The sequence below is a fragment of the Streptomyces sp. NRRL S-920 genome (assembly GCF_000717945.1).
Classification (GTDB): Bacteria; Actinomycetota; Actinomycetes; order Streptomycetales; family Streptomycetaceae; genus Streptomyces; species Streptomyces alboniger.
The window spans coordinates 1-91,091 of sequence record NZ_JODF01000026.1 but is presented as its reverse complement, the minus strand read 5'-3'; the positions used below and the strand labels follow the sequence as shown (position 1 = coordinate 91,091).

Below are 91,091 nucleotides of genomic sequence, written 5' to 3'. Positions count from 1 at the left end.
CGCCCCCTCCCCCCCCCGCACCCGCCACACTCCGATATGCCCGATATGCCCCGTATCATCACAGAGTGACCTGGCTCCGAGCGCTGAAAGAGACAGCACGCTCAGGCCTGACCGTGGAGCGCAAACGGCTCGAACCCCTGGTCGCGGCCCGAGGCGCCGCGGGCCTGGCCATCGTCATCGGTCTCAGCCTCGGCCTCTTCGGCCCGGCGGTGGCCGCCAGCTCGGCCTTCGGCGCGTTCCAGGCAGCCATCGCCACCTTCCAGCGCAGCTGGCGCCCCCGCCCGGAACTCGCCCTCGCCTCCGGCACGAGCCTCGCCGTCTCCACCTTCCTCGGCTACCTCACCGGCTCCCACACCCTCCTCTTCCTCGCCCTTCTCTCCCTGTGGACCTTCCTGGCGGGCCTGAGCTGGGCCGCGGGCCCGACCGTCGGCATCATCGCCTCGTCGAACGTGGCGATCATGCTGGTCACGGTCACCATCCCGACCTCGGCGGCCGCCGCCGCGGGGCACGCGGCGATGATGGTCGTGGGCGGCTTCGTCCAGGCGGCCCTCGTGGTGCTCCTTCCGGTACGCAGATGGGGCGCCCACCGGGACGCCCTCGCCGACGCCCTGGCCGCAGAGGCGGACTACGCCCGCAGGCTCAGGCACGACCCGGTCGCCCCCTTCGACCCGGAACCCCTGATGGCGGCCCGCGACGCGGCGACGATCACCCCGCGCCAGGCCCGCACCCGCCCCGCGGAACTGCACGGCGCGCGAGGCCTGGCCGAACGTATCCGCCCGGTCCTCGCCTCCCTGGCGGACCCGGCGGTGGGCGTTCCGCCGGAGGGCAGGGAACGCGACCGGGTGCGCGAACTGCTGGCCGCGGCGGGCTCCGTCCTGGACGCGGCGGCCCGCGCGATCCGCCACGGAGAGCCGGTGAAGATGCCCCCGGCGGCCCTTGCCACGCTCAGGACCCCGGACACGGGGGCGATCCTGACGGGCCCCGCGTACCGCGCGGCGACCCGCCTGGGGGCGCTCCTGAAGGACGTACTGGAAACAGCGGGAGGCCCCCAACCCACCCCCCACCCCAACCCCCAAGCGACCCCCCTCCTCCGCCCCTCGCTGCCCGCCCTCGTCCCCGCTGCCCTGCGTGCCATGCGGGCGGCCCTGCGCCACGAGTCCCCGATCGCCCGGCACGCGATCCGGGTCACCGCGGTGGCCGCCGCCGGTTATCTCCTCGGTACCTGGCTCCCGTTCGGCCACGGCTACTGGGCCCCCATGGCGTCGGTGATGGTGATGCGCCCGGACTTCTCCCAGACGTACTCCCGCGCCGTCGCCCGCTTCGGCGGCACCCTCGTCGGCGTCGCGCTCGCCACGGGCCTGGTCCAGCTGGCCGGCCCCGGCACGGGCCTGTCCGCCGCGCTCGCCGTGCTCTGCGCCGGGATGATGTACCTGCTGATGCGCACGGGGCAGGTGGCGGCGCAGGCCTGCGTGGCCGCGTACGTCGTGTTCCTGCTCGGCATGGGCGGCCAGCAGTGGACGCAGACGGTCCCGGAGCGCGTCGTACTGACGCTGCTCGGCGGCGTCCTCGCGATGATCGCGTACGCGGTGTACCCGGCGTGGGAGACCCCGCGCCTGCGCACGCGCCTGGCGGACTGGCTGATCGCGGACGGCCGGTACGCCGCCGCGGTCGTCGACCACTACGCGCACCCGGCGGGCAAGGCCTGCCCCGACGTACGCGAGGCGCTGCTCGCGGCGAGGGACGCCAGGATCGCCTGGCAGGACGCGACGGCCCGCGCCAAGAACGAACCGGTGCGCCACCGCGGCCTGTCCCGCGCCGCGGCCACGGAGGCGGCGGACGCCCTGGCCCAGCTGGGGCGCGTGGCGATGCTGATGGAGGCGCATCTGCCGGAGCGCGACGCCACGCCCGTCCCCGCCGCGGCGCGCCTCGCCGACGCGCTGCGCAGGTCGACGGAGCAGGGCGCCAAAGCGGTACGCGAACGCCGCGTCCCCCGCTGGGAGGCGGTCCGCACGGCCCTGGAGGAGTGGGACGGCGAGGGCGTCCCCGATCGCGTGGTCCGCAGGGGAGCGGGCCTGCTCCTGACCACCCTGGAAGACCTCTCCAACGCCCTGGACACCCCGGCGCCGCCCATGCTCCTGGACGGCACCGCACCCCGCCGCTGACCCCGCCGCCCAGCAAAGTCCCCGCTGAGGCCCTCGCCAGTGCCCCGACAGAGCCCCGTTAGGGCCTGTCCGGCGGATCAGGCCGCAACGCGATGGGGGCGCCCCCTGCTCGAGCGAAGCCGAGAGCTTGGGGAAGTGCCAGACCCCGCGGCCCGCGGCATGATCCGCCGGACAGGCCCTAGGACTGCGGCGGCGCCCCCGTAGGCAGCCCCTCCGGAAGCTTGCCCCCCTGGGTCTTGCGGAACTCGTCCGTGCCCGCCCCCTCCCACGCCACCTTCAGCGTCTTGGCGTCCACGGACTCGACCCGGCCCGTCGTGCGGTCGGAGTCGCCCTTCGGGCACTTGAGGCTGATCACCTGCCCGCCGGACCCGCCACTCGCGGTGCCGCTGCACATGACGTCCTCGCCCACCAGCGACGCAGACCCCTGGTGGACCACGAGAGCCAGCGGCTTCCCGTCGGTCGTCGTGAGCCACGCCCCCTCCACGCTGCCGCCCCCGGCCGAGCCGCCCTCCTGCGAGGAGTCGGCCCCGCCGGCCGACGAGGCGCCGCGGTCCTTCTTGCCGCCGCCCCCGTCACCGTCCCCGCCCCCATCGCCGTCGCTGCCGCACCCGGCCACGGCGAGCACCGCGACAAGACCGGCCGCGACGACGCCGACCCGGGCCCGACGGACATGGCGGACAGGACGGATACGACGGACACTGCGGACGTACGTACGCACGGGAACTCCCCCTGTATGACGTGGCGTTGCCTCGCCGGCGGCCCCGGCGAAATCGCGCGCCAAGCTACCAGGAGGACTTCCGCACCCCGGGGAGGAAACCGGCGTGCGCTTGCTCACGCAACTTCACCCTCGACAATCCGAACGCCCCCACGTAACCGCGCGGACGCCCGTCGACGCTGTCCCGGTTCCGCACCCGCGTGGCGCTCGCGTCGCGCGGCTGACGTGCCAACTCCCGCTGTGCGGCGAGCCGTTCGGCCTCGCCCGTGCCGGGCCTGCGGATGACCTCCTTCAGCTCGGCCCGCCGTGCGGCGTACCGCGCGACGATCTCCCGGCGCTTGTCGTTCTTCGCGATCTTGCTCTTCTTCGCCATCGGTTCAGCCTCTTCCTCTTCTTCCGTCTTCTTCGCCTTGCTGGTTTCCGCTCGGGATCAGACCTTTTCGCCCCGCGCGCGGATCCTCGCGACCGCCGCCTCGATGCCGAGGGAGTCCACGGCCCTGATCCCCCTCGCGCTGAGCCGCAGCCGCACATATCGCCCCTCGCTCGGCAGCCAGTACCGCTTGCGCTGGACGTTGGGGTCGAAGCGGCGGGAGGTCCGCCGGTGGGAGTGGGAGACGTGGTTGCCGAAGCCGGGCTTCGCGCCCGTCAGCTGGCAGTGGGCGGACATGGTGACGCACCTCTCGGTCGATGGAAGGACCCCACAATTGAAAACGGGAGTCGTTTTCATATACTAGCCACATGGCCCGCAACGAACTCCGCCCGATCATCAAGCTCCGCTCCACGGCGGGAACCGGCTACACCTACGTCACCCGCAAGAACCGCCGCAACGACCCCGACCGCCTCACGCTGCGCAAGTACGACCCGATGGCCGGACGCCACGTCGACTTCCGAGAGGAGCGCTGACCGCCATGCGCAAGGACATCCACCCCCCGTACGCCCCCGTCGTCTTCCGCGACAAGGCCGCAGGCTTCGCCTTCCTCACTCGGTCGACCGCCACCAGCCCCAAGACGGTCGAGTGGGAGGATGGGAACACGTACCCGGTCATCGACGTCGAGGTCTCGTCCGCGAGCCACCCCTTCTACACGGGCACGGCACGCGTCATGGACACCGCGGGCCGCGTCGAACGCTTCGAGCGCCGCTTCGGTAAGCGCTGATGGACCACACGCACGACGGGCCGGGCGGGAACGCCGCCCGGCCGATGGACACCGTGATCGTCGGCGGCCTCCACGCGGACGCCCGCAAGGCGGCCGTCGACCACCTCCTCGCCGCAGTCCCCGGCAGCGTCGCCCTTCACCACGACCTGTCGACCGCCGTGCGGGGCACCGTCGTACGCACCGTGCGCGACACCAGCGGCGTGCTCTCCACGGGCGAGACCCCCCTCGTCAACGACTGCGCGTGCTGCGCGCTCCGCGAGGACCTGGTGCCCGAGCTGCGGCGGCTCGCCGACGCGGGCCTGCACCGGCTCGCCGTCGTCGAGCTGTGGGACTCCGTCGAGCCCAAGGCCATGGCCGAGGTCATCGCGGCGCACGGCGGTGAGGGCATCAGGCTCGGCGGCGTCGTCACCGCGGTCGACCCCGCGCTTCTCCTGCCCTGCCTCGGCAACGGCGACGACCTCATGGACGCCGGCCTCGCCGCGGCCCCCACCGACCAGCGCACGGTCGCCGACACCTGGGCACGCCAGCTCGAATACGCGCCCGTCCTCGCCGTCGTGGACTCCGCCGAGGCCGACGACGAGGACCGCGCGCTGCTCGCCCAGCTCCACCCGACGGCTCGCCAGGTCCCGATCGGCCACGGCGACCATGGGGGTACCTCCCTGCTCCTCAAGAGCTTGGGGGACGGCGCCGCGCTCGCCGGCTTCGACGTCGAGGCGGCCGCCGCGGCCCAGCACCCGGCCTGCGCGCTGCTGCCGACCGAGGCCGACGCGTGCGGTGTCTCCACCTTCGTATGGCACCGGGAGCGGCCGTTCCACCCGGAGCGGCTGTACGAGGCGCTGGAGGACCTGACCTGCGCGGCGGCCCGCAGCCGGGGGCGGTTCTGGCTGGCCGACCACCCGGACACGCTGCTCGGCTGGGACGCGGCGGGCGGCGCCCTGTGCGTCGAGAGCGCCGGGCCCTGGCTGGCCTCGCTGCCGGACGCCGCCTGGGAGATGGTGCCGCCGATGCGCCGCGCGGCCGCCGCCCTCGACTGGCACCCGGAGCACGGCGACTGCTGCAACCACCTGGTGTTCACCTCGCCCGGCCTGGACCGCGAGGGCCTCGAACAGGTCCTGGAGTCCTGCCTGCTGACCGACGAGGAGTACGCCGCCGGGCGCGACGCCTGGAAGAACCTGCCCCCCGCCTTCGACACCCTCCTGGAGGTCTGACCCTTGTCCCCCCGCAAGGCCCCCGCCCGCCCGCAGAAGCCGCGCCCCAATCCTCTGGATCAGGCCAAAATCACGTACATCGACTACAAGGACACGGATCTGCTGCGGAAGTTCATCTCGGACCGCGGCAAGATCCGCGGGCGTCGGGTGACGCGTGTCACGGCGCAGCAGCAGCGGCAGATCGCCGCCGCGATCAAGAACGCCCGGGAGATGGCCCTTCTGCCGTACGGCACCACGCGCTGACGCCTTTCACTCGCTCCTCAATCACCCCACCCACCGCACCGCGCCGGTTGTTTTCCGCCTTTCGGACGGAACACATCCGGCGCGGTGCGCGTCTGTTACTAGAGCACTGTTTCTAGAGAACGGTTTCTGGAGTGCGGGGACCGGTGAGCTGTAATCAGGGCGCCACCCCGCGTGCACGTGCATCTGCCCATGCATCGGCATGTGAACACAGCTATGATCCGGGACAGTTGACCACTGCATCTAGAGCCACTAAAGGCACTGCACCACCGGGGAGCGATCTGTGCACCACGCGATGAACGGCATGGCGGCCACGGAGCTTCACGGGGTGGTCTGGCAGAAGAGCAGACACAGCAACTCGCAGGGCTCCTGCGTGGAGTTCGCGAAGCTGCCGGGCGGCGACGTGGCCGTACGCAACTCGCGCTTCCCGGACGGCCCGGCGCTCGTCTACACGCGCGCGGAGATAAAAGCGATGCTGCTGGGAATGAAGGACGGGGAGTTCGACCACCTGATAGGCGGTTGAGTACGCGAACGCCGCCCCGCCCCACGGGTCGTTCCCCTCAGCCCAGTTGGAACAGCGCCCAGACCACCTTGCCGCGCACGGCGCCCGCGAGCGGGTGCCAGCCCCAGCCGTCGCTGAAGGACTCCACCAGGAACAGGCCGCGGCCCGATTCCGCGGAGAAGTCGTCGTCGGTGTCGCGCGTGACCGGGCTCTCGTCGCTGGGGTCGCGCACCGCGCACACCAGCCGGGACGCCCAGCGCATCAGATGCAGCCGCACGGCCGGGTCGAGCTGCTCGCGCGGGGTGGCGGCGGGCAGCGCGTGCCGCAGGGCGTTGGTGACGAGTTCGGAGACGACCAGCGCTATGTCGTCGAAGCGCTCTTCCAGATCCCACTGCCCGAGCGTCTTGCGGGTGAACTTCCGTGCGCAGCCCACCGCTTCGTAGCGGGCGGGGAGTGCGACGGAGGCCGCCGAGGAGACCGCCGAGGGGTCGAGCGGAGGAAGCCCCTGCCGTAACGGCTCGAGCATGGTCGATCCATTCGTCCCCATGCGAGGCACTCCCCGGTTTCGCGGTACGTAGCGATGGAGCGGTGGCGCGGTCGGTCGCCGATGGTGCGGGTGGTACGCGGTCGGTACAGCAGTGGCGCGCGGACCATGGTTCCGAATGCGTACAGCAGATGCAAGGGCAGATGCACGTGCACGCGCCGGACTTGATGGTGCCCGTGCCAGTTCTTGCCCATTTCTTCCTACGGATTCTTGTGGAGAGCTTTCGGAGGCTTTCCGTTTCTGTAACCGAACGAGTACGGCCCGAAGCGTTTAATGGCAGACTGCTGGCTTCCAGTCGATGGGGAGGATTGAGCGAAGTGACCGCAGGGGAGTCGAGTGGCTCGGTGGTACGGCGCATCCTGCTGGGGTCGCAGCTGAGGCGCCTGAGGGAATCCCGGGGCATCACCCGCGAAGCGGCCGGCTACTCGATCCGTGCATCCGAATCGAAGATCAGCCGCATGGAGTTGGGACGGGTGAGCTTCAAGTCCAGGGACATCGAGGACCTTCTGACGCTCTACGGCGTCACGGACGAGGCCGAGCGCGGCGCACTCCTCTCGCTGGCCAAGGAGGCCAATCTCACGGGCTGGTGGCACAGTTACTCCGACGTCCTGCCGGGCTGGTTCCAGACCTACATCGGCCTTGAGGGCGCGGCCTCGCTGATCCGTGTGTACGAAGTGCAGTTCGTCAACGGCCTGTTGCAGACCGAGGCGTACGCGCACGCGGTCGTCGCACGCGGCATGAAGGGTGCGAGCGAGGCCGAGATCGAACGCCGCGTCGCGCTGCGCCTGGAGCGGCAGAAGCTCCTCGCCTCCGAGCACGCGCCCCGCTTCCACTGCGTCCTCGACGAGGCCGCGCTGCGGCGCCCGTACGGCGACCGCGAGGTGATGCGCGGACAGATCCAGCACCTCATCGAGATCTCCGAGCGGCCGAATGTCACCCTTCAGGTGATGCCGTTCAGCTTCGGCGGCCACGCGGGCGAGAGCGGCGCGTTCACCATGCTGAGCTTCCCGGAGTCCGACCTCTCCGACGTCGTGTACGTGGAGCAGCTCACCGGCGCGCTCTACCTCGACAAGGCGGAGGAGGTCGCCCAGTACGAGCGGGTGGCGGCGCAGCTGCACCAGGACAGCCCGGATCCGGCGGACAGCCGCGACCTTCTGCGCGGTCTCCTCCAACTCACCTGAAACATAAGTACTATGACGTGACCTCAGGTGTCTGACGCCGTTCGGATATCTGCTTCCGACTGCTGCCGCGGCAAGGGGTCCGTCTCATGTCCTTCTTCACTGACCTGGCTCACCAGTACATCGACGGGGAATGGAAAGCCGGGTCGGGCTCCTGGGACATCATCGACTTCAATCCGTACAACGGCGAGAAGCTGGCTTCCATCACCGTCGCCACGGCCGACGAGGTCGACCAGGCCTACCGCGCCGCCGAGCGCGCGCAGCGGGAGTGGGCCGACACCAACCCCTACGCCAGACGCGGTGTCTTCGAGCGAGCCCTGCGGATCATCGAGGACCGCGAGGCGGAGATCACCGAGGCGATCATCGCCGAGCTGGGCGGCACCCGGCTCAAGGCGGCCTTCGAGCTGCACCTCACCAAGGAGTTCCTGCGCGAGGCCGTGCACCTCGCGCTGCGGTCCGAGGGCCGGATCCTGCCCTCCCCGGACGACGGCAAGGAGAACCGCCTGTACCGCGTCCCGGTGGGCGTGGTCGGCGTCATCAGCCCCTTCAACTTCCCGTTCCTGCTGTCGATCAAGTCCGTCGCCCCGGCCCTCGCCCTCGGCAACGCGGTCGTCCTCAAGCCCCACCAGAACGCGCCGGTGCTCGGCGGCAGCCTCGTGGCCAAGGTGTTCGAGGACGCCGGGCTGCCGCCCGGTCTGCTCAACGTCGTCATCACGGACATAGCCGAGATAGGCGATGCGCTGATCGAGCACCCGGTACCGGGCATCATCTCCTTCACCGGCTCGGACCGCGTGGGCCGCCATGTCGCCACGGTCTGCGCCTCGCACTTCAAGCGCTCGATCCTGGAGCTGGGCGGAAACAGCGCGCTGATCGTCCTGGACGACGCCGACATCGACTACGCCGTGGACGCGGCGGTCTTCAGCCGCTTCGTGCACCAGGGCCAGGTCTGCATGGCCGCCAACCGCATCCTCGTGGACCGTTCCGTGCGGGCGGAGTTCACCGAGAAGTTCGTCGCCAAGGCCGCGTCCCTCAAGGTCGGCGACCCGGCCGAGCCCGGCACGCACATCGGCCCGCTCATCAACTCCTCGCAGGCGGAGGCGGTTTCGTCCGTCGTCGAGCAGGCGGTCGCCGCGGGCGCCACGGCCCTGCTGCGCGGCGGCATCGAGGGCAACGTGGTCTCGCCCTCCGTCCTGACGGACCTGCCCGCCGACTCCCCGTTCCTCGGCCAGGAGATCTTCGGGCCCGTGGCCCTGATCCTGCCCTTCGACGGCGAGGAGGAGGCGGTGCGGATCGCCAACGACAGCCCGTACGGCCTGAGCGGCGCGGTGCACACGGCCGACATCGAGCGCGGTGTGCGGCTCGCCAAGCGGGTCAGGACCGGCATGATCCACGTGAACGACGGCACAGTGCACGACGAGGCGATCGTGCCGTTCGGCGGCGAGAAGAGTTCCGGCATCGGCCGGCTGAACGGCACGTCGACGGTGGAGGCCTTCACCACACAGAAGTGGATCTCGGTGCAGCACGGACGCTCCCGCTTCCCGTTCTGACGCTCGCGCGTCCCCTTCTGGGGCTCGCGCCTCACCGGGCCTCAGAGGCCCCGATCCGAGCCACCCTTGCGGACAGAACCTGACCGCAAGGGTCCGTAGCTTGTGACGTGTCGGGAGGGAAGCCGCAGCCCGGCGGCCCTCAACCCCTCGGAAAAGGCGGACATCATGGTCACCCACGTCAATTCGGAAGCCCGCGGCGACGAGCGCGGCGCCCTCATCGCCTTCGTGGAGGCCCAGCGCGGCGGCGTCCGCCGCTCGGTGCTCGGCCTCACGGACGAGCAGGCCGCCCAGCGGCCGAGCGCCAGTGAGCTGTCCCTGTCGGGCCTGGTGAAGCACGTCGCCGAGGTGGAGCTGACCTGGCTGCGCATGGCCCAGGGCAAGCCGAACGAGAAGCAGCGCGCCGAGGCGGACTGGGGCGACAGCTTCCGCCTCGTGGACGGCGAGACGCTCACGGAGACCCTGGCCTTCTGGGACCGGGTCGCCCGCGAGACCGAGGAGTTCATCCGCGAGGTCCCGAGCCTCGACGACACCTTCCCGCTGCCCGACGCGCCCTGGTTCCCCAAGGACGGCCAGGTGTCGATGCGCTGGCTGATGCTGCACCTCGTCGAGGAGATCGCCCGGCACGCCGGCCACGCCGACATCATCCGCGAGTCGCTGGACGGAAAGACCGCTCTCGCACTCGTCGCCCTGGAGCAGGGATACCCTAGTCAAAATTGATGACTGGGGGGCTAGCGGAAGGGCGCGATACATGTCAGCGATCCGGCTACTGGTTCTCGGAGCCGTGCGCCAGCACGGCCGGGCCCACGGCTACCAGGTCCGCAACGACCTGGAGTTCTGGGGCGCCCACGAGTGGTCCAACGCCAAGCCGGGTTCGATCTACCACGCGCTGAAGCAGCTGGCCAAGCAGGGACTGCTGCGCGCGCACGAGGTCGCCCCCTCGACGGCGGGCGGCCCGCCGCGCACGGAGTACGAGATCACGGACCAGGGCACGCGGGAGTACCTCTCCCTGGTCCGTGAGTCCCTGACCACGTACGACCAGCGGCCCGACATCCTCACGGCGGCGCTCGGCTTCATGGTGGACCTGCCGCGCGAGGAGGCGGTGGCCCTCCTGAAGGAGCGCGTGCGCCGCATGAAGGAGTGGCGCGCCTCCGTCACCGAGTACTACACGCCCGAGGAAGGCCCGGGTCAGCTGGGCCACATCGGCGAGATCATGAACTACTGGGTGCACTCGGCCGACACCGGCGCGGAGTGGACCGAGAGCCTGATCGCCCGCGTGAAGGGCGGCGCCTACACCTTCGCCGGTGAGGGCGAGCCGTTCGTCGGGGTGCTCGCCGACGGTGAGGAGAACCCGTTCGGGACGGGTGCACCGCACGCCGGGGACCGCAAGTAATCAAGTTTGACGAATGCTGGGCCTTCCGCTACCTTCGCCCACCTAGTCAACTTTGACTACATGATCAACGAGGGAGCCGGATGGCGGACGTGATCATCGTCGAGGGCGTACGGAAGAGGTTCGGGGAGAAGGCCGCGCTGGACGGCCTCGACCTACGAGTGGGGCGCGGCACGGTGCACGGCGTGCTCGGCCCCAACGGCGCGGGGAAGACCACGGCGGTACGGGTGCTCGCCACCCTGCTGCGGGCCGACGAGGGGCGCGTGGAGGTCGCGGGGCACGATGTGCGGCGCAGGCCCGACGAGGTGCGCCGGCGCATCGGGCTGCTCGGGCAGCACGCGGCGGTGGACGAGGAGCTGAGCGGCCGCCAGAACCTGGACATGTTCGGGCGGCTCTACCACCTGGGCGCGCGCCACGCGCGCGTGCGGGCCGACGAACTCCTGGAGCGGTTCGGTCTGGCGGAGACCGGCGGCAAGGCGGTCAAGCGGTACAGCGGCGGTATGCGCCGCCGCCTGGACCTCGCCGCCTCGCTCATCACGGACCCCGAGGTGCTCTTCCTCGACGAGCCCACCACGGGCCTGGACCCGCGGGGCCGCGCCGAGGTGTGGGAGTCGGTGCGCTCGCTGGTCGGCGGCGGTACGACCGTGCTGCTGACCACGCAGTACCTGGAGGAGGCCGATCAGCTGGCCGACCGCGTCTCGGTGATCGACGGCGGCCGGGTCGTCGCGGACGGCACGCCGGACGCCCTGAAGCGGCGCCTCGGCGGCGACCGCATCGACGTGGTGGTGCGGGACGCGGCCCAGCTGGCCCGCACGGCCGAGCTGCTGCCCGCGGGCGCCACGGTGGACGCCGACCGCAGGCTGGCCTCCGCACCCGTCACCGACCGGATGGAGGCGCTGACGGACGTCGTACGGGCGCTGCGGGACGCGGGCATCGACGCGGAGGACGTGGCGCTGCGCAGGCCCACGCTGGACGAGGTGTTCCTGAGCCTGACCGGGCCGGGGGAGCGTACGAAGCTCGCGAAGGAGGCAGTGTGAGTACGTTCCTGGCGGGCGGCACGGCGCTCAGGTGGGCCGCGACCGACTCCTGGACCATGACCCGGCGCGAACTGGCGCACTGGGCGCGGCAGCCGGTGCAGGTCATGGTGGGCCTCATCTTCCCGGTGATGCTGCTGCTGATGTTCACGTATCTGATCGGCGGCGGGAAGGGCATCACGGGTCAGTACGCGGAGTTCCTGGTGCCCGGCATGTTCGCCCTGACGATGGTCTTCGGCCTGGACGCCACGATGGTCGCGGTCACCCAGGACCTGAACAAGGGCGTGATCGACCGCTTCCGGTCCATGCCGATGACCAACGGCGCGGTCCTGGTCGGGCGCTCGGCCGCGGACATGCTCCAGTCCTTCGTCTCGCTGCTGGTCATGACGGCGGTGGGGCTCGCGATCGGCTGGCGCTGGCACGGCTCGTTCGCGGCCGCCCTCGCGGCTTTCGGGCTGCTGCTCATGCTGCGGTTCGCGATGCTGTGGCTCGGCATCCACCTGGCGATGATCGCGGGCAGGCCGGAGATGGTGGCGGCCGTGCAGATCCTGGTCTGGCCGGTCGGCTTCCTGTCCAACGCCTTCACGGTCCCGCAGAACATGCCGGGCTGGCTGGGCACCCTGGTCGAGTGGAACCCGATGTCCGCGACCGCCACCGCGGTGCGCGACCTCTTCGGCAACGACCCCGGAGTGACCGGCACGTCCTGGGCGGCCGAACACGCGGGTCTCCTGGCGGTGCTGTGGCCCGTGGTACTGGTGGGGGTCTTCCTGCCCCTGGCGGTACGCAGGTTCACGGCGCTCAGCAAGTAGCGGTCCGCCCTCCGTGGCATCGCGCTTGCACCTCACGTGGCGTGAGGACGCAGGCTGAGGCGCGTACCGAGAAGAGAGGGGGCAGCCATGGGCTACTCCGTGGGACAGGTCGCCGGTTTCGCCGGGGTGACGGTGCGCACGCTGCACCACTACGACGAGATCGGCCTGCTCGTGCCGAGCGGGCGCAACCACGCGGGTCACCGGCGCTACGGCGACACCGACCTGGACCGGTTGCAGCAGATCCTGTTCTACCGGGAGCTGGGCTTCCCCCTCGAAGAGGTGGCGTCCCTCCTGGACGACCCCGACGCGGACCCGCGCGCGCATCTGCGCCGCCAGCACGACCTGCTGACCGCCCGGATCGCCAAGCTCCAGGAGATGGCCGCCGCCGTCGAGACCGCCATGGAGGCGAAGAAGATGGGCATCGATCTCACGCCCGAGGAGAAGTTCGAGGTCTTCGGGGACTTCGACCCCGAGCAGTACACGGAGGAGACCGAGCGGCGCTGGGGCGACACGGAGGCCTACCGGGAGTCGCAGCGCAGGTCGGCCACGTACACCAAGGACGACTGGAAGCGGATCAACGACGAGTTCGCGGCGGTCCACGCCCACCTGGGCGAGCTGCTCGCCCAGGGGCTCGCCGCGGACTCCCGGGAGGCGATGGACGGCGCCGAGGAGCACCGCCGCTTCATCAGCCGGTACCACTACGAGTGCGGGCACGAGATGCACACCTGCCTCGGGGAGATGTACGTCGCCGACGAGCGGTTCACCGCCTTCTACGAGGCGATCCGGCCCGGGCTCGCGGTGTACCTGAGGGACGCGATCCTGGCGAACGCGGCACGCCACAAGTGATCGGTAAGGGGCGCTTCCCAGGGGAGGCGCCCCTTACTACGCTGGCTAACTGGACGGTGGAACCCGGCCCGCCCGCGCGGCGTTGATAACTTTGGGCGGCTGCACCCGCCGCCGCACCGCCCCCCTCACCCCTCAGGAGCCCGGAACCGTGACGACGCTTGCGCTCGGACCAAGCTGGCTGGATCCGGATTACCTGCTCAACCAGTTCGGCCTCTGGGGTCTGCTGGTGATCGTCTTCGCCGAGTCGGGCCTGCTCATCGGCTTCTTCCTGCCGGGCGACTCGCTGCTGTTCACCACGGGCCTGCTCATCACCACCCACAAGCTGGACACCCCGCTGTGGCTGGCCTGCGTACTGATCTGCGTCGCCGCGATCCTCGGCGACCAGGCGGGCTACCTCTTCGGCAAGAAGGTCGGGCCCGCGCTGTTCAACCGCCCGGACTCCAAGCTCTTCAAGCAGGAGAACGTGGTCAAGGCCCACGAGTTCTTCGAGAAGTACGGCCCGAAGTCCCTGGTCCTGGCCCGCTTCGTGCCGATCGTGCGCACGTTCACGCCGATCATCGCCGGCGTCTCCGGCATGCGGTACCGCTCGTTCATCACGTTCAACATCATCGGCGGCGTCCTGTGGGGCGCGGGCGTCACGCTGCTCGGCGCCTGGCTCGGCAACATCGACTTCGTCCACAAGAACATCGAGGCGATCCTTATCCTGATCGTCCTCATCTCGGTGGTCCCGATCGCCATCGAGTTCCTGCGGGCCCGCGGCAAGTCCAAGAAGGCGGCGGCGTCCGAGGGCGCACCCCCGGCCCAGCGCGGCAGGCACGCGAAGCGCTGACGAAGCGGCCCGCGCGCGGTCAGAAGCCCCTGGTCCGCTTGGCCGCACGGCGATTCGCCGCGGTGGCCGCCCCGGGGACCTTCAGGATCAGCCGGGAGACCTCGCTCCCCAGGTTCACGCCGATCGCGATGGCCAGCGCCGTCGCGACGGCCTTGGTGAGCGAGTTCATGCCCGTGTTGAGATCGTTCTGCGCGAGGGCGAGCAGCCCGAAGTACGTGGCGCTACCGGGCAGCAGCGGCCCGATGGCGGCCGTTACGTACGGCAGTGAGGACGCGAACCGGTAGCGCGAGAAGAGCTGCCCGAACAGACCCACCAGGCCGGCCGCCACAGCCGTCGCCGCGACGGGGGACAGCTCCAGCGGCGTCTGCGCGAGCGCCCCGAACATCACCCAGGCGATGCCGCCGTTCAGGGTCACCATCAGCACGGTGTGACGTTCCTGCTGGAGCAGGATCGCGAAGGCGAGGCTCAGCGCCATCGACGCCAGGATCTGGATGACCGGCCGCGACGACGTCACCCCGAACTGCGTCTCCGGGGTCAGATTCGTCGCGTCCAGCATCACACCGAGCGACAGCACGAGCAGCACGCCGCAGACGATGCCGACGATCAGATACATGACCTCCAGCAGACGCGCGGCCGCGGTGATGTAGTAGCCGGTCAGACCGTCCTGCACCCCCGCCACCAGCGCCCGCCCCGGGATCAGCGCGAAGAGCCCACCGGTGATGACCGCGGAGGCCATCGTCGCCTCGGTGTGCGCGAAGCTCAGCGCGACACCCATCGCGGCGGGCGGCATCGCGGCCCCCACGAACTGGTAGAACTCCGGCAGCCCGCGCCCCGCGCACAGCCAGGCGAGCCGGTCGCCGAGCATCGCGCCCACAGCGGCCACGAAGAAGACCAGCGCGCCACCGCCGACCAGCACGGACGCGGAGCCCGCGAGGAGGCCGCTGGCGGCCGTGAGGGCCCATCCCGGGTAGGGGTGACGGTTACGGCGGATGCCTGCCAGACGGCGGTAGGCCTCCTCCAGGGAGACCTCGATGTCCGGGTCGCTGATGTCGTCCACCAGGTGGAAGACCGCCGCCAGCCGGGTGTAGTCGGTGCCCCGGCGGCGCACCGTACGGGAGGCCGTGACGGGGTCGTCCACCAGCGAGGGCTGGTGGGAGATCGAAAGGAGCGTGAACGTCACGTTCGGCTCGCAGCGGTCGAGCCCGTAGGAACGGCAGACGGCGAACATGGCCGCCTCGACGTCCTCGGCGCCCTCACCGCCGGCGAGCAGCAGCTCCCCGATACGCAGCGTCAGGTCGAGCACGCGCGGCACGGCGGGCCCGGCCTCGTCCTCCTGCTTCTGCGCGGGCTCCGGAGCGGGCCGCTCGGTGACCGGCATCCGCAGCATCGTGCGCATCTGGTCCTGCCAGGGCGCCTCCTTGGTGAGCTTCACCAAAGGGATGCCCTGCGCGGGTGTGAAGGCCTGGGGGGCGTTGCGGGCGCTGTAGGTGTGCGGCGTCGTGAAGGCCGATTTCTCGGTCTCCTGCGTCGTCGACGGCGACGGGGCCGGCAGGCCCGTGGGGAGGGCGAACTCCGAGGTGGTCTGGGACTCGTCCTCGGCCGTCTGCGGCTGCGCCGTCACCCCGCTGGGCTGCGCGAACGCGCTGCGGGCCTCGTCCGACTGAGGCTTTCGGTCCTCGGCCTCATGCTCGGCCACTGCTGCCCTCACTTACTTCTCATACGACTCGTACGCACCCTCCGTATGGCCAGTATGGGCACAGATACGCGAACGGGCCGCGCGGTCCGGAAGCCGGATCGCGCGGCCCGTGCGGGGCCGGGAGGCTCAGTGGCCGCCCTGCGCCTCGAAGCGCTTGTACGACTTCTCGATCTCGGCCTCGGCGTCCGCGCGGCCGACCCAGTCGGCGCCCTCGACGGACTTGCCGGGCTCCAGGTCCTTGTAGACCTCGAAGAAGTGCTGGATCTCCAGGCGGTCGAACTCGGAAACGTGGTGGATGTCACGCAGGTGCTCCACGCGCGGGTCCGATGCCGGAACGCAGAGCAGCTTGTCGTCGCCGCCCGCCTCGTCGGTCATCCGGAACATGCCGATCGCGCGGCACTTGATGAGGCATCCGGGGAAGGTCGGCTCGTCCAGGATGACCAGAGCGTCCAGCGGGTCACCGTCCTCGCCGAGGGTGTTCTCGACGAAGCCGTAGTCCGCGGGGTAGCTGGTCGACGTGAAGAGGCGACGGTCCAGACGGATCCGACCGGTCTCGTGGTCCACCTCGTACTTGTTCCGCGAACCCTTCGGAATCTCGATGGTGACGTCGAACTCCACGGGTGGCTCCTCCATGATCAGCACATACTTCGGGTGATTAAGTGTCCCTCACGCAGATGTGTGATCGCGAAAGGGGCTGGTCGTCGTGCCGGAGCTCAAGCCTTGGCAGCGGCCTCGACAGCTTTTGAGACAGCTGCCAAAGCCTTCCGCCATCAAGCTCCCCCGGAAGCCGGGGAAGCTCACGACCTCGCAGCTCACGGCCTGTGCCGCCACCCTCGGCCTGGTGATCTCGGCCGGGGCGGTGGCCGCGGCCGGCCCTTGGGACTCCTCCGGTCAGCGTACGGCCGAGCGGGACTGGGCCGCCGCTCAGGAGGCCGGGGGTGGCGTAGATCACGGCGGGCACGGGTCCGCGGGGGCGCCCGAGGCCGCCCCGAGCGCCCCTTCCGTGCTCACCGGACTCGGCGCGCCCGCGGGGACGGCGCCCGCGCCGACGGACCGCGCCCTCGCGGACGTACTCGATCCGCTCCTGAAGGACCCGGCGCTCGGCCCGGAGCGCTCGGCCGTCGTCCTGGACGCGGTCTCCGGGAAGCGGGTCTACGGCAAGAGGGAGGGGGACGGTCTGACGCCCGCGTCGACCATCAAGATCGCCACGGCGGTCGCGGCGCTGTCCGCCGTGGGGCCCGACCACCGCATCGCCACCACGACGGTCATCGAGCCGGACTCCGAGGACGTGGTCCTGGTCGGCGGCGGCGATCCCACGCTGACCGCCCGCAAGGACGGCCGGTACACCGACACCGCCGCGAGCCTGCGCACGCTCGCCGAGGACACCGCCCGCGCGCTGAAGTCCCGCGACATCGACAAGGTGACGCTCTCCTACGACACCTCGCTGTACTCCGGGCCGCCGCAGCACCCCATCGGCCCCAACGAGAACATCACGCCGGTCAGCGCCCTGATGGCGGACGAGGGCCGCCTCGACGACTCCTCCAGCGGGCCTGCCCCGCGCGCGGGTGACCCGGCGGGCGACGCGGCGAAGAAGTTCGCGGACCTCCTCAAGGCCGAGGGCATCCACACGGAAGCCGACCCCGGCCCCTCCAAGGCGACCACCCGCGCCTCGTCCCTCGCCAAGGTCGAGTCGCCGCCCCTGTCCTTTCTGGTCGAGCGGATGCTGACCCACAGCGACAACGACATCGCGGAGGCCCTCGCCCGCCAGACGGCCGTCGCCGCGAAGGAGCCGGTCAGCTTCGACGGCGCGGGCCGGGCGGTCGGCGCCCAGCTCGCCGAGCTGGAACTGCCGCTCTCCGGAGCGAAGTTCGCCGACGGCAGCGGCCTGGACCGCGCCGACCGCGTCTCCGCCGAACTCCTGGCGGCCCTCCTGGACCGCGCCGCCGACCCGGCCCGCCCCGAACTGCGCTCCGTCGTGACGGGCCTGCCGGTCGCGGGCTTCACGGGCACCCTGGTCGACCGCTACCCCAAGGACTCCCCGGGCACCGGCGTCGTACGCGCCAAGACCGGCACGCTCACGGGCGTGAACACCCTGGCGGGCACGGTCGTGGACGCGGACGGCCGCCTCCTGCTCTTCGCTTTCATGACCACAGGCACGAAGGACGCCCAGGCGGCCCAGAAAACCCTGGACCAAATGGCCTCAACGGTAGCCAACTGCGGCTGCCGCTAACGCCCCCGAGGGGCCAGGCCCCGAAGGAGCGCCCCGAAGGGGCGCGGGGAACTGCGCGAGCAACCACAACGGACCCGCAGGTAGACACGGCGAGGGGCGAGGTGCCCCGATAGGGGCGCGGGGAACTGCGCGACCGGCCACAGATGACCCGCGGCTTCGAAGCCACCGCCACGGCGCCCCGCCACAAAGCAGCAGGGAAGAAGCGCGCGGCAGCCCAGACGACCCGCACTCAGAGCCCCCTAGGGGCAAGCTCCGGGGCAACCTGGGGGGTCAACACCCTCCACCAGAGGGGGCCAGCACGTACCGTTGACGCATGACGAGCATCGGTGGTGCGGAGATGGTCGACTGGAATCTCGCGGTGGCGACCGCGACCCGGCTCGTGCGGCCGGGCCCAGAGGTGAGCCGGGACGAGGCGCGAGCCATCGTCGCCGAGCTGCGCCGGCATGCCAAGTCCTCGGAGGAGCACGTCCGTTCCTTCACGGGCATGGGCACGGAGGACACCCACGACACCCCCGTCCTCGTCGTGGACAGAGCAGGCTGGATCAAGGCCAACGTCGCCGGCTTCCGGGAAATCCTCAAGCCCCTCCTGGACAAGATGCAGGACAAGCGCGGCAGCGGCCCCGGCGGCGCCGTCCTCGGCGCGGTCGGCGGCAAGGTGACCGGCGTGGAGCTGGGCATGCTCCTGTCCTTCCTGGCCTCCCGCGTCCTCGGCCAGTACGAGACCTTCGCCCCCGCCACCCGAGACCTCCCCGCGGGGGCGAACGGCGGCGGCAGGCTCCTCCTGGTCGCCCCGAACATCGTGCACGTGGAGCGCGAACTGGACGTGGACCCCCACGACTTCCGCCTCTGGGTCTGCCTCCACGAGGAGACGCACCGCACCCAGTTCACCGCCGTCCCCTGGCTGCGCGACCACCTCGAAGGCGAGATCCAGTCGTTCCTCGGCGAGACCGAGGTCGACCCGATGACCGTCCTGGAGCGCATCAGGGAGGCCGCCCAGTCGTTCGCCGGGGGCCGCCCGGAGGCCGAGGAGGACGACGCGAGCCGCTCCATCGTCGAGCTGGTGCAGACCCCCGCCCAGCGCGAGATCCTCGCCCGCCTCACGGCCGTGATGTCCCTGCTGGAGGGCCACGCGGACTTCGTCATGGACGGCGTCGGCCCCGACGTCGTGCCCTCCGTCGCCGAGATCCGCGAGAAGTTCAAGGAGCGCAGGGCCCGCGGCGCGAGCCGCCTCGACCAGGCCCTGCGCAAGCTCCTCGGCCTCGACGCGAAATTGCGCCAATATCGGGACGGCGAGCGGTTCGTACGAGCGGTCGTGCAGGAGGTCGGCATGGACGGCTTCAACCGCGTATGGACCTCGCCGAACACGCTGCCCACGAAGGCGGAGATCGCCAAACCGGCGGACTGGGTCGCGAGGGTGCACCGTAAGGGAGACTGAGAGACCGGATGCGGCCGATGGCAGGAGAACGCCTCCGCAATCACCCGTCCGAGGGACCGTAGGCGAGGGGTAGGCGTGCAATGCTCGGGGAACGGCTCGGCTCTGTCACCATCGACACACTCTGAGTGACTGCACACTCGGTGTCCCGAGGCCTGGAGGACCAGGCCCGGTCTCCGGAGTGAGTCCTGAGTGACTGGTCCGAGGCTCACCCCCGAACTTCACGAAGGGAACCGGACATGGGTCCCCATCCTGCGGTCGCGGCGATACGCCTGGCGGTCCGCCGCGTACTCCACGACGTACTGACCGACGTACAGCGCAGCTCCGAGAACGACCCCCCACCCCCCGCACATGAGCACGCCCCCCAGCCGCTCGTGCTCGTCGCCTGCTCCGGCGGCGCCGACTCCATGGCGCTCGCCTCCGCCCTCGCCTTCGAGGCTCCCAAGCTCGGCATCCGCGCCGGCGGCGTCACCGTCGACCACGGCCTCCAGCCCGGTTCGGACCTGCGCGCGGCCGAGGTGCTCGTACGCCTCGGCGCCCTCGGCCTCGAACCGGTCGAGTCCGTCGCCGTGCGCGTGGGCCGCGAGGGCGGCCCGGAAGCCGCCGCCCGCGACGCCCGCTACGCCGCCCTGGACGCCGCCGCCGAACGGCACGCGGCGGCCGCGGTCCTGCTCGGACACACGCGCGACGACCAGGCGGAGACCGTCCTGCTCGGCCTCGCCCGCGGCTCCGGGATCCGCTCCCTGTCCGGAATGGCCGAGACCTCGGGGGTCGCGGGCCGCTACCGCCGCCCCTTCCTGCACATCGACCGCCAGACCGCCCGCAAGGCGTGCATGGTCCAGTCGCTGCCCGTCTGGGACGACCCGCACAACGCCGACCCGGCCTACACCCGCTCACGGCTGCGCCACGAGGGGCTGCCCGCCCTGGAGAAGGCCCTCGGCAAGGGCGTCGTCGAAGCGCTCGCCCGCACGGCCCGGCTCTCCCGCGACGACGCGGACGCACTCGACACCTGGGCCGCCCAGGCCGAGGCGACCGTGCGCGACGCCGCGGGCGTCCTGGAGTGCGCCAAGCTCTACGCCCTGCCGCCCGCCGTACGCCGCCGCATCGTGCGCAAGGCCGCCATCGACGCCGGGGCGCCCGCGGGCTCGCTCTTCGCCCGGCACATCGAAGAGGTCGACCGGCTGATCACCGGCTGGCGCGGCCAGGGAGCCATCAATCTCCCGGGCAAAGTCGTGGCTCAGCGCCAGGGTGGCAGACTGGTGATCCGGCAAGGCTGACGAGAGGCCCGTGCTCATCGCGGGCCCGGTCGGCCGGTGGGACGACCGAAAGTGATGCGGGTGGACGCGAAAGACATGGGTACCGACCTCAAGTCGGTGCTCATCACCAAGGAAGAGATCGACGCGAAGCTGGCCGAGCTGGCAGCGAAGATCGACGCGGAGTACGCGGGCAAGGACCTGCTGATCGTCGGCGTCCTCAAGGGCGCCGTGATGGTCATGGCGGACCTGGCGCGTGCGCTGTCCACCCCCGTCACGATGGACTGGATGGCCGTGTCGTCGTACGGCGCGGGCACCCAGTCCTCCGGCGTCGTGCGGATCCTCAAGGACCTGGACACCGACATCAAGGGCAAGCACGTCCTGATCGTCGAGGACATCATCGACTCCGGTCTGACGCTGTCCTGGCTGCTGTCCAACCTCGGCTCGCGCGAGCCCGCCTCCCTGGAGGTGTGCACGCTGCTGCGCAAGCCCGAGGCGGCGAAGGTCGCGATCGACGTGAAGTGGATCGGCTTCGACATCCCCAACGAGTTCGTCGTGGGCTACGGCCTGGACTTCGCGGAGAAGTACCGCAACCTCCCCTTCGTCGGAACGCTGGCCCCGCACGTCTACGGCGGCTGACGTCCCGTAGGACCGCGTACGACGGCGGGGAACCCTCACCCGTTTCCCGCCGTTGGACCATTCGAAGGCGGGTTTGCCAGCCGTCCCGTGCGGCTTCGGGTCACAATGCTGGGGTACCGTCCGAAGAACAGTCTTTATCAAACTCACTATGGCAGGAGGGACGGGGCGTCTTCGCTCCGTATGGATGGACGTGAAGCGATACTTCCGTGGGCCAGTCATGTGGATCGTGCTGGCCGTCCTTGCCGTGGTCGTGTTGATGCAGGTCGTCGGCTCGTCCGGTGGCTACAAGACGGTTGACACCGGTCAGGTCGTTCAGGCGATCAACGACAACAAGGTCGAGTCGGCCAAGCTCACCACCGGTGACGAGCAGATCATCAAGGTCGAGCTGAAGGACGGCCAGAAGGTCAAGGACAGCAGCAAGATCCAGGCGAGCTACATCGGCGACCAGGGCGTCGACCTCGCCAAGTTGCTCCAGGCCAAGTTCGAGGACAAGCAGGTCAAGGACGGGTACACCGTCTCCCCGTCGAAGCAGAACCCCTTCGTCGGCATCCTGCTCTCCCTCCTCCCCTTCGTCCTCATCGTCGTCGTCTTCCTGTTCCTGATGAATCAGATGCAGGGCGGCGGCTCCCGAGTCATGAACTTCGGGAAGTCCAAGGCCAAGCTCATCACCAAGGACACCCCGAAGACGACCTTCTCCGATGTGGCGGGTTCGGACGAGGCCGTCGAGGAGCTGCACGAGATCAAGGAGTTCCTCCAGGAGCCGGCGAAGTTCCAGGCCGTCGGCGCCAAGATCCCCAAGGGCGTTCTCCTCTACGGCCCGCCCGGTACCGGCAAGACGCTCCTCGCGCGCGCCGTCGCCGGTGAGGCCGGGGTGCCGTTCTACTCCATCTCCGGTTCCGACTTCGTCGAGATGTTCGTCGGTGTCGGTGCCTCCCGTGTCCGCGACCTCTTCGAGCAGGCCAAGGCGAACGCCCCGGCGATCGTCTTCGTCGACGAGATCGACGCGGTCGGCCGTCACCGCGGCGCCGGCCTCGGCGGTGGCCACGACGAGCGCGAGCAGACGCTGAACCAGCTGCTCGTCGAGATGGACGGCTTCGACGTGAAGGGCGGCGTCATCCTGATCGCCGCCACGAACCGCCCCGACATCCTCGACCCGGCGCTCCTGCGCCCCGGCCGCTTCGACCGGCAGATCGCCGTCGACCGCCCGGACATGCAGGGCCGCCTGGAGATCCTCAAGGTCCACCAGAAGGGCAAGCCGGTCGCCCCGGACGTGGACCTCGGCGCGGTGGCCCGTCGCACGCCGGGCTTCACGGGCGCCGACCTGTCGAACGTGCTGAACGAAGCGGCGCTCCTGACGGCGCGCAGCGACAAGAAGCTGATCGACAACCACTCGCTGGACGAGGCGATCGACCGCGTCGTGGCGGGCCCGCAGAAGCGGACCCGGATCATGTCCGACAAGGAAAAGAAGATCACCGCGTACCACGAGGGCGGACACGCCCTGGTCGCGGCGGCTTCCCCGAACTCGGACCCGGTCCACAAGATCACGATCCTGTCCCGCGGCCGGGCCCTGGGTTACACCATGGTCTTGCCCGAAGAGGACAAGTACTCCACCACGCGCAACGAAATGCTCGACCAGCTGGCCTACATGCTGGGCGGGCGCGCCGCCGAGGAGCTGGTCTTCCACGACCCGACGACGGGCGCGGCGAACGACATCGAGAAGGCCACGGCCACCGCACGCGCGATGGTCACGCAGTACGGCATGACCGAGCGTCTCGGCGCGATCAAGTTCGGCGGGGACAACACCGAGCCGTTCCTCGGACGCGAGATGGCGCACCAGCGGGACTACTCCGAAGAGGTCGCCGCGCTGGTCGACGAAGAGGTCAAGAAGCTCATCGAGACCGCGCACAACGAAGCGTGGGAGATCCTCGTCGAGAACCGCGACATCCTCGACAACCTGGTCCTCCAGCTCCTGGAGAAGGAGACCCTCGGCAAGGAGCAGATCGCCGAGGTCTTCGCCGGGATCGTGAAGCGCCCGGCCCGCCCGGCGTGGACCGGCTCCTCGCGGCGTACGCCCTCGACCCGCCCGCCGGTGCTCTCCCCCAAGGAGCTGTCGCTGACGAACGGTGCGAACGGCGCCACCCCCGCGGTGACCTCGGGCAGCCCGGACAAGCACCTCGAGGTGGCCCCGGAGGACCGCCCCGAGAGCTGATCCCGCCCGCCTCAGCAGGCCCGGAATGAATGCCGCGCCCCCCAGGTTCTAGCCTGGGGGGCGCGGCATTTTTGGTACGCCCGCGTGAGACGCACAGGAACGAGGCACAACATGACCGACCCGGTGACGCTGGACGGCGAGCACTCGATCGGCGAGTTCGACGAGAAGCGGGCCGAGAACGCCGTGCGTGAGCTTCTGATCGCCGTGGGGGAGGACCCCGACCGCGAGGGCCTCCTGGAGACCCCGGCGCGCGTCGCGCGGGCGTACCGGGAGATATTCTCCGGGCTGCGGCAGAAGGCGGAGGACGTCCTGACGACGACGTTCGACCTCGGTCATGACGAGATGGTCCTGGTGAAGGACATCGAGGTCATGAGTTCCTGTGAGCATCACCTGGTGCCCTTCGTCGGGGTCGCCCACGTCGGGTACATCCCGTCCACCGACGGCAAGATCACCGGTCTGTCGAAGCTCGCCCGCCTCGTCGACGTCTACGCCCGCCGTCCGCAGGTGCAGGAGCGTCTGACCACCCAGATCGCGGACTCCCTGATGGAGATACTGGAGCCGCGCGGTGTGATCGTGGTCGTCGAGTGCGAGCACATGTGCATGACGATGCGCGGGGTGCGCAAGCCCGGCGCCAAGACGATCACGTCCGCGGTCCGCGGTCAGCTGAGGGACCCCGCCACGCGCAACGAGGCGATGAGCCTGATCATGGCTCGCTAGCCGGTCCGTACGGACGTCGGAGCTAGGCCGCCGGTGCCGCCTGGCCGTTCTCGTCGTCGTCCTCGGGGATCTTGCAGACCCGCTCCAGGAACAGCGCGGCCGCTATCACCGCGATGCCCATCAGGACCGAGAGCCCGGCGTAGATCGCCTGGTCGCGGCGGGGCGGGACGTCGAGGAATTCGAGCAGGAACGCGCCCGCGCCGCCGTACATCCCCGCGACGAGCGCCGCTACCAGGGCGCTGGCCTGGCCGAAGACGACCGCGCGGGCGGCCATCATGGGCTCGACGCCCTTCGCGCCGGGGCGGCGCTCACGCTGGGCGCGCAGGCGCGAGCGCAGCGAGAGCGCCGTCGACAGGAGTACGACCGCGATCACCGCGAGCACGACGGGCGCGGCCAGCGGGACCCGGGGCAGGGTGCCGACGGAGTCCCACAGGCGGGCGCCCGACCAGGACAGCACTCCGGCCACGACGAAGAGGCCGGCCAGTGTCCTGATGCGCAGTTGCTTCACGGGTGACCCTTCATTGCCTTCATCGTCGTGCCTGTGTCGTCGTACGGATCCCGCGGAGGATCTTGTAGACCCTAACGACTATTCCGGCAGCCGGAGTTCCAGGTCGGCGCGCGGCGCGACACCGTCGCGAGTGACGCCGGCGAGCAGCTCGGCGACCGGGCCGTGACCGGCCAGCTGGGCATCGGGCTCGACGTCGTGCCAGGGGGCGAGGACGAAGGCACGCTCGTGCGCGCGCGGGTGGGGCAGGGTGAGCGCCGGGTCGTCGGAGACCACGTCGGCGTACGCCACGATGTCCACGTCGATCGTGCGCGGGCCCCAGCGCTCGTCACGGACGCGGTGGAAGGCCTCCTCGACGGCCTGGGCGCGCTCCAGGAGCGAGGAGGGCGGCAGGGTCGTCTTCACCACGACGACGGCGTTGAAGTACGAGGGCTGGGTGCCGGGGGCCACGCCCCACGGCTCCGTCTCGTACACCGGGGAGACCGCCTTGACCCGCAGTCCGGGGGTGTCCTCCAGGGCGTCGACGGCGCCCTGGAGCGTCTCCAGGCGGTTGCCGAGGTTGCTGCCGAGGGAGATCACGGCACGGTTGGGGTTGGACAGGGTGCTGTCCGCCGCGTCCACCTGCTCGACCACGGAGGTGGGCACCGGCTGGACGGTCGGGTCGCTCTGACCCGCTTTGAAGGGCGCAGTCATACTCGGCTCCGGGTGATGGTGACGGTCACATCGTCGAAGGGCACGGTGATCGGGGCGTCCGGCTTGTGCACGCACACCTCGACCTCCAGGACTCCGTCGTGCTTCAGACACGTCTGGGCGATGCGCTCGGCGAGGGTCTCGATGAGATCGACCGGCTCGCCCTCGACGACGGCCACGACCTCCTCGGCCACCACGCCGTAGTGCACGGTCTTCGCCAGGTCGTCGTCGGCCGCGGCCGCTCGCGTGTCCAGGCCGAGAACCAGGTCCACGATGAAGGTCTGGCCCTCTTCGCGCTCCCGCGGATAGACACCGTGGTGCCCGCGGGCCTTGAGGCCGCGCAGCGCGACACGATCCACGCGAATCACTCCTGCAATCGTCGGTATCGGCAGGCCTGCGCCGAGTGCGGTCGGCACACCAGCCTCGATCGAATCTACCTGCGAGCACCGACAGTGCTCGCCCGAGGGGCCTTCCGAGGGGGCCCGTCGGCCCCGCGAGCCCCACTGTTCCTTGGCCCCTACCCACTCAGGAGGGGGTCTCGTCACCCTCTTCGTCGTCGGTTTCGGCCAGGACGGGTGAGGCGTGGTGCGACCAGAGTTTCCAGCCGTCGGGTGTGCGGCGGAACACGTTCGTGGCGACCACGAGCTGCCCTACGAGAGGGCCCAGCTCGCCGCCGCCCTCCGGGGGCGGGCCGCCGCTGAGGATGTTCTCGGTGCAGGTGACCAGGGCGGTGTCACCGGCCACGCCGACCTTCAGGTCGGTGAGGAAGAACTGGATGTACTCCGTGTTCGCCATGATCAGCGCGTACGACCTGAGGACCTCGCCGCGGCCGGTGAGAACCGGCCAGCCGGGGTGGACGCAGGAGACCGCGTCCCCGTCCCCGTCGTCCGCGCTCTCGTCGGCGATGTCGTCGGCCGTGGGGGCGTCGGCCCCGGAGTCGGGGGCGGAGTCCAGCCACAGCTCGGAGACCTTGTCGAAGTCGCCGCGCTCCAGTGCTTCGTAGAAGGCGGTGTTGGCCAGCTCGACCTGTTCGACATCGGTACGGGCCGTCCCGGTCACAGGTGGCCGCCCGCGTCCGTCACGGCCTGGGCGACGCGCACGGCGTCCGCCGTGGCCCGCACCTCGTGCACACGGACCGCCCAGGCGCCCTGGTGGGCGGCGATGGCGGAGACCGCGGCGGTGGCGGCGTCCCGTTCCCGGGCCGGTGGCGGGGCGCCCTCGGGGCCCGCAAGGACCCGGCCGAGGAACCGCTTGCGGGAGGCGGCCACCAGGATGGGGTGGCCGAGGCCGCGCAGCCGGTCCAGGCGGGCCAGCAGGGCCAGGTCGTGCTCGGCCTCCTTGGAGAAGCCGAGGCCGGGGTCGACGACGATGCGCTCGGGGGCGATGCCGCCCTCGATGGCGGCCTCCACGCGCGCGTGCAGCTCGGCGACGACTTCGCCGACCACGTCCTCGTAGACGGGCTTGGCGTGGATGTCGGTGAGGAAGCCCCGCCAGTGCATGACCACGAAGGGGGCTCCGGCGGCGGCGACCGCGGGGACCATGCGCGGATCGGCGAGGCCGCCGCTGACGTCGTTGACGAGTACGGCGCCCGCGGCGAGCGCCTGCTCGGCGACGGTGGCGCGCATGGTGTCCACGGAGACGGTGACGCCTTCGGCGGTCAGGCCCCTGACCACGGGGACGACGCGCTTCAGTTCCTCCTCCTCGTCCACGCGGGTCGCGCCGGGACGGGTGGACTCGCCGCCGACGTCGACGAGGTCGGCGCCTTGGGTGACCAGGTCGACGCCGTGCTTGACCGCGGCCGTGGTGTCGAACCAGCGGCCGCCGTCGGAGAAGGAGTCGGGCGTGACATTCACGACGCCCATGACCGCACAGCGGTCCCACTTGGGCAGCCCCTGGACCGTTCCCCGCCCGCGCAACGTACTCATGCCTCCAGCGTAGGCCCGGACGGGGACGGGTTACGCCGCTTGCATCTCGCGTTCCGTGCTCCGGTGGGGGCAGGGGCGGCGCTGCGCGGTGGCCCTGCGCAGGAACCGGGGCAGCGCGAGGGTGACGAAGCCCTCGGCCTGCATGGCGGCGAAGCCGATGCGGGGCAGGTCCTTGCTGGAGCGGTAGACGACGAAGCGGGGCTCCCAGCGGGGGCGGAACTTCGCGTTGAACTTGTACAGGGACTCGATCTGGAACCAGCGGGACAGGAAGACCAGCAGGCCCCGCCAGGCGCGCAGGACGGGGCCCGCGCCGATCTTCTCGCCGCGGGCGAGGGCGGCGCGGAACATCGCGAAGTTGAGGGACACGCGCGCGATGCCGAGCTTCGGGGCGGCCTGGAGGGCGGCCACGATGAGCAGCTCGTTCATGCCGGGGTCGGCGGAGCGGTCGCGGCGCATGAGGTCCAGGGAGACGCCGTCCTTGCCCCACGGGACGAAGTGCAGGATGGCCTTCAGGTCGCCGTAGGAGCCCGGGTTCTCGTCGGCCTTGTGGGCGGTGGCGATCAGACAGTCACCGTCGTTCGGGTCGCCGATGCGGCCGAGCGCCATGGAGAAGCCGCGCTCGGTGTCGGTGCCGCGCCAGTCGTCGGCGGCGCGCTGGATCCTGGCCAGCTCCTGCTCGCCGAGGTCACGGATGCGCCGTACGCGCGTCTCGTAGCCATTGCGCTCGATCCGCTTGACCATCTGGCGTACGTTGCGCATCGCACGCCCGGACAGGGAGAAATCCGCGACGTCCACCACCGCCTCGTCGCCCAGTTCGAGGGCGTCGAGGCCGGTCTCGCGGGTCCAGACCTCGCCGCCCGTCTCGGAGCAGCCCATGACGGCGGGCGTCCAGGAGTGGGCCTTCGCCTCGTCCATGAAGCGCTCGATGGCGCCGGGCCAGGCCTCGACGTCGCCGATGGGGTCGCCGCTGGCGAGCATCACTCCGGAGACGACGCGGTAGGTGACGGCGGCCTTGCCGCTGGGGGAGAAGACGACGCCCTTGTCGCGGCGGAGCGCGAAGTGGCCGAGGGAGTCGCGGGCGCCGTGCCGGTCGAGCAGGGCGCGCAGCTTCGTCTCGTCGTCCTCGGTGAGGCGCGCGGCCGGGTGCTCGGGGCGGAAGGCCAGGTAGATGGTGGTGAGGGCGGTGAGCATGCCGAGGGCGCCGAGGGAGAAGCCGACGGTCCAGGAGGTATTGCCGGTGTAGCCGACGGGGCCCTCGAAGCCGAAGAGTCCGTAGAGGACGTGCTCCAGGCGGTCGGTGATACTGGGGTCCCCGATGACCCTGCCGGGGTGGACGCTTACGATCACCAGCCCCAGCAGAATCGAACCGGCTCCGAGGAGGACGAAGTTGGCCAGCGCCCGCCAGCGGCTGCGCGGGTCGGGCAGGGCCGTGAACTCACTCCGGTGGCGCAACAGCAGCGCGAGGAGCGCGAGCGAGATCAGGACGCCGATCACCGAGTGCCGGTACATGAACTGCGCCACCGCGCCCGCGGGCAGCAGCACCACGGCGGCCCGCCAGGCCCGCCGCTTGTGGCGCCGCAGGCCGTGGGCGAGCAGGAGCAGCAGGATGCCGGAGCTGAGCGCGAGCGCGGCCGCGAACGGGCCGAGCGCGCCGGGCAGGACCTCCGCGATGGCGTGCATGCGGCTGCGCCGGAAGCGGGGGAAGACACCCGCGGCGACGTTGAGCAGGCCCACGAGCGTGCAGGCTCTGGCGACGAGGGTCGGCACGGCCTCGGGGCGCGGACCGCGCAGAATCCGGTGGAGGCGGCCGTCGCGGTGGCGGTCGTCACCGCCCGGAACCCCACCCGACATTTCGCCATCTATCCTGACAGACATCGCATCCCGTAGTTCTGCGAGAGAGCTTGAATCCGGTGCCAAAGCGGCATCCGGCACCTTTGCGCCCTCTAGGACGGTCCTTCTGGGGAACGGGTTCATTCTCGTCCGGAAACCGCTGGAAAGGCTCGGGCACAGGTCCCCGGCCCTGGCGGGCGGCGGGAACACCGAAGCAACGGTAGTAGAAAGCGCAGGCAGGAACACGCCATGGGTCTCACGAGCAACAAGGTCCTCGCCCTTGCGGTCTTGCTGGCCGTACTGCTCTTCTTCGGCACCATCTGGCTCTGGCCACGGCTCGCCCGCCGCTCCTGGAAGGCCGTCACGGGCCGCGTCGGGCTGCTCCTGGCCACCCAGCTCGCGATCTTCGCCGCGGTGGGTCTCGCGGCCAACCAGGCCTTCGGTTTCTACGCCACGTGGGCCGACCTCTTCGGCCAGGAGACGAGCCCGGGGATAGTGGTGGACCACGATCCGGCCAAAGGGGGTTCAGGGCCCGTCAAGGTCGTCGACACCCAGAGCGTGAGCGTGCCCGGCGGCGACCGGCCCGTCACCGGAGGCCAGATCCAGAAGATCGAGGTCGGCGGCAAGGAGTCGAAAATAGGCAGCCCCGCCTACGTCTACCTGCCGCCCGAGTACTTCCAGCCGCAGTACCGCAACCGCACGTTCCCCGTGGCCGTGGCCCTGACCGGATACCCCGGCACCGCCGAGGCGCTCATCAAAGGGCTGCACTACCCCCAGACCGCCCACCGGCTGGCCTCCGAGGGCAAGATGCAGCCGATGATCCTGATCATGATGCGGCCGACCGTGGCGCCGCCGCGCGACACGGAGTGCGTGGACATCCCCGGCGGCCCGCAGGCCGAGACGTTCTTCGCCAAGGACCTCCCCGACGCGATCTCGCAGCACTACAGGGTGGGCACCAAGGCCCGGAACTGGGGCGTCGTCGGCGACTCCACGGGCGGCTACTGCGCCCTGAAGCTCGCCATGCACCACCCCGACAAGTACGGCGCCGCCGCGGGCCTGTCGGCCTACTACAAGGCGCCCATCGACGTCACCACCGGCGACCTCTTCCACGGTGACGAGCAACTGGAGCGCGAGGCCAACCTCATGTGGTACCTCGACCACAAGCCGGCGCCCAAGACGTCCCTCCTCGTGACCAGCAGCAAGAAGGGCGAGGACAACTACCGGGACACCCTGAGGTTCATCGACAAGGTGAAGGCGCCCACGCGCGTGTCCTCGATCACGCTCGACAGCGGTGGGCACAACTTCAACACCTGGCGCAGGGAGATCCCCGCCACCCTCCAGTGGATGAGCGGCCGCCTCAACGACAACTGACAGCGCCCGCGGCCCGGATGACCGACGGTCAGCCGACGTCCATCGCCGCCCGTCTCCCCGTCAGTCGGCGCCGATCGCCGCGATCGTCTCCAGTTCGACCTCCGCCCGCGCGATGTCACGGGCGTCCGCCGCCGTCGAGCGGCGCAGCGCCTCATGCAGCCGGGCCGGCGTCAGGACGCCCAGGAAACGGCCCTCGCTCTCCTTGTCGATGACCGCGATCCAGCCCGCGTCGTGCTGGAGCATCGTCGCGAACGCCTGCTTCAGACTCGCGCCCACCGGGAGCCACGCCTCCATGCGGCGGGCGTGCTCGCGGACCGTGCCGGTGCCCACGCGCGCGTGCTCTGCGGAGATCCAGCCGTGCAGGTTGTTGTCGCCGTCCAGGACGACCGCCCAGCGGGCGTCCAGCTCCCGGGGGAGCGGGTCGTCCAGGTGCACCACGGGGGGCTGCTCCAGGTCGCCCTCCTCGATCGGCGTCACGGAGAGACGCTTCAGCCCGCGGTCCGCGCCGACGAAGTCGGCCACGTACGCGTTGGCGGGGGCGCCGAGCACGGTGGACGGGGTGTCGAACTGCTCGATGCGGCCCTCGCCGTAGACGGCGATGCGGTCGCCGAGGCGGACGGCCTCCTCGATGTCGTGCGTGACGAAGAGCACGGTCTTGCGCACGGACTGCTGAAGGCGCAGGAACTCGTTCTGAAGGTGCTCGCGCACCACCGGGTCGACCGCGCCGAACGGCTCGTCCATGAGGAGGACGGGCGGATCGGCCGCCAGCGCGCGGGCCACGCCGACGCGCTGGCGCTGGCCCCCGGAGAGCTGCTCGGGGTAGCGGCCGCCGAAGACGGCGGGGTCGAGGCCGACCAGGTCGAGGAGTTCGGCCGCGCGCTCACGGGCCTTGCCGCGCTTGACGCCGAGGAGGTGCGGGACGGTCGCCGTGTTCTCCAGGACCGTCTTGTGCGGGAAGAGGCCGACCTGCTGGATGACGTAGCCGATGCGGCGTCTCAGCTGAACGGGATCGATGGCGGATATGTCGTCCCCGTCGACGAATATCCGCCCCTCGCTCGGCTCGATGAGCCGGTTCACCATCTTCATCGTGGTCGTCTTGCCGCAGCCCGACGGGCCGACGAGCGTGACCAGTTCACCCTCGGCGACCTCGAAGGACAGATCGTCGACGGCGGTGGTGCCGTCCGCGTATCGCTTGGTGACGTGCTCGAACCGGATCATGTTTCCCCATTGTGGCGGGCGGAGGCGGGCTGTGCGTGACGGCCGTGTTGCGGCCGTACGACGAGTCTCGGCGATTGTCAGTGCCGCGCGTTAGGGTCGCCAGACACGGGGGGACGTGTGTGCGGCATACGTCCGGGAATTCGGGGGAGGTGGGGCGCGTGGCCGAGCAGAACTGTCTGGTGACGAACGACTGGATCTGCGGGGAATATCTCCGCACGCGCAGCCAGGAGTTGACCGACGCGACCCTTCAGCACGTCGGGATCACGCTCGCCTCGGTGGCGATAGGCCTCGCCGTGTCCCTGCCGCTCGCCCTCCTCGCCCGGCGGTGGCGCTTCCTCGCCGGGCCGATCCTCGGCGTGACGACCGTGCTGTACTCGGTCCCCTCGCTCGCGATGTTCTCGCTGCTCCTGCCGTTCTTCGGCCTCTCGGCCTCACTGGTCGTCACCGGCCTGGTGCTGTACTCCCTCACGGTCCTCGTGCGGAACATCCTCGCGGGCCTGCGGGCCGTCCCCGAAGAGGCGCGGGACGCCGCCAAGGGGATGGGGTACGGCCCGCTGAGGCTCCTGTGGGAGGTGGAGCTGCCGCTCGCGCTGCCCGCGTTGCTGGCCGGCGTGCGCATCACCACGGTCTCCACGGTCGCGCTGACGACCGTCGGCGCCATCGTCGACTACGGCGGCCTCGGCACCCTGATCCTCGACGGACTCGACACGACCTTCAAGGCGCAGGTGCTCACGGCGTCCGTGCTCTGCCTGCTGCTCGCCGTCGCCGCCGACCTGCTGCTGCTCGCTCTCCAGCGGTGGCTGACGCCCTGGACGAGGGCCCATCGAATACGGACGAGCCGAGCCGCGCGCAAGGCGGCCGTGGCCAAGGTGGCTGAACCTGCATGAACGCGATCACCGGTGCGTACGACTGGCTGACCACGGGCGCCAACTGGCAGGGCGAGAAGGGGGTGTGGCACCGCCTGGCCGAGCACCTGTACTTCAGCGGTGTCTGCCTCGCCGTCGCCTGCCTGATCGCGCTGCCCCTCGCGCTGTACCTCGGCCACATCGGCAAGGGCGGCGCCCTCGCGGTCAACATCTCCAACGTCGGCCGCGCGGTGCCCACGCTGGCCCTGCTGATCCTGCTCACGCTCACCCCGCTCGGTGAGCACGGCGACGCCCCGACGCTGATCGCGCTGGTCCTCTTCGCCGTGCCGCCGCTGCTGACCAACGCCTACCTCGGGATGCGCGAGGTCGACCGGGCGGTGGTGGAGGCGGCGCGAGGGATGGGCATGAGCGGCGGGCAGTTGTTCGCGCGGGTCGAGCTGCCGCTGGCGTATCCACTGATCATGACCGGGATCCGCTCCGCCGGGGTGCAGGTCGTCGCGACCGCCACCCTCGCCGCGATGGCGGGTGAGGGCGGCCTCGGCCGGATCATCACCGCCGGGTTCAACTTGCAGAACACCCCCCAAGTGGTGGCGGGCGCCGTCCTGGTGGCGCTGCTCGCGCTCCTGGTGGAGGGGGTCCTGGTGGTGGCCGGGCGCGTCTTCGACCCGATGCGGCGGTCCGGCGGGACGACCCACTGAGTTTTGTCTTCTCTCCTTTTCGAAATGGTGGTTCACCGATGAACAGCACAACGCGTCGCGCGCGACGGATGGCAGGGGCGGCCGCGGTCGCCGTGGCGCTGACCGCGGGGCTCGCCGCGTGCGGCGGGGACAGCCTGGAGGACGACGGCAAGGGGTCGGACAAGGCGGGCGACGGCAAGAAGGGCTCGCTCGTGGTGGGCTCGGCACGCTTCACCGAGCAGAAGGTCCTCGCCGAGCTGTACGTGGGCGTTCTTGAGGAGGCCGGATATGACGCGCAGGTCAAGACCGTGCAGAACCGCGAGATCTACAAGCCCGAACTGAAGAAGGGCACGATCGACATCGCGCCCGAATACGCGGCGACGCTCACGGAATTCCTCAACCTCGAGAAGAACGGCCCCAAGGCCAAGACCGTCGCCTCCAGCGATCTCGACGCCACGGTGAGCGCGCTGGAGAAGCTCGCGAAGCCGCAGGGTCTGAAGGTGCTCCCGGCGGGCGACGCGGTCGACCAGAACGCGTTCGCGGTCTCCAAGGAATACGCCGAGAAGCACAAGCTCAAGACGCTCTCGGATCTCGGCAAGTCGGGGGAGAAGGTGCGGATCGCGGCGGGCGACGAATGCGAGACCCGGCCGTTCTGCGCACCCGGCCTGAAGAAGAAGTACGGGATCGATGTCGCCGCAATCGACCCCAAGGGCGTCGGCACCACGCCGTCCAAGCAGGCCGTCAAGAACGGCACGGATCAGTTGGTGCTGACCACGACGACCGACGCGACGCTGAAGAACTACGACCTCGTGATCCTCGAGGACGACAAGAAGCTCCAGAACGCGGACAACATCCTTCCCGTGGTCAACGCCAAGGAAGCGGGCGGCAAGGAGATAGCCGACGCGCTCGCGAAGCTCACCAAGACGCTCACGACGGAAGACCTCATCGAACTCAACCGGAAGGTCGACGAGGAGCGTCAGAAGGAAGCGGATGTCGCCAAGGAGTATCTGGAGTCGAAGCACCTGATCGGAAGTTGATCGCCGGAGCAAAGCGGAGGAGGGGTGGGGAGTTGTGACGAGTTATGGATGTGGCACCTGCTTTTTGCCGGGCAGGGCTCCACACTTCGCCTACGCGCGGTAAGTTTCTGGCCATGCCACGTGGACGTCACCGCCATTCCCCACCCCTGCACAGGCTGCTTCCCCCTTCGACGGTCGCAGGCGTCTCTGTTCTCTGCGCCGGCGGAGCCTGGATGTTCGCGGAACCGATCGTGCTCCGCGGGCTCGTCGCCGCGGCGGCGGCCGCCGCGGTCGTCGGCTCGGTCGTCATGCGGCGCTGGGACCTGGCGGCCGGTAAGCGCGTCGCCGAACTCACGCGCGCGCGAGCGAGCGACGAGTGGCGTCACGAGGAGCGGATAGCCGAGGCCGAGTCCGACCTCGAGGAGTCCCGCGAGCTGCGCGGCAAGCTGGAGACCAAGCTGCGCGCCAAGCGTTCCGAGCTGGCCGCGCTGCGCAACGAACACGCCGCGCTGCTGCGGCGGTACGCGACCGCGGAGACCGAGCGGGCCAGTGCCCTGGAGGGGCGGCGTCTGCTCGCCATCGAGGCGACCTCGTCGACGCCCGAGCTGGCGGCGGGGTCCGGCACGGGATCTGGCACGGGGGCCTCGGAGTTGGTGCCCGCGGTGCGGGCCGGGGCGCCGGTGCCGGCGTCGCGCAAGGAGGACTCCGTCGCGGGTCCTGCCGCGCGGGGCGAAGGTGGCGCCACACCGTCCCTCGGGGCGGGCGCGGGCCTCACCTCCTCGCTCTTCCTGCGGGCCAACGCGGCGCTCGACCGTCTGACCCCGCCGGTGCCGGTCGCGCCCGAGGCGCCCCGCCAGGCGGAGGACGAGCCGCGGGGTGACCGCCGGGGGAAGTCCGGGGCGGCCGACGGATTCGGCGGGCACGAGCGCGCGGTCGCCGTCGCGCCGCCCGTCAAGGCGCGGCGCCAGGCGCCCCGGGGCGGGTTCGACTTCTTCGGTACGAAGGGCGCGGCTCCGGCCGCGCTGGAGTCCGTGCAGAACGAGGACCTCGCCGACGTGGTGGGCGAGGAGGCCCTCGCGGTCCACAAGGCGGAGGCCGAGGCGGACTTCAAGGACGCGCCGGCCGCGGGTGAGGCGGGCGACGCGGCACGCGGCGTGGGCCAGGTCATCGACCTGACCGCGCACGACGAGACGGAACAGATCGACATCGCGGAGCTGCGGACGGCCCTGCGGGCGTGACGGTTTCCGCCGGTCGGGGCGCGGTGGAGTTCTTCCGCGGGTGGTGGGTGGCTGGTCGCGCGGTTCCTCGCGCCTGAGGGAGCGGGACGGCGGTTCTCCGCGTCTCTGACGTGGCGGGGACGTGGTCTCCGCGCCCGTGTCGGGGCGGCACACGGTCTTCGCGCGCCTGAGGGGGCGGGACGGCGGTTCTCCGCGTCTCTGACGTGGCGGGGACGTGGTCTCCGTGCCCGTGTCGGGGCGGCACACGGTTTCCGCTCGCCTGACGGGGCGTAACGCAATTCCCCGCGTCCCCACCCGGGGGACACAGGCCCTACCTCACGCCATCCAGCGATCCGGGCGCGCCTCGATGCGGCCGGTACGGGAGCGGTCCGCCTGGGACTGGAGGAGCGCGGCCGCCTCGTCCGCGGGGCGCAGGCGGGCCGTCACCGTCTTGTTGGCGCCCGTGTCCACTCGTACGTCGGCCACGCCCTTGTACCGCTCCCAGGGCCCCTGCGAGAGCCGCACGCTCTGCACCTTGGCGTGCGGCACCAGCGACAGGCGGCGCTTGAGCAGGCCGTGCCGCGCCGCGAACACCGCGTCGGTGACCGTGAGGCCCTGCCCCTTCCACCAGAGCGGCACGCACCACGCCGCGCGCGCGGGAGGCCTGGACAGCTCGGCGGGCTCCGGCACGCGTGCGCCCGGCAGGACGCGGGCGATCACCGCCTCTGCCAGCTCACGCGGGGCCACCGGCACCAGCACGGTGTTGGCCGAGCCCGCCACGTCCAGCTCCACCCGCACCCAGCCGTACCGCCGCCACAGCAGGGGCTGGACGATGTGCACGGTCTGCACGCGGCCCGGCGGCACGGTCTCGTGGGCCTTGTCGAGGAGCCCGTGGTCGATGCGCAGGCCGTCCGGGGACTCGCCCACCGTCCAGTCGTACTCCTTGATGAAGCGCCCGCCGCTGCTCGCGAACGCGCCGCCCAGCATGGGCAGTCCGGTGGCGAGGACCGTCCACAGGTTGTGCGTGGCGAACCACAGGCCCGTCGGGACGACGGTCGCGGCGACGAGCATCACCCAGGGCGCGCCGGTCAGCATCAGGGAGAGGGCGAGCATGCGCGGCTGTACGTGCAGCAGGGCGCGCACCGGCGCCTCGCCGACCTCGCGCGCCTTCTCGGGGGCGAAACCGGCGGCCCGCGCGAGAAGCTCGGCCCGCAGTTCGGCGGCGTCGCGCTCGCCGAGGTAGGCGAGTTCGTCCTTCTTGTCGGCGCCGACGACATCCAGCTTCAGCTTGGCGACCCCCGCGATACGGGCGAGCAGCGGCCGCGTCACGTCGACGGCCTGGAGGCGGTCGAGCCGGATGTGGGCGGTGCGCCGGAAGAACAGCCCGGTGCGGATGCGCAGTTCGGTGTCGGTGACCGCGAAGTGAGTGAACCACCAGCTCAGGAAGCCGTACGCGGCGCCGCCGAGGAGCACCGCCGCGCTCCCCAGCAGCAAGGTGGTGGCCGTCAGTTCGGAAAGGCGCTGCTGTGTGCCGTTCGGGTCGTGGACGGCCCAGCCCACCAGGACCGCGAAGGGCGCCCAGGCACGCCTCAGCGGCGTCACGGGATGCAGTCGCCGCTCACTCACCACGGCTGCGCCCTCGGCCGCGGCTATGCGCGTGTCGTCCACGGCTCCGCCGCCGCTCACAGCCCCGCCGATCGTGCTTCGCCCAGCTCCGTCAGCCGGTCGCGCAGCCGCTCGGCCTCCTCGGGGAGCAGCCCCGGGATGCGCGCGTCGGTGGCGGCGGCGGCGGTGTGCAGCTGCACGCTCGCCAGGCCGAAGTGCCGCTCCACAGGGCCCGAGGTCACCTCGACGAGCTGCATCCTGCCGTACGGCACGACGGTCTCCTCGCGCCAGAGCACGCCCCTGCTGATGAGCAGGTCGTCCTCGCGCTCGGCGTACCGCCACGAGAGCCAGTTGCGCCCGAGCATCGGCCAGCCCCACGCCACGAGGGCGAGCGGCAGCAGCGCGAAGGCCGCCCAGGCCGGGCCCGCGAACAGGCCGAGCAGCACGCCGACCGCCGCGGCGATCGGCACCAGCCAGACCACGAGCAGCAGCCGCCGCATCCTCAGCAGACCTCGTGGCAGCCCCGTCCACACCGGCTCGGTCCGCGCCCCCGCGGGGCCCGCGGCCCCTGCCGTCCCCGTTTCCATGCCCCCAGCCTACGTACGGCCTCCGACAACCGCGTAGGCCGTACGTCGACGGCGTAGGCCGAGTAGGCCGCCCCTCGGGCCGGCGCGTGCGAGAGACTGTCCGCATGAGTCCCACGGCGGAGACCACCACGCAGACCACGCTCGGCATCGGCGGCGCGGCCGAGAGCACCGACATGGTGCTCAACATCGGCCCCCAGCACCCGTCCACGCACGGCGTGCTCCGTCTGCGCCTCGTCCTGGACGGCGAGCGCATCCAGCACGCGGAGCCGGTCATCGGCTATATGCACCGCGGCGCGGAGAAGCTCTTCGAGGCCCGGGACTACCGGCAGATCGTGATGCTGGCCAACCGCCACGACTGGCTGTCGGCGTTCTCGAACGAACTCGGCGTGGTGCTGGCCGTCGAGCGGATGCTCGGCATGGAGGTCCCCGAGCGCGCGGTGTGGACCCGCACGCTGCTCGCCGAGCTGAACCGCGTGCTCAACCACCTGATGTTCCTGGGGTCCTACCCCCTCGAACTGGGCGGGATCACCCCGGTGTTCCACGCGTTCCGTGAGCGCGAGGAACTCCAGAACGTGATGGAGGAGATCTCCGGCGGACGCATGCACTACATGTTCAACCGCGTGGGCGGCCTCAAGGAGGACCTGCCCGCCGGATGGACTTCCCGCGCGCGTGAGGCGGTCGCTTCGGTGCGTTCGCGCATGGACGTGTACGACCGTCTGGTGCTCGGCAACGAAATCTTCCGGGGCCGCACGCGCGGTGTCGGCGTCCTCAGCCCCGAGGCGGTGCACGCCTACGGAGTGAGCGGGCCCATCGCCCGTGCCTCGGGGGTGGACTTCGACCTGCGCCGCGACGAGCCCTACCTCGCGTACGCCGAACTCCAGGACACCCTGAAGGTCGTCACGCGCCAGGAGGGCGACTGCCTGGCCCGCTTCGAGTGCCTCCTGGAGCAGACCCACAACGCCCTCGACCTCGCCGACGCCTGCCTGGACCGGATCGCGGAACTCCCGCGGGGGCCGATCAACCAGCGTCTGCCGAAGGTCCTCAAGGCCCCCGAGGGCCACACGTACGCGTGGACCGAGAACCCCCTCGGCATCAACGGTTACTACCTGGTCTCCAAGGGCGAGAAGACCCCGTACCGCCTGAAGCTGCGCTCGGCGTCGTACAACAACATCCAGGCGCTCGCCGAACTGCTTCCGGGGCAGCTGGTCGCGGACATGGTGGCGATCCTGGGGTCACTCTTCTTCGTGGTCGGCGACATCGACAAGTAGCGCGGCGCCGGCGGGCATGCCGACGGGCTGCACCAGCCATCCGAAGTCCCCTAGCCCGCCGGGAGCCGTCAGCTCGGCGGCCTGCCCCCCGCGCGCGAGAGCGCGTACGTACGCCGCCGGGTCCTCGGAGGCCAGCCACAGTGGGGGACGGCCGCCGCTCACCCCGAGCGCGCCGAGCGCCGCCCGCTGGGTGAGCAGCACGGCCCCCTCCATCGCGCACGCGTCCAGCGCCACGTGCGCGGTGATGTCGCAGCTGCCGTCCGGCACGGGAGCCGTCTCGCGGCCCTCCCTGAAGCCCGTGAGCGTCCCGAAGGGCGGGCGCCCCTGCCGGTCGTGCGCGTAGTCGACGGCGACCGCGAGGCCGCGCTCCAGACCCGCCACCGCCGCGGCCCACGCCTCGTCCCGGGGGCGGCCGATCTCCGCGCGCAGGCCGGGCTCGGCCCCAAGGGGCCACCAGCGCGCCAGCCACGCGGCGTCCGGCCCCGCCACGGGGCCGCCCAGCGACTCGGTGCCGTCGTCGCGTACGAGCAACCGGCGCGCCGTTCCGTCGGCGGCCACCTCGGCGATGTCCACAGGGACGTTGTCGAGCCACTCGTTGGCGAAGAGCAGGCCCGTCACGCCGGTCGGCGGACCGGCCCGCCAGATGATGCGCGGATCAAGTCCGGGGGGGCGCTCCGCGCGCTCCACCGCGTACGCGCGCACGCGTGCCGCCACATCGGCGGGGAGCGCGGCGAGCACACCCGCGGTCAGCTCGCCGCGGCCCGCGCCCATGTCCACGAAGGCGATCTCTTCCGGGTGGCCCAGCACCTCGTCGACCCGGCACAGCAGCCGGGCCACCGCGGCCGCGTAGAGGGGCGAGGCGTGCACGGAGGTACGGAAGTGTCCCGCGGGTCCCTCAGGGCGGCGGTAGAAGCCGTCAGGGCCGTACAGGGCCGCCTCCATGGCCTCGCGCCAGCCGCGCGGGGCGTCCGCCCCGCCGCCGTTGTCTTCATACGTCACAGGGCGCAGGCTAAGCGGGCCTCCACCTTGGGGAGTACACGTGCTCGATATGGATCGCACCTCCGGTTGACCCCGGGGTGCCTTCGGGCTGCCTACGCTGGGTTACGTGCACCGCCTCTATGACTTCCTCCGCAGACACCCGACAGGGGTCGACGGCTTCTGGGCCCTCGTCCTGCTCGGGATCTCCGGGCTCGGTCTGGTGTCCATGGCCGACGTGAACGGCCCCGTGGCGGGAATCGCGGTGATCCCGGTCGTCCTCGGAATGAGCCTGGTGCTCGCGCTGCGACGGAGGGCGACCGAGCGGATGCTCGTGCTCGCCGCGGTCCTCGGCGTCTGCCAGCTCGTCCTCGATGTGAGGGTGATGCCGGCGGACTTCGCCATGCTGGTGATCATCTACACCGCGGCCGCCGACGGGGCGCGGTGGGCCTCGCGGTTCGCGCTGGTGGGCGGCCTGTGCGCGGCTCCGCTCGCGTCGATGCGCTGGCCCGGGGAGGGCGTCACCGTCGTCGGCAGCGTCCTCTTCACGATCTTCCAGATAGTTCCCTTCGCGCTCGCGTGGGTCCTCGGCGACTCCATCCGCACCCGCCGCGCCTATCTGGCCCAGCTGGAGGAGCGCGCCGCCCGGCTGGAGAAGGAGCGGGAGGCGCAGTCGAAGGTCGCGGTGGCCGCCGAACGGGCCCGCATCGCGCGTGAGCTGCACGACGTCGTCGCGCACAACGTCTCGGTGATGGTGGTCCAGGCCGACGGCGCCGCGTACGTCATGGACACCGCACCCGACCAGGCCAAGAAGGCTCTGGAGACCATCTCGGGCACCGGCCGCCAGGCCCTCGCCGAGATGCGCCGCCTGCTGGGCGTGCTGCGCACGGGTGAGCCCGAGGAGGGTTCCGAGTACGTCCCGCAGCCCGATGTCCAGCAGCTCGACGAGCTGATCGAACAGGTGCGCACGGCCGGTCTGCCCGTCGACTACAAGGTCGAGGGCACCCCGCGCCCCCTGCCCAGCGGCGTGGAACTCACCGCGTACCGCATCGTGCAGGAGGCGCTCACGAACACGCGCAAGCACGGCGGCGAGAACGCGGGCGCGAGCGTGCGCCTGGTCTACTTCGACGACGGCCTGGGGCTGCTCGTCGAGGACGACGGCAGGGGCGCCCCGCACGAGCTGTACGAGGACGGCGGCGCCGACGGCCGCGGGCACGGCCTGATCGGCATGCGCGAGCGCGTCGGCATGGTCGGCGGCACCCTGGACGCGGGACCGCGCCCCGGCGGCGGCTTCCGGATCAGCGCGCTGCTGCCGCTCAAACCAGCACACTGAACGTGGCCCCGTCCGACCGACCGACCCATTCCCCGCCTCCTCTCTGTCGCCTCCCTCCCCCGCCCCCCTCGAAGGGACTCCTAGATGTCCATCCGCGTGTTGCTCGTCGACGACCAGGCGCTGCTGCGCACCGGGTTCCGGATGGTGCTGGCCGCACAGCCGGACATGGAGGTCGTCGCCGAGGCGGGTGACGGCGTGGAGGCCCTGGAGGTGCTGCGTTCGACCAAGGTCGACGTGGTGCTGATGGACGTACGCATGCCGAAACTGGACGGCGTCGAGACGACCCGGCGCGTCTGCCAGGGCCCGAACCCGCCGAAGGTGCTGATCCTGACCACCTTCGACCTCGACGAGTACGCCTTCTCGGGGCTGAAGGCGGGCGCCTCCGGGTTCATGCTCAAGGACGTGCCTCCGGAGGAGCTGCTCGCCGCGATCCGCTCCGTGCACAGCGGTGACGCGGTCGTCGCGCCGTCCACCACGCGGCGCCTGCTCGACCGCTTCGCGCCGATGCTGCCGAACGCGGGCGGGCAGCCGCAGCACAAGGAGCTGGAGCGGCTGACGGCCCGTGAGCGCGAGGTGATGATCCTCGTCGCGCAGGGTCTGTCGAACGGCGAGATCGCCGCGCGCCTCGTCCTCTCGGAGGCCACCGTGAAGACGCACGTCGGCCGCATCCTGACCAAGCTGGATCTGCGGGACCGGGTGCAGGTCGTGGTCCTCGCGTACGAGACGGGGCTCGTGCGGGCCGGGGGCAACTCCTAGCGCCTGCCCGTGGCGGGCCGGCATCGGCCTAGCGCAGGACGCCCTCGATGAAGTCGCTGCCCAGCCGTGACACCACGCTGATGTCCAACTGGTGCTGCACATAGCGGCCCCGCCGCCGCGTGGTGATCAGGTCGGCCTTCTTCAGGACGCTCAGGTGCCGGGATATCTCCGGTGCCGTCATGCCGTGCGCGTCCGCCAGCTCGCTCGTGGTGTACGACCCGCGCGCGAGGTGGCGACACAGGCGCATCCGCACCGGGTGGGCGAGCGCGGCCATACGGCGGGTCAGCTGCTCCACAGTGGGCGGGGTGGTGAGACCGGGGGCGCTGATGGGGTACGTGATGCAGGCCTGCCAGCCCTTTCGGTGCAGCACCATCACGTGCGGCCAGCCGAGACTGGTCGGCACGAGCACCAGACCTCCGGAGCCCGTGGTCGTACGCCCCGTGGTGATCTTGTCGACGGTGATGAGCTGCTCGCTCTCGTCCAGGGACACCGCCCCGGAGAGCGCCTTCAGGGCCTCCGCGAGGCCTTTGCGCCGCAGGAGGTCGGTCTTGAGGCGGGCGTCCGCGGCCAGTTGATGGCTCAGGCGGGCCCAGGTGTCGGCGAAGAACGCCTCGTCGCAGTCCTCCAGGAGCTTGCGCAGCCACGCGCGCACGACCGGCGGCTCGTCCAGGAGGCGCTGGGTGAACTTCACCTGCTGCGGGCCGCGGGCGGCGGCGAGGTCCAGCGCGCGCCGCTGCACGGCGGGGTCGGCCAGCAGATTGCTGTCCGACTCCGAATACGTCGACTGACAGGTGAACTCCAGGGCGGCGTCCACGAACTGCTCGTCCGTCAGCTTGTCCAGCTGGTCCAGCTCCTCGGCGAGCGTGGCCCCGGGGAGCGTGCTGCGCCCCGGGAGGCCGGCGAAGGGCGCGAACACGTCCGAGAACGTCGAGCGCCACAGGAAGTCGGCCTCGCACAGGCGGTCCGCCAGGCACGGGTCCAGACGCGCCGAGACGGCCGTCGCCCAGCCCTGGAGCCCCGGGTGGTGGCCCGGCTCGGAGAGCGCGTGCAGCGCCATGCCCAGCTCGGCCAGGGGCGAGGGCACGACATGGATCCGCTCGTGGGACAGCCCGCTGATGTCGATGCTCACGCTCATGCCCTCATGGTGCACCGCGCCACTGACAGCGCGGCCGTCGATTGACGGCCGCCGTCAATCGACGCGACGGGGACGGGTTCGCGGGAGCAGTCTGAGGTCATCGCCCGGAGCCACCGAAGCCTCCGGCCCCCTCCTTCCCTCCTTCCTCCACCCATGGGACAGCGCGACCGAGTTGTGCCCGATAAGTACCATTTATCCCGAGAGGCGATACGTCATGAACGTCACCCAGCAGTACCTGCTCGACACCTACCGCGCCGCCCAGCACGGCGAAGCGGCGCCGCCCGCCCCCGGCCACCACGACTGGCAGGCCGTCCGGGAGGTGCGCGACTACGGCCGCTTCCGCGCGGTCGTGCGAGAACGCCCCGCCCGCGGCAGGATCCGCGCCGCGCTGGCCCGCCTCGCCCGGGGCAGCCGCCTCAGCGGGGGAGCCGCCGTACGAACTCCGCGACCGCTTCCTTGACGTCGTCGGCCGTCCACCCGAGGCCCTCCTCGGTCACGGTGACCTCCGTGACCGAGAGGCCGGGCGGCCCGTCCGCGAACCAGCGGCCGAACAGAGAGGTCCTCGTCTCCTCGGCCTGCCTCAGCGAGGCCTCGTCCAGCACCTCGGACGCGTACGGCAGCCACACCTGGAACTGGTGGGTGTGCGGCCGCTCCGGATGTACGCGCGACCAGGGCAGCCCGGCGGCCGCGAACCCCTCGCGCAGCGCCTCGGCCACCACGCGCGCGTGGGCGACGTAAGCGGGCAGCCGTGGCAGGACGTGCTTCAGGCCCAGCAGGGCCGAGACCGCGGCCGGGAACTGCTGGAACAGCTGTCCTCCGTACCGATGGCGCCACACCCGCGCCTCCTCGACGAGCGTGAGCGGCCCGGCGAGCGCCGCCCCGCTCAGCCCCTCCAGGGACTTGTAGAACGACACGTACACGGTGTCCGCGAGCCCCGCGATCTCCCCGAGGGGACGGCCGAAGTGCGGCGTGCACTCCCACAGGCGCGCGCCGTCGATATGCACGACCGCGTCCCGTTCGCGCGCCGCCTCCACGACCGCGGCCAGCTCCTCCCAGGACGGCAGGACGAAACCGGCGTCCCGCAGCGGTAGTTCGAGCATCAGCGCCCCGAAGGGCTCGGGAAACTCCCGCACCTCGCCTGCCGTGGGCAGACGCGGCTCGTCCGTCGGGTGCACCGTGCGCAGCCCGCTGACCGTGGTGAACGCGCCGCCTTCGTGGAGTTCGGGGTGCGCCTTGGGGTGCAGTGCCACCGTCGCGTTCCCGGTGCGACCCGCCCAGCAGCGCAGGGCGACCTGCTGGGCCATGGTGCCGGTCGGGAAGAAGACAGCCGCCTCCTTGCCGAGCAGACGCGCCACCTCCTCCTCCAGGGTGGCGACGACGCCGTCCCCGTAGATGTCGGTGGCCTCGTCCGCGCCGACGACCTCGGGAGCGGCCGCCGCGAGCGCGGAGAGGCGTTCGGCGAGCGGGATGTGCAGAGGGGAGCGGTGCAGGACGCGGGCGGCGCCACGGGCCGCGGCCGAGCGCCTGGCACGGCTGTCCTGTTCCACTTCGTTCGCAGTCATCCCCCGAGGATGACCGGTCCGCCGACGCCAGTCATATGAATAGCCGCAGCCTGTGGACAGCGGAAGACGCGGCAGCGAGCAATCGCGTTAGCATGACGAGAAATCGTCCGGTACCCCGAGCGGACTGGAACGGAAGGCGTCATCGCGTGAACGCATCGCATCAGCCGGACCCGCGGGAGCGCCCCGCGAGGCTCACGGTGGGAGTCGTGGGAGCGGGCCGCGTCGGCCCCGCGCTCGCCGCGGCGCTCCAGCTCGCCGGGCACCGCCCGGTGGCCGCCTCCGGGGTGTCCGACACCTCTGTGCGCCGCGCCGCCGCCATGCTGCCTGACGTCCCCCTCGTACCCCCCGCCGAGGTGCTCGAACGGGCCGATCTGGTGCTCCTGACCGTGCCCGACGACGCCCTGCCCGGCCTGGTCGAGGGCCTCGCCGAGACCGGCGCGGTGCGCCCGGGCCAGCTGCTCGTCCACACCTCCGGGCGGTACGGCACCAAGGTCCTCGAACCCGCCCTGCGGGCCGGCGCCCTGCCGCTCGCGCTGCACCCCGCCATGACGTTCACCGGCACCCCCGTCGACGTGCAGCGCCTTGCCGGGTGCTCCTTCGGGGTGACCGCGCCCGAGGAGCTGCGGCTCGCCGCCGAGGCGCTGGTCATCGAGATGGGCGGCGAGCCCGAGTGGATCGCCGAGGAGAACCGCCCGCTGTACCACGCGGCGCTCGCCCTCGGCGCGAACCACCTGGTCACGCTGGTCGCCGAGTCGATGGAGCTGCTGCGCGACGCGGGCGTGGAGGCCCCCGACCGGATGCTCGGCCCCCTGCTCGGCGCCGCCCTGGACAACGCCCTGCGTTCCGGCGACGCCGCCCTCACCGGCCCCGTCGCGCGCGGAGACGCCGGGACGGTCGCCGCCCACGTCGCCGAGTTGCGCAAGCACGCCCCGCAGACCGTCGCCGGCTATCTCGCGATGGCCCGCGCCACCGCCGACCGCGCCCTCGCCCACGGACTGCTCAAGCCGGAACTGGCCGAGGACCTCCTCGGCGTACTCGCCAATGGCGCCGGCGGGACCGGCGGAGCCGAAGGAGGCAGTCGATGACCACCGCCCTCCTGCACACCGCCGACTCCCTGCGCACGCGCGCGCGTGCGGGCCGCCGAGCCGTCGTCATGACCATGGGCGCCCTGCACGACGGCCACGCCTCGCTGATCCGTGCGGCCCGCCGCATCGCGGGCCCTGAGGGCGAGGTCGTCGTCACCGTCTTCGTGAACCCCCTCCAGTTCGGGGCGGGCGAGGACCTGGACCGCTACCCCCGCACCCTCGACGCCGACATCAAGATCGCCGAGCAGGCGGGCGCAAACGTCGTGTTCGCCCCCGGTGTCGACGAGGTCTACCCCGGCGGCGAGCCCCAGGTCCGGGTGAGCGCCGGGCCCATGGGCACGGTCCTCGAAGGAGCCACGCGCCCCGGACACTTCGACGGCATGCTCACCGTCGTCGCCAAACTGCTGCACCTCACCCGGCCCGACGTGGCGCTGTTCGGGCAGAAGGACGCCCAGCAGCTCGCCCTGATCCGCCGCATGACCCGCGATCTGAACTTCGACGTGGAGATCGTCGGCGTCCCCACCGTGCGCGAGGACGACGGCCTGGCCCTCTCCAGCCGCAACCGTTACCTCTCACCGGACGAGCGGCGCACCGCGCTCTGCCTCTCCCGGGCGCTCTTCGCGGGCCGCGACCGGCATGCCGCACAGGAGGCGCTGCGCGCGCGTGCCGCGAGCGCCCCCGCCACCCGCGCGCGTGCCGACGCCCTCAACGCCATCGGCGAGTCCCGCGCGGCCGCCGACGCCCACGCCGTGGCGCACTCCGCGGCGCCCTCCACGCCCGGCGGTCCCGCCGCCGTCGTCGCGGCGGCCCGGCAGGTCCTCGACGAGGCCGCGCGCCTGAGCCCCCCGCTGGAGCTGGACTACGTGGCGCTGGTGGACCCCGCCGACTTCACCGAGGTCCGCCCCGGCCACACCGGAGACGCCGTCCTCGCCGTGGCCGCCAAGGTCGGCTCGACCCGGCTGATCGACAACCTCCCGCTGACCTTCGGAGCCGCCGTATGAGTGCCACCGGAATACGGCTGCACGCCCCCGCACCGGGCTGGTCCCTGGACGCCGACGTCGTCGTCGTCGGCTCCGGGGTGGCCGGACTGACCGCGGCGCTGCGCTGCTCGGCCGCCGGCCTGAAGACGGTCGTGGTGACCAAGGCCCGCCTGGACGACGGCTCCACACGCTGGGCCCAGGGCGGCATCGCCGCGGCGCTCGGCGAGGGCGACACCCCCGAACAGCACCAGGACGACACGCTCGTGGCGGGCGCCGGCCTGTGCGACGAGGAGGCCGTACGCATCCTCGTCACCGAGGGCCCCGACGCCGTACGCCGCCTCATCGAGACCGGCGCCACCTTCGACACCGGGCCCAAGGGCACCATCGAGCTGACCCGCGAGGGCGGCCACCACCGCCGCCGCATCGCGCACGCGGGCGGTGACGCGACCGGCGCGGAGATCTCCCGCGCCCTCGTCGAAGCGGTCCGCGCGCGAGGCGTACCGACCGTCGAGAACGCCTTGGTGCTCGACCTCCTCACGGATGCCGACGGCCGCACCGCCGGTGTGTCCCTGCACGTCATGGGAGAGGGCCAGCACGACGGCGTGGGCGCCGTCCACGCCCCCGCGGTGGTCCTCGCCACCGGCGGCATGGGCCAGGTCTTCTCCGCGACCACCAACCCGTCCGTGTCCACGGGCGACGGCGTCGCGCTCGCCCTGCGCGCGGGCGCCGAGGTCTCCGACCTCGAATTCGTGCAGTTCCACCCCACCGTGCTCTTCCTCGGCGCCGACGCCGAGGGCCAGCAGCCGCTGGTCTCCGAGGCGGTGCGGGGCGAGGGCGCGCACCTCGTGGACGCCGACGGCGTGCGCTTCATGGCCGGACAGCACGAACTGGCCGAGCTGGCGCCCCGCGACATCGTCGCCAAGGGCATCATGCGCCGCATGCAGGAACAGGGCGCCGAACACATGTACCTGGACGCCCGGCACTTCGGCGCCGAGATGTGGGAGAAGCGCTTCCCCACGATCCTCGCCGCCTGCCGCGCCCACGGCATCGACCCGGTCACCGAGCCCATCCCCGTCGCCCCGGCCGCGCACTACGCCTCCGGAGGCGTCCGCACCGACCCGCACGGCCGCACCACCGTCCCGGGCCTGTACGCCTGCGGAGAGGTCGCCTGCACCGGCGTGCACGGCGCCAACCGCCTCGCCTCCAACTCCCTGCTGGAAGGCCTGGTCTACGCCGAGCGCATCGCCGCCGACATCGCCTCCCGCCACGCGGAGAACGCCCTCCACGCGCGCGTGCCGCACCCCGTCGCGCAGCCGGAGATCCCGACCCACCCGCTGCTCCCGCCCGAGGCCCGCTTCGCCATCCAGCGCGTCATGACCGAGGGCGCCGGCGTGCTCCGCTCCGCCGCGTCCCTCACGGAGGCCGCGGCCCGGCTGGCCCGCATCCACGCCGAGGCCGCGGGCGCGCTCGCCGAGGACGGCAAGACCGCCGAGCCGGGCGTCGACACCTGGGAGACCACCAACCTCCTGTGCGTCGCCCGCGTCCTGGTGGCCGCCGCCCAGCGCCGCGAGGAGACCCGCGGCTGCCACTGGCGCGAGGACCACGCCGACCGCGACGACGAGGCCTGGCGGCGCCACATCGTCGTACGCCTGAATCCGGACAGGACCCTCGCCGCGCACACCACCGCGACCCCCGACTTCCCCCCGACCCGCCCCAGTCCCCAGGAGCAGTGACCGTGAGCACCCCCGACGACCTCCCCCTCGCGCCGACCGGCGGCGGCTGCGGCGATGCCTGCGGCTGCGGCGGGGACGACGCGTTCGACCCCCTGGAGTGCGGCCTCGACCCCGCTCTCGCGCGGCTCCTCGCGGAGGCGGGCCTCGACCCCCTCCAGATCGAGGACATCGCCCACATGGCCATCGAGGAGGACCTGGCGGGCGGCGTGGACGTCACCACGGTCGCCACCATCCCCGAGGACGCCGTCGCCACCGCCGACTTCACCGCCCGCGAGGCGGGCACCGTCGCCGGGCTGCGCGTCGCCGAGGCCGTCATGTCCGTCGTATGCGAAGAGGAGTTCGAGGTCGAGCGGCATGTGGAGGACGGTGACCGCGTCGAGGCGGGCGACACGCTGCTGAGCGTCACCACCCGCACCCGCGACCTGCTCACCGCCGAGCGCAGCGCCCTGAACATCCTGTGCCGCCTCTCCGGCATCGCGACCGCCACGCGCGCGTGGGCGGACGTACTGGACGGCACGAAGGCGAAGGTCCGCGACACCCGCAAGACCACGCCCGGCTACCGCGCCCTGGAGAAGTACGCCGTGCGCATGGGCGGCGGCGTCAACCACCGCATGTCCCTCTCCGACGCGGCACTCGTCAAGGACAACCACGTGGTCGCCGCGGGCGGCGTGGCGCAGGCCTTCAAGGCCGTGCGCGAGCGGTTCCCGGACGTGCCGATCGAGGTCGAGGTCGACACGCTCCACCAGCTGCGCGAGGTCGTGGACGCGGGCGCCGACCTGATCCTCCTGGACAACTTCACGCCGGGCGAGACCGCGGAGGCCGTGGCCATCGTCGGCGGCCGCGCGTTCCTGGAGTCCTCGGGCCGCCTCACCCTGGAGAACGCCCGCGCGTACGCCACCACGGGCGTCGACTACCTCGCGGTCGGCGCCCTGACCCACTCCTCCCCGATCCTCGACATCGGCCTCGATCTGCGGGAAGCGGTGCGTGACTGATGCTGCTGACGATCGACGTAGGAAACACCCACACCGTCCTCGGCCTCTTCGACGGCGAGGACATCGTCGAGCACTGGCGCATCTCCACCGACGCCCGCCGCACCGCGGACGAACTGGCCGTCCTGCTCAACGGCCTGATGGGCATGCATCCGCTGCTCGGCGAGGAGCTGGGTGACGGCATCGACGGCATCGCGATCTGCTCCACGGTCCCCTCGGTCCTGCACGAGCTGCGCGAGGTGACGCGCCGCTACTACGGAGACGTGCCGGCCGTCCTCGTGGAACCCGGCATCAAGACGGGCGTCCCGATCCTCATGGACAACCCCAAGGAGGTCGGCGCCGACCGCATCATCAACGCGGTCGCGGCGGTCGAGCTGTACGGCGGCCCGGCGATCGTCGTCGACTTCGGCACGGCCACGACGTTCGACGCGGTCTCCGCGCGCGGGGAGTACGCGGGCGGGGTCATCGCCCCCGGTATCGAGATCTCCGTGGAGGCCCTCGGAGTACGAGGCGCACAGCTCCGCAAGATCGAACTCGCGCGCCCGCGCAGCGTCATCGGCAAGAACACCGTAGAGGCCATGCAGGCGGGCATCCTGTACGGCTTCGCGGGCCAGGTCGACGGCGTAGTGAACCGCATGGCGCGCGAGCTGGTGGGCGCGGGCGGCGACCCCGAGGACGTAACGGTGATCGCGACGGGCGGGCTCGCGCCGATGGTCCTCGGCGAGGCCGCGGTCATCGACGAACACGAGCCGTGGCTCACCCTCATCGGCCTCCGCCTGGTCTACGAACGGAACGTGTCCCGGGCCTGAGCCCCAGCCCCGCGGACGGGGGTCTCGCCCCTTCCCCACCGCCGCGGCGACCCAGTCCCTGCGCTCCGCGCCGGATGCTCCCCACCCACCTCCCGTCCCGCCGCATCGAGCGGCGTGCCGTAGGGGCGTCCGGGCCCCGCACCACGCGGGTGGGGGAGCGGGTGGGTGGGGAACTCCCCCGCGGAGCGGTCAGCGGCACGCACGTGGCAGGCGGCGGGACGCGCCACCCCCCTGAAGGCGCCCCGGCCAGCCAAGGCGCCCCGCCAGAACCCGCAGATAACCCGATTTTGTCCGTTAAGCGCGTATCGTCACCCTATGCCCACGCCCTACGGATCCCGCGGCGGCATGGCCTTCAGCGCGGAGGAGCTGCGTGTGCTCCGTCGCGCCCTGGCCCTGGCCCTGCATCCCAGCCCCGTCCGCAGCCCCGCCCGCGACGAGGACCTCCAGGACTGTCTCCGCCTCGCCGAGTCGCTGGACGAGGCGGCGCGCGAGGGTGCCCGGCTCCGCGCCTTCCTGGTGGCCGACCTCGCCCGCTACCGAGGCGCCCTGCCCGGCACCGCCTCCGGCTACCTCGCCCTCCTGGAAGACGTACTCAGCACCGGCTACCAACCCGGCCCCGACGACCTCGCGGCCCTGCGCGCCCTGCGCGGCAACCCCGCCGCGGCCGCCCTGCTCGACCGCTGCCGCACCCTCGCCGAGCGGTCCGTCCGGGCCCGTCTCGCGGGCCGCGCCGTCCCCGCGCCGGGACGCGCCCGCATGCCCGCGCCCCGCACCCGCCTGCTCGCCCTGCCGGGCGGCCTGGACGCCGCCGGGCAGGAACCGCCCCGCCCGGTCCCCACCCCGGCCGAGGTCTTCCCGCCCAAACGCCCCACGCCTCCCGCCCCCCAGGAGCCCGCACCCCCCGCTCCCGCTCCCGCCCCCGTCCCCGCGGACCCCCCGCACCAGCTCGTCGCGGGCTAGCTACTCTGGGGGCATGGACTACGTTTCCGCGCTCGTGCCCCCCGTAGTGATGGCCGTGTTCTTCGGCGGTCTCATCGTGACGATCGTGAAGACCCAGGGCGGTGCCAACAAGGCCAAGGAGGACGCGGCCGTGGACGCCGCGATCACCCGGGCCGAAGCCGTCCGCCAGGCCCCGAAGGCCGGCGGCGCCTGAGTCTCGCGCCGCCCGCCCCCCAGGGCGTACGACTCGCTGCCCGCGGCGTCGTGCGCCCTTTTTGTTGTGCAATGTCGCGTAATTAGGCGTACGCCACGTCGCTCACGCATCACACCAATAGTGACGTCTCCCACTATTGTTCAACTGTGCCTCGTCCATTGGGAGAACTCGAAGACTCCGTCATGACACGGGTGTGGAAGTGGAACCGCCCCGTGACCGTTCGAGAAGTCCTGGAAGACCTTCAGCAGGAACGGTCCATCGCCTACACCACCGTGATGACCGTTTTGGACAATCTCCATCAGAAGGGCTGGGTGCGCCGCGAAGCGGAAGGTCGCGCCTATCGATATGAGGCGGTCTCCACTCGCGCCGCCTACGCTGCCGCACTGATGAACGAAGCCTGGTCGCAGAGCGACAACCCGGCCGCCGCGCTCGTCGCCTTCTTCGGCATGATGTCGGAGGAACAGCGGGAAGCGCTGAACGACGCCATGCGTATCGTCCAAGGCCCGGAGAACCCCGGCTCCGCGGAGCGCGGCGCAGAGCGATAGCGTCCGCTCATGGCAGCAGAGGTCCCCGAACTCAGCGAACTCAGCGCAAAAGCGGTCTCCGTCCGCAGGGCGCGCACCTCCGATGTACCGGCCGTGCGGGGGCTCCTCGACTCGTACGTCCGCGAGCGCATCCTCCTGGACAAAGCGACCGTGACGCTTTACGAGGACATCCAGGAGTTCTGGGTGGCGGAACGGGACGACAACGCCGAGTTGGTGGGCTGCGGGGCCCTGCACGTGATGTGGGAAGACCTCGCGGAAGTACGCACCCTCGCGGTGAATCCGAAGGTCAAGGGTGCCGGGGTGGGGCATCAGCTGCTCGGGAAGTTGCTCCAGACCGCCCGCTGGCTCGGTGTGCGGAAGGTTTTCTGTCTGACCTTCGAAGTCGACTTCTTCGCGAAGCACGGCTTCGTGGAGATCGGCGAGACTCCGGTCGACGGAGATGTCTACAGCGAGCTGCTGCGTTCCTATGACGAGGGCGTCGCGGAGTTCCTCGGCCTCGAACGAGTGAAACCGAACACCTTGGGCAACAGTCGGATGCTTCTGCATCTGTGATCGCCTCTGTGGTATTCCGGGCAGCGTGCTGCCCCGGTGCCCTATGTCCGAAACGCGCACGTTTCCAGGCTTCTCGGAGGCCCCGGTCTCTCCCAGGGGTTTGTGTTTTTCCGGCAAAGGCGGTTTGCTTTCCGACGTACGCAGTACTGCATATAACAGGGGCCGGTGAATCGGTGGCGTACGCCGCCGGGGCCGGCCTCGAAGTTATCGATGAAAGGAAATCCAGTGGCACAGAAGGTTCAGGTCCTTCTTGTCGATGACCTCGACGGCGGCGAGGCGGACGAGACCGTGACGTTCGCGTTGGACGGCAAGTCCTACGAGATCGACCTCACCACGGCCAACGCGGACAAGCTCCGTGGCGCCCTGGAAGACTTCGTCAAGGCCGGCCGGCGCACCGGCGGCCGTGGTTCGAGCGGCCGCGGCAAGGCGCGCGCGGCGGCGACGAGCGGTGGTCAGGACACCGCCGCGATCCGTGCCTGGGCGAAGGAGAACGGCTTCGAGGTCAACGACCGCGGCCGCGTTCCGGCGTCGATTCGCGAGGCCTACGAGAAGGCCAACGGCTGACGGCTGCGGCGCCGCAGCCTGACCCGGTGGCACTGTGTGGCCGCCGTGTCCACGAGCCGTACGAGATCGGAGCCCGCGGCGGGGTCGCTGTGGTGCGCGGTCCCGCCACCCCCCACCGTGGGCAGGGACACGAGCGCCGGCAGCGTCGGCTCCACCTCGCACCCGGGCTCCGGGGGTCGCAGCCAGACGGCGGCCCCCCGCGAGCCGGACCACCCCGGAGGCGTGGGCGCGTCGATCCGTCCGCCCGCCCCGACGGCGGTGAGGCCGAGGGGGATGTCCCCCCACTCCAGCCAGTCGAGCAGCCCCGGCAGCTCGTCCGCGCTCCCCGCGCCCACCAGCAGCCGCATCGTTTCCCCGCGCAGCGCCACCGGCGCCTTGGGCCCGAGGTGGCGCAGCGCCGCGAAGCCCGCTTCCGCGGGAAGTTCGAGGACGTCGAAGCGCAGCCCCGTCAGCAGATGCACCGGGCCGGGGCCGGGGGAGGTCGCCCAGCCCAGCTCGTTCTCGTACCACTGCCGCACCGGGTCGCTCTGCTCGACCGGCGTGCGGGGCTGAGGAACTGTGGGGGCCATGTTCCAGCAACAGCCGGAAGGCCCTCCGGGTTACGCAGCGTCTCGACTCGGATGCGTACGGTGGCCGGAAAAAGTGCGCAAGGGCGTGTTCGGCGGTGCAAGAGTGTTCGCCCGTAGCGGAGGGAACCGGCGCGCGCCGCATGGAGTGAGAGTCCTTGCGGGTAAGACATCCCTAGTGGGGAGGGGCGACACGCGGTTCTGGGCGTCTCACGTTCGCCATCGGCGTAGTGATGGTGGGGGTAACTGCCTGGCCTGCGGGAACATCGTCTCGCACCATCGGGTTGGAGCAGTTGTCGGCGTTCGAGGTCAGGACTTCCCCTGGGAAGGGGGCCGGGTGTCGGCAGTTGGAATGAGCGGTCCCCGCTTGCGGGACTAAGCTGCGGAAGGACAGGGAGGGGACCGACCCCTTACTGCCTGACCGCTCTGAGGAGCGATTAACGATGTTCGAGAGGTTCACCGACCGCGCGCGGCGGGTTGTCGTCCTGGCTCAGGAAGAAGCCCGGATGCTCAACCACAACTACATCGGCACCGAGCACATCCTCCTGGGCTTGATCCACGAGGGCGAGGGTGTCGCCGCTAAGGCCCTGGAGAGCCTCGGGATTTCGCTCGAGGCGGTCCGCCAGCAGGTGGAGGAGATCATCGGCCAGGGCCAGCAGGCCCCGTCCGGGCACATCCCCTTCACCCCCCGTGCCAAGAAGGTCCTGGAGCTGTCGCTCCGCGAGGCCCTTCAGCTGGGCCACAACTACATCGGCACGGAGCACATCCTGCTCGGCCTGATCCGCGAGGGCGAGGGCGTCGCCGCCCAGGTCCTGGTCAAGCTGGGCGCCGATCTCAACCGGGTGCGGCAGCAGGTCATCCAGCTGCTCTCCGGTTACCAGGGCAAGGAGACCGCCACCGCCGGCGGTCCTGCCGAGGGCACGCCCTCCACGTCCCTGGTGCTCGACCAGTTCGGCCGGAATCTGACCCAGGCCGCTCGTGAGTCCAAGCTCGACCCGGTCATCGGGCGCGAGAAGGAGATCGAGCGGGTCATGCAGGTCCTGTCCCGCCGTACGAAGAACAACCCGGTGCTCATCGGTGAGCCCGGCGTCGGCAAGACCGCCGTCGTCGAGGGCCTCGCCCAGGCCATCGTCAAGGGCGAGGTGCCCGAGACCCTCAAGGACAAGCACCTCTACACCCTGGACCTCGGCGCGCTGGTCGCCGGCTCCCGCTACCGCGGTGACTTCGAGGAGCGCCTGAAGAAGGTCCTCAAGGAGATCCGCACCCGCGGCGACATCATCCTGTTCATCGACGAGCTGCACACGCTGGTCGGTGCGGGTGCCGCCGAGGGCGCCATCGACGCCGCTTCGATCCTGAAGCCGATGCTGGCCCGCGGTGAGCTCCAGACCATCGGTGCCACCACGCTCGACGAGTACCGCAAGCACCTGGAGAAGGACGCCGCGCTGGAGCGCCGCTTCCAGCCCATCCAGGTCGCCGAGCCGTCGCTGCCGCACACCATCGAGATCCTCAAGGGTCTGCGCGACCGGTACGAGGCGCACCACCGCGTCTCGATCACCGACGAGGCGCTGGTGCAGGCCGCCACCCTGGCCGACCGGTACATCTCGGACCGCTTCCTGCCGGACAAGGCGATCGACCTGATCGACGAGGCCGGTTCCCGGATGCGCATCCGCCGGATGACCGCGCCGCCGGACCTCCGCGAGTTCGACGAGAAGATCGCGGGCGTGCGCCGGGACAAGGAGTCCGCGATCGACTCGCAGGACTTCGAGAAGGCCGCCTCCCTGCGCGACAAGGAGAAGCAGCTCCTGGCCGCGAAGGCGAAGCGCGAGAAGGAGTGGAAGGCCGGCGACATGGACGTCGTCGCCGAGGTCGACGGCGAGCTGATCGCCGAGGTCCTGGCCACGGCCACCGGCATTCCGGTCTTCAAGCTCACGGAGGAGGAGTCCTCCCGCCTGCTGCGCATGGAGGACGAGCTGCACAAGCGCGTCATCGGCCAGAAGGACGCCGTCAAGGCGCTCTCGAAGGCGATCCGGCGTACGCGTGCGGGGCTCAAGGACCCGAAGCGTCCCGGTGGCTCGTTCATCTTCGCCGGTCCGTCCGGTGTCGGTAAGACCGAGCTGTCCAAGGCGCTCGCCGAATTCCTCTTCGGTGACGAGGACGCGCTGATCTCCCTCGACATGTCGGAGTTCAGCGAGAAGCACACGGTTTCGCGTCTCTTCGGTTCGCCTCCCGGTTACGTGGGTTACGAAGAGGGCGGCCAGCTGACCGAGAAGGTCCGCCGCAAGCCGTTCTCCGTCGTCCTTTTCGACGAGGTCGAGAAGGCCCACCCGGACATCTTCAACTCGCTCCTCCAGATTCTGGAGGACGGTCGTCTGACCGACTCCCAGGGTCGTGTCGTGGACTTCAAGAACACGGTCATCATCATGACGACCAACCTTGGAACCCGTGACATCTCGAAGGGCTTCAACCTCGGCTTCGCGGCCCAGGGCGACACGAAGTCCAACTACGAGCGGATGAAGAACAAGGTCAGCGACGAGCTGAAGCAGCACTTCCGCCCGGAGTTCCTGAACCGCGTGGATGACGTCGTCGTCTTCCCGCAGCTCAGCCAGGACGACATCCTCCAGATCGTCGACCTGATGATCACCAAGGTGGACGAGCGCCTCAAGGACCGGGACATGGGTCTCGAACTCTCCCAGTCCGCGAAGGAACTGCTCGCGAAGAAGGGTTACGACCCGGTGCTCGGCGCGCGTCCGCTGCGGCGCACGATCCAGCGCGAGGTCGAGGACACCCTTTCCGAGAAGATCCTCTTCGGCGAGCTGCGCCCCGGCCACATCGTGGTCGTCGACACGGAGGGCGAGGGCGAGACCAAGACCTTCACCTTCCGCGGCGAGGAGAAGGCGGCGCTGCCCGACGTGCCGCCGATCGAGTCGGCCGCCGGTGGCGGCGCGGGCCCGAACCTGAGCAAGGAGGCGTAGCCCTTTCAGGGTGCGCTTAGAGGGGCTGCCCCGGACCGTTTCGTACGGTCCGGGGCAGCCCCTTTTTCGTACGGGGGGCGCACTCAGAATTTGGACGGCCCGTACACCCGCACGTCGATGTGGTCGGGCAGGGCGGAGACGTCCAGCCGTTGCCTCGCCTCGGCCGCTCCCACACCGGTGCGGTTCTCCACGTAGAGGTGTCGCAGTCCCGGCATCAGGGTGCCGATGCGGGCCATCGCTGCCTCCCAGTGGCCGTCGGGGGAGAGCTGGAGTTCGGTGAGGCCCGGCAGGCTCAGCCCCTCGGGCGCGTGCGGGAGGCTGTGGGAGCCGCAGTGCAGCCGCGTGAGACGGGGCAGGCGGGCGAGCGTCTCCCAGTCGGCAGCCGAGTCCGGGCCGTCCTCCTGGAAGGTGATGCGCGCGAGGAGCGGCCAGCGGGGCAGCAGCTCCAGGTCCCGCACGGAGGAACGGGACCCCGCGAGCCCGAGGAACATCAGCGGGGCCTCGGCGGGGAACAGCGTCAGGCTCCAGGGCTCTGCGGTGTCGCTGACGCTGAAGAGGTTGAGCCCGTCCAGGCCGCGCAGGGCCGCCAGGGCCTCGGGCGTGAGGTGGGCCGGGGAGTAGGCGAGCAGCAGGAAGGTCGGCTCGCAGGCGGCCAGGAAGCGGGAGGCGACCTCGGGGGAGACGCCGACCCGCATGTCCAGCCGCTTGGGGAACAGCCCCAGCCGCTCCAGCTCCGCGATCTGTTCGTCGTCGCGGAGCGTGAAGTGGAGGGCGGTGGTGTCGAGGTGGGCGATGACCTCTTCCGCGTACGCGCGGCAGTCGTAGCGGTGCCACCCCCACATCAGCTGGCTGCCGACCATGATGCTGGGGTGCCGGGCGAAGCGGGCCAGGAACGGGATCGCCGCGTCGGACCGTACGTGGGTCGCGGTGATCGCCACCAGGCGGGCCTCTTCGTCGCTCAGGCCGTCGGGGCCAGGGAGCAGGTCGAGCACCATGGGGCCGACCTGCGCGAGGGCGCGGGCGTCCTCGGCGTCGCGCGGCGGGATGAGCCCGGCCGTCCGGCGCTCCACCTCCTCCCGTACCGCCGGGGCCAGTTCCGCCGCGTGTTCGAGGCAGGCGGCGGCCAGGAGGTGCATGCGCTTCCGGGCGCGCGGGTCGGGGTGTGTGTCTCCGTACGCCATCACGTCACGCAGGAGTTCGGTCCGCTCCCGCGGCCTCGCCTGCGCCACCGCCATGCGGATGACGTCCTCCCACTGGTCGTCCGCCGCGTGCCGGGCGAGGAAACCGAAGTCGCCCTCGTCGACCGCCGCGCGTGCGCCCAGGAAGTCCTGGAAGGTGCGGTGGACGAATTCGACGGTGTCGGGGCCCGGTTCGCGCAGCAGGCCGCTGCGGTGCAGGAAGTGGGTGTAGACGGCGTGCGCGTCGCCGAGCGCGGACAGCTCCGGTACGGACGGCAGCGCGTCCGCGATGATCGCCTCGGCCCGTGAACGGTCGAGGACGGTGCGGCCGTTGCGGATCAGCCAGTACGCGAGGCGCTGGAGCAGCTGGAGCTGCGGCTCCTCGCGCAACTCCGGTACGGCCATGTGGCGTTCGCGGTCCCTGCGGACCAGGAGCATGGAGAGGGCGGCCGTGTAGAGGTCCTTGCGGCCCAGGGGCAGGAAGCCTCTGCGGTCGCGGTGCAGGGCGCAGATCAGGCCGCACATCAGGGGGTTGGTGGCCAGGAGCCCCAGGTCCGGCTTGGCTCTGACCGCCGCCAGGAGCTGACTCTCGTACGCGGCGAGGGCCGCGTCCTCGTCGGGTGCGCCCGTGGCCGCCGCGGCGTGCCAGCGCTCGATGAACGCGGCCACCTCCCTCTCGCCCATGGCGGAGAGCGTCAGCTCCGCGAAGCCCTCGTCGGCGAGCCAGTCCGTGCGCACCGCCGAGGGGCGCGAGGTGACCAGCCAGCGGTTGCCGGGGAAGGCGTCGATGAGATCGGTGAGCCACGCGCGCGTGGCGGCGCGTTCGGCGTCCGGGATCTCGTCGATGCCGTCGATCAGGACCAGGGCGCGGCCCGCCGTCAATACGCGCCCCTCCCAGCCCTCGGGCTGGGTGCCGGCGAGCGGGCAGCCGACCGCCGCGAGGAAGTCCGCGGGGGCGGGCAGGCGCTCGCCGTGGCGGGTCAGGGTGCGCAGCGGGAGGACGTACGGGACGCGGTCGTCGAGGTAGGCCATGGGGCCCTCGGCGAGTTCCTGGCGGGTGGTGCTCACCGCGAGCCACTGCACGAGTGTGGTCTTGCCGGAGCCCGCCTCGCCGCGCAGGAGGACTCGGTCGTGGGTGGTGAGGGCCTGGTCGGCGGGGCGGGCGGCGGTCAGTTCCTTCAGGGTGGCCACCCAGTCGTCGCCGGGGCGCAGTGCGGCCTCCGCGTCCGTGCTGGAGAGGGCCGTGGCCTCCAGGGACATGTAGGCGACGTCCAGGGGCCATTTCCCCGGGGTGTCGGTCAGGTCGATGCCGAAGATCGTCAGCTTGCCGTGCTTCTTCGCGACGTACGCGAGGTAGCGCTCCTCGAAGGCCGCGTCCCGCGCGCCGGGGAGGGGGCTGCGGGCGATCAGCTCGTCCACCTTGCCGATGAGTTCGTCCTGGTCCCGGCTCTGTGCGACCAGCGTCGCCGCCACGAACGTGGAGCGCTGCGTGAAGAACTGAAGGATGTGCAGGCAGGCCCACTCGGTGACGGAGTCGAGGTAGAAGGACGCGTCCGCGGAGAGTTCGGCGGTGACGGGGTGCCCGGTGGCGGAGGCGTTGTGGAGGAGCGTGCGGGCCAGTTTCCGGGGGCCGAGGCGGACCGCCTGGACGTCGTCCATGCCGAGGTCGCCGAGGGCGAGGAGTGTGCGGGCCAGGGCGTCGGTGACCGCGGCGGTCTCGTCGGGCGGGAAGGGCCGCTCACCGGGCGAGGCCAGGGACCGGGACACCAGCCGCTCGGCGATACGGCGCACGTCCGCGCCGTACAGGGTCCGCTTCTCGCCCCGGAAGGAGACGAGCCGGGAGACCCGCACGGGCCGCTCCACGAGGCCCGCCCCCGGGCCCTCCCGGACGAACAGTTTCTTGATCAGCGGGGCTATGGCGCTCGACGCCAGACGGGTGCCGATGACCGCGGGATCCATGGGCGTGAGCGTAGTGGGCGTCACATCGCCCGCGGGGTGGATCTTCGGGTCCGGTGACATGGCGCACAGGGGTTTTGTCCGTTACTAGGCGGAATAGTGGGCCGGGGGTCCGAAGGGTGAGGGACTTTGGTCCCGCAACCTCCGGGACCTTCGCCGCGTCGGGGGGTCAGGGGTGCGGGCCCGTGGGGAGCGGGCGTCCGGGGGCGGTCCGACGTGGGGCTAAACCATCGGATCGGCCTCGGATTCCATGGCGAGAGCGCGGGGTAATTGTCCGGATTTGATGGTGTCAAGAGGGCGAAATGCCGACGCCCGGCTACGGCTTTGGGTAGTAGATGGGCGTTTTGGGGGTTGGTCGGAGCGCGGGTTACCAAGGGATGGCCGACCCGGCGAAGCGTGCTCCGCGGGACCTCACCCGCACCCGCCCCGCCGGGTCTCCTCACGCCCCCCTCAGTTCAGTCCCAAACTGCGAAGGACGTCCCCATGCCGAAGCGCACCGAGAACCACCAGCCCCGCCCGTCCATGCTCCGTACGCGGGCGGCCGTCATCGCCGCGGGCATCGGAGCGTCGACGCTGTTCGGGGCCGGGGTCTCGGTCGCTGCGGACAGCGCCAAGAGCGGCGGTGTCCTGCCCGCCGTCGCCGTGAACTCCGTTCAGGCACAGGCCGCCGCCCAGGCCAAGGCCGCCGAGAAGGCGCAGCAGGACGCGGCCAAGAAGGCCGCGGGCATCAAGAAGGCCGCCGCGAAGGCCGTCGGCTGGGTCCACCCGGTCGAGCGCTACACGCTCTCCGCGAGCTTCGGCCTCGGCGGCAGCATGTGGTCCCACAAGCACTCCGGTCAGGACTTCGCCGTCTCGGTCGGCACGCCGGTCGCCGCCGTGCACGGCGGTACGGTCGTCAAGGCGGGCCCGAACGGCGCCGGTGACGGCCCCGCGTACGGCAACGCCCTCGTGATCAAGCACAGCAACGGCACGTACTCGCAGTACGCGCACCTCTCGAAGGTCGACGTCCGGGTGGGCCAGAACGTCACCACCGGCCAGCGGGTCGCCCTCTCCGGCAACACGGGCAACTCCAGCGGGCCCCACCTGCACTTCGAGATCCGTACGACGCCCAACTACGGCACGGCCGTCGACCCCGCCGCCTTCCTGCGCTCGGTGGGCGTGAAGCTCTAGACCGCGGGGCTCGATCCCGTACCGGCGCGCGCCGCGACTCAGTCGCCCGAGTGCGCCTGCGTGACCAGATCGATGGCGACTTCGAGGATGGCCTTCCGCTTCTCCTCGGGGTCGCCATCGATGTCTTTGAGGACGAACATCCCGCCGTGCATGGTGAACAGGGCACTGAAGCACCGCACCTGGTCGGTCATCGGCGCGCCCGGGTCCTTGAGGATGTCGTAGAGCCCGAGCATGCGGTCCTTGAAGCTCTCGCCGATCTTCAGGTCCCGCACCGTGGCCTGGTTCTCCTGCATGAAGCGGAAGAGCGGCGCCGCGCCGACCAGGATCTCGCTGTAGCGGCTCAGGACCTGCTTGCGGGCGTCGAGGGACGGCGGCTGCGGCTGCTCGTGACCCCAGGCGATCAGCTCGTCGATGGGCCTGGTGCTGTCGTCGAAGATGCTGGTGAGAATGTCTTCCTTGGTCTTGAAGTGGTAGTAGAGCGCCGCCTTCGTGACGTCGAGGCGCTCGGCGATCTCACGCAGCGACGTCTTCTCGTACCCCTGTTCGGCGAAGAGTTCGAGGGCCACGTCCTGGATGCGCTGGCGGGTGTTCCCGCGGCGCTGCTGCTTGCCTGTGCCCGTGCCCATCGGGGTGCTCCTCGGCTCCATTAACTTACTTGACGCCCGGCTAGTTGGGGGTCTACCTTCCCTCAGTGTAGTCAACTAGCCGGGCGGCAAGTAAGGCGCCCGGGCGCGGGGAGTGGGGAACATGGCGGACAAGACCACGGCGGTAGCCGAGCAGAAACCGGACAAAGCGGATCAGCAGCCGCGCAGTGTGCGCGTCGTGCTGATGGCGCTGATGATCACGATGCTGCTCGCGATGCTCGACAACATGATCGTGAGCCCCGCGATGCCGACGATCGTCGGCGACCTCGGCGGCCTTGAGCACCTGTCGTGGGTCGTCACCGGATACACCCTGGCCACCGCCGCCTCCACCCCGATCTGGGGCAAGGTCGGCGACATGTACGGGCGCAAGGGCTCCTTCCTCACCGCCATAGTGATCTTCCTCGTGGGCTCTGTGCTGAGCGGCATGGCACAGGACATGGGGCAGCTGATCGGCTTCCGCGCGATCCAGGGGCTCGGCGCGGGCGGCCTGATGGTCGGTGTCATGGCGATCATCGGCGACCTGATCCCGCCGCGGGAGCGCGGCAAGTACATGGGCATGATGACCGGCGTCATGGCCGTCGCGATGATCGGCGGCCCGCTCGTCGGCGGCACCATCACCGACCACCTCGGCTGGCGCTGGGCCTTCTACATCAACCTGCCGCTGGGTGCCGTGGCTCTCGCCATGGTCACCGCCGTCCTGCACCTGCCCAAGAAGAAGGCCGAGGGGCGCATCGACTACCTCGGCGCGGCCCTGCTCACCGTCGGCATCAGCGCGCTGGTGCTCGTCACCACCTGGGGCGGCACGGAGTACGCCTGGACCTCGTCCGTGATCATGGAGCTGATCGCGATCGGCGTGGCCTCGCTCGTGGGCTTCCTCTTCGTACAGAAGAGGGCCGCCGAGCCGATCATGCCGCTGCACATCTTCCGCAGCCGCAACTTCTCCCTGATGGCCGTGATCGGCTTCATCACCGGCTTCGTGATGTTCGGCGCGATGCTCTTCCTGCCGCTCTACCAGCAGTCGGTACAGGGCGCCTCGGCCACCAATTCCGGGCTGCTGCTGCTTCCGCTGCTGCTCTCGATGATGGTCGTCTCCCTGTTCGCCGGCCGGTCCATGACCGCCACCGGCAAGTACAAGGCGTTCCCGATCGTCGGCACCGTACTGATGGTCGTGGGGTTCTTGCTACTGGCCCAGATGGACACCGGGACCTCGCGGCTCACCTCGGGCCTCTACATGGCGGTGCTCGGCGCGGGCATGGGCTTCCTGATGCAGGTCACCATGCTGGTCGCCCAGAACAGCGTCGAGCTGAAGGACATGGGCGTCGCCTCCTCCTCGGCCACGCTCTTCCGTACGCTCGGCTCCTCCTTCGGCGTCGCGATCATGGGCGCGCTCTTCAATCATCGCGTCCAGGACGTGATGGCCGAGCGCGCCGGTGAACTGGGCGGCAAGGTGACCGAGAAGTCGGCGCAGCTCGATGCGGCGAGCCTCGCGAAGCTGCCGGAACAGGTGAGCGACGCGTACAAGTTCGCGGTGTCCTCCGGCACGCACTCGGCGTTCCTGCTCGGCGCGGCCGTCGGCGTCGCCGCGCTGCTCGCCTCGCTCTTCGTGAAGGAGACCCCGCTGCGGGGCTCGGGCCCCGCCGAGCAGAAGCCCGCGGACGAGCCATTGTCAGTGCCGCGTGCCAGCATCGACGTATGAACCAGAAGATGTGACGCCATGACGCCGTGACGGCTGTTGGGAGCAGACCATGATCAAGGGACTCGCCATCTCCACCGTCTGGGTCCTCGACCAGGACCGGGCCAAGGCGTTCTACACCGAGAAGCTGGGCCTCGAAGTCCGTACGGACATGACGATGGGCGACGGCGGCATGCGCTGGCTCACGGTCGGCGCCAAGGACCAGCCCGATGTGGAGCTGACGCTCATGGTGCCGGGCCCGCCTTCCCTGGACGCCGAGTCGGCCGAGGCCATGAAGAAGCTGGTCGCCAAGGGCGTCCTCGGCGCCGGCGTCCTGGTCACCGACGACGTCCACGGGGACTACGAGAAGCTGAAGGCGCGCGGCGTCGAGTTCCTCCAGGAGCCGCAGGAGCGCCCCTACGGCATCGAGGCGCTCTTCCGCGACGACTCCGGGAACTGGTTCTCGTTCACGCAGCGCCGCGAGGGCGGCCTGGACCTCGACAAGGACTGGTCCTGCTGACGACGGCGGTGGCGGTGCGTCAGAGGTTGTCCGGCAGCTGAAGGATCGGGAAGCTCCCCGTGTTCGTGGGCGCGTGTTCCGGCAGCCACAGCACGGCGACCGCCCCCTCGGAGGGCTCACCGGGCGCCACCCCCGCCGGGCGTACGTTGCGGAAGGTGAGCCGCGCGCCGAGCACCCGCGCCTGGCCCGCGGCGATCGTCAGGCCCAGGCCGTGGCCGTGCCCCGCCCGGTCCGTGCTGCCGGTGCGGAAGCGGCTCGGCCCCTCGTCCAGGAGCGCCTCGGGGAAGCCGGGCCCGTGGTCGCGCACCCGCACCACGCGGCCCTCGACGCTGACCTCGATCGGCGGCTTGCCGTGCTTGGCCGCGTTGGCGACGAGGTTGCCGAGGATGCGCTCCAGGCGGCGCGGGTCGGTGGTGACCTCCGACTCGTGCACCACCGTCACCGTCACGTCCGCGGTCAGGGTCGCCATCCGCCGGGTCACGAACTCGCCGAGCGTGATGTCCTGCAACTCGGCCCGCTCCGCCGCGGAGTCGAGACGGGCCACTTCGAGGACGTCCTCGACGAGCGTGCGCATGGCCTGCGCGCGATCCTTGACCAGCTCGCTCGGTCGGCCGGGTGGCAGCAGCTCGGCGGCCGTGAGCAGCCCGGTCACCGGGGTGCGCAGCTCGTGCGCGATGTCCGCGGTGACCCGCCGCTCGGCCTCGAGCCGCTGCTTGAGCGCGTCGGCCATGGCATCCACGGCGCTCGCCAGATCGTCGGTCTCGTCCTTCACGACACCGCCGATGGCGGCGCGGACACTGACGTCCGTATGCCCCTGGGCGACCTCGCTCGCCGCCGTCGCCGCCTTGCGCAGCCGCCGCGACAGCTGCCCGCCGATCAGCACACCGAGCGCGCAGCCGCCGAAGACGACCGCGATCGAGCCGATGACCAGGGCCTGGTCGAGATCCTTCATCACGGTGGCGCTGCGGTCGGTGAAACGGGAGTGCAGCGAAAGGACGTGCCCGTCGGCGAGCGGCACGGCCGCCCAGATGTCCGGCACCCCGTCGGGCTTGTCCTCCACATAGGTCGCGCGGCGGCCCTTGAGGACCGTCTCCCGCAGCTCCTCCGGGAGCGCCGGGTCGTCGACCTTCGTACCGAACTGGAGGGTCTGCCGCTGGGAGGCGGAGTAGAGCCGCAGGGCGAACTGGATGCGCTCGTCCTGCACATCGCGCGCGTTGTCGAGCATCGAGACCCGCGCGGCGTTGTGCACGACCAGGCTCAGCACCACCGCGACCAGCGCGCCGACCAGCGCGATCGCCGCGCTGATCTTCCAGCGCACACCCGTGCGCAGGCCGGACCGCAGCACCCGGCGGGCACGGCCGACCACGCCGGGGCCGCCGTTCCTGCCCCCGTTCATATACGTCCCTCGCGTTCGCGGCCCCTGAGGCGGCGCCGTACACCGTTCGTCACGCGCCCGCTCACGCCTTGAGCTTGTATCCGAAGCCGCGGACCGTCTCGATGCGGTCCTGACCCACCTTCGTACGCAGCCGCTGCACATGGACGTCGACGACGCGGGTGTCGCCGCCCCAGCCGTAGTCCCAGACCCGCTCGAGGAGCTTGTCGCGGGACAGGACCGTGCCGGGCGCGGACGAGAACTCCAGGAGCAGGCGCATCTCGGTCGGCGTCAGCGCGACGGGGGCGCCGCCCCTGCGGACCTCCATGCCCTCCGTGTCGATCTCCAGATCGCCGAAGTGCAGCACGCCGCCGTCCGCCGACGCGCGCTCGTCCGCGCTGTTCGAGGCCGAGGCGGGGCCGCTCGCATGTCCGAAGCGGCGCAGGACCGCGCGGATGCGGGCGACCAGGACGGCCCCGTCGAACGGCTTGGTCACGTAGTCGTCGGCGCCCGCCTCCAGACCCAGCACCACGTCGATGGAGTCGGCGCGCGCCGACAGCATGATCACCGGGACGGTCGACTCGTCACGGATGCGGCGGCACAGCGAGACACCGTCCAGGCCCGGCACCATCACGTCGAGCAGCGCGATGTCCGGCTGGTTCGCGCGGAACGCCTCCAGGCCCGCCAGACCGTCGGGCATGGCCGTCACCGCGAAGCCGTCGCGCTCCAGGGCGAGCTGGGTGGCCTCACGGATGACGTCGTCGTCCTCGACGAACAGGACATGGGTCTGCTCTGCCATCGGATGCTCTCAGTCCTTCTCGGTGCGTCGTACGTCGTGCGCGGTGCTTTGTTCCGCAGTGCTCGTTGCGTTGTTCCGCAGTGCTTGTTGCTGTGCTCAGTACTCGTGTGTCCTGGAGGCCCGGCCGTCAACCGGCCGCAGGCGCGGGCTCCTCGCCGCCCACCGCGTTGCTGAAGTCGTTGCGCGTGCGGCCCGTCTCGGTGAAGCGGTTCGACGACCAGCGGTACGAGATCACTTCCTCGCCGGAGGGGTAGTCCACAGAGTCGCCCTCCTCGTACAGCTGTTTGGTCACGACCAGTTCGCCCCGGTCGATCTCGGTGTAGACGGAAGCCGGTTCCTCGGCCGTGAAGACATTCTCGTACCTGCCGCCCTGGGCGCGATACACATAGCTGCCGATGCCGACGGCGTCCGCGCAGGTCAGTACGTTCACCACGACATCGGCGGCGGATCCGCCGGTCAGGTTCCCGTACGACACGTCGACCGGGTACGTCTTGCCCGCGCAGGGCTTCAGATCCCGCTTCACGGCCGGGCTGACCTTCGGGTCCTCCTTGACGAGCCGCACCGCGTCGATCTTCTTCGGCACGGGGACCGAGGACGACGGGGAGGGCGAGGAGGACACCACGCGCTCGCTGCGGGCCGGTCCCTCGACCCGCGCGCCGGAACCGCCCGTCGAACAGGCGGAGAGCAAAAGGCCGACGGCGGCGAGTCCGGCCACCGCCGTACTCGCCGCCCGCATGCTTCTCGTGGCCCGAGGGCCTAGGCCGCGCAACGCTCCCGCTCCTCACGTTCGAGCGCGCGTGCGACCAGTTCCTCGCGGTCCCGGCTCTCCAGCTCCTGGCGGAGGCGGGCGAGCGCCCGGTGCAGCGTGCTCTTGACCGTTCCTGCCGACATGCCGAGTGCGGCGGCCGTCTCCTCTGTGGACATCTGCTCCCAGTGTCGCAGCACGACGACGCTGCGCTGCTTGGGTGCGAGCACCTTCATGATGTCCATGAGCAGAGCGCGGTCCGCGTGCTGTTCGGTGGAGTCTTCCACGCTCGCGTCGGGCAGCTGCTCGGTAGGCACCTCTTCGAGCTTGCGCGCCCGCCACCACTCCGTACGCGTATTGATCATGACGCGGCGCAGATAGGCGTCCGCGAGCCGCTTGTCGGCTATGCCGTCCCAACGGCCGTACGTGCGTACGAGTGCGGTCTGGAGCAGGTCCTGGGCGTCCACGGGGTCCGGAACCAGGCGCCGGGCACTGCGCAGCAGGGCATCCTGCCGAGTGCGGACGTACTCTTCGAACTCGAGCACCTCGCCGTGCGCCATATCAAACCGCCTCCGTTCCATCCCCATTGCCGACCGCGGCCCCTGCCTGTGCGGTACAGGTAAGAAGCTACGGAGGCCGTGTCACGGGGTTGTGCGGAGCAGCCAGCGGCGGGCGCACGGCTGTGCGTAGGTTGTGTAACAGAAGTAGGACGCGCGTAAACGCCTGTGGGTCAGGTCATCGGCAGACGGTACATACCGCCCGACAGGGGCTCGACGAGCCCGTCCGCGACCAGCCCGTCCAGCGCGCGGGCGCGCTGCACCGGCTCGTCCCACACCCGGTCCAGCGTCGCCTGCGGCACGGGCGTCACGGCCTCACGGAGCACGGCGAGCAGCTTGCCCCGCACCTGGCGGTCCGTGCCCGCGTACGTCTGGCCGCGGCGGGCCGGACCCTCGTGCGCCGGCTTCCCCGCCGCGCGCCAGGCGCACTGGGCGGCGATCGGGCACCGGGCGCAGTTCTCGTTCTTCGCGGTGCACACCAGGGCGCCCAGCTCCATCGAGGCGGCGGCCCAGCGCGACGCGGTGCGCTCGTCCTCGGGGAGCAGGGCGCGGGCGAGCTTGCGCTCGGCGGCGGTCGTCGCGTTCGGCGGGTACTGCACGCCGGTCACGGCCCGCGCGAAGACCCGGCGCACGTTCGTGTCGAGGACCGCGTGCCGCTGCCCGTACGCGAAGGACGCCACGGCGGCCGCGGTGTACTCCCCGATGCCGGGCAGGGCGAGCAGCTGGGCGTGGAGCTTGGGTACGTCGCCGCCGTGCCGCTCCGTTATGGCGACGGCCGCGCCGTGCAGCCGCAGGGCACGGCGCGGATACCCGAGCCGCCCCCAGGCGCGGACGGCCTCGCCGGGCGCCTCCTCGGCGAGGTCGGCGGGGCGGGGCCAGCGGGCCAGCCACTGCTCGTACACGGGCAGGACGCGGCTGACGGGCGTCTGCTGGAGCATGAACTCACTGACCATCACGCCCCACGGCCCGGCGTCCTCGCGCCGCCACGGAAGATCACGGGCGTGTGCGTCGAACCAGGCGATGACGGGGGTGTGGAGGGCGTCCCCGGTGCGCTCGGGGGAGTCCCCCGGGTCGGCGGCCGGGCTGTGCGGCAGGGGCTTCGTGGGAGCAGTCATGGCAGGGTCGATCCTGCCATGGCCTCGGCGGTTCTACGGGGTTGTGGGGGCGGGGTGTTGTTGCTCGCCTGCGGCCCGGTGGCGTCTTTCCGCGCTCCGCGTGGTTTCTCCCCCACCCACCAGCCCGTTTGCCCCGCGCTACACACCACTGGGCGGTGCTCTGCGCAGCGCCGTCGGGAGGGAGACCTGACGATCGGCAGGGGCGCGAGGGTGCGGAGGGCACGTAGCGTCGAGGGCGTGGACAGGCGTATGCGGGGGGTGGCGTTGGGGGCGGGGCTCGCGTTGCCCGCCGGGGCGGTCGAGTGGCTGGGGCTGGACACCCCCCGCACGACACCCCAGCACCTCGCCGCACTCGCCACCCTCGCCTGCGCCATCGGCGTCCGCCGGACCCGCCCCCTGCTCGCGTTCCTCCTCGTGGCCGCCCTCGGCCTCGGCACCGCCCCCTCCCTCTTCACCCTCTCCTACGGTCCGGCCCTCGCCGCCTTCGCCGTACTCCTCGGCCGCCGCGCGGTCCGGGCCCGCGGCGCCCTGCTCGCCTTCGCGGCCATCGCCGTCGCCGGCACGGTGAAGATCGCCGCACGGGACGTCGACCCCGTGGTCGAGTGGCTCGTCCTCATGGGGACGCTCGTGTTCGGCACGGTCTTCCCCTGGCTGGCGGGCCGCTACTGGCGCCAGGGCCGCGAACTGGCCGCCGCGGGCTGGGCGCGCGCCGACCAGCTGGAGCGCGAGCAGCGCATCGTCGCCGACCGGGCGCGGCTGCGCGAACGGGCCCGTATCGCCCAGGACATGCACGACTCCCTGGGCCACGAACTGAGCCTGATCGCCGTTCGCGCGGGCGCCCTCCAGGTCGCCCCCGACCTGCCGAGTCCGCACCGCGCGGCCGCCGCCGACCTCCGCGCGGCCGCCTCGCAGGCCACCGACCGACTGCACGCCATCATCGGTCTGCTCCGCGAGGACGACGACGAGAGTGCCCCGCTCGCCCCGACCGGCGAGAGCGTCGCCGAACTCGTCGCCCGCGCCAAGGAGTCCGGCCTTGAGATCACGTACGCCGATGACCGGTACGACGATGACCCGTACGCCGATGACCCGTACGCCGGAACGGGAGCGGGGAGTGGCCTCGCCGACGGCGGGCCGGTCGAACGCACCCTCCACCGCGTCGTCCAAGAAGCCCTGACCAACGCCGCCAAGCACGCGCCCGGCGCCCCCGTCACCGTCACGGTGGCACGCGGCGACGCCACCACGACGGTCACCGTCACCAACGGCCGCCCCGAGCACCACGGTTCGCCCTCCGACGGCGGTACCGGCCTGCGCGGCCTGCGCGCCCGCGTCACCGACCTCGGCGGCACCTTCGACGCGGGCCCGCACGGCGACGGCTTCCGGGTCACCGCGCGCCTGCCCGCCGAAGGCATCGCCCCCGCGCCCCCGCACCCCGGCGCCCACCTCGCGCACGCGCGCCGCCGCACCGTCCTGGCCTTCGGCGCCGCCGTCACCACGGGCGTGCTGCTCGTCGGAGGGACCTTCGCCTGGTACGCGTACTCCCGGACCCACTCCGTCCTCGACCCCGCCGACTTCGCGCGGCTGCGCGTCGGCGAGCCGCGCGCCGAGGCCGAACGCGTCCTGCCGGACCAGGCCGCCTCCGACCCACCGGTCGAACGCGCGCCGACCCCGCCGCCCGAGGGCGCCGACTGCGCGTACTACCGCGCGAGCGGTGAACTCTTCACCGCCGTCCCCTACTTCAGGATCTGCTTCGACGTCGGCAAGGGCGGTGCCCGTCTCGTGGACAAGACCGTGATCCCCACGGCTGACGCGATGAACAAGGAGCGTGTGCGGTGAACGCGGTGAACGACGTCATCCGGGTCCTGTTGGCCGACGACGAGGCCATGATCCGCGCGGGCGTCCGCGCCATCCTCGCGGCGGGCGGGGGCATCGAAGTCGTCGCGGAGGCGGGGGACGGGCGCGAGGCCGTCTCTCTGGCGCAGGCCCACCGGCCCGATGTGGCGCTGCTGGACGTTCGTATGCCGCGCCTCGACGGCCTCGCCGCGGGGGAGGAGATCGTTCGTACGGTGCCGGGCACCGCGGTCGCCATGCTGACGACGTTCTCCGAAGACGCGTACGTGGCAAGGGCGCTGGGCGGGGGAGCCACCGGATTCCTGCTGAAGTCCGGAGATCCGCACGAACTCATCGCGGGCGTCAGGGCGGTGGCGGGCGGCGCCGCCTTCCTCTCGCCCAAGGTGGCCCGGCACGTCATCGACGGCTTCGGCGCCCGCCGCATGGGCCGCGGCGTCGAGGCCCGCGCCCGCGTCGAGGCCCTCACCCCGCGCGAACGCCAGGTACTCGGCCTGGTCGGCGCGGGCCTGTCCAACCCGGAGATCGCCGCCCGGCTCCATCTCGTGGAGGGCACGGTCAAGGCGTATGTGAGCGCGGTCCTCGACCGGCTCGGGGTCAAGAACCGCGTACGGGCGGCGATCGTCGCGTACGAAGCGGGGCTCGTCGCGGATCCGGACTGAGCCCCGCCCGGCCAGTCGCGATCGATCGGTCAGCCCCGCGCGGTCAGCGGCGGCGGTGGGAGTCGCGGCGGTGCGAGCCACCGGGCCGCGGGTCGTAGTGCCGCGGGTCCTGGTGACGTGCGTCTCCGTACTGCGTGTCGCCGTACTGAGAGTCGCCGTACTGCGCGTCCCCGTGCTGCCCGTCGTGGCGGCGGAACGTCATCGTCGGGGTGTCGTACGCCGCCGGATCCGTCGCGGGCGACGGGGCGAGGGCGGGACCCGGGCCCGCGAACCACTTCACGACGCCCGTCGAGGACCCCCGCATCGCCTGCCCGATCCGCGCCACGGGACGCGTGGTGAGCCGTACGACCACGTACGTGATCACCGCGCCGAAGACGAGACCCACCACCACGTCGTGCGGGTAGTGCACGCCGACGAAGACCCGCGAGAAGGCCATGAGTACGGCCATCGGAACCGTCAGGGCCGCGATGCGCGGCCAGGCGAGCGCGAGGCCGATGGCGGCGGCGCCCGCGATCGTCGAGTGGTTGCTGGGGAAGGACCAGTCTCCGTAGGCCGGGCACTCGACGAGCGGCTTCAGCGCGCCGGACACCGCCCGGCAGGGGCGCTCCTCGTCGATCACGGACTTGAGCAACTCACTGCACACGTACGCCACCGCGGTGGCCAGGGGAGCGAGCACCGCGATCGCCAGCGCGCGCGGGTCACCGCGCCGGGCACGCCACCAGGCGACGATGAAGAGCACGCCGAAGAGAAGCAGTCCCAGCTCCGTCCACACCTCGGCGAGGTGCTGGAACCACGACGGGGTGTCGTGGGCGAAGTCGGTGATGTCGCGGTAGAGATCGTCGTCCATGGTGTCCATGATTACGGACGGTACGGAGTGGGTCCGAATCGTCACATCTGGCGATCGTCCCGTGCGGACCCTGACGATGGACAGGGTCGGGAGGGCATCAGGGGCTTTGGGGACTTTACGGGCTTCGGCGGCTTCTGCGGAATGATGATCCGCAAACTTTGTTGCTCAGGGCGGCGGGTGGGGCGGGACGCGCGCCGGATCTCTCGTAAGGTTTGGGCGTGGGATCTCTGCGCAATCCGGTCGGGCCGCTTCCCTCCACCATCTACTGGCGTCGGAGGGCCGTTCTGCTGTCCGTGTTCGGCCTGCTGGTGCTACTCGCCGTATGGATCGCGACCTCCGGTGGCGGAGGCGGGAACAACGGCGCCGACGGCCCGAGCGGCAACGGCCCCGCCACGTCCATCACTCCCGGGCCCGGCGATTCCGGTCCCGCGATCAGTGAACACCCGGGCGGGCGGGACGAGTCGGAGGAGGGCTCGGACTCCGGTTCCGGCTCGGGCGGATCGGGTGGCTCGGGCGGCTCCGGTGGATCGGGCGGATCGGACGGCTCGGACGGATCTGGTTCCGGCGGTTCCGGCGGTTCCAACGGCTCGGGCGGCGACGCCAAGGGCGGCGGCGGCTCGGGCGACCGGCTCCCGGCCGGCACGCGCGTGCCCGACTGCACCAGCGGTGCGGTGAAGTTGAAGGTGCGCAGCGTTCGGAACGAGTACGAGATCGGCGAGAAGCCGAAGTTCGAGCTGATCGCCGAGAACCGCGGCGGCAAGGCCTGCAAGATCGATATGGGCGGCAAGGGAACGGTCCTGACGATCACTCAGGCCGACGGCGACGACGAGTTCTGGTCCTCGGCCGACTGTCCCTCCGGGAGCGGCAGCCTGCTGCTGCGCGTGCCGGCCGACGGGCGGATCACGCACACCGTGCAGTGGGACCGGCGGGGGAGCGAGCCGAAGTGCGCGACGCCTTCGGCGGGATCCGCGGCGCCCGGTACGTACCTCGTCGAGGCGAAGGCACCCGGGCTCGGGACGGCTCGCGCCTCGTTCGTCCTGGAGAAGGGCTGACCCCCGCGGACCGCTGGGCGTAACGCGGGGCGTGCTGCTGGGCGAACGCGGGGCGTACCGCTAGACGTACCGCTCCAGGATCGAGGACTCCGCCAGGCGCGAGAGGCCCTCGCGGACGCTGCGGGCCCGGGCCTCGCCCACGCCGTCCACCGTCTGGAGGTCGTCCACGCTGGCGGCGAGCAGCTTCTGGAGGCCGCCGAAGTGCTCGACGAGGCGGTCGATGATGGCGCCGGGGAGCCGGGGGACCTTGGCGAGGAGGCGGAAGCCGCGCGGTGAGACCGCCGAGTCCAGGGCCTCCGGGGAGCCGGTGTAGCCCAAGGCGCGCGCCACGGTGGGCAGTTCGAGAAGCTCCGCGTGGGTGAGGGCGTCCAGCTCCTGGAGCGCCTCGTCGACCGTGCGGGAGCGCTTGGCGGTCGGCTCGGGCACGTAGTCCCTGACGACCAGCTCGCGCTCGGGCTCGACGCCCGCGATCAACTCGTCCAGCTGGAGGGCGAGAAGACGGCCGTCCGTGCCCAGCTCCACCACGTACTCGGCGATCTCCGTGGCGATGCGGCGCACCATCTCCAGACGCTGGGCGACCGCCGTGACGTCCCGCACCGTCACCAGGTCCTCGATCTCCAGGGCGGAGAGCGTGCCGGCGACCTCGTCGAGGCGCAGCTTGTACCGCTCCAGGGTCGCGAGGGCCTGGTTGGCGCGGGAGAGGATCGCCGCCGAGTCCTCGAGGACCCGGCGCTGCCCGTCCACGTACAGCGCGATCAGGCGCATCGACTGGGAGACGGAGACGACCGGGAAGCCGACCTGCTTGGAGACGCGGTCCGCCGTGCGGTGCCGCGTGCCCGTCTCCTCGGTGGGGATCTTCGGGTCCGGCACCAGCTGCACACCGGCGCGCAGGATTTTGGTGATGTCCTTGTCGAGGACGATGCCGCCGTCGAGCTTGCACAGCTCGCGCAGGCGCGTCGCGGTGAACTCGACGTCCAGGATGAAGCCGCCCGTGCACATCGACTCGACGGTCTTGTCCCAGCCGAGGACGATCAGACCGCCGGTGTTGCCGCGCAGGATGCGCTCGAGGCCGTCGCGCAGGGCCGTGCCGGGTGCGACGGCGCTCAGGGAGGCGCGCATCAGCACATCGGCAGCGGAGCTTCCGCCGGGCTTGCCGGGATTCGCTGCCCGGTCGTTGGCTGCCACTGCACTCCCTCGGTCGCAGGTTCCAAGCCTCTGCCGTACGTCTGTCTTCGTACGGATGGGCGAGACCAGGGCAAAGTCTACCGGCGCTCTTCCTCCTCCCGTGGGGCCTCCCGGCGACGGGACCGCGGAAGGACACGCAGCGCGTCACCCATGTCGGCGACTTCGATGACCTTCATACCGGCGGGGATCCTGCCGGGATCGGACGGCACGAGCGCGTGGGTGAAGCCGAGGCGGTGCGCCTCGGCCAGCCTGCGCTGGACGCCCGTGACCCGTCTGACCTCGCCCGCCAGGCCCACTTCACCGATCGCTACGAGATTCTTCGGCAGCGGGGTGTCGCTCGCCGCGCTGGCCAGGGCGAGGGCGACGGCGAGGTCCGCGGCGGGCTCGGAGAGCTTCACGCCGCCGACCGTCGCGCTGTAGATGTCCCGCTTGCCGAGGGCGGTGATCCGGCCGCGCTGCTCCAGGACGGCCAGCATCATCGAGACCCGGGAGGTCTCCAGGCCGGAGGTGGTGCGCCGGGGGCTGGGGATCTGGGAGTCGACCGTGAGCGCCTGGACCTCGGCGACCAGGGGGCGGCGGCCCTCCAGGGTGACGGTCAGACAGGTGCCGGGGACGGGCTCGGCACGGCGGGTGAGGAAGAGGCCGCTGGGGTCGGCGAGGCCGGTGATGCCCTCGTCGTGCAGCTCGAAGCAGCCGACCTCGTCCGTCGTGCCGTACCGGTTCTTGACGCCGCGCACCAGGCGCAGGCGCGCGTGCCGATCGCCCTCGAACTGGAGGACCACGTCGACGAGATGCTCCAGGAGACGCGGGCCCGCGATCGCGCCGTCCTTGGTGACGTGACCGACCAGGAGCGTGGACATGCCCCGCTCCTTGGAGGCGCGGATCAGGGCGCCCGCGACCTCGCGGACCTGCGCCATGCCGCCGGGCGCGCCGTCGATCTCGGGCGAGGCGACCGTCTGCACCGAGTCGAGGACCAGGAGCGAGGGCTTGACCGCGTCCAAGTGGCCGAGGACGGCGGACAGATCGGTCTCCGCCGCCAGGTAGAGGTGGTCGTCGATGGCGCCGATGCGGTCGGCGCGCAGTCTGACCTGGCTCGCCGACTCCTCACCGGTCACATAGAGCGTGCGGTGCTGCTCGCTCGCCGCCTTCGCCGAGACGTCGAGCAGCAGCGTCGACTTGCCGACGCCCGGCTCGCCCGCGAGCAGCACCACGGCGCCGGGGACGAGGCCGCCGCCGAGCACGCGGTCCAGCTCGGGCACGCCGGTGGAGCGCGCGGTGGCCTGGCGGCCGTCGACCTCGCCGATCGGGACGGCGGAGGAGGTGACCCGGCCGGGGGCGGTGGTGCGGACCGCGGGCGCGCCGTACTCCTCGACCGTGCCCCAGGCCTGGCATTCGGGGCAGCGGCCGAGCCACTTGGCCGTCTGCCAGCCACACTCGGTGCAGCGGTAGGACGGACGGTCCTTGGTGGATTTCGTACGGGCAGCCATGCTCGGAACGGTAACCGAGCCCACTGACAACGCGGTCCGAGCCCGCGGATAGATGCGGCCTGAGTCCGCTGACGGTCGCGGCCTGAGTCCGCTGGCGATCGCGGCCCGCAGGCCCGCAAGCCCGACGGCAGCGCCGCGCGCTGTGGCCCCGTCCGCTCCTGACGTACGCCCCGCGCCCGCCCCGCGCGCGAGTCAAGGCCCCGGAATGATGGGTTCCTGTCCCCTTTCGAGGGATCTGTTCACCCGTAAGGATTAAATGTGCGCAAGAGGGCGGAAGGAGCCTGCATCATCCGCCTAACTTCGCACGGGTGATGAGCAGCAGGCCGGAAACTCCCGCGAACGCAACCGGCGCACACCGGGCGCACCGTGACGCGCGCCAGCGTGTGGTGCCCCGCCCGGCGCCCCGGACGACTCCGCCCGCGCGCTACGAACCGTGTCTGGACGGCCTGTTCACGTACTGCCTGTCCGTCCTGTGCGATCACGACGCGGCGACCGCGGCGCTGGGGGACGTGCTCCACCTCGCCGAGCGCCGGGGCTCGCGCGGCCCCGAAGCCGACGGCGAGCTGCGCCCCTGGCTCTACGCCCTCGCCCGCTGGGTCTGCCTGCGCCGTTTGGCCGAGGCCAAACGGACCCGCCAGGGCGCGCACGCGGCCAGGGGAGCGGGGGGCCGCAGAGGCGCGGGAAGAGGCAGGGGCAGAGCCGGCGGCGCCGCGAGGGACGCGAGCGCCGCCACCCGCGCCTCGAAGACCGGGGCCCCGACCGACCCGGCGACTCCGACCGACCCCGCCGCCCAGGCCGCCGGGACCGACCCCGCCCCCGGGACCGACCCCGCCGCCCAAGCCGCCGGGACCGCCCAGGCCGCCGGGACCGACCCCGCCGCCCGGGCCGCTCCGACCGCCCCCGAGGAGACCGAGCGCCAGCGGCACCGCGAACTGGCCCAGCTCGCCTGGCCCGAGGCCGCCGGCACCACCCCCGAGCAGCGTGAGGCCCTCGAACTGGCCGTGCGCCACCAGCTCACCCCGGCCGAGGTCGCCGCCGTCCTCGGCATGGATCTCGCCAAGGCCCGCGCCCTGCTCGCCTCCGCCGCCTGCGAGGTGGAGCGCACCCGCGCCGCGCTCGCCGTCGTGGAGACCGGCAGCTGCCCCATCGTCGCCCGCCTCACCGGCGACAATCAGGTGCTGCTCGGCACGGCCCTGCGCCGCGAGCTGGTCCGGCACGTCGACGACTGCCCGCGCTGCCGCCGCACCGCCGAGCGCGCCGGCGCGGGCGCCTGGCCCGGCACGGCCGTCAGCCCCGCGAGGCTCCCCGTCGTCGAGGCCCCCCGGGACGCCCTCGCCACGGCGGCGCACGTCCCACGCGCGCGGGGTGCCCACCCCCGCTACGACCGGCGTGGTTTCCCGATGGACCCCAAGGACCACGCCGCCCGCCGCGACCGCCTGCGCGCGCGTGCCGTCACGACGACCGTCGTCGCCACCGTCGTGGCCGCCCCGGTGCTCGCCCTCTGGGCCGCGTACCGCGGGGCGCCGCTCACCGGAGAGGGCCACGACGGCAGTTCGGTCACCGCCAGCGAGGGCGACGGTCCCCACGGCCTCGGCAGCGACCACGCGCGGGACTACGAGAACGCGGGCAACGCCCGCAAGGGCCCCGAGCCCCGCTTCACCGCGGGCAGCCGCTCACCCCACGTCTCCGTGGAGGTCATCAGCGATGGCTCGGCGACGGGCCCCGGCCGCCTCACCGTAGCGGCGCGGCCCAGTGGCGACACGACACTCATCACGCTCACGGCAACGGGTGGCTCGCCGGTCCGCTGGTCGGCGAGCGAGGGCGCCTCCTGGCTCTACCTGAGCCGCTCCGCCGGGACGCTCGCGCCGGGGGAGTCGGTCACGGTCCGGGTCTACGTCGACCATGCCCGGGAGCCCGCCGGGCACTGGCGGGCCCGGGTCGCCATCGCGCCATCGGGCGCGGCCATCTCCATCGAGGGGTACGGCGACGGACGGCCGCCGGGCCGGCCGGGGCCGGGGCCGCGTCCCACTGACCCGGGGCCCTCTGATCCCGGCCCGTCCGATCCCGGGCCCTCCGACCCGGGTCCGTCCGATCCCGGGCCCTCCGACCCTGGGCCTTCTGATCCCGATCCCACGCCTACGCCTACGGATCCGGCCCCTACGCCGTCGGATCCCGGGCCGGGGGATCCGTCCTCGCCGCCGGGCGGTGAGGGTCCGAATCCCGGCTGATCGTCGCCGGGGGTTGGGTTGCTTGTTATCCGTCGGCCGGACGTGGCCGGGCGCGCCCACGCGGCGGAGCCGCACATGTCACAGCCCCGCGCCCCTGACGGGGCCTCCCGGCGCGCCCCCTCTATCGCGCCGGATCCGCCGGATGCGGGGCCAGGAGCGGGAGTTGGGCGCCGAGGCGCTCCTCGCACAGCTCGACCAGACGGTCGTACGCCTCCTTGCCCATCATCTCGATCAGCTCGGGGCGGTAGGAGACGTACACCGGGTCGCCCGCGCCGTGCGCCGACGTCGCCGACGTGCACCACCAGTGCAGGTCATGGCCGCCGGGGCCCCAGCCCCGCCGGTCGTACTCACCGATCGACACCTGGAGGATCCGCGTGTCGTCGGGCCGGTCGATCCAGTCGTACGTACGGCGCACCGGCAGCTGCCAGCAGACGTCCGGCTTCGTCTCCAGGGGCTCGCGGCCCTCCCTGAGTGCCAGGATGTGCAGCGAGCAGCCCGCGCCACCCGCGAAACCGGGGCGGTTCTGGAAGATGCACGAGCCGTTGTACGGACGGGTCTGGCGGTCGCCGTCCTCGTCCGTCGAGACCCATCCGGTCTCCCGGCCCACGTCGTGGTGCTGCCAGATGTCGGGCGTCAGGCGCTCCACGTACCCGGCGACGCGCTTCTCGTCGTCGTCATCCGAGAAGTGCGCGCCCAGCGTGCAGCAGCCGTCGTCGGCGCGGCCCGCCTGGATGCCCTGGCAGCCACTGCCGAAGATGCAGTTCCAGCGGGAGGTCAGCCAGGTCAGGTCACAGCGGAAGATCTGCTCGTCGTCCGCGGGGTCGGGGAACTCCACCCACGCGCGCGCGAAGTCCAGACCCTTCTCGTCCGGCTCGGACTTCCCGGTCCTCGCGGTCTTCCCGGACTTGCCCACCGTCTCGTTCTTCTCGGGCCTGCCCAGCACCTTGTCGGCTTTGTCGGCCTTGCCGCCCTTCGCCGCCTTCGCCGCCCTTTCCGGCTTCTCGGGCTTCTCGGGCTTCTTCGATTTGTCGGCCTTCGTCTTTTTCGTCTTTGGCACATCTCCAGGGTATGCGGGCGGTGGGCCGCCCGAGGCCAGACAAGCGCCCCATGCGGCGTAGCGTTCCGTACATGAGACTCGGTGTCCTCGACGTGGGGTCGAACACGGTGCATCTGCTCGTGGTCGACGCCCATCCCGGCGCGTGCCCCCTGCCCGCGCACTCCCACAAGGCCGACCTGCGCCTGGCCCAACTCCTCGACCCCGCCGGGGCGATCGGCCCCCAGGGCGTCGACCGGCTGGTCGCCACCGTCCGCGAGGCGGCGGAGGCCGCCGAGGACAAGGGCGTGGAGGAGATGCTGCCGTTCGCCACCTCCGCGGTGCGCGAGGCGACCAACGCCGACGAGGTGCTGGCCCGGGTCAGAGAGGAGACCGGCGTCGACCTCCAGGTGCTGTCCGGCGAGGACGAGGCCAGGCTCACGTTCCTCGCCGCCCGGCGCTGGTTCGGCTGGTCCGCGGGCAAGCTGCTCGTCCTGGACATCGGCGGCGGGTCGCTGGAGATCGCGTACGGCATGGACGAGGAGCCGGACTGCGCGGTCAGTCTGCCGCTCGGCGCCGGGCGTCTCACGTCCGCCTGGCTGCCCTCCGACCCGGCGGACCCCGCGGACGTGAAGGCGCTGCGGCGGCACGTGCGCGCCCAGATCGCCCGCACGGTCGGGGAGTTCGCCCGCTTCGGCACCCCCGACCACATCGTGGCGACGTCGAAGACGTTCAAGCAGCTCGCCCGCCTGGCCGGCGCGGCCCGCTCGGCGGAGGGCCCGCACATCCAGCGCGAACTGAAGCACAAGTCCCTGGAGGACTGGGTGCCACGGCTCGCCGCGATGACCACGCGCGAGCGCGCCGAGCTGCCCGGCGTCTCCGAGGGGCGGGCCGGACAGCTGCTCGCCGGGGCGCTCGTCGCGGAGGGCGCGCTGGACCTCTTCGGGTGCGAGAGCGTGGAGATCTGCCCCTGGGCGCTGCGCGAGGGCGTGATCCTGCGGCGGCTCGACCACCTGCCCCCGGCGCCGTGACCGGGGGCCCATGAGGCCACCTCCCCGGCGCCGTGACCGGGGCCGCACGAGGCCACCTCCCCGGCGCCGGGGCACGGCCCGTACCCTGTCCCTCGTGGCAGAACCAGTGGTGCGCATCCCGGATGCGAAGGTCGCCCTGTCGACGGCCTCGGTCTATCCGGAGTCGACGGCGACGGCCTTCGAGATCGCCGCGCGTCTGGGCTACGACGGCGTCGAGGTCATGGTGTGGACCGACCCCGTCAGCCAGGACATCGAGGCCCTGCGCAGACTGAGCGACTACCACCAGATCCCGATCCTGGCCGTCCACGCGCCCTGCCTGCTGATCACCCAGCGCGTCTGGTCCACCGACCCGTGGGTCAAGCTCCAGCGCGCCAGGGCCGCCGCCGAGAAGCTGGACGCGACCACCGTCGTGGTGCACCCGCCGTTCCGCTGGCAGCGGGGCTACGCACGCGACTTCGTCGACGGAATCTGGCGGATGGCCGAGGAGACGGACGTGCGCTTCGCCGTCGAGAACATGTACCCCTGGCGCTACCGCGACCGCGAGATGCTCGCGTACGCCCCCGACTGGGACGTCACCAAGGACGACTACCGCCACTTCACCGTCGACCTCTCGCACACCGCGACCGCCCGCACGGACGCGATGCAGATGATCGACCGCATGGGCGACCGGCTCGGCCACGTCCACCTCGCCGACGGCAAGGGCTCCGCCAAGGACGAACACCTCGTCCCCGGCCGCGGCACCCAGCCCTGCGCCGAGCTGCTCGAACGCCTCGCGGCCACCGGCTTCGACGGCCATGTCGTCATCGAGGTCAATACGCGGCGCGCGATGTCCAGCGCCGAGCGCGAGGCCGACCTCGCCGAGGCCCTCGCCTTCACTCGGCTGCACCTCGCGTCGGCGGTGAAGGTGCCCCGCTCATGACGTCCGGCGCCCCCTCGGGGGCCGCCGCCCCACGCCGCCGGGGCCGCCCGTCCCGTACGCGGTCGGAGACCGGGCCCGCGACGCGCGACCGCATCCTCCAGGCAGCCCGCGACGAATTCTCCGAACGGGGATACGAGAAGACGTCCGTACGCGGCATCGCCAAGGCCGCCGCGGTGGACCCGGCGCTCGTGCACCACTACTTCGGTACGAAGGAGCAGGTGTTCGAGGCGGCCATCACGGTCGCCTTCGCGCCCGCGCTGGAAGCGCCCGCCACCGTGGAGGAGGGCCCGCTCGACGGCGTGGGCGAGCGGCTGACCCGCTTCGTCCTCGGCGTCTGGGAGAACCCCGCCACGCGCGCCCCGCTGCTCGCCATCGTGCGCTCCGCGGTGAACAACGACACGGCCGCCGCCGTCTTCCGCCGCCTCATCGCCGCCCAGCTCCTCGGCCGCATCGCGCGCCGCCTCGAACTGCCGGACGCCGAACTGCGCGCCGAACTGGCGGCCGCGCAGCTGGTCGGCATCGCCATGCTGCGTTACGTGATCAAGGTCGAGCCGCTGGCCTCGGCGGACATGGAGCAGATCGTGGCCCGGGTGGCGCCGGTGGTGCAGGGGCATCTGACGGGGGCGTGAGCCGGCGGCCCGCACAGTCGAGGGGACCCGCACCGTCGAGCGGGCCCGAGGCGCAAGCCCCGGAAGCGTGAGCCGCAAGCCCCGGAAGCGTGAGACAGGCGTCCCGCGATTCGGACACCCTGTCCGGATCCTGGAGCCTCGGCGTACGCTCGACAGCAGCCCCATCTCTTACGGAGGAGCGAGCGACGATGCCCGAGCTAAGGTCCCGCACAGTCACCCACGGCCGCAACATGGCGGGCGCCCGCGCCCTTATGCGCGCCTCCGGTGTACCCGGGGCCGACATCGGGCGGAAGCCGATCATCGCCGTGGCCAACTCCTTCACGGAGTTCGTGCCCGGCCACACCCACCTCCAGCCCGTCGGCCGCATCGTCTCCGAGGCGATCCGCGAGGCCGGCGGCATCCCCCGCGAGTTCAACACCATCGCGGTGGACGACGGCATCGCGATGGGCCACGGCGGAATGCTGTACTCCCTGCCCTCGCGCGACCTGATCGCCGACTCCGTGGAGTACATGGTCGAGGCCCACTGCGCCGACGCCCTGATCTGCATCTCCAACTGCGACAAGATCACCCCCGGCATGCTGATGGCCGCCCTGCGCCTCAACATCCCGACGGTGTTCGTCTCCGGCGGCCCGATGGAGGCCGGCAAGACCACGCTCGTCGACGGCACGGTCCGCAAGCTCGACCTGGTCAACGCGATCAGCGACGCGGTGGACGAGAGCATCTCGGACGAGGACATCCTCCGTATCGAGGAGAACGCCTGTCCGACCTGCGGCTCCTGTTCCGGCATGTTCACCGCCAACTCCATGAACTGTCTGACCGAGGCCATCGGCCTCTCCCTGCCGGGCAACGGCTCGGTCCTCGCCACGCACACCGCCCGCAAGGAGCTGTACGAGCGCGCGGGCGCCACGGTCGTCGACATCACCAAGCGGTACTACGACGGCGATGACGCCTCCGTCCTGCCGCGCAGCATCGCCACGCACGCCGCGTTCGAGAACGCCATGGCGCTGGACATCGCCATGGGCGGCTCGACGAACACGATCCTGCACCTGCTCGCCGCCGCCCGCGAGGCCGAGGTCGACTACGACCTGACCGACATCGACGCCGTCTCGCGCCGCGTCCCCTGCCTGGCCAAGGTCGCGCCGAACGCCGCGCCCACGACGACGTACTACATGGAGGACGTGCACCGCGCCGGCGGCATCCCCGCCCTCCTCGGCGAGCTGTACCGCGGCGGCCTCCTCAACGAGGACGTGCACACCGTCCACTCGCCCTCCATCAAGGAGTGGCTGGACACCTGGGACATCCGCTCGGGCTCCGCAGCCGAGGAGGCCGTCGAGCTGTGGCACGCGGCACCCGGCTGCAAGCGCTCCGCCGAGGCCTTCTCGCAGTCCGAGCGCTGGGACACCCTCGACACGGACGCCGCCAACGGCTGCATCCGCGATGTCGCCCACGCCTACTCCAAGGACGGCGGCCTCGGTGTCCTCAAGGGCAACCTCGCGGTGGACGGCTGCGTGGTGAAGACCGCGGGCGTCGACGAGTCGATCTGGACGTTCGAGGGCCCGGCGGTCGTCTGCGAGTCGCAGGAAGAGGCCGTCGAGAAGATCCTCAACAAGGCCGTGAAGGAAGGCGACGTGGTCGTCATCCGCTACGAGGGCCCCAAGGGCGGCCCCGGCATGCAGGAGATGCTCTACCCCACCTCCTTCCTCAAGGGCCGCGGTCTCGGCAAGGCCTGCGCCCTGGTCACCGACGGCCGCTTCTCCGGAGGCACGTCGGGCCTCTCGATCGGCCACGCCTCGCCCGAGGCGGCGTCCGGCGGCACGATCGCACTCGTCGAGGACGGCGACCGCATCCGCATCGACATCCCGAACCGCTCGATCGAGCTGCTCGTCGACGACGCGGAGCTGGACCGCCGCCGCGCCGCGCTCGGTGGTGTGTACGAGCCCAAGGGCCGTGAGCGCAAGGTCTCGGCCGCCCTGCGCGCGTACGCGGCGATGGCGACCAGCGCCGACAAGGGCGCGGTGCGCGACGTGTCGAAGCTCGGCTGATACCCGGTATCAGGCGTTCGGCTGACACCCGAAACCTTTCGCGGCGCGGGCGCGTCCTTGGTGGGGAACACACCAGGGGCGGCCCGCGCCGCCGGTTACGGGGGACACCATGAGCGAGAGCGTCATCACACCGGAGACCGCCGAAGGCACCGAGGCCGAGGCGCTGGCCGGCAGAACCTACGTGGTCGCCGCGGACGTCAACGTCCGCTCCGGTCCCGGCTCGTCGTACCGCAAGGTCGGCCGCCTCAGCGCGGGCGCCCGCGTCACCATCCAGTGCCAGAAGCCGGGCGAGACGGTCACAGGACCGACCGGCACGTCGAAGCTGTGGGACCGGATCGGCAGCGGGCGGTACATCTCCGATACGTACGTCCGCACGGGCAGCGACGGTTACGTGGCCCCGCACTGCTGACGGCCTCCGGAGCTGCCGGGATCACCCAGAAGCCGCCGGGCTCACTCGGATTCCGGCGGCTTCGCCGTGTCGAAGGCGAACACCGTGTTCTCCGCGCCGGTCACGACCGCCGCACGGCCCGCGACGGTCACCCGGGGACTCGCGTTCATCTCGCCGGACACGCCGTCGGCCCGCGGATCGGTGTGCCACAGCTTGGCCCCGCCGCGCTCGCGCAGGGCGGCCACCCGACCGCTGGCCGAGCTGAAGTACAGCGTGCCGTCCGCGGCGACCGGACCCGATGCCCCTTCGAGGCCCGTATGCCGCGACCACTTCTGCTTGCCGGTCGCCGGATCGAGCGCGCGGACCAAACCTGTCCGCGCGGTGATGTAGACGGTGCCGCCCGCCACCGCGGGAGTCCCCTCGTACGGCGCCGGCAGCGGCGCGTACGACACCTTCCGCGCGTCCGTGTCGACCCGCGCCACCCCCTCGTACCCGAGCAGCTCCGGACCCTTCACGCGCTGCCGCAGGAGTACGACGTCACCGTCGACGGAGCCGACCGGTTGGACGGGGCCCGGCACGGGGACACCCCTGCCGAGCCTCCCCGAGCCGCGGCCGATCTCGTACACCGCGGAGTGGCGCACCGCGCCGGCGTCCACCTCGGCGCGCGGCGCGCACATCGCGTACAGCCGTCCCTCCGCGGGGAGCGGGGCGCACTCCGCGGCGGCGGGGAAGGGCGTCGTCCAGGCCACGCGGCCGCTGTGCGCCTGCCGGGCCTCCAAACGGGAGTTCGAGGCGTCGACCGTCACGACGAGGGAGCCGGACACCACGGCGTCCTGCGTCCGCCCCGTCACGGCCGTCGACTGGGAGCCGGACCGCACGGACCACAGCTCCTTGCCCTTGTCGGCGTCGAGCGCCACCACGTCGGTCGCGCCGCCGTCGGGCGCGCCCTCGGCGGCGAAGCGGTAGCCGAGAACCGTGTCACCGGTGACGCCCACCAGGTGCATGCCCTGGACCGGCACACCCGGACTCTTCCGGGTCCACACGCGGGATCCGTCGGCGATCCGCAGCCGGGACGCCACGACACCGCCGCCCCCGCAGAACAGCGCGTCCCCGCGCGCCTCGCACCGCAGCTCGTCCGGGATGTCCGCCCGGCCACCGCGCACCTGCTTCCGCCAGGGCTCGAACCCGCGCGGCAGCGGGTCCCCGGTCGCCGCCACATTGCGGCCCTTGTCCCCCGCGCCGCCCGGCTCGCCCGGGGCGTCGGTCCGCATCAGAGCGACGCCACCGCCGATCGCCGCGACGGCGACCGCGGCGGCGAGGACGGGACGCAGCCGGGGGCGGCGCTTGGGACGCACCGGACCGGCAGGCTTCCGGACGGTCGGCGCGGGCGTGTCCTGCGCGGCCAGATGGTGCTGCGTGTCCGTCTCGCACGTGGGGCGCGCGGCGGCGCCCTCGGCCGCGGCGCCCCCAAGGTCCGTGGGCAGATCCCGCAGCCGGACGAGGAGTTCGTCGGCCGAGGGCCGGTCCTTGGGGTCCTTCGCCAGACACGGCTCGACGACCTTCCGCAGCACGGCCGGGACCGAGCCCAGCGAGGGCGGCTCGTGCACCACTTGATACGCCGTCATATACGGACTGTCCGCGTCGAAGGGCCCCTGCCCCGTCGCCGCGTACACGAGCAGCGTGCCCAGCGAGAACACGTCGGAGCGCGGCCCGACCCCGCGCGGCGCCTGCAACTGCTCCGGCGACATGAAGGGCGGCGTGCCGATCACCCGCCCCGTCATCGTCAGCGTCTGCTGGTCCGCCGCGCGCGAGATGCCGAAGTCGATGACGCGCGGGCCCTCGGGGGAGAGGACCACGTTGGACGGCTTGAGGTCCCGGTGCACGACCCCCGCGCGGTGGATGTCGCGCAGCGCCTCCGTGAGCCCGATGGCGAGCGTACGCAGCTCGGCGCCGCCGATCGGGCCCTGCTCGGCGATGCGCTGGGCGAGCGTGTGGCCCTCGATGTACGTCGTGGCCATCCACGGGTGCGCGGCCTCGGGGTCGGCGTCGATCACGGCCGCGGTGAAGGCACCGCTGACCCGCCGGGCCGCGGCCACCTCCTGCCGGAAGCGGATCCGGAACTCCTCGTCGCCCGCGAACTGCTGGTGGATCAGCTTGATCGCGACGGGCCGCCCCGACGCCGTACGCGCCAGGAAGACGGTGCCCATGCCGCCCGAGCCGAGCCGCGCCTCCAGCGGATAACCGCCGATCTCCTCCGGATCTCCTCCACGGAGTGACACTGTCCCGACCTCCCCGTGATTGCCCGCCAGGCCCTACGCCTTCACGCTCCGCGCGTGACGCCGTACGCCGCCCAAAGTAGCCGCCGGGTGGTGGGGCAGGACAAGGAGGGGGACGAATAGGGCGCGCCGCCCTGCCCGGTTTTCGCCACGGCGATAATCAAACGGTGAGCGAAGAACCCACCACCCCCGGTCCACAGCCCGAACCGATCCGCTTCTTCGGGACGACGTGGCTCGCCCACGACGGCGGCTACGGCGTGCGCCGGGCCGGTGTCGCCGCCGGCTCGCTGCTCGCGGCGGCCGCGGGCTGCTTCGTACTGCGGTTCGCCTACGAGGGCCTGGCCATCGCGGACGTGGGCACGTTCGTGAACCTGCTCGTGGTCGTGATGTTCGCGATCTGTAGCGCGATCGCCTTCCGCCGCACGTGGGAGGGGTTCACCAAGCGCCACGACCCGGCGTCGCAGGCGCAGCTGCGCGGCCTGCTGACCATCGGCTTCATCGGCGCCCTGCTGGCCTACTTCTTCCGCTCCCTGCGGGAGGCCCCCGGAGAGCGACTCCACCGCGAGGAGTACGAGACGGCCCGCGCCCAGCACGCGAAGCGCACGTCGCGCCGAACGGGCAACCCTTCCCGCAAAAGGCGCAAGCCCTAGGGCGTGGCGGGACACGCCGGGCCTCCGAGGACTTCGGCCCCGGCCCCGGTCGCACCTTGACGCCCGAGCCACCCCGGAGGATTATTCATCACATGATGAATAAAGAGCCCCCGGCCCTCGGCCCCCCCGCCACGCCCCCTCCCAGCGGCACCGGCAGAACACCCCCCGCCATCCTGGCCGCCGACCTCACCGCGGTCCGCGGCCCCCGCACCGTCCTGCGGGGCCTCCACTTCACCGTCCCGCGAGGCCGGATCACCGGGCTCCTCGGCCCGTCCGGCTGCGGCAAGTCCACCCTCATGCGCGCCATCGTCGGAACCCAGGCCAACGTCACCGGCACCCTGCGCGTCCTCGACCACCCCGCGGGCGCCCCCGCCCTGCGCTCCCGCATCGGATACGTCACCCAGGACCCCTCCGTCTACGACGACCTGACCGTCCGCCAGAACCTGGAGTACTTCGCCGCCGTCCTCGACCCCGGCCGGGGCCCCGCCGCGGCCCGCCGCCGCGACCACGTGGCCCGCGCCATCGACGACGTCGACCTGGCCTCGCACGCCGGTTCCCTCGCCGGCAACCTCTCCGGCGGCCAGCGCAGCCGCGTATCCCTCGCGGTCGCGCTCCTCGGCACCCCCGAACTCCTCGTACTCGACGAGCCGACCGTAGGCCTCGACCCCGTACTCCGCCGCGACCTGTGGAACCTCTTCCACGACATCGCCGCCGAACGCGGCGCCACGATCCTCGTCTCCTCCCACGTCATGGACGAGGCCGAACGCTGCCACCGCCTCCTCCTCATGAGAGAGGGCGAGATCCTCGCGGACGACACGCCCGAAGCGCTGCGCACCCGCACCCGCGCCGACACCGTCGAAGCGGCCTTCCTCCACCTCGTGGACGAGGCGACGGCCCGCCCACCGGCCCCCACCGCGAGCCCCCAATGAACCCGCACCGCACCTTCGCCACCGCCGCCCGCGTCCTGCGCCAGCTCCGCCACGACCCGCGCTCCATCGCGCTGATGATCCTCGTCCCCTGCGTGATGCTGCTCCTCCTGCGCTACGTCTTCGACGGCGACCCCCGCACCTTCGACTCCATCGGCGCCTCCCTCCTCGGCATCTTCCCCCTCATCACGATGTTCCTGGTGACCTCGATCGCCACCCTCCGCGAACGCACCTCAGGCACCCTCGAACGCCTCCTCGCCATGCCCCTCGGCAAGGGCGACCTCATCGCCGGCTACGCCCTCGCCTTCGGCACCCTCGCCGTCGTCCAGTCCGCCCTCGCCACCGGCCTCGCCCTATGGGCCCTCGGCCTGAACGTCACCGGCTCCGCCTGGCTGCTGCTCCTGGTCGCCCTGCTCGACGCCCTGCTCGGCACCGCCCTCGGCCTGTTCGTCTCGGCGTTCGCCGCGTCCGAGTTCCAGGCCGTCCAGTTCATGCCGGCGGTGGTCTTCCCCCAGCTCCTGCTCTGCGGTCTCTTCGCGCCTCGCGCCGCCATGCAGCCGGTCCTGGAGTGGATCTCCAACGTCCTCCCCATGTCGTACGCCGTCGACGGCATGAACGAGGTCCGGCGCCACCCCGACATCACCGGCGACTTCGTACGCGACGCCATCACCGTCGCGACCTGCGCCCTGCTGGTCCTCGGCCTGGGCGCGGCGACCCTCCGCCGCCGCACGGCCTGAACCCGACGAACCGCGCCCCCACCACCCCGTCCGCCCACCGGACGCGCCCCCTCCCCGGCACACCCCGATGCGAGGATGGCCCCCAGGACGACGCAACCCCGGAGGGCCCCACTCATGAGCCGCACCACGAGCCAGAAAGTCGCAGTCCTCGGCACCGGAAAGATCGGCGAGGCCCTGCTCAGCGGCATGATCCGCGGTGGCTGGGCGCCCGCCGACCTCCTGGTCACCACCCGCCGCCAGGAACGCGCCGAGGAACTCCGCACCCGCTACGGCGTCACCCCCGTCAGCAACGCCGACGCCGCCAAGCAGGCCGACACCCTCATCCTCGCCTGCAAGCCCCAGGACATGGCGAGGCTGCTCGACGAACTCGCCCCGCACGTCACCGCCGACCGCCTCGTCATCAGCGCCGCCGCCGGCATCACCACCGCCTTCATCGAAGAGCGCCTGGCCGACAGGACCCCCGTGGTCCGCGTCATGCCGAACACCCCCGTCCTCGTCGACGAGGGCATGTCCGTCATCTCCGCGGGCAGCCACGCCACGGCCGAGGCGCTCGCCCACGCCGAGGACATCTTCGGCGCCGTCGGCAAGACGCTCCGGGTCCCCGAGACCCAGCAGGACGCCTGCACGGCCCTGTCCGGCTCGGGCCCGGCCTACTTCTACTTCCTCGTCGAGGCCATGACCGACGCGGGCATCCTGCTCGGCCTGCCCCGCGACAAGGCCCACGACCTGATCGTCCAGGCGGCGGTCGGCGCCTCCGTGATGCTCCGCGACAGCGGTGAGCACCCGGTGAAGCTCCGCGAGAACGTCACGTCTCCCGCCGGCACGACCATCAACGCGATCCGCGAGCTGGAGAACCACGGCGTCCGCGCGGCGCTCATCGCGGCCCTGGAGGCGGCCAGGGACCGCAGCCGCGAACTCGCCTCCGGCACCAGCTGACGCGACCCCGGCGAGGGGGCGGGCAGGTCACGCCGGGGGCAGCAGCCCGACCGCCCGATAGGCACCGTCCACCGTCGGCCTGGCCATCCCCCTGGCCCGCTCGGCCCCCCGCCGCAACACCTCCTCCACATACGCCGGGTCCGCCATCAGTTCCTTGTGCCGCTCCTGCACGGGCCTGAGCAGCTCCACCACGGCCTCGGCGGTCTCGCTCTTCAGCGCGCCGTACGACTCGTACGCCCCGCTCAGCGCTTCCGGGTTCCCGCCCCGGCAAGCCGCGAGGATCTCCAGCAGATTCGAGACCCCCGGCTTCGCCTCCCGGTCGAACACGACCTCGCTCCCGCTGTCCGTGACCGCCCGCAGGATCTTCTTCCGTACGACATCGGGCTCGTCCAGCAGATAGACGATCCCGCCCCCGGCCTCGTGGGACTTGCCCATCTTCGACGTCGGGTCCTGGAGATCCATGACCCGCGCCGCCACCTTGGGCGGCGTGGCCCGCGGTACTACGAACGTCTGTCCGTACCGCTGGTTGAACCGCACCGCCAGATCCCGCGTCAGCTCGACGTGCTGCGTCTGATCCTCACCGACCGGCACCTCGTCGGCCCGGTACGCCAGGATGTCCGCCGCCATCAGCACGGGATAGGTGAGCAGGGACAGCCGCACGCTCCCGCCCCGCGCCCGCTCCCGCACGGACTTCTCCTTGTACTGGATCATCCGCCGCATCTCACCGTCGGTGGCGACGCACTCCAGCAGATACGAGAGCCGCGCGTGCTCGTCGACATGACTCTGTACGAACACGGTGGCCTGCTCGGGATCGATCCCCGACGCGAGCAGCAGCGTCGCCGCCTGCCTGCTGAGCCTGCGCACCCGGCCGGGATCGTGCTCCACCGTCAGGGCGTGCAGGTCCACGACGCTGAACAGCGATTCGGCGCGGTACTGGTCGACCTCGGCCCACTGCCGGACGGCCCCCAGGTAGTTCCCCAGGGTCAGGTGCCCCGTCGGCTTGACCCCGCTGAAGATCCTCGTCATCTCTCCGCCTCCTGCTCGGGACCGCCGGCCCGACGACCGGGTTCCGGGTCCCCCAGGGGGAGAGACGAGAACGGCCGCCGAAGCGGCGGCCGTTTGAGTACACGCGTATGTACGGCCGCCGTCAGGCGGCCCACCACAGCTGGGTGTACGCGTGCGTTGTCATGCCGCCCAGAGTAGTCCCCGGGGGACCGCGCGTCAGGGAGTTGACACTCCCTGGGGGTCTACGTAGTGTTCTCCGAGTTGCCCGACGTGAGCGTCGACCACTTGGTCGGTCCCCGGGCGGCCATTCCGCAAGAACCCTTCAAGCGATCGATGTCGTGCGCCCTCTTGGGACTCGCCTTCGGCCCGCTTTCATGCGTATTTGCGAAATGAGGAATCGGCGTTCGAAAGGACGCCCCCGATTAGCTCGGGAGCCAGGATTCCGCTAAAGTCTCACTCGTCGGAACGGCCCAACAGCCGCGAGGACAACCCCATTCGACTGGGAGTCAGGCCCGCAAGGATCTGATAGAGTCGGAACCGCCGGAAAGGGAAACGCGAAAGCCGAAAGGCCGGAGCGGGAACCGGAAAGGCACCGAGGAAATCGGACACGAAAGAGTCTGATAGAGTCGGAAACGCAAGAACAAAAGAAACACCGAAGGGAAGCGCCCGG

General features: G+C 71.4%; 87 protein-coding genes and 1 pseudogene. 56 read left to right on the top strand and 32 right to left on the bottom strand.

Translation table 11 applies throughout. The features are described 5' to 3' along the window. Nucleotides 1-65 precede the first annotated feature (65 nt). Entirely contained in the window at nt 66-2,162 is a 2,097-nt protein-coding gene (locus IG54_RS0119975; protein WP_051819706.1) for an FUSC family protein, read from the top strand. Between the two features lie 178 nt (nt 2,163-2,340). On the opposite strand, the gene IG54_RS43460 is transcribed toward IG54_RS0119975, so the two are convergent. The 3 genes from IG54_RS43460 to rpmB all read right to left on the bottom strand — a co-directional run bounded on the left by IG54_RS43460 (nt 2,341) and on the right by rpmB (nt 3,544). Further along, a complete protein-coding gene (locus IG54_RS43460; RefSeq protein ID WP_051819703.1) occupies nt 2,341-2,880 on the bottom strand; it encodes a hypothetical protein in 540 nt (179 codons plus the stop codon). A gap of 64 nt (nt 2,881-2,944) precedes the next feature. Continuing rightward, nucleotides 2,945-3,250: a 30S ribosomal protein S14 gene (gene rpsN / locus IG54_RS0119965; RefSeq protein WP_030785835.1), complete on the bottom strand. Its 306-nt coding sequence runs from the start codon at nt 3,248-3,250 to the stop codon at nt 2,945-2,947. Between the two features lie 57 nt (nt 3,251-3,307). Beyond that, nucleotides 3,308-3,544 carry a 50S ribosomal protein L28 gene (rpmB, locus tag IG54_RS0119960; RefSeq protein ID WP_030785831.1) on the bottom strand — a complete coding sequence of 79 codons (237 nt, stop codon included), beginning with the start codon at nt 3,542-3,544 and terminating at the stop codon, nt 3,308-3,310. A 71-nt stretch (nt 3,545-3,615) separates the two neighbouring features. On the opposite strand from rpmB, the gene rpmG reads away from it, so the two are divergent. The 5 genes from rpmG to IG54_RS0119935 all read left to right on the top strand — a co-directional run bounded on the left by rpmG (nt 3,616) and on the right by IG54_RS0119935 (nt 6,002). Further along, nucleotides 3,616-3,780, top strand: coding sequence for a 50S ribosomal protein L33 (gene rpmG, locus IG54_RS0119955; protein ID WP_030785829.1), 165 nt, complete (start codon nt 3,616-3,618; stop codon nt 3,778-3,780). Nucleotides 3,781-3,785: 5 nt separating this feature from the next. Continuing rightward, complete coding sequence (locus IG54_RS0119950; RefSeq protein WP_030785827.1) at nt 3,786-4,031, top strand: type B 50S ribosomal protein L31; 246 nt, start codon at nt 3,786-3,788, stop codon at nt 4,029-4,031. Continuing rightward, nucleotides 4,031-5,239, top strand: a complete 1,209-nt coding sequence (locus IG54_RS0119945; RefSeq protein WP_234336261.1) for a CobW family GTP-binding protein — start codon at nt 4,031-4,033, stop codon at nt 5,237-5,239. The genes IG54_RS0119950 and IG54_RS0119945 overlap by 1 nt, the downstream gene beginning before the upstream one ends. Before the next feature lie 3 nt (nt 5,240-5,242). Further along, nucleotides 5,243-5,482 (top strand): 30S ribosomal protein S18, encoded by a 240-nt coding sequence (rpsR, locus tag IG54_RS0119940; RefSeq protein WP_030785824.1) that lies wholly within the window; start codon nt 5,243-5,245, stop codon nt 5,480-5,482. Nucleotides 5,483-5,762: 280 nt separating this feature from the next. Beyond that, entirely contained in the window at nt 5,763-6,002 is a 240-nt protein-coding gene (locus IG54_RS0119935) for a DUF397 domain-containing protein (protein WP_030785822.1), read from the top strand. Between the two features lie 37 nt (nt 6,003-6,039). On the opposite strand, the gene IG54_RS0119930 is transcribed toward IG54_RS0119935, so the two are convergent. Further along, on the bottom strand, nt 6,040-6,528 hold the full coding sequence (locus IG54_RS0119930; protein WP_030785818.1) for an ATP-binding protein: 489 nt from the start codon (nt 6,526-6,528) through the stop codon (nt 6,040-6,042). 314 nt (nt 6,529-6,842) lie between these two features. Between IG54_RS0119930 and IG54_RS0119925 the strand changes: the two genes are divergently transcribed. From IG54_RS0119925 to IG54_RS0119890, 8 genes are all read left to right on the top strand, one after another. Next, nucleotides 6,843-7,706 (top strand): helix-turn-helix domain-containing protein, encoded by an 864-nt coding sequence (locus IG54_RS0119925; protein WP_030785815.1) that lies wholly within the window; start codon nt 6,843-6,845, stop codon nt 7,704-7,706. 86 nt (nt 7,707-7,792) lie between these two features. Further along, nucleotides 7,793-9,250 carry an aldehyde dehydrogenase family protein gene (locus tag IG54_RS0119920; RefSeq protein ID WP_030785813.1) on the top strand — a complete coding sequence of 486 codons (1,458 nt, stop codon included), beginning with the start codon at nt 7,793-7,795 and terminating at the stop codon, nt 9,248-9,250. A gap of 165 nt (nt 9,251-9,415) precedes the next feature. Beyond that, nucleotides 9,416-9,967, top strand: coding sequence for a DinB family protein (locus IG54_RS0119915; RefSeq protein ID WP_030785810.1), 552 nt, complete (start codon nt 9,416-9,418; stop codon nt 9,965-9,967). Between the two features lie 31 nt (nt 9,968-9,998). After that, the gene (locus IG54_RS0119910; protein ID WP_030785807.1) at nt 9,999-10,640 is read left to right on the top strand and encodes a PadR family transcriptional regulator; all 642 of its coding nucleotides are present in this window, start codon (nt 9,999-10,001) and stop codon (nt 10,638-10,640) included. An 80-nt stretch (nt 10,641-10,720) separates the two neighbouring features. Further along, nucleotides 10,721-11,674 carry a daunorubicin resistance protein DrrA family ABC transporter ATP-binding protein gene (locus tag IG54_RS0119905; protein WP_030785802.1) on the top strand — a complete coding sequence of 318 codons (954 nt, stop codon included), beginning with the start codon at nt 10,721-10,723 and terminating at the stop codon, nt 11,672-11,674. Between the two features lie 56 nt (nt 11,675-11,730). After that, nucleotides 11,731-12,480: an ABC transporter permease gene (locus IG54_RS0119900; RefSeq protein WP_106977046.1), complete on the top strand. Its 750-nt coding sequence runs from the start codon at nt 11,731-11,733 to the stop codon at nt 12,478-12,480. Between the two features lie 87 nt (nt 12,481-12,567). Further along, on the top strand, nt 12,568-13,326 hold the full coding sequence (locus IG54_RS0119895; protein WP_030785796.1) for a MerR family transcriptional regulator: 759 nt from the start codon (nt 12,568-12,570) through the stop codon (nt 13,324-13,326). Nucleotides 13,327-13,474: 148 nt separating this feature from the next. Then, nucleotides 13,475-14,155, top strand: coding sequence for a DedA family protein (locus IG54_RS0119890; protein ID WP_030785791.1), 681 nt, complete (start codon nt 13,475-13,477; stop codon nt 14,153-14,155). Nucleotides 14,156-14,174: 19 nt separating this feature from the next. On the opposite strand, the gene IG54_RS0119885 is transcribed toward IG54_RS0119890, so the two are convergent. Further along, complete coding sequence (locus tag IG54_RS0119885) at nt 14,175-15,851, bottom strand: threonine/serine ThrE exporter family protein (RefSeq protein WP_030785789.1); 1,677 nt, start codon at nt 15,849-15,851, stop codon at nt 14,175-14,177. 126 nt (nt 15,852-15,977) lie between these two features. Then, nucleotides 15,978-16,469, bottom strand: coding sequence for an inorganic diphosphatase (locus IG54_RS0119880; protein ID WP_030785786.1), 492 nt, complete (start codon nt 16,467-16,469; stop codon nt 15,978-15,980). A gap of 133 nt (nt 16,470-16,602) precedes the next feature. On the opposite strand from IG54_RS0119880, the gene dacB reads away from it, so the two are divergent. The 6 genes from dacB (at nt 16,603) to folE (ending at nt 24,331) form a co-directional block, all read left to right on the top strand. Further along, entirely contained in the window at nt 16,603-18,081 is a 1,479-nt protein-coding gene (dacB, locus tag IG54_RS0119875) for a D-alanyl-D-alanine carboxypeptidase/D-alanyl-D-alanine endopeptidase (RefSeq protein ID WP_420712266.1), read from the top strand. A 313-nt stretch (nt 18,082-18,394) separates the two neighbouring features. After that, entirely contained in the window at nt 18,395-19,516 is a 1,122-nt protein-coding gene (locus IG54_RS0119870; RefSeq protein WP_030785781.1) for a zinc-dependent metalloprotease, read from the top strand. A 236-nt stretch (nt 19,517-19,752) separates the two neighbouring features. Beyond that, nucleotides 19,753-20,790 (top strand): tRNA lysidine(34) synthetase TilS, encoded by a 1,038-nt coding sequence (tilS, locus tag IG54_RS0119865; protein WP_030785777.1) that lies wholly within the window; start codon nt 19,753-19,755, stop codon nt 20,788-20,790. A 54-nt stretch (nt 20,791-20,844) separates the two neighbouring features. Then, nucleotides 20,845-21,405, top strand: coding sequence for a hypoxanthine phosphoribosyltransferase (gene hpt / locus IG54_RS0119860; protein ID WP_030785774.1), 561 nt, complete (start codon nt 20,845-20,847; stop codon nt 21,403-21,405). Nucleotides 21,406-21,589: 184 nt separating this feature from the next. After that, nucleotides 21,590-23,614, top strand: a complete 2,025-nt coding sequence (ftsH, locus tag IG54_RS0119855) for an ATP-dependent zinc metalloprotease FtsH (protein WP_030785771.1) — start codon at nt 21,590-21,592, stop codon at nt 23,612-23,614. A 111-nt stretch (nt 23,615-23,725) separates the two neighbouring features. Continuing rightward, nucleotides 23,726-24,331 carry a GTP cyclohydrolase I FolE gene (gene folE / locus IG54_RS0119850; RefSeq protein ID WP_030785768.1) on the top strand — a complete coding sequence of 202 codons (606 nt, stop codon included), beginning with the start codon at nt 23,726-23,728 and terminating at the stop codon, nt 24,329-24,331. Between the two features lie 22 nt (nt 24,332-24,353). Here folE and IG54_RS0119845 read toward each other — a convergent pair whose 3' ends face one another. From IG54_RS0119845 to IG54_RS0119820, 6 genes are all read right to left on the bottom strand, one after another. Next, nucleotides 24,354-24,839, bottom strand: a complete 486-nt coding sequence (locus IG54_RS0119845; protein WP_030785765.1) for a DUF3180 domain-containing protein — start codon at nt 24,837-24,839, stop codon at nt 24,354-24,356. Between the two features lie 78 nt (nt 24,840-24,917). Continuing rightward, nucleotides 24,918-25,529: a 2-amino-4-hydroxy-6-hydroxymethyldihydropteridine diphosphokinase gene (folK, locus tag IG54_RS0119840; RefSeq protein WP_030785762.1), complete on the bottom strand. Its 612-nt coding sequence runs from the start codon at nt 25,527-25,529 to the stop codon at nt 24,918-24,920. Further along, nucleotides 25,526-25,885 carry a dihydroneopterin aldolase gene (gene folB / locus IG54_RS0119835; RefSeq protein ID WP_030785759.1) on the bottom strand — a complete coding sequence of 120 codons (360 nt, stop codon included), beginning with the start codon at nt 25,883-25,885 and terminating at the stop codon, nt 25,526-25,528. The genes folK and folB overlap by 4 nt, the downstream gene beginning before the upstream one ends. A 166-nt stretch (nt 25,886-26,051) precedes the next feature. After that, a complete protein-coding gene (locus IG54_RS0119830; protein ID WP_030785756.1) occupies nt 26,052-26,585 on the bottom strand; it encodes a nuclear transport factor 2 family protein in 534 nt (177 codons plus the stop codon). Beyond that, complete coding sequence (gene folP, locus IG54_RS0119825) at nt 26,582-27,451, bottom strand: dihydropteroate synthase (protein WP_078594288.1); 870 nt, start codon at nt 27,449-27,451, stop codon at nt 26,582-26,584. Before folP ends, IG54_RS0119830 begins: the two co-directional genes overlap by 4 nt. A 30-nt stretch (nt 27,452-27,481) precedes the next feature. After that, nucleotides 27,482-29,302, bottom strand: a complete 1,821-nt coding sequence (locus tag IG54_RS0119820; RefSeq protein ID WP_030785750.1) for a phosphatidylglycerol lysyltransferase domain-containing protein — start codon at nt 29,300-29,302, stop codon at nt 27,482-27,484. A gap of 228 nt (nt 29,303-29,530) precedes the next feature. On the opposite strand from IG54_RS0119820, the gene IG54_RS0119815 reads away from it, so the two are divergent. Next, nucleotides 29,531-30,652 (top strand): alpha/beta hydrolase, encoded by a 1,122-nt coding sequence (locus tag IG54_RS0119815; RefSeq protein WP_030785747.1) that lies wholly within the window; start codon nt 29,531-29,533, stop codon nt 30,650-30,652. Between the two features lie 60 nt (nt 30,653-30,712). On the opposite strand, the gene IG54_RS0119810 is transcribed toward IG54_RS0119815, so the two are convergent. Next, nucleotides 30,713-31,870 carry an ABC transporter ATP-binding protein gene (locus IG54_RS0119810; protein WP_030785744.1) on the bottom strand — a complete coding sequence of 386 codons (1,158 nt, stop codon included), beginning with the start codon at nt 31,868-31,870 and terminating at the stop codon, nt 30,713-30,715. Nucleotides 31,871-32,028: 158 nt separating this feature from the next. Here IG54_RS0119810 and IG54_RS0119805 point away from each other — a divergent pair, with 158 nt between their 5' ends. The 4 genes from IG54_RS0119805 (at nt 32,029) to IG54_RS0119790 (ending at nt 35,667) form a co-directional block, all read left to right on the top strand. Then, nucleotides 32,029-32,757 (top strand): ABC transporter permease, encoded by a 729-nt coding sequence (locus IG54_RS0119805; protein ID WP_030785741.1) that lies wholly within the window; start codon nt 32,029-32,031, stop codon nt 32,755-32,757. Continuing rightward, nucleotides 32,754-33,434, top strand: coding sequence for an ABC transporter permease (locus tag IG54_RS0119800; protein ID WP_030785738.1), 681 nt, complete (start codon nt 32,754-32,756; stop codon nt 33,432-33,434). The genes IG54_RS0119805 and IG54_RS0119800 overlap by 4 nt, the downstream gene beginning before the upstream one ends. Nucleotides 33,435-33,472: 38 nt before the next feature. Beyond that, a complete protein-coding gene (locus tag IG54_RS0119795; protein WP_030785735.1) occupies nt 33,473-34,450 on the top strand; it encodes an ABC transporter substrate-binding protein in 978 nt (325 codons plus the stop codon). A 113-nt stretch (nt 34,451-34,563) separates the two neighbouring features. Continuing rightward, nucleotides 34,564-35,667, top strand: a complete 1,104-nt coding sequence (locus IG54_RS0119790; RefSeq protein WP_030785732.1) for a hypothetical protein — start codon at nt 34,564-34,566, stop codon at nt 35,665-35,667. 315 nt (nt 35,668-35,982) lie between these two features. On the opposite strand, the gene IG54_RS0119785 is transcribed toward IG54_RS0119790, so the two are convergent. Together IG54_RS0119785 and IG54_RS0119780 are read right to left on the bottom strand one after the other, a co-directional pair. Beyond that, a complete protein-coding gene (locus IG54_RS0119785; RefSeq protein ID WP_234336257.1) occupies nt 35,983-37,314 on the bottom strand; it encodes a PH domain-containing protein in 1,332 nt (443 codons plus the stop codon). Between the two features lie 14 nt (nt 37,315-37,328). Next, the gene (locus IG54_RS0119780; protein WP_030785727.1) at nt 37,329-37,838 is read right to left on the bottom strand and encodes a PH domain-containing protein; all 510 of its coding nucleotides are present in this window, start codon (nt 37,836-37,838) and stop codon (nt 37,329-37,331) included. A gap of 104 nt (nt 37,839-37,942) precedes the next feature. Here IG54_RS0119780 and IG54_RS0119775 point away from each other — a divergent pair, with 104 nt between their 5' ends. After that, the gene (locus IG54_RS0119775; RefSeq protein WP_030785725.1) at nt 37,943-39,106 is read left to right on the top strand and encodes an NADH-quinone oxidoreductase subunit D; all 1,164 of its coding nucleotides are present in this window, start codon (nt 37,943-37,945) and stop codon (nt 39,104-39,106) included. On the opposite strand, the gene IG54_RS0119770 is transcribed toward IG54_RS0119775, so the two are convergent. Next, entirely contained in the window at nt 39,071-40,048 is a 978-nt protein-coding gene (locus IG54_RS0119770) for an SAM-dependent methyltransferase (RefSeq protein WP_078594291.1), read from the bottom strand. The genes IG54_RS0119775 and IG54_RS0119770 overlap by 36 nt on opposite strands. Before the next feature lie 163 nt (nt 40,049-40,211). Here IG54_RS0119770 and IG54_RS0119765 point away from each other — a divergent pair, with 163 nt between their 5' ends. Continuing rightward, nucleotides 40,212-41,414 (top strand): sensor histidine kinase, encoded by a 1,203-nt coding sequence (locus IG54_RS0119765; RefSeq protein ID WP_030785721.1) that lies wholly within the window; start codon nt 40,212-40,214, stop codon nt 41,412-41,414. An 84-nt stretch (nt 41,415-41,498) separates the two neighbouring features. Further along, nucleotides 41,499-42,170, top strand: coding sequence for a response regulator transcription factor (locus IG54_RS0119760; protein WP_030785719.1), 672 nt, complete (start codon nt 41,499-41,501; stop codon nt 42,168-42,170). Nucleotides 42,171-42,198: 28 nt separating this feature from the next. Here the strand turns inward: IG54_RS0119760 and IG54_RS0119755 are convergent, their stop codons facing one another. Continuing rightward, complete coding sequence (locus IG54_RS0119755) at nt 42,199-43,305, bottom strand: DUF5937 family protein (protein WP_030785705.1); 1,107 nt, start codon at nt 43,303-43,305, stop codon at nt 42,199-42,201. Between the two features lie 214 nt (nt 43,306-43,519). On the opposite strand from IG54_RS0119755, the gene IG54_RS0119750 reads away from it, so the two are divergent. Then, a complete protein-coding gene (locus IG54_RS0119750; protein ID WP_030785704.1) occupies nt 43,520-43,765 on the top strand; it encodes a hypothetical protein in 246 nt (81 codons plus the stop codon). On the opposite strand, the gene IG54_RS0119745 is transcribed toward IG54_RS0119750, so the two are convergent. Then, nucleotides 43,722-44,867 (bottom strand): threonine aldolase family protein, encoded by a 1,146-nt coding sequence (locus IG54_RS0119745; RefSeq protein ID WP_030785702.1) that lies wholly within the window; start codon nt 44,865-44,867, stop codon nt 43,722-43,724. The two genes, IG54_RS0119750 and IG54_RS0119745, sit on opposite strands and share 44 nt — an antisense overlap. Before the next feature lie 146 nt (nt 44,868-45,013). Between IG54_RS0119745 and IG54_RS0119740 the strand changes: the two genes are divergently transcribed. From IG54_RS0119740 to IG54_RS0119695, 10 genes are all read left to right on the top strand, one after another. Further along, on the top strand, nt 45,014-45,952 hold the full coding sequence (locus IG54_RS0119740; RefSeq protein ID WP_030785699.1) for a Rossmann-like and DUF2520 domain-containing protein: 939 nt from the start codon (nt 45,014-45,016) through the stop codon (nt 45,950-45,952). Beyond that, nucleotides 45,949-46,953, top strand: a complete 1,005-nt coding sequence (gene panC / locus IG54_RS0119735) for a pantoate--beta-alanine ligase (protein WP_030785696.1) — start codon at nt 45,949-45,951, stop codon at nt 46,951-46,953. Before IG54_RS0119740 ends, panC begins: the two co-directional genes overlap by 4 nt. Continuing rightward, a complete protein-coding gene (locus IG54_RS0119730; RefSeq protein ID WP_030785691.1) occupies nt 46,950-48,665 on the top strand; it encodes an L-aspartate oxidase in 1,716 nt (571 codons plus the stop codon). Before panC ends, IG54_RS0119730 begins: the two co-directional genes overlap by 4 nt. 2 nt (nt 48,666-48,667) lie before the next feature. Continuing rightward, nucleotides 48,668-49,657, top strand: coding sequence for a carboxylating nicotinate-nucleotide diphosphorylase (gene nadC, locus IG54_RS0119725; protein WP_030785688.1), 990 nt, complete (start codon nt 48,668-48,670; stop codon nt 49,655-49,657). Beyond that, nucleotides 49,657-50,463, top strand: coding sequence for a type III pantothenate kinase (locus IG54_RS0119720; RefSeq protein ID WP_030785685.1), 807 nt, complete (start codon nt 49,657-49,659; stop codon nt 50,461-50,463). Before nadC ends, IG54_RS0119720 begins: the two co-directional genes overlap by 1 nt. A gap of 345 nt (nt 50,464-50,808) precedes the next feature. Then, a complete protein-coding gene (locus IG54_RS0119715) occupies nt 50,809-51,423 on the top strand; it encodes a hypothetical protein (protein WP_037897469.1) in 615 nt (204 codons plus the stop codon). Between the two features lie 13 nt (nt 51,424-51,436). Next, entirely contained in the window at nt 51,437-51,616 is a 180-nt protein-coding gene (locus IG54_RS0119710) for a hypothetical protein (protein WP_030785679.1), read from the top strand. 158 nt (nt 51,617-51,774) lie between these two features. After that, nucleotides 51,775-52,161 (top strand): BlaI/MecI/CopY family transcriptional regulator, encoded by a 387-nt coding sequence (locus IG54_RS0119705; RefSeq protein WP_078594286.1) that lies wholly within the window; start codon nt 51,775-51,777, stop codon nt 52,159-52,161. A gap of 9 nt (nt 52,162-52,170) precedes the next feature. Then, complete coding sequence (locus IG54_RS0119700; RefSeq protein ID WP_030785673.1) at nt 52,171-52,713, top strand: amino-acid N-acetyltransferase; 543 nt, start codon at nt 52,171-52,173, stop codon at nt 52,711-52,713. 225 nt (nt 52,714-52,938) lie between these two features. Further along, on the top strand, nt 52,939-53,277 hold the full coding sequence (locus IG54_RS0119695; protein ID WP_030785670.1) for a histone-like nucleoid-structuring protein Lsr2: 339 nt from the start codon (nt 52,939-52,941) through the stop codon (nt 53,275-53,277). Here IG54_RS0119695 and IG54_RS0119690 read toward each other — a convergent pair. Beyond that, nucleotides 53,256-53,846, bottom strand: a complete 591-nt coding sequence (locus IG54_RS0119690) for an SCO3374 family protein (protein ID WP_030785667.1) — start codon at nt 53,844-53,846, stop codon at nt 53,256-53,258. The genes IG54_RS0119695 and IG54_RS0119690 overlap by 22 nt on opposite strands. A 440-nt stretch (nt 53,847-54,286) precedes the next feature. Here IG54_RS0119690 and IG54_RS0119685 point away from each other — a divergent pair, with 440 nt between their 5' ends. Next, entirely contained in the window at nt 54,287-56,815 is a 2,529-nt protein-coding gene (locus IG54_RS0119685; protein ID WP_030785664.1) for an ATP-dependent Clp protease ATP-binding subunit, read from the top strand. A gap of 83 nt (nt 56,816-56,898) precedes the next feature. Here the strand turns inward: IG54_RS0119685 and IG54_RS0119680 are convergent, their stop codons facing one another. Beyond that, the gene (locus tag IG54_RS0119680; RefSeq protein WP_078594290.1) at nt 56,899-59,952 is read right to left on the bottom strand and encodes an NACHT domain-containing protein; all 3,054 of its coding nucleotides are present in this window, start codon (nt 59,950-59,952) and stop codon (nt 56,899-56,901) included. Between the two features lie 480 nt (nt 59,953-60,432). Between IG54_RS0119680 and IG54_RS0119675 the strand changes: the two genes are divergently transcribed. Next, nucleotides 60,433-61,119, top strand: coding sequence for a M23 family metallopeptidase (locus tag IG54_RS0119675; RefSeq protein WP_030785658.1), 687 nt, complete (start codon nt 60,433-60,435; stop codon nt 61,117-61,119). Nucleotides 61,120-61,157: 38 nt separating this feature from the next. Here the strand turns inward: IG54_RS0119675 and IG54_RS0119670 are convergent, their stop codons facing one another. Further along, on the bottom strand, nt 61,158-61,745 hold the full coding sequence (locus IG54_RS0119670) for a TetR/AcrR family transcriptional regulator (protein WP_030785655.1): 588 nt from the start codon (nt 61,743-61,745) through the stop codon (nt 61,158-61,160). Nucleotides 61,746-61,866: 121 nt separating this feature from the next. Between IG54_RS0119670 and IG54_RS0119665 the strand changes: the two genes are divergently transcribed. Together IG54_RS0119665 and IG54_RS0119660 are read left to right on the top strand one after the other, a co-directional pair. Beyond that, on the top strand, nt 61,867-63,459 hold the full coding sequence (locus IG54_RS0119665) for an MDR family MFS transporter (protein ID WP_030785652.1): 1,593 nt from the start codon (nt 61,867-61,869) through the stop codon (nt 63,457-63,459). A 49-nt stretch (nt 63,460-63,508) separates the two neighbouring features. Continuing rightward, nucleotides 63,509-63,955 carry a VOC family protein gene (locus IG54_RS0119660; RefSeq protein ID WP_030785649.1) on the top strand — a complete coding sequence of 149 codons (447 nt, stop codon included), beginning with the start codon at nt 63,509-63,511 and terminating at the stop codon, nt 63,953-63,955. Nucleotides 63,956-63,974: 19 nt separating this feature from the next. On the opposite strand, the gene cseC is transcribed toward IG54_RS0119660, so the two are convergent. The 5 genes from cseC to IG54_RS0119635 form a co-directional block, all read right to left on the bottom strand. Continuing rightward, nucleotides 63,975-65,351 (bottom strand): two-component system sensor histidine kinase CseC, encoded by a 1,377-nt coding sequence (cseC, locus tag IG54_RS0119655; RefSeq protein WP_051819692.1) that lies wholly within the window; start codon nt 65,349-65,351, stop codon nt 63,975-63,977. A 61-nt stretch (nt 65,352-65,412) separates the two neighbouring features. After that, nucleotides 65,413-66,126, bottom strand: a complete 714-nt coding sequence (gene cseB / locus IG54_RS0119650) for a two-component system response regulator CseB (RefSeq protein WP_030785642.1) — start codon at nt 66,124-66,126, stop codon at nt 65,413-65,415. A gap of 127 nt (nt 66,127-66,253) precedes the next feature. Continuing rightward, nucleotides 66,254-66,862, bottom strand: coding sequence for a hypothetical protein (locus IG54_RS0119645; protein WP_037897465.1), 609 nt, complete (start codon nt 66,860-66,862; stop codon nt 66,254-66,256). 20 nt (nt 66,863-66,882) lie between these two features. Beyond that, the gene (locus IG54_RS0119640) at nt 66,883-67,431 is read right to left on the bottom strand and encodes a SigE family RNA polymerase sigma factor (protein ID WP_030785636.1); all 549 of its coding nucleotides are present in this window, start codon (nt 67,429-67,431) and stop codon (nt 66,883-66,885) included. Between the two features lie 170 nt (nt 67,432-67,601). Further along, nucleotides 67,602-68,543 carry an A/G-specific adenine glycosylase gene (locus IG54_RS0119635; protein ID WP_030785635.1) on the bottom strand — a complete coding sequence of 314 codons (942 nt, stop codon included), beginning with the start codon at nt 68,541-68,543 and terminating at the stop codon, nt 67,602-67,604. A 237-nt stretch (nt 68,544-68,780) separates the two neighbouring features. Here IG54_RS0119635 and IG54_RS0119630 point away from each other — a divergent pair, with 237 nt between their 5' ends. Beyond that, complete coding sequence (locus tag IG54_RS0119630; RefSeq protein ID WP_234336253.1) at nt 68,781-70,376, top strand: sensor histidine kinase; 1,596 nt, start codon at nt 68,781-68,783, stop codon at nt 70,374-70,376. A 47-nt stretch (nt 70,377-70,423) separates the two neighbouring features. After that, entirely contained in the window at nt 70,424-71,050 is a 627-nt protein-coding gene (locus IG54_RS0119625; protein ID WP_030785631.1) for a response regulator transcription factor, read from the top strand. 250 nt (nt 71,051-71,300) lie between these two features. Here the strand turns inward: IG54_RS0119625 and IG54_RS0119620 are convergent. Next, nucleotides 71,301-71,906: pseudogene (locus IG54_RS0119620) on the bottom strand (phosphatase PAP2 family protein); the annotation flags it as partial. Nucleotides 71,907-72,115: 209 nt separating this feature from the next. Here IG54_RS0119620 and IG54_RS0119615 point away from each other — a divergent pair. Further along, nucleotides 72,116-72,949 (top strand): hypothetical protein, encoded by an 834-nt coding sequence (locus IG54_RS0119615; protein ID WP_030785626.1) that lies wholly within the window; start codon nt 72,116-72,118, stop codon nt 72,947-72,949. A 60-nt stretch (nt 72,950-73,009) separates the two neighbouring features. Here the strand turns inward: IG54_RS0119615 and disA are convergent, their stop codons facing one another. Together disA and radA are read right to left on the bottom strand one after the other, a co-directional pair. Continuing rightward, nucleotides 73,010-74,134 (bottom strand): DNA integrity scanning diadenylate cyclase DisA, encoded by a 1,125-nt coding sequence (disA, locus tag IG54_RS0119610; RefSeq protein ID WP_030785622.1) that lies wholly within the window; start codon nt 74,132-74,134, stop codon nt 73,010-73,012. 77 nt (nt 74,135-74,211) lie between these two features. Next, nucleotides 74,212-75,621: a DNA repair protein RadA gene (gene radA / locus IG54_RS0119605; RefSeq protein WP_030785619.1), complete on the bottom strand. Its 1,410-nt coding sequence runs from the start codon at nt 75,619-75,621 to the stop codon at nt 74,212-74,214. A gap of 311 nt (nt 75,622-75,932) precedes the next feature. Here radA and IG54_RS0119600 point away from each other — a divergent pair, with 311 nt between their 5' ends. Beyond that, entirely contained in the window at nt 75,933-77,849 is a 1,917-nt protein-coding gene (locus IG54_RS0119600) for a BACON domain-containing protein (protein WP_037897463.1), read from the top strand. 121 nt (nt 77,850-77,970) lie between these two features. Here IG54_RS0119600 and IG54_RS0119595 read toward each other — a convergent pair whose 3' ends face one another. Continuing rightward, nucleotides 77,971-78,906 carry a hypothetical protein gene (locus IG54_RS0119595; protein WP_030785614.1) on the bottom strand — a complete coding sequence of 312 codons (936 nt, stop codon included), beginning with the start codon at nt 78,904-78,906 and terminating at the stop codon, nt 77,971-77,973. 71 nt (nt 78,907-78,977) lie between these two features. Here IG54_RS0119595 and IG54_RS0119590 point away from each other — a divergent pair, with 71 nt between their 5' ends. From IG54_RS0119590 to IG54_RS0119570, 5 genes are all read left to right on the top strand, one after another. Continuing rightward, the gene (locus IG54_RS0119590; protein ID WP_030785612.1) at nt 78,978-79,913 is read left to right on the top strand and encodes a Ppx/GppA phosphatase family protein; all 936 of its coding nucleotides are present in this window, start codon (nt 78,978-78,980) and stop codon (nt 79,911-79,913) included. Between the two features lie 94 nt (nt 79,914-80,007). Beyond that, nucleotides 80,008-80,832 carry a sugar phosphate isomerase/epimerase family protein gene (locus IG54_RS0119585; protein ID WP_030785609.1) on the top strand — a complete coding sequence of 275 codons (825 nt, stop codon included), beginning with the start codon at nt 80,008-80,010 and terminating at the stop codon, nt 80,830-80,832. After that, nucleotides 80,829-81,461: a TetR/AcrR family transcriptional regulator gene (locus tag IG54_RS0119580; protein WP_030785607.1), complete on the top strand. Its 633-nt coding sequence runs from the start codon at nt 80,829-80,831 to the stop codon at nt 81,459-81,461. The genes IG54_RS0119585 and IG54_RS0119580 overlap by 4 nt, the downstream gene beginning before the upstream one ends. 188 nt (nt 81,462-81,649) lie before the next feature. Beyond that, complete coding sequence (ilvD, locus tag IG54_RS0119575; protein ID WP_030785605.1) at nt 81,650-83,503, top strand: dihydroxy-acid dehydratase; 1,854 nt, start codon at nt 81,650-81,652, stop codon at nt 83,501-83,503. A gap of 109 nt (nt 83,504-83,612) precedes the next feature. Beyond that, a complete protein-coding gene (locus tag IG54_RS0119570) occupies nt 83,613-83,912 on the top strand; it encodes an SH3 domain-containing protein (RefSeq protein WP_030785603.1) in 300 nt (99 codons plus the stop codon). A gap of 41 nt (nt 83,913-83,953) precedes the next feature. Here the strand turns inward: IG54_RS0119570 and IG54_RS0119565 are convergent, their stop codons facing one another. Beyond that, complete coding sequence (locus IG54_RS0119565) at nt 83,954-86,170, bottom strand: protein kinase domain-containing protein (protein ID WP_030785601.1); 2,217 nt, start codon at nt 86,168-86,170, stop codon at nt 83,954-83,956. Between the two features lie 164 nt (nt 86,171-86,334). On the opposite strand from IG54_RS0119565, the gene IG54_RS0119560 reads away from it, so the two are divergent. From IG54_RS0119560 to proC, 4 genes are all read left to right on the top strand, one after another. Then, nucleotides 86,335-86,817, top strand: coding sequence for a hypothetical protein (locus IG54_RS0119560; protein WP_030785600.1), 483 nt, complete (start codon nt 86,335-86,337; stop codon nt 86,815-86,817). Nucleotides 86,818-86,909: 92 nt separating this feature from the next. Next, nucleotides 86,910-87,746 (top strand): ABC transporter ATP-binding protein, encoded by an 837-nt coding sequence (locus IG54_RS0119555; protein WP_030785597.1) that lies wholly within the window; start codon nt 86,910-86,912, stop codon nt 87,744-87,746. Continuing rightward, entirely contained in the window at nt 87,743-88,480 is a 738-nt protein-coding gene (locus tag IG54_RS0119550) for an ABC transporter permease (protein ID WP_030785596.1), read from the top strand. The genes IG54_RS0119555 and IG54_RS0119550 overlap by 4 nt, the downstream gene beginning before the upstream one ends. A gap of 114 nt (nt 88,481-88,594) precedes the next feature. Then, nucleotides 88,595-89,416: a pyrroline-5-carboxylate reductase gene (gene proC / locus IG54_RS0119545; protein ID WP_030785594.1), complete on the top strand. Its 822-nt coding sequence runs from the start codon at nt 88,595-88,597 to the stop codon at nt 89,414-89,416. A gap of 27 nt (nt 89,417-89,443) precedes the next feature. Here the strand turns inward: proC and trpS are convergent, their stop codons facing one another. Further along, complete coding sequence (trpS, locus tag IG54_RS0119540) at nt 89,444-90,442, bottom strand: tryptophan--tRNA ligase (protein WP_030785592.1); 999 nt, start codon at nt 90,440-90,442, stop codon at nt 89,444-89,446. Nucleotides 90,443-91,091: the final 649 nt, after the last annotated feature.

Coding starts and splice junctions, on each gene's coding strand:
- rpsN (WP_030785835.1), bottom strand. CDS start 3,250: ATGGCGAAGAAGAGCAAGATCGCGAAGAACGACAAGCGCCGGGAGATC.
- rpmB (WP_030785831.1), bottom strand. CDS start 3,544: ATGTCCGCCCACTGCCAGCTGACGGGCGCGAAGCCCGGCTTCGGCAAC.
- rpmG (WP_030785829.1), top strand. CDS start 3,616: ATGGCCCGCAACGAACTCCGCCCGATCATCAAGCTCCGCTCCACGGCG.
- IG54_RS0119950 (WP_030785827.1), top strand. CDS start 3,786: ATGCGCAAGGACATCCACCCCCCGTACGCCCCCGTCGTCTTCCGCGAC.
- IG54_RS0119945 (WP_234336261.1), top strand. CDS start 4,031: ATGGACCACACGCACGACGGGCCGGGCGGGAACGCCGCCCGGCCGATG.
- IG54_RS0119930 (WP_030785818.1), bottom strand. CDS start 6,528: ATGGGGACGAATGGATCGACCATGCTCGAGCCGTTACGGCAGGGGCTT.
- IG54_RS0119920 (WP_030785813.1), top strand. CDS start 7,793: ATGTCCTTCTTCACTGACCTGGCTCACCAGTACATCGACGGGGAATGG.
- IG54_RS0119915 (WP_030785810.1), top strand. CDS start 9,416: ATGGTCACCCACGTCAATTCGGAAGCCCGCGGCGACGAGCGCGGCGCC.
- IG54_RS0119910 (WP_030785807.1), top strand. CDS start 9,999: ATGTCAGCGATCCGGCTACTGGTTCTCGGAGCCGTGCGCCAGCACGGC.
- IG54_RS0119905 (WP_030785802.1), top strand. CDS start 10,721: ATGGCGGACGTGATCATCGTCGAGGGCGTACGGAAGAGGTTCGGGGAG.
- IG54_RS0119900 (WP_106977046.1), top strand. CDS start 11,731: ATGACCCGGCGCGAACTGGCGCACTGGGCGCGGCAGCCGGTGCAGGTC.
- IG54_RS0119895 (WP_030785796.1), top strand. CDS start 12,568: ATGGGCTACTCCGTGGGACAGGTCGCCGGTTTCGCCGGGGTGACGGTG.
- IG54_RS0119870 (WP_030785781.1), top strand. CDS start 18,395: ATGACGAGCATCGGTGGTGCGGAGATGGTCGACTGGAATCTCGCGGTG.
- tilS (WP_030785777.1), top strand. CDS start 19,753: ATGGGTCCCCATCCTGCGGTCGCGGCGATACGCCTGGCGGTCCGCCGC.
- hpt (WP_030785774.1), top strand. CDS start 20,845: ATGCGGGTGGACGCGAAAGACATGGGTACCGACCTCAAGTCGGTGCTC.
- ftsH (WP_030785771.1), top strand. CDS start 21,590: ATGGACGTGAAGCGATACTTCCGTGGGCCAGTCATGTGGATCGTGCTG.
- folE (WP_030785768.1), top strand. CDS start 23,726: ATGACCGACCCGGTGACGCTGGACGGCGAGCACTCGATCGGCGAGTTC.
- folK (WP_030785762.1), bottom strand. CDS start 25,529: ATGACTGCGCCCTTCAAAGCGGGTCAGAGCGACCCGACCGTCCAGCCG.
- folP (WP_078594288.1), bottom strand. CDS start 27,451: ATGAGTACGTTGCGCGGGCGGGGAACGGTCCAGGGGCTGCCCAAGTGG.
- IG54_RS0119820 (WP_030785750.1), bottom strand. CDS start 29,302: ATGTCGGGTGGGGTTCCGGGCGGTGACGACCGCCACCGCGACGGCCGC.
- IG54_RS0119815 (WP_030785747.1), top strand. CDS start 29,531: ATGGGTCTCACGAGCAACAAGGTCCTCGCCCTTGCGGTCTTGCTGGCC.
- IG54_RS0119810 (WP_030785744.1), bottom strand. CDS start 31,870: ATGATCCGGTTCGAGCACGTCACCAAGCGATACGCGGACGGCACCACC.
- IG54_RS0119800 (WP_030785738.1), top strand. CDS start 32,754: ATGAACGCGATCACCGGTGCGTACGACTGGCTGACCACGGGCGCCAAC.
- IG54_RS0119795 (WP_030785735.1), top strand. CDS start 33,473: ATGAACAGCACAACGCGTCGCGCGCGACGGATGGCAGGGGCGGCCGCG.
- IG54_RS0119790 (WP_030785732.1), top strand. CDS start 34,564: ATGCCACGTGGACGTCACCGCCATTCCCCACCCCTGCACAGGCTGCTT.
- IG54_RS0119780 (WP_030785727.1), bottom strand. CDS start 37,838: ATGGAAACGGGGACGGCAGGGGCCGCGGGCCCCGCGGGGGCGCGGACC.
- IG54_RS0119775 (WP_030785725.1), top strand. CDS start 37,943: ATGAGTCCCACGGCGGAGACCACCACGCAGACCACGCTCGGCATCGGC.
- IG54_RS0119770 (WP_078594291.1), bottom strand. CDS start 40,048: ATGGAGGCGGCCCTGTACGGCCCTGACGGCTTCTACCGCCGCCCTGAG.
- IG54_RS0119760 (WP_030785719.1), top strand. CDS start 41,499: ATGTCCATCCGCGTGTTGCTCGTCGACGACCAGGCGCTGCTGCGCACC.
- IG54_RS0119755 (WP_030785705.1), bottom strand. CDS start 43,305: ATGAGCGTGAGCATCGACATCAGCGGGCTGTCCCACGAGCGGATCCAT.
- IG54_RS0119750 (WP_030785704.1), top strand. CDS start 43,520: ATGAACGTCACCCAGCAGTACCTGCTCGACACCTACCGCGCCGCCCAG.
- IG54_RS0119745 (WP_030785702.1), bottom strand. CDS start 44,867: ATGACTGCGAACGAAGTGGAACAGGACAGCCGTGCCAGGCGCTCGGCC.
- panC (WP_030785696.1), top strand. CDS start 45,949: ATGACCACCGCCCTCCTGCACACCGCCGACTCCCTGCGCACGCGCGCG.
- IG54_RS0119730 (WP_030785691.1), top strand. CDS start 46,950: ATGAGTGCCACCGGAATACGGCTGCACGCCCCCGCACCGGGCTGGTCC.
- IG54_RS0119720 (WP_030785685.1), top strand. CDS start 49,657: ATGCTGCTGACGATCGACGTAGGAAACACCCACACCGTCCTCGGCCTC.
- IG54_RS0119715 (WP_037897469.1), top strand. CDS start 50,809: ATGGCCTTCAGCGCGGAGGAGCTGCGTGTGCTCCGTCGCGCCCTGGCC.
- IG54_RS0119710 (WP_030785679.1), top strand. CDS start 51,437: ATGGACTACGTTTCCGCGCTCGTGCCCCCCGTAGTGATGGCCGTGTTC.
- IG54_RS0119700 (WP_030785673.1), top strand. CDS start 52,171: ATGGCAGCAGAGGTCCCCGAACTCAGCGAACTCAGCGCAAAAGCGGTC.
- IG54_RS0119690 (WP_030785667.1), bottom strand. CDS start 53,846: ATGGCCCCCACAGTTCCTCAGCCCCGCACGCCGGTCGAGCAGAGCGAC.
- IG54_RS0119685 (WP_030785664.1), top strand. CDS start 54,287: ATGTTCGAGAGGTTCACCGACCGCGCGCGGCGGGTTGTCGTCCTGGCT.
- IG54_RS0119680 (WP_078594290.1), bottom strand. CDS start 59,952: ATGGATCCCGCGGTCATCGGCACCCGTCTGGCGTCGAGCGCCATAGCC.
- IG54_RS0119675 (WP_030785658.1), top strand. CDS start 60,433: ATGCCGAAGCGCACCGAGAACCACCAGCCCCGCCCGTCCATGCTCCGT.
- IG54_RS0119670 (WP_030785655.1), bottom strand. CDS start 61,745: ATGGGCACGGGCACAGGCAAGCAGCAGCGCCGCGGGAACACCCGCCAG.
- IG54_RS0119665 (WP_030785652.1), top strand. CDS start 61,867: ATGGCGGACAAGACCACGGCGGTAGCCGAGCAGAAACCGGACAAAGCG.
- IG54_RS0119660 (WP_030785649.1), top strand. CDS start 63,509: ATGATCAAGGGACTCGCCATCTCCACCGTCTGGGTCCTCGACCAGGAC.
- cseC (WP_051819692.1), bottom strand. CDS start 65,351: ATGAACGGGGGCAGGAACGGCGGCCCCGGCGTGGTCGGCCGTGCCCGC.
- cseB (WP_030785642.1), bottom strand. CDS start 66,126: ATGGCAGAGCAGACCCATGTCCTGTTCGTCGAGGACGACGACGTCATC.
- IG54_RS0119645 (WP_037897465.1), bottom strand. CDS start 66,862: ATGCGGGCGGCGAGTACGGCGGTGGCCGGACTCGCCGCCGTCGGCCTT.
- IG54_RS0119640 (WP_030785636.1), bottom strand. CDS start 67,431: ATGGCGCACGGCGAGGTGCTCGAGTTCGAAGAGTACGTCCGCACTCGG.
- IG54_RS0119635 (WP_030785635.1), bottom strand. CDS start 68,543: ATGACTGCTCCCACGAAGCCCCTGCCGCACAGCCCGGCCGCCGACCCG.
- IG54_RS0119625 (WP_030785631.1), top strand. CDS start 70,424: ATGATCCGCGCGGGCGTCCGCGCCATCCTCGCGGCGGGCGGGGGCATC.
- radA (WP_030785619.1), bottom strand. CDS start 75,621: ATGGCTGCCCGTACGAAATCCACCAAGGACCGTCCGTCCTACCGCTGC.
- IG54_RS0119600 (WP_037897463.1), top strand. CDS start 75,933: ATGAGCAGCAGGCCGGAAACTCCCGCGAACGCAACCGGCGCACACCGG.
- IG54_RS0119590 (WP_030785612.1), top strand. CDS start 78,978: ATGAGACTCGGTGTCCTCGACGTGGGGTCGAACACGGTGCATCTGCTC.
- IG54_RS0119580 (WP_030785607.1), top strand. CDS start 80,829: ATGACGTCCGGCGCCCCCTCGGGGGCCGCCGCCCCACGCCGCCGGGGC.
- ilvD (WP_030785605.1), top strand. CDS start 81,650: ATGCCCGAGCTAAGGTCCCGCACAGTCACCCACGGCCGCAACATGGCG.
- IG54_RS0119570 (WP_030785603.1), top strand. CDS start 83,613: ATGAGCGAGAGCGTCATCACACCGGAGACCGCCGAAGGCACCGAGGCC.
- IG54_RS0119555 (WP_030785597.1), top strand. CDS start 86,910: ATGATGAATAAAGAGCCCCCGGCCCTCGGCCCCCCCGCCACGCCCCCT.
- IG54_RS0119550 (WP_030785596.1), top strand. CDS start 87,743: ATGAACCCGCACCGCACCTTCGCCACCGCCGCCCGCGTCCTGCGCCAG.
- proC (WP_030785594.1), top strand. CDS start 88,595: ATGAGCCGCACCACGAGCCAGAAAGTCGCAGTCCTCGGCACCGGAAAG.
- trpS (WP_030785592.1), bottom strand. CDS start 90,442: ATGACGAGGATCTTCAGCGGGGTCAAGCCGACGGGGCACCTGACCCTG.